Origin of the sequence: Enterococcus silesiacus, from assembly GCF_001886225.1 — a bacterium.
Taxonomy (GTDB): Bacteria; Bacillota; Bacilli; order Lactobacillales; family Enterococcaceae; genus Enterococcus_L; species Enterococcus_L silesiacus.
Map to the genome: position 1 here is coordinate 115,343 of NZ_JXLC01000003.1, position 106,769 is coordinate 222,111.

General features: G+C 36.2%; 125 protein-coding genes, 1 tRNA gene and 2 other annotated features (1 of these 128 cut by a window edge). Of the genes, 104 read left to right on the plus strand and 22 right to left on the minus strand.

Translation table 11 applies throughout. The features are described 5' to 3' along the window. The 3 genes in view from RV15_RS02925 to RV15_RS02935 are tightly spaced (each overlapping or abutting the next) and all read left to right on the plus strand, a layout consistent with a single transcriptional unit that may run on beyond the window. Positions 1–290 carry the 3' portion of a MarR family winged helix-turn-helix transcriptional regulator gene (locus tag RV15_RS02925; protein WP_071876561.1) on the plus strand. The gene continues 175 nt to the left of window position 1, outside the view, so 290 of the gene's 465 nt are visible here — the last part of the coding sequence; its start codon lies off the left edge, out of view; the stop codon is at positions 288–290. Next, positions 287–2,023: an ABC transporter ATP-binding protein gene (locus RV15_RS02930; protein ID WP_071876562.1), complete on the plus strand. Its 1,737-nt coding sequence runs from the start codon at positions 287–289 to the stop codon at positions 2,021–2,023. The genes RV15_RS02925 and RV15_RS02930 overlap by 4 nt, the downstream gene beginning before the upstream one ends. After that, on the plus strand, positions 2,016–3,905 hold the full coding sequence (locus RV15_RS02935) for an ABC transporter ATP-binding protein (RefSeq protein ID WP_071876563.1): 1,890 nt from the start codon (positions 2,016–2,018) through the stop codon (positions 3,903–3,905). The genes RV15_RS02930 and RV15_RS02935 overlap by 8 nt, the downstream gene beginning before the upstream one ends. 63 nt (positions 3,906–3,968) lie before the next feature. Here the strand turns inward: RV15_RS02935 and RV15_RS02940 are convergent. After that, a tRNA-Arg gene (locus RV15_RS02940) sits at positions 3,969–4,042 on the minus strand. Positions 4,043–4,214: 172 nt separating this feature from the next. Then, positions 4,215–4,292 (plus strand) — a sequence feature (ribosomal protein L21 leader region). Positions 4,293–4,311: 19 nt separating this feature from the next. Between RV15_RS02940 and rplU the strand changes: the two genes are divergently transcribed. The 3 genes from rplU to rpmA are packed head-to-tail and all read left to right on the plus strand — an operon-like array spanning position 4,312 to position 5,299. Continuing rightward, positions 4,312–4,620 (plus strand): 50S ribosomal protein L21, encoded by a 309-nt coding sequence (gene rplU, locus RV15_RS02945; protein ID WP_010762829.1) that lies wholly within the window; start codon positions 4,312–4,314, stop codon positions 4,618–4,620. A gap of 34 nt (positions 4,621–4,654) precedes the next feature. Then, on the plus strand, positions 4,655–4,999 hold the full coding sequence (locus RV15_RS02950; protein WP_071876564.1) for a ribosomal-processing cysteine protease Prp: 345 nt from the start codon (positions 4,655–4,657) through the stop codon (positions 4,997–4,999). Positions 5,000–5,011: 12 nt separating this feature from the next. Further along, on the plus strand, positions 5,012–5,299 hold the full coding sequence (rpmA, locus tag RV15_RS02955) for a 50S ribosomal protein L27 (RefSeq protein ID WP_071876565.1): 288 nt from the start codon (positions 5,012–5,014) through the stop codon (positions 5,297–5,299). An 87-nt stretch (positions 5,300–5,386) separates the two neighbouring features. Here rpmA and RV15_RS02960 read toward each other — a convergent pair whose 3' ends face one another. From RV15_RS02960 to RV15_RS02975, 4 genes are all read right to left on the minus strand, one after another. Further along, a complete protein-coding gene (locus tag RV15_RS02960; protein WP_071876566.1) occupies positions 5,387–6,535 on the minus strand; it encodes a site-specific integrase in 1,149 nt (382 codons plus the stop codon). Positions 6,536–6,645: 110 nt separating this feature from the next. Beyond that, a complete protein-coding gene (locus RV15_RS02965; protein WP_071876567.1) occupies positions 6,646–7,179 on the minus strand; it encodes a hypothetical protein in 534 nt (177 codons plus the stop codon). A 14-nt stretch (positions 7,180–7,193) separates the two neighbouring features. After that, positions 7,194–7,676 carry an ImmA/IrrE family metallo-endopeptidase gene (locus RV15_RS02970; protein ID WP_071876568.1) on the minus strand — a complete coding sequence of 161 codons (483 nt, stop codon included), beginning with the start codon at positions 7,674–7,676 and terminating at the stop codon, positions 7,194–7,196. Between the two features lie 19 nt (positions 7,677–7,695). Next, positions 7,696–8,142: a helix-turn-helix domain-containing protein gene (locus RV15_RS02975; protein ID WP_245791205.1), complete on the minus strand. Its 447-nt coding sequence runs from the start codon at positions 8,140–8,142 to the stop codon at positions 7,696–7,698. Between the two features lie 236 nt (positions 8,143–8,378). Here RV15_RS02975 and RV15_RS02980 point away from each other — a divergent pair, with 236 nt between their 5' ends. Next, positions 8,379–8,603 carry a DUF739 family protein gene (locus RV15_RS02980; protein WP_071876570.1) on the plus strand — a complete coding sequence of 75 codons (225 nt, stop codon included), beginning with the start codon at positions 8,379–8,381 and terminating at the stop codon, positions 8,601–8,603. Positions 8,604–8,644: 41 nt separating this feature from the next. Beyond that, the gene (locus RV15_RS02985) at positions 8,645–8,941 is read left to right on the plus strand and encodes a hypothetical protein (protein WP_071876571.1); all 297 of its coding nucleotides are present in this window, start codon (positions 8,645–8,647) and stop codon (positions 8,939–8,941) included. 295 nt (positions 8,942–9,236) lie between these two features. Here the strand turns inward: RV15_RS02985 and RV15_RS02990 are convergent, their stop codons facing one another. Both RV15_RS02990 and RV15_RS02995 read right to left on the minus strand, forming a co-directional pair. Next, positions 9,237–9,617, minus strand: a complete 381-nt coding sequence (locus tag RV15_RS02990) for a DUF2513 domain-containing protein (protein ID WP_071876572.1) — start codon at positions 9,615–9,617, stop codon at positions 9,237–9,239. A gap of 38 nt (positions 9,618–9,655) precedes the next feature. Further along, complete coding sequence (locus RV15_RS02995) at positions 9,656–9,997, minus strand: hypothetical protein (RefSeq protein ID WP_071876573.1); 342 nt, start codon at positions 9,995–9,997, stop codon at positions 9,656–9,658. 302 nt (positions 9,998–10,299) lie between these two features. Between RV15_RS02995 and RV15_RS03005 the strand changes: the two genes are divergently transcribed. From RV15_RS03005 to RV15_RS19040, 17 genes are all read left to right on the plus strand, one after another. After that, positions 10,300–10,482 (plus strand): hypothetical protein, encoded by a 183-nt coding sequence (locus tag RV15_RS03005; RefSeq protein ID WP_071876575.1) that lies wholly within the window; start codon positions 10,300–10,302, stop codon positions 10,480–10,482. After that, positions 10,479–10,703 carry a helix-turn-helix transcriptional regulator gene (locus tag RV15_RS03010; RefSeq protein ID WP_071876576.1) on the plus strand — a complete coding sequence of 75 codons (225 nt, stop codon included), beginning with the start codon at positions 10,479–10,481 and terminating at the stop codon, positions 10,701–10,703. Before RV15_RS03005 ends, RV15_RS03010 begins: the two co-directional genes overlap by 4 nt. Beyond that, positions 10,693–10,926, plus strand: a complete 234-nt coding sequence (locus RV15_RS03015) for a hypothetical protein (protein ID WP_245791207.1) — start codon at positions 10,693–10,695, stop codon at positions 10,924–10,926. Before RV15_RS03010 ends, RV15_RS03015 begins: the two co-directional genes overlap by 11 nt. Next, positions 10,920–11,111, plus strand: a complete 192-nt coding sequence (locus RV15_RS03020) for a hypothetical protein (protein ID WP_071876578.1) — start codon at positions 10,920–10,922, stop codon at positions 11,109–11,111. Before RV15_RS03015 ends, RV15_RS03020 begins: the two co-directional genes overlap by 7 nt. Beyond that, the gene (locus tag RV15_RS18685; protein ID WP_167364073.1) at positions 11,112–11,285 is read left to right on the plus strand and encodes a hypothetical protein; all 174 of its coding nucleotides are present in this window, start codon (positions 11,112–11,114) and stop codon (positions 11,283–11,285) included. Continuing rightward, positions 11,269–11,625, plus strand: a complete 357-nt coding sequence (locus RV15_RS03025; protein ID WP_071876579.1) for a hypothetical protein — start codon at positions 11,269–11,271, stop codon at positions 11,623–11,625. Before RV15_RS18685 ends, RV15_RS03025 begins: the two co-directional genes overlap by 17 nt. Before the next feature lie 47 nt (positions 11,626–11,672). Then, positions 11,673–12,023 carry a hypothetical protein gene (locus tag RV15_RS03030; RefSeq protein ID WP_217265796.1) on the plus strand — a complete coding sequence of 117 codons (351 nt, stop codon included), beginning with the start codon at positions 11,673–11,675 and terminating at the stop codon, positions 12,021–12,023. Beyond that, positions 12,023–12,319, plus strand: a complete 297-nt coding sequence (locus RV15_RS03035) for a VRR-NUC domain-containing protein (protein ID WP_071876580.1) — start codon at positions 12,023–12,025, stop codon at positions 12,317–12,319. Before RV15_RS03030 ends, RV15_RS03035 begins: the two co-directional genes overlap by 1 nt. Then, positions 12,309–13,496, plus strand: a complete 1,188-nt coding sequence (locus RV15_RS03040; protein ID WP_071876677.1) for an SNF2-related protein — start codon at positions 12,309–12,311, stop codon at positions 13,494–13,496. The genes RV15_RS03035 and RV15_RS03040 overlap by 11 nt, the downstream gene beginning before the upstream one ends. Positions 13,497–13,510: 14 nt before the next feature. Continuing rightward, positions 13,511–14,416, plus strand: coding sequence for a lambda-exonuclease family protein (locus RV15_RS03045; RefSeq protein WP_071876581.1), 906 nt, complete (start codon positions 13,511–13,513; stop codon positions 14,414–14,416). Between the two features lies 1 nt (position 14,417). Beyond that, a complete protein-coding gene (locus RV15_RS03050) occupies positions 14,418–14,873 on the plus strand; it encodes a hypothetical protein (RefSeq protein ID WP_071876582.1) in 456 nt (151 codons plus the stop codon). Then, a complete protein-coding gene (locus RV15_RS03055; protein WP_071876583.1) occupies positions 14,866–15,084 on the plus strand; it encodes a hypothetical protein in 219 nt (72 codons plus the stop codon). The genes RV15_RS03050 and RV15_RS03055 overlap by 8 nt, the downstream gene beginning before the upstream one ends. 17 nt (positions 15,085–15,101) lie before the next feature. Next, positions 15,102–16,025, plus strand: a complete 924-nt coding sequence (locus RV15_RS03060) for an AAA family ATPase (protein WP_071876584.1) — start codon at positions 15,102–15,104, stop codon at positions 16,023–16,025. A 35-nt stretch (positions 16,026–16,060) separates the two neighbouring features. Continuing rightward, positions 16,061–16,585 carry a DUF669 domain-containing protein gene (locus RV15_RS03065; protein WP_071876585.1) on the plus strand — a complete coding sequence of 175 codons (525 nt, stop codon included), beginning with the start codon at positions 16,061–16,063 and terminating at the stop codon, positions 16,583–16,585. Between the two features lie 10 nt (positions 16,586–16,595). Further along, positions 16,596–16,787, plus strand: a complete 192-nt coding sequence (locus RV15_RS03070; protein ID WP_071876586.1) for a hypothetical protein — start codon at positions 16,596–16,598, stop codon at positions 16,785–16,787. 2 nt (positions 16,788–16,789) lie between these two features. Beyond that, positions 16,790–18,352 carry a hypothetical protein gene (locus tag RV15_RS03075; protein ID WP_071876587.1) on the plus strand — a complete coding sequence of 521 codons (1,563 nt, stop codon included), beginning with the start codon at positions 16,790–16,792 and terminating at the stop codon, positions 18,350–18,352. Between the two features lie 122 nt (positions 18,353–18,474). Continuing rightward, on the plus strand, positions 18,475–18,603 hold the full coding sequence (locus tag RV15_RS19040; RefSeq protein ID WP_281246820.1) for a hypothetical protein: 129 nt from the start codon (positions 18,475–18,477) through the stop codon (positions 18,601–18,603). Here RV15_RS19040 and RV15_RS03080 read toward each other — a convergent pair. Beyond that, positions 18,592–19,128 carry a hypothetical protein gene (locus RV15_RS03080; protein ID WP_071876588.1) on the minus strand — a complete coding sequence of 179 codons (537 nt, stop codon included), beginning with the start codon at positions 19,126–19,128 and terminating at the stop codon, positions 18,592–18,594. The genes RV15_RS19040 and RV15_RS03080 overlap by 12 nt on opposite strands. 199 nt (positions 19,129–19,327) lie before the next feature. Between RV15_RS03080 and RV15_RS03085 the strand changes: the two genes are divergently transcribed. Together RV15_RS03085 and RV15_RS03090 are read left to right on the plus strand one after the other, a co-directional pair. Then, on the plus strand, positions 19,328–21,181 hold the full coding sequence (locus RV15_RS03085; protein WP_071876589.1) for a DNA primase family protein: 1,854 nt from the start codon (positions 19,328–19,330) through the stop codon (positions 21,179–21,181). Positions 21,182–21,535: 354 nt separating this feature from the next. Continuing rightward, the gene (locus RV15_RS03090) at positions 21,536–21,916 is read left to right on the plus strand and encodes a sigma factor-like helix-turn-helix DNA-binding protein (protein WP_071876590.1); all 381 of its coding nucleotides are present in this window, start codon (positions 21,536–21,538) and stop codon (positions 21,914–21,916) included. 33 nt (positions 21,917–21,949) lie between these two features. Here RV15_RS03090 and RV15_RS03095 read toward each other — a convergent pair whose 3' ends face one another. Further along, entirely contained in the window at positions 21,950–22,852 is a 903-nt protein-coding gene (locus RV15_RS03095) for a hypothetical protein (RefSeq protein ID WP_071876591.1), read from the minus strand. A 276-nt stretch (positions 22,853–23,128) separates the two neighbouring features. Here RV15_RS03095 and RV15_RS03100 point away from each other — a divergent pair, with 276 nt between their 5' ends. The 11 genes from RV15_RS03100 to RV15_RS03150 all read left to right on the plus strand — a co-directional run bounded on the left by RV15_RS03100 (position 23,129) and on the right by RV15_RS03150 (position 32,643). Continuing rightward, on the plus strand, positions 23,129–23,419 hold the full coding sequence (locus tag RV15_RS03100) for a hypothetical protein (protein ID WP_071876592.1): 291 nt from the start codon (positions 23,129–23,131) through the stop codon (positions 23,417–23,419). Positions 23,420–23,457: 38 nt separating this feature from the next. Next, positions 23,458–24,729 (plus strand): site-specific DNA-methyltransferase, encoded by a 1,272-nt coding sequence (locus tag RV15_RS03105; RefSeq protein WP_071876593.1) that lies wholly within the window; start codon positions 23,458–23,460, stop codon positions 24,727–24,729. A 189-nt stretch (positions 24,730–24,918) separates the two neighbouring features. Continuing rightward, positions 24,919–25,137, plus strand: coding sequence for a hypothetical protein (locus RV15_RS03110; RefSeq protein WP_083429081.1), 219 nt, complete (start codon positions 24,919–24,921; stop codon positions 25,135–25,137). A 42-nt stretch (positions 25,138–25,179) separates the two neighbouring features. Further along, a complete protein-coding gene (locus RV15_RS03115; RefSeq protein ID WP_071876594.1) occupies positions 25,180–25,683 on the plus strand; it encodes a hypothetical protein in 504 nt (167 codons plus the stop codon). A 46-nt stretch (positions 25,684–25,729) separates the two neighbouring features. Continuing rightward, positions 25,730–26,596 carry a phage terminase small subunit gene (terS, locus tag RV15_RS03120; RefSeq protein ID WP_071876595.1) on the plus strand — a complete coding sequence of 289 codons (867 nt, stop codon included), beginning with the start codon at positions 25,730–25,732 and terminating at the stop codon, positions 26,594–26,596. Next, on the plus strand, positions 26,589–28,067 hold the full coding sequence (gene terL, locus RV15_RS03125) for a phage terminase large subunit (RefSeq protein WP_071876596.1): 1,479 nt from the start codon (positions 26,589–26,591) through the stop codon (positions 28,065–28,067). The genes terS and terL overlap by 8 nt, the downstream gene beginning before the upstream one ends. Positions 28,068–28,080: 13 nt before the next feature. Further along, positions 28,081–29,631 carry a phage portal protein gene (locus RV15_RS03130; protein ID WP_071876597.1) on the plus strand — a complete coding sequence of 517 codons (1,551 nt, stop codon included), beginning with the start codon at positions 28,081–28,083 and terminating at the stop codon, positions 29,629–29,631. Positions 29,632–29,636: 5 nt separating this feature from the next. Then, positions 29,637–30,578, plus strand: coding sequence for a minor capsid protein (locus RV15_RS03135; RefSeq protein WP_071876598.1), 942 nt, complete (start codon positions 29,637–29,639; stop codon positions 30,576–30,578). Position 30,579: 1 nt separating this feature from the next. Beyond that, a complete protein-coding gene (locus RV15_RS03140; protein ID WP_071876599.1) occupies positions 30,580–30,858 on the plus strand; it encodes a hypothetical protein in 279 nt (92 codons plus the stop codon). Positions 30,859–31,095: 237 nt separating this feature from the next. Continuing rightward, positions 31,096–31,707 carry a DUF4355 domain-containing protein gene (locus tag RV15_RS03145; protein WP_071876600.1) on the plus strand — a complete coding sequence of 204 codons (612 nt, stop codon included), beginning with the start codon at positions 31,096–31,098 and terminating at the stop codon, positions 31,705–31,707. A 12-nt stretch (positions 31,708–31,719) separates the two neighbouring features. Beyond that, positions 31,720–32,643, plus strand: a complete 924-nt coding sequence (locus RV15_RS03150; protein WP_071876601.1) for a phage major capsid protein — start codon at positions 31,720–31,722, stop codon at positions 32,641–32,643. Between the two features lie 25 nt (positions 32,644–32,668). On the opposite strand, the gene RV15_RS18690 is transcribed toward RV15_RS03150, so the two are convergent. Continuing rightward, positions 32,669–32,866 (minus strand): hypothetical protein, encoded by a 198-nt coding sequence (locus RV15_RS18690; protein WP_167364074.1) that lies wholly within the window; start codon positions 32,864–32,866, stop codon positions 32,669–32,671. Between the two features lie 68 nt (positions 32,867–32,934). On the opposite strand from RV15_RS18690, the gene RV15_RS03160 reads away from it, so the two are divergent. The 14 genes from RV15_RS03160 (at position 32,935) to RV15_RS03220 (ending at position 45,465) form a co-directional block, all read left to right on the plus strand. After that, positions 32,935–33,264, plus strand: a complete 330-nt coding sequence (locus RV15_RS03160; protein WP_071876602.1) for a phage head-tail connector protein — start codon at positions 32,935–32,937, stop codon at positions 33,262–33,264. Further along, positions 33,261–33,578, plus strand: coding sequence for a hypothetical protein (locus RV15_RS03165; protein ID WP_071876603.1), 318 nt, complete (start codon positions 33,261–33,263; stop codon positions 33,576–33,578). The genes RV15_RS03160 and RV15_RS03165 overlap by 4 nt, the downstream gene beginning before the upstream one ends. Next, a complete protein-coding gene (locus RV15_RS03170; RefSeq protein ID WP_071876604.1) occupies positions 33,571–33,954 on the plus strand; it encodes an HK97-gp10 family putative phage morphogenesis protein in 384 nt (127 codons plus the stop codon). Before RV15_RS03165 ends, RV15_RS03170 begins: the two co-directional genes overlap by 8 nt. Continuing rightward, a complete protein-coding gene (locus RV15_RS03175) occupies positions 33,954–34,343 on the plus strand; it encodes a phage capsid protein (RefSeq protein ID WP_071876605.1) in 390 nt (129 codons plus the stop codon). Before RV15_RS03170 ends, RV15_RS03175 begins: the two co-directional genes overlap by 1 nt. A gap of 17 nt (positions 34,344–34,360) precedes the next feature. Then, positions 34,361–34,891, plus strand: a complete 531-nt coding sequence (locus tag RV15_RS03180; RefSeq protein WP_071876606.1) for a phage major tail protein, TP901-1 family — start codon at positions 34,361–34,363, stop codon at positions 34,889–34,891. 59 nt (positions 34,892–34,950) lie between these two features. Continuing rightward, positions 34,951–35,310 (plus strand): tail assembly chaperone, encoded by a 360-nt coding sequence (locus tag RV15_RS03185; protein WP_071876607.1) that lies wholly within the window; start codon positions 34,951–34,953, stop codon positions 35,308–35,310. Between the two features lie 80 nt (positions 35,311–35,390). Continuing rightward, on the plus strand, positions 35,391–35,648 hold the full coding sequence (locus RV15_RS03190) for a hypothetical protein (RefSeq protein WP_071876608.1): 258 nt from the start codon (positions 35,391–35,393) through the stop codon (positions 35,646–35,648). A gap of 17 nt (positions 35,649–35,665) precedes the next feature. Further along, complete coding sequence (locus RV15_RS03195) at positions 35,666–38,983, plus strand: tape measure protein (RefSeq protein WP_071876609.1); 3,318 nt, start codon at positions 35,666–35,668, stop codon at positions 38,981–38,983. Continuing rightward, positions 38,984–39,910 carry a distal tail protein Dit gene (locus RV15_RS03200; protein WP_071876610.1) on the plus strand — a complete coding sequence of 309 codons (927 nt, stop codon included), beginning with the start codon at positions 38,984–38,986 and terminating at the stop codon, positions 39,908–39,910. A 13-nt stretch (positions 39,911–39,923) separates the two neighbouring features. Further along, on the plus strand, positions 39,924–41,942 hold the full coding sequence (locus RV15_RS03205) for a phage tail spike protein (protein ID WP_071876611.1): 2,019 nt from the start codon (positions 39,924–39,926) through the stop codon (positions 41,940–41,942). Beyond that, positions 41,942–42,115: a hypothetical protein gene (locus RV15_RS18695; RefSeq protein ID WP_167364075.1), complete on the plus strand. Its 174-nt coding sequence runs from the start codon at positions 41,942–41,944 to the stop codon at positions 42,113–42,115. Before RV15_RS03205 ends, RV15_RS18695 begins: the two co-directional genes overlap by 1 nt. A 14-nt stretch (positions 42,116–42,129) precedes the next feature. Further along, positions 42,130–43,857 carry a hypothetical protein gene (locus tag RV15_RS03210; protein ID WP_245791209.1) on the plus strand — a complete coding sequence of 576 codons (1,728 nt, stop codon included), beginning with the start codon at positions 42,130–42,132 and terminating at the stop codon, positions 43,855–43,857. A 15-nt stretch (positions 43,858–43,872) separates the two neighbouring features. Then, positions 43,873–44,268 (plus strand): phage holin family protein, encoded by a 396-nt coding sequence (locus RV15_RS03215; protein WP_071876612.1) that lies wholly within the window; start codon positions 43,873–43,875, stop codon positions 44,266–44,268. 60 nt (positions 44,269–44,328) lie between these two features. After that, positions 44,329–45,465 (plus strand): SH3 domain-containing protein, encoded by a 1,137-nt coding sequence (locus RV15_RS03220; RefSeq protein ID WP_071876613.1) that lies wholly within the window; start codon positions 44,329–44,331, stop codon positions 45,463–45,465. 167 nt (positions 45,466–45,632) lie between these two features. Here the strand turns inward: RV15_RS03220 and RV15_RS03225 are convergent, their stop codons facing one another. Both RV15_RS03225 and RV15_RS03230 read right to left on the minus strand, forming a co-directional pair. Then, a complete protein-coding gene (locus RV15_RS03225) occupies positions 45,633–46,208 on the minus strand; it encodes a hypothetical protein (protein WP_071876614.1) in 576 nt (191 codons plus the stop codon). A 32-nt stretch (positions 46,209–46,240) separates the two neighbouring features. Next, positions 46,241–47,113: a hypothetical protein gene (locus RV15_RS03230; protein ID WP_139242965.1), complete on the minus strand. Its 873-nt coding sequence runs from the start codon at positions 47,111–47,113 to the stop codon at positions 46,241–46,243. A 617-nt stretch (positions 47,114–47,730) separates the two neighbouring features. Here RV15_RS03230 and RV15_RS03235 point away from each other — a divergent pair. The 3 genes from RV15_RS03235 (at position 47,731) to RV15_RS18700 (ending at position 49,147) form a co-directional block, all read left to right on the plus strand. Next, positions 47,731–48,198 carry a DUF2798 domain-containing protein gene (locus RV15_RS03235; protein ID WP_071876616.1) on the plus strand — a complete coding sequence of 156 codons (468 nt, stop codon included), beginning with the start codon at positions 47,731–47,733 and terminating at the stop codon, positions 48,196–48,198. 157 nt (positions 48,199–48,355) lie between these two features. Beyond that, entirely contained in the window at positions 48,356–48,763 is a 408-nt protein-coding gene (locus RV15_RS03240; RefSeq protein ID WP_245791211.1) for a pyridoxamine 5'-phosphate oxidase family protein, read from the plus strand. 237 nt (positions 48,764–49,000) lie between these two features. Further along, positions 49,001–49,147: a hypothetical protein gene (locus RV15_RS18700; protein ID WP_167364076.1), complete on the plus strand. Its 147-nt coding sequence runs from the start codon at positions 49,001–49,003 to the stop codon at positions 49,145–49,147. Between the two features lie 68 nt (positions 49,148–49,215). Here RV15_RS18700 and RV15_RS03245 read toward each other — a convergent pair whose 3' ends face one another. After that, positions 49,216–50,025 (minus strand): metallophosphoesterase, encoded by an 810-nt coding sequence (locus RV15_RS03245; protein ID WP_071876617.1) that lies wholly within the window; start codon positions 50,023–50,025, stop codon positions 49,216–49,218. A 173-nt stretch (positions 50,026–50,198) separates the two neighbouring features. Between RV15_RS03245 and RV15_RS03250 the strand changes: the two genes are divergently transcribed. From RV15_RS03250 to RV15_RS03285, 8 genes are all read left to right on the plus strand, one after another. After that, on the plus strand, positions 50,199–51,263 hold the full coding sequence (locus tag RV15_RS03250) for a M24 family metallopeptidase (RefSeq protein WP_071876618.1): 1,065 nt from the start codon (positions 50,199–50,201) through the stop codon (positions 51,261–51,263). A 417-nt stretch (positions 51,264–51,680) separates the two neighbouring features. Next, positions 51,681–52,106: an Asp23/Gls24 family envelope stress response protein gene (locus tag RV15_RS03255; RefSeq protein ID WP_069639263.1), complete on the plus strand. Its 426-nt coding sequence runs from the start codon at positions 51,681–51,683 to the stop codon at positions 52,104–52,106. Then, positions 52,099–52,548 (plus strand): transcription antitermination factor NusB, encoded by a 450-nt coding sequence (nusB, locus tag RV15_RS03260; protein ID WP_071876619.1) that lies wholly within the window; start codon positions 52,099–52,101, stop codon positions 52,546–52,548. The genes RV15_RS03255 and nusB overlap by 8 nt, the downstream gene beginning before the upstream one ends. Before the next feature lie 471 nt (positions 52,549–53,019). Beyond that, positions 53,020–53,865 (plus strand): bifunctional methylenetetrahydrofolate dehydrogenase/methenyltetrahydrofolate cyclohydrolase, encoded by an 846-nt coding sequence (locus tag RV15_RS03265; RefSeq protein WP_071876620.1) that lies wholly within the window; start codon positions 53,020–53,022, stop codon positions 53,863–53,865. Positions 53,866–53,874: 9 nt separating this feature from the next. Then, positions 53,875–55,218 carry an exodeoxyribonuclease VII large subunit gene (xseA, locus tag RV15_RS03270; protein ID WP_071876621.1) on the plus strand — a complete coding sequence of 448 codons (1,344 nt, stop codon included), beginning with the start codon at positions 53,875–53,877 and terminating at the stop codon, positions 55,216–55,218. Positions 55,219–55,222: 4 nt separating this feature from the next. Then, complete coding sequence (locus tag RV15_RS03275; protein WP_071876622.1) at positions 55,223–55,462, plus strand: exodeoxyribonuclease VII small subunit; 240 nt, start codon at positions 55,223–55,225, stop codon at positions 55,460–55,462. Then, the gene (locus tag RV15_RS03280; protein WP_071876623.1) at positions 55,462–56,349 is read left to right on the plus strand and encodes a polyprenyl synthetase family protein; all 888 of its coding nucleotides are present in this window, start codon (positions 55,462–55,464) and stop codon (positions 56,347–56,349) included. Before RV15_RS03275 ends, RV15_RS03280 begins: the two co-directional genes overlap by 1 nt. A 16-nt stretch (positions 56,350–56,365) precedes the next feature. Next, positions 56,366–57,181, plus strand: coding sequence for a TlyA family RNA methyltransferase (locus RV15_RS03285; protein WP_071876624.1), 816 nt, complete (start codon positions 56,366–56,368; stop codon positions 57,179–57,181). A 56-nt stretch (positions 57,182–57,237) separates the two neighbouring features. Here RV15_RS03285 and RV15_RS03290 read toward each other — a convergent pair whose 3' ends face one another. Further along, entirely contained in the window at positions 57,238–58,758 is a 1,521-nt protein-coding gene (locus tag RV15_RS03290; RefSeq protein WP_071876625.1) for an NAD-dependent epimerase/dehydratase family protein, read from the minus strand. A 313-nt stretch (positions 58,759–59,071) separates the two neighbouring features. Between RV15_RS03290 and RV15_RS03295 the strand changes: the two genes are divergently transcribed. Both RV15_RS03295 and recN read left to right on the plus strand, forming a co-directional pair. Beyond that, positions 59,072–59,521, plus strand: coding sequence for an arginine repressor (locus RV15_RS03295; RefSeq protein WP_071876626.1), 450 nt, complete (start codon positions 59,072–59,074; stop codon positions 59,519–59,521). Positions 59,522–59,538: 17 nt separating this feature from the next. Continuing rightward, a complete protein-coding gene (gene recN / locus RV15_RS03300; protein ID WP_071876627.1) occupies positions 59,539–61,239 on the plus strand; it encodes a DNA repair protein RecN in 1,701 nt (566 codons plus the stop codon). A gap of 240 nt (positions 61,240–61,479) precedes the next feature. Here the strand turns inward: recN and RV15_RS03305 are convergent, their stop codons facing one another. Continuing rightward, positions 61,480–61,593, minus strand: coding sequence for a DUF4044 domain-containing protein (locus RV15_RS03305; RefSeq protein ID WP_029948310.1), 114 nt, complete (start codon positions 61,591–61,593; stop codon positions 61,480–61,482). A 72-nt stretch (positions 61,594–61,665) separates the two neighbouring features. After that, positions 61,666–62,622, minus strand: coding sequence for a magnesium transporter CorA family protein (locus RV15_RS03310; protein ID WP_071876628.1), 957 nt, complete (start codon positions 62,620–62,622; stop codon positions 61,666–61,668). Positions 62,623–62,803: 181 nt separating this feature from the next. Between RV15_RS03310 and RV15_RS03315 the strand changes: the two genes are divergently transcribed. The 17 genes from RV15_RS03315 to ileS all read left to right on the plus strand — a co-directional run bounded on the left by RV15_RS03315 (position 62,804) and on the right by ileS (position 81,153). Further along, the gene (locus RV15_RS03315; RefSeq protein ID WP_071876629.1) at positions 62,804–63,175 is read left to right on the plus strand and encodes a DUF3397 domain-containing protein; all 372 of its coding nucleotides are present in this window, start codon (positions 62,804–62,806) and stop codon (positions 63,173–63,175) included. A gap of 281 nt (positions 63,176–63,456) precedes the next feature. Further along, positions 63,457–63,888 carry a division/cell wall cluster transcriptional repressor MraZ gene (mraZ, locus tag RV15_RS03320; protein WP_010762855.1) on the plus strand — a complete coding sequence of 144 codons (432 nt, stop codon included), beginning with the start codon at positions 63,457–63,459 and terminating at the stop codon, positions 63,886–63,888. Between the two features lie 13 nt (positions 63,889–63,901). Further along, on the plus strand, positions 63,902–64,861 hold the full coding sequence (gene rsmH / locus RV15_RS03325; protein WP_071876630.1) for a 16S rRNA (cytosine(1402)-N(4))-methyltransferase RsmH: 960 nt from the start codon (positions 63,902–63,904) through the stop codon (positions 64,859–64,861). A 16-nt stretch (positions 64,862–64,877) separates the two neighbouring features. After that, complete coding sequence (gene ftsL / locus RV15_RS03330; RefSeq protein ID WP_071876631.1) at positions 64,878–65,279, plus strand: cell division protein FtsL; 402 nt, start codon at positions 64,878–64,880, stop codon at positions 65,277–65,279. Further along, positions 65,280–67,160, plus strand: a complete 1,881-nt coding sequence (locus tag RV15_RS03335) for a peptidoglycan D,D-transpeptidase FtsI family protein (RefSeq protein WP_071876632.1) — start codon at positions 65,280–65,282, stop codon at positions 67,158–67,160. A gap of 45 nt (positions 67,161–67,205) precedes the next feature. Further along, positions 67,206–68,171, plus strand: coding sequence for a phospho-N-acetylmuramoyl-pentapeptide-transferase (gene mraY / locus RV15_RS03340; RefSeq protein ID WP_071876633.1), 966 nt, complete (start codon positions 67,206–67,208; stop codon positions 68,169–68,171). A 275-nt stretch (positions 68,172–68,446) separates the two neighbouring features. Next, entirely contained in the window at positions 68,447–69,817 is a 1,371-nt protein-coding gene (gene murD, locus RV15_RS03345) for a UDP-N-acetylmuramoyl-L-alanine--D-glutamate ligase (protein ID WP_071876634.1), read from the plus strand. Positions 69,818–69,824: 7 nt separating this feature from the next. Next, positions 69,825–70,916 (plus strand): undecaprenyldiphospho-muramoylpentapeptide beta-N-acetylglucosaminyltransferase, encoded by a 1,092-nt coding sequence (gene murG / locus RV15_RS03350; RefSeq protein ID WP_071876635.1) that lies wholly within the window; start codon positions 69,825–69,827, stop codon positions 70,914–70,916. A gap of 6 nt (positions 70,917–70,922) precedes the next feature. Next, complete coding sequence (locus tag RV15_RS03355) at positions 70,923–71,972, plus strand: cell division protein FtsQ/DivIB (protein ID WP_083429083.1); 1,050 nt, start codon at positions 70,923–70,925, stop codon at positions 71,970–71,972. A 162-nt stretch (positions 71,973–72,134) separates the two neighbouring features. Further along, positions 72,135–73,457 (plus strand): cell division protein FtsA, encoded by a 1,323-nt coding sequence (gene ftsA, locus RV15_RS03360; protein WP_071876636.1) that lies wholly within the window; start codon positions 72,135–72,137, stop codon positions 73,455–73,457. Between the two features lie 26 nt (positions 73,458–73,483). Continuing rightward, positions 73,484–74,734, plus strand: coding sequence for a cell division protein FtsZ (ftsZ, locus tag RV15_RS03365; RefSeq protein WP_071876637.1), 1,251 nt, complete (start codon positions 73,484–73,486; stop codon positions 74,732–74,734). Positions 74,735–74,749: 15 nt separating this feature from the next. Further along, entirely contained in the window at positions 74,750–75,427 is a 678-nt protein-coding gene (locus RV15_RS03370) for a YggS family pyridoxal phosphate-dependent enzyme (RefSeq protein WP_071876638.1), read from the plus strand. 13 nt (positions 75,428–75,440) lie between these two features. Further along, positions 75,441–76,052 carry a cell division protein SepF gene (locus RV15_RS03375; RefSeq protein ID WP_071876639.1) on the plus strand — a complete coding sequence of 204 codons (612 nt, stop codon included), beginning with the start codon at positions 75,441–75,443 and terminating at the stop codon, positions 76,050–76,052. Positions 76,053–76,062: 10 nt separating this feature from the next. Further along, positions 76,063–76,335: a YggT family protein gene (locus tag RV15_RS03380; RefSeq protein WP_245791217.1), complete on the plus strand. Its 273-nt coding sequence runs from the start codon at positions 76,063–76,065 to the stop codon at positions 76,333–76,335. Between the two features lie 22 nt (positions 76,336–76,357). After that, complete coding sequence (locus tag RV15_RS03385; RefSeq protein ID WP_071876640.1) at positions 76,358–77,140, plus strand: YlmH family RNA-binding protein; 783 nt, start codon at positions 76,358–76,360, stop codon at positions 77,138–77,140. Positions 77,141–77,159: 19 nt separating this feature from the next. Beyond that, complete coding sequence (locus RV15_RS03390; RefSeq protein ID WP_071876641.1) at positions 77,160–77,879, plus strand: DivIVA domain-containing protein; 720 nt, start codon at positions 77,160–77,162, stop codon at positions 77,877–77,879. 487 nt (positions 77,880–78,366) lie between these two features. Beyond that, a complete protein-coding gene (gene ileS, locus RV15_RS03395; protein ID WP_071876642.1) occupies positions 78,367–81,153 on the plus strand; it encodes an isoleucine--tRNA ligase in 2,787 nt (928 codons plus the stop codon). A gap of 64 nt (positions 81,154–81,217) precedes the next feature. On the opposite strand, the gene zwf is transcribed toward ileS, so the two are convergent. Further along, complete coding sequence (gene zwf / locus RV15_RS03400; protein ID WP_071876643.1) at positions 81,218–82,738, minus strand: glucose-6-phosphate dehydrogenase; 1,521 nt, start codon at positions 82,736–82,738, stop codon at positions 81,218–81,220. A gap of 50 nt (positions 82,739–82,788) precedes the next feature. After that, complete coding sequence (efaR, locus tag RV15_RS03405; RefSeq protein ID WP_071876644.1) at positions 82,789–83,436, minus strand: transcriptional regulator EfaR; 648 nt, start codon at positions 83,434–83,436, stop codon at positions 82,789–82,791. Between the two features lie 364 nt (positions 83,437–83,800). Between efaR and glpK the strand changes: the two genes are divergently transcribed. The 4 genes from glpK (at position 83,801) to RV15_RS03425 (ending at position 87,034) form a co-directional block, all read left to right on the plus strand. Further along, positions 83,801–85,306, plus strand: a complete 1,506-nt coding sequence (gene glpK, locus RV15_RS03410) for a glycerol kinase GlpK (protein WP_071876645.1) — start codon at positions 83,801–83,803, stop codon at positions 85,304–85,306. Between the two features lie 16 nt (positions 85,307–85,322). Continuing rightward, positions 85,323–86,123: an AraC family transcriptional regulator gene (locus RV15_RS03415; protein WP_071876646.1), complete on the plus strand. Its 801-nt coding sequence runs from the start codon at positions 85,323–85,325 to the stop codon at positions 86,121–86,123. A gap of 42 nt (positions 86,124–86,165) precedes the next feature. Then, complete coding sequence (locus RV15_RS03420) at positions 86,166–86,543, plus strand: VOC family protein (RefSeq protein WP_071876647.1); 378 nt, start codon at positions 86,166–86,168, stop codon at positions 86,541–86,543. Positions 86,544–86,671: 128 nt separating this feature from the next. Then, positions 86,672–87,034 (plus strand): MmcQ/YjbR family DNA-binding protein, encoded by a 363-nt coding sequence (locus tag RV15_RS03425; protein ID WP_071876648.1) that lies wholly within the window; start codon positions 86,672–86,674, stop codon positions 87,032–87,034. A gap of 52 nt (positions 87,035–87,086) precedes the next feature. Here RV15_RS03425 and RV15_RS03430 read toward each other — a convergent pair whose 3' ends face one another. The 3 genes from RV15_RS03430 to RV15_RS03440 form a co-directional block, all read right to left on the minus strand. After that, a complete protein-coding gene (locus RV15_RS03430; RefSeq protein WP_071876649.1) occupies positions 87,087–87,833 on the minus strand; it encodes a TraX family protein in 747 nt (248 codons plus the stop codon). A 121-nt stretch (positions 87,834–87,954) separates the two neighbouring features. Continuing rightward, positions 87,955–88,392, minus strand: a complete 438-nt coding sequence (locus tag RV15_RS03435) for an NUDIX domain-containing protein (protein ID WP_425429262.1) — start codon at positions 88,390–88,392, stop codon at positions 87,955–87,957. Between the two features lie 13 nt (positions 88,393–88,405). Next, positions 88,406–89,230 carry a dihydrodipicolinate synthase family protein gene (locus tag RV15_RS03440; protein WP_071876651.1) on the minus strand — a complete coding sequence of 275 codons (825 nt, stop codon included), beginning with the start codon at positions 89,228–89,230 and terminating at the stop codon, positions 88,406–88,408. A 229-nt stretch (positions 89,231–89,459) separates the two neighbouring features. On the opposite strand from RV15_RS03440, the gene RV15_RS03445 reads away from it, so the two are divergent. From RV15_RS03445 to hisE, 12 genes are all read left to right on the plus strand, one after another. Beyond that, on the plus strand, positions 89,460–90,128 hold the full coding sequence (locus tag RV15_RS03445) for a DUF4947 domain-containing protein (RefSeq protein ID WP_071876652.1): 669 nt from the start codon (positions 89,460–89,462) through the stop codon (positions 90,126–90,128). A 132-nt stretch (positions 90,129–90,260) separates the two neighbouring features. Continuing rightward, entirely contained in the window at positions 90,261–90,728 is a 468-nt protein-coding gene (locus tag RV15_RS03450; RefSeq protein ID WP_071876653.1) for a hypothetical protein, read from the plus strand. 331 nt (positions 90,729–91,059) lie between these two features. Continuing rightward, positions 91,060–91,860 carry a MerR family transcriptional regulator gene (locus RV15_RS03455; protein WP_071876654.1) on the plus strand — a complete coding sequence of 267 codons (801 nt, stop codon included), beginning with the start codon at positions 91,060–91,062 and terminating at the stop codon, positions 91,858–91,860. A 345-nt stretch (positions 91,861–92,205) separates the two neighbouring features. Next, positions 92,206–92,479 (plus strand) — a binding site (T-box leader). Between the two features lie 85 nt (positions 92,480–92,564). Next, positions 92,565–93,755 carry an ATP phosphoribosyltransferase regulatory subunit gene (gene hisZ, locus RV15_RS03460; RefSeq protein ID WP_071876655.1) on the plus strand — a complete coding sequence of 397 codons (1,191 nt, stop codon included), beginning with the start codon at positions 92,565–92,567 and terminating at the stop codon, positions 93,753–93,755. Then, on the plus strand, positions 93,752–94,393 hold the full coding sequence (gene hisG / locus RV15_RS03465; RefSeq protein WP_071876656.1) for an ATP phosphoribosyltransferase: 642 nt from the start codon (positions 93,752–93,754) through the stop codon (positions 94,391–94,393). The genes hisZ and hisG overlap by 4 nt, the downstream gene beginning before the upstream one ends. Next, entirely contained in the window at positions 94,390–95,694 is a 1,305-nt protein-coding gene (gene hisD / locus RV15_RS03470) for a histidinol dehydrogenase (protein WP_071876657.1), read from the plus strand. The genes hisG and hisD overlap by 4 nt, the downstream gene beginning before the upstream one ends. A 49-nt stretch (positions 95,695–95,743) precedes the next feature. Beyond that, positions 95,744–96,328, plus strand: a complete 585-nt coding sequence (hisB, locus tag RV15_RS03475; RefSeq protein WP_071876658.1) for an imidazoleglycerol-phosphate dehydratase HisB — start codon at positions 95,744–95,746, stop codon at positions 96,326–96,328. Continuing rightward, complete coding sequence (hisH, locus tag RV15_RS03480; protein ID WP_071876659.1) at positions 96,329–96,955, plus strand: imidazole glycerol phosphate synthase subunit HisH; 627 nt, start codon at positions 96,329–96,331, stop codon at positions 96,953–96,955. Continuing rightward, entirely contained in the window at positions 96,933–97,658 is a 726-nt protein-coding gene (hisA, locus tag RV15_RS03485; RefSeq protein ID WP_071876660.1) for a 1-(5-phosphoribosyl)-5-[(5-phosphoribosylamino)methylideneamino]imidazole-4-carboxamide isomerase, read from the plus strand. The genes hisH and hisA overlap by 23 nt, the downstream gene beginning before the upstream one ends. Continuing rightward, positions 97,648–98,403: an imidazole glycerol phosphate synthase subunit HisF gene (gene hisF, locus RV15_RS03490; RefSeq protein ID WP_071876661.1), complete on the plus strand. Its 756-nt coding sequence runs from the start codon at positions 97,648–97,650 to the stop codon at positions 98,401–98,403. Before hisA ends, hisF begins: the two co-directional genes overlap by 11 nt. Beyond that, a complete protein-coding gene (hisI, locus tag RV15_RS03495) occupies positions 98,400–98,705 on the plus strand; it encodes a phosphoribosyl-AMP cyclohydrolase (protein WP_071876662.1) in 306 nt (101 codons plus the stop codon). Before hisF ends, hisI begins: the two co-directional genes overlap by 4 nt. A gap of 18 nt (positions 98,706–98,723) precedes the next feature. Next, positions 98,724–99,035 carry a phosphoribosyl-ATP diphosphatase gene (hisE, locus tag RV15_RS03500; protein WP_071876663.1) on the plus strand — a complete coding sequence of 104 codons (312 nt, stop codon included), beginning with the start codon at positions 98,724–98,726 and terminating at the stop codon, positions 99,033–99,035. Between the two features lie 57 nt (positions 99,036–99,092). Here hisE and RV15_RS03505 read toward each other — a convergent pair whose 3' ends face one another. Next, complete coding sequence (locus RV15_RS03505; protein ID WP_071876664.1) at positions 99,093–99,497, minus strand: DUF4828 domain-containing protein; 405 nt, start codon at positions 99,495–99,497, stop codon at positions 99,093–99,095. Between the two features lie 220 nt (positions 99,498–99,717). Here RV15_RS03505 and sfsA point away from each other — a divergent pair, with 220 nt between their 5' ends. The 6 genes from sfsA (at position 99,718) to RV15_RS03535 (ending at position 106,356) form a co-directional block, all read left to right on the plus strand. After that, positions 99,718–100,455: a DNA/RNA nuclease SfsA gene (sfsA, locus tag RV15_RS03510; protein WP_071876683.1), complete on the plus strand. Its 738-nt coding sequence runs from the start codon at positions 99,718–99,720 to the stop codon at positions 100,453–100,455. Between the two features lie 8 nt (positions 100,456–100,463). Continuing rightward, positions 100,464–101,465: a Gfo/Idh/MocA family protein gene (locus tag RV15_RS03515; protein WP_071876665.1), complete on the plus strand. Its 1,002-nt coding sequence runs from the start codon at positions 100,464–100,466 to the stop codon at positions 101,463–101,465. A gap of 26 nt (positions 101,466–101,491) precedes the next feature. Beyond that, positions 101,492–102,775 carry a DEAD/DEAH box helicase gene (locus tag RV15_RS03520; RefSeq protein ID WP_071876666.1) on the plus strand — a complete coding sequence of 428 codons (1,284 nt, stop codon included), beginning with the start codon at positions 101,492–101,494 and terminating at the stop codon, positions 102,773–102,775. A gap of 38 nt (positions 102,776–102,813) precedes the next feature. After that, a complete protein-coding gene (locus RV15_RS03525; RefSeq protein ID WP_071876667.1) occupies positions 102,814–105,528 on the plus strand; it encodes a sigma-54-dependent transcriptional regulator in 2,715 nt (904 codons plus the stop codon). 150 nt (positions 105,529–105,678) lie between these two features. Then, a complete protein-coding gene (locus RV15_RS03530) occupies positions 105,679–105,999 on the plus strand; it encodes a PTS sugar transporter subunit IIB (RefSeq protein ID WP_010762906.1) in 321 nt (106 codons plus the stop codon). A gap of 36 nt (positions 106,000–106,035) precedes the next feature. Continuing rightward, a complete protein-coding gene (locus RV15_RS03535; protein WP_010771280.1) occupies positions 106,036–106,356 on the plus strand; it encodes a PTS lactose/cellobiose transporter subunit IIA in 321 nt (106 codons plus the stop codon). The last annotated feature ends 413 nt before the right edge of the window (positions 106,357–106,769 follow it).

The window sequence follows — 106,769 nt, forward strand, 5'->3', positions numbered from 1 at the left end:
AACAAGAATTCGATATTCGGCGGTCCACTGCGACAGGTGTCTTACAAACAATGGAGAAACGCTTATTTATCGAAAGACGATGTTTCGAGAAAGATAATCGGTACAAAACGATTATTTTAACTGATTTAGGCGAACAGAAAGTCAAAGAAAACATTGTGAAGTTACATAAATTCGATGAGTTACTCGTTCGGGGAATTCCAGAAGAAGAACTAGTAATCTTTTTTAAATTATTGGGAAAACTATCTGAAAACAGCAAAAAAATAAATAAGGAAGGTGAACTAGTTACATGATAAAAAAACTGATCGCCAACATAGGTGTCTATAAAAAAGAAAGTATCATTACACCGCTTTATGTAACAGGAGAAGTCATTCTAGATATCATTATTCCTCTAGTGATGGCAATGATGATTGATAATGGCATCGAAAAGGGAAATACAAATGCTATTTTAATGTATGGAGCGATTTTATTTGTGTGTGCAATCATTGCGTTATTTTTTGGTGCGATGTCAGGTCGTTATGCCGCAGTTGCTTCAGCTGGGTTTGCCAAGAATTTACGAGATCAATTATTTGTTCGCATCCAAGGTTTCTCTTTTTCTAACATTGATCGCTTTTCCACATCAAGCTTAATTACACGGATGACAACAGATGTGACCAATGTTCAAAATGCTTACCAAATGATTATTCGGCTTTTAGTCCGGAGTCCATTGATCATGATTTTTTCATTAGCCATGGCTTATAGTATCAATAAGGATCTGTCCTTGATTTATTTAGGGGTTGTACCGTTTTTGATGATTGGTTTAGCGCTAGTTATTTATTTTGCTCATCCTAATTTTAACAAAGTTTTTCGTATTTATGATAAATTAAATAACGTTGTTCAAGAAAATTTACAAGGGATTCGTGTCGTTAAATCTTATGTAAGAGAAGAACATGAAGACGAAAAATTCAAAACAGTTTCTAAAGATATCTACAAAACATTCTCAAAAGCACAAAGTATTGTTGCTTTTAATAATCCCATTTTACAGTTTGCAGTCTACACCTGTATGTTGCTGATTTCATGGTTAGGGGCAAAATTTGTAGTAGGGAGCACGTTGACTACTGGGGAATTGGTCAGTATGTTTACGTATACAATGCAAATTTTAATGAGTTTAAATATGTTATCAATGGTTTTTGTCATCGTACTGATTGCACGGACTTCTGCTGAGCGAATCACTGAGGTGTTATCAGAAGAAAGTGATTTAAAAAACAATGCAGATCCTCTTTATGAAATTCCAGATGGTTCTGTTCGCTTTAATGATGTTTGTTTTAGCTATGCGAATGATCTTGAAAAATTGGCGTTGATGCATGCAAATATGGAAATAAAATCAGGTGAAGTGATCGGGATCGTTGGTGGAACCGGTAGTTCTAAATCAACATTCGTTCAGTTGATTCCAAGATTATACGATGTAACGCAAGGCTCGGTCGAAGTTGGCGGACATGATGTGCGGAATTATGATTTGAAATCTTTGCGGGATCAAGTCAGTATGGTTTTACAAAACAATGTATTGTTTACAGGAACAATCAAAGAAAATCTGCGCTGGGGAAACGAAGAGGCCACAGACGAAGACTTGATCAGAGCTTGTAAAATTGCTCAGGCAGATAGTTTTATCGAAGAATTTCCTGATAAATATGATACGATGCTTTCCCAAGGTGGAAACAATGTATCGGGTGGACAAAAACAGCGTTTATGTATAGCACGTGCATTATTGAAAAAACCAAAAATTTTGATTTTAGATGATTCGACAAGTGCCGTAGATACAAAAACAGATCGTTTGATCAGGGAAGGAATGCGACAAGAAATACCTGGAACGACAACGTTTATTATCGGCCAGCGTGTGTCTTCTATTGAAGATTCTGATCGCATTATTGTCATGGATAAAGGCTTGATCAATGCTATTGGAACCCATGATGAATTATTAGCTAGTAATCAGATTTATCAAGAAGTCTACGAGTCTCAAAAGAAAGGATTTGGTGAAGAGAATGCGTGATGAACAAACAAAAGGGATTCGCAAAAGTCAAGATCCTTTGAAAACCTTAAAGCGGCTGTTTTCATATATGGTTAAAAAATATAAGTTTCGTCTCGTATTAGTAATGATTCTCATTTTACTAAGTACCTTTGCCAATGTTCGAGGCTCTTTATTCTTACAAGTAGTGATCGATGATTATATTACGCCGCTACTTGGACAAAGCAATCCTAACTTTTCTGGACTATTAAAGGCAATTACAACGATGGCACTAATTTATGGTGTTGGGATTATTTCAAATTTAGGCTTTAATCTAATCATGGTTCGTATTAGTGAAGGAACACAAAAAACGATTCGAGATGAAATGTTTACCCATCTTGAGACACTGCCAATCCGTTATTTCGATTCAAATTCTGACGGAGATATCATGAGTCATTTTACCAATGATACGGATACTTTAAGACAGATGATTTCTCAAAGTATTCCTAATCTGATTGCAGCTGTGGTCAGTTTTGTCAGCGTGTTTATTGCCATGTTTACCATCAGTGTACCATTGACTTTAGTGGTGATCGTCTCGGTTGCCATAATGATTGTGACGATTCGGATGATCGCTGGGCGCAGTAGCCGTTATTTTGGCAAGCAGCAACGGGATTTAGGCAGCGTAAACGGCTATATCGAAGAAATAATGCATGGTCAAAAAGTGGTGAAAATATTTAATCATGAACCGCAAACAATCAAACAGTTTAAAGGCATCAATGAAGAATTACGCCAAAGCGCTACTCAAGCGAATAAATATGCGAATAGCTTAATGCCGATCATGATGAATTTACTAAACATTCAATATGTACTCTTGGCAGTAGTTGGAGGTATTTTTTCTGTATATGGTGTCTCTGGTCTGACCATTGGGATGATTGCTTCTTTTCTTCAATTAAGTCGTTCTTTGAATATGCCAATTAGCCAAGTGTCGCAACAAATCAACTTTGTGATTATGGCGTTAGCAGGAGCAGATCGGATCTTTAATTTGATTGATGAAAAATCAGAAATTGATGATGGTTATGTGACGTTGGTCAATGTAAATCGTGAGTCAGGAAATCTTGTTGAAAGTGAAGCGCGGACTGGGATTTGGGCATGGAAACACCCACATGCAGATGGTACGGTTACGTATACGGAGCTAACAGGGGATGTGCGTTTTGAAGATGTGTCTTTTGGCTATACAGATAACCATCGAGTATTAAAAGATATTAATCTATATGCTGAACCAGGTCAAAAAGTCGCATTTGTAGGGGCGACAGGAGCTGGTAAAACGACGATTACAAACTTGATCAATCGATTCTACGATATTCAAGAAGGAAAAATCCGTTATGATGGAATCAATGTGAAAAAAATCAAAAAGAATTCGTTAAGAAGGTCCTTAGGGATTGTTTTACAAGACACGCATTTATTCACAGGGACGATTCGCGAAAATATCCGCTATGGGAAGCTAGATGCATCGGATGATGATGTGATTCAAGCCGCTCAACTCGCTAATGCGGAAGATTTTATTAATAATTTACCTAATAAATATGATACTGTGATTACTGGTGATGGAGAAGGCTTGTCACAGGGGCAACGTCAATTATTATCCATTGCTCGAGCTGCGATTGCTGATCCACCAGTAATGATTTTAGATGAAGCGACATCAAGTATTGATACCAGAACTGAAAAACATGTACAAGCTGGAATGGATCGTTTGATGAAAGGCAGAACGGTATTTGTTATTGCACATCGCTTGTCGACGATTCAAAATTCAGATGCAATCATGGTAATGGATCATGGCCAAATCATCGAACGAGGCAGTCATGAAGACTTACTTGAAGAAAAAGGAATTTATCATCAACTATACACAGGAAAAGTAGAACTATCATAAGAACAATAAAAAAACACCGATCAGCTAGTGATCGGTGTTTTTCGATATAAACGTTTAAAATAATACGCCAAGAGAGATTCGAACTCCCGACCGCTCGCTTAGAAGGCGAGTGCTCTATCCAGCTGAGCTATTGGCGCAATATGTTAACGCAACAGAGTTTATTATAATGAACATATAAAATAAAGTCAATCATAAATTTGAAATAACAACCAAGTTTTTTTGAAAAGTGATTTATATCGCCAAATGACCAAGTTTTTATTGACTCTCGTTTCTTATTTTGATACAATGTTAATGTTGTAATTGTGGACTCCACAGCTACAACCGCACAGAACAAGTTTTTAAGTATGACACTAATCATCACTTGGGATGGCGAGTCTAAGTCTAGAAGAAGGAGGTGCTGTATAGCATGTACGCAATTATCAAAACTGGTGGTAAACAAGTAAAAGTTGAGGTAGGTCAAGCAATTTACGTTGAAAAATTAGACGTAGAAGCTGGCGAAAAAGTTGTTTTTGACGAAGTTATCTTAGTGGGTGGCGAATCTACGAAAGTAGGAGCTCCAACTGTCGCAGGTGCAACTGTCGAAGGAACTGTAGAAAAACACGGCAAACAAAAGAAAGTCGTGACTTTCAAATACAAACCTAAAAAACACACTCACCGCAAACAAGGTCACCGTCAACCATATACAAAAGTTGTAATCAACGCAATCAACGCATAATTCTTTTAAGTTGCATAGGAAAGAAGGCCTATCAATGATTAAAAGTTCTTTTAAACGAAATGAGGCAGGTCAAATTCTGTCTTTTGAAGTCTCAGGGCATGCGGAATCAGGTCCTTATGGCAGTGATATCGTATGTGCGGCTGTGTCTGCATTAACGATAAGCACCGTCAATGGTATCGATGCTTTAGCTGGTGTTCAACCGATTGTTGAAACAGATGAAGATAATGGTGGATACCTTTATGTTGAAATGATTTCAAAGGCCAATCAAGAACAAACCAATATTGCCCAAATTCTCTTGGAAAATCTTTTATTAGGTCTCCAAGCAATCGAGCAAGAAAATCTTGACTTTATTCAAGTCAAAACCATAAATGAAAAATAGGAGGTGCAGACTATGTTATTAAATATGAATTTACAATTATTCGCCCACAAAAAAGGTGGAGGTTCTACTTCCAACGGACGTGATTCAGAATCTAAACGCTTAGGCGCTAAAAGTGCTGATGGACAAACTGTTACTGGTGGATCAATTTTATACCGTCAACGCGGAACTAAAATTTACCCAGGAGCAAACGTAGGTATCGGCGGAGACGACACTTTATTTGCTAAAGTTGACGGTGTAGTACGTTTTGAACGTAAAGGCCGTGACAAAAAACAAGTGTCTGTTTACCCAGTAGCAAATTAATAAGTAGCTGAGTCCTTTGTATATCAAAGGGTTCGGCTCTTTTTTTGTTTATAGATATTTTTTTGACCATACTATTGACCATACTTTCTAAAACTCTATATATTTTATTAGTTTTTCAGTTGTACCTTCTTTTTGATCATCGGATAAATGAGTATATATGTTTAGAGTCGTTTTGATATTTGAATGGCCTAGTCGTTCTGCGACTTCTTTATCAGTAGCTTTAGCGTTATATAGCATAGAGGCGTGAGTATGTCTAAATCCATGCAAACCAATGTCAGGCAACTTTGCTCTATTCTGATAAACCTTGTATCGTTCAGTAACAGCCTGATTAATGGTAAAATTATTTTTTTCAGTGGTGAAAATAAAAGCTGGCTGACTAAAACCAAACTTGAAAAGAAATTGTTTTTGTGACAGTTTCCATTTGTTTAATTGTTTAATAGTTTTTTGGTCTAATACAATTTGACGATTAGATTTTTTCGTTTTTGGTGTTTCTGAAATATAGTAATCTTGCCCCTTTGTTACTGTTCTATGAATGGAAAGGGTATTTGTGTTGAAATCCAAATCAGACCACGTGAGGGCTAATATTTCACCAATGCGGCAGCCACTGAAGGCTAACAAACGAAACAGAGTATAATCTCTAATCTTGAAATATGGATTCTGCTCATTTTCAATTGTTGCTAAGAAATTTTGTAATTGATCTTTCGTGTAAAATTTCAGTTTTTTTTCTGTGTTACTATTTTTTCTAACGGGTATTAGTACATTAGTGGTAGGGTTCTGATTAGTTATACCCATGTTAATACTCAGTTTGAAGACTTTATCAATATAGTTCATAAACAGCGGGTAATTTTTATAAGTTGATTTTTCATGCCATTCATTTATTATTTTTTGGCAATTCATAGTATCGATTTTATCTATTTTTATCGATCCGAACTTGGGCAAAATGTGTTTATCAAACAATATTCTGGTTCGTGATAAAGTACTCTCTGTTACACTTTTTTTATAATGAGCAAACCAGATATCTGAAACTTCTTTAAAAGTAGGAGCTTTTTGACTGCTTGAAAATCCATTTTCTTTTACAGATAGTTCTAACATAGACATAGCCGTCTTTGCTTCTTTCTTAGTTTTGAATCCTCTTCTTGTGGTATATTTCTTTTTACCTGTTAAGGGATCTATTCCTAAGTAGGCTTTAAAATACCAAAGTTTTTCACCGTTTTTCTTTTCGTACTGTTTGATCATGTTGTATCACTCCTTCAATTTTGATACAATAGACACAACTAAATAAGCCTATTATATAGGTGGTTTTATTGTTTAACGTACTTACTTCTTGGCGGGAGGGGTACGTTTTTTTATTTTATTTGTTCAAATACTTCTTTATACTTGTTGAAATCCTCATCAGAAACCGCAGAACCAACAGTAAGAACCGCATTAAGTTTTTCATTAACAACATATCTTACTAACCAGGATACACGATCCCCAGCTGCATTTTCATTACGTGTTTCGTTATTGTTAATAATTTTTTCAGTATTTTCCTTATCTGTCGCCACTTCAACATTAATAAGATTAGCAAAAAGAGTATCTGGAATTGAATCTTTTGCGGCGTAGTAGAAATAATTTGAACTAGATAAATCATAATCAGATTCGTTAAGTTTTTCTTGGCCAGTAGTTTGGGGATCGAACACAGGTAATCCCTTTTCTTTAAAAGTATTTACAATTTCAGTTGCTGTATCTTCTTTTTCAGTACTAGATGAACTTTCCAATTCTTTAACTCGTGACTCTAATTGATCCACTTTACTGTTCGCAGTTTTGGTATCTTTGTTACTATCACCACACCCCACTAAAAATAGCCCACTAAAAATACAAATAATTGCAATCTTTTTCATTTCAAAAATCTCCCTCATAAATTTTGTAGTAATCCAGTATTTAAAATCATTACTGATGAATCTCGAAACTCAAAGATTCTTCCTTTATAAAAATAAGTGTACCCATATTTTTGTTGATAATATGAGAATACTTTTTTTAGAGTATTGTTTGAAACGTTAAGGAATTCAGCACAGTCATAATGAGTATTGAGACCAGCTTCAGAGCAAGCAATTAAATCATCTAAAGAAACGAGGATATCATATGAATAATTTCTGGCTTTATTTTCTTGTTTTCTCGCTTCTGTAGAATTTTGATTAATTATTTCACCCACAGAAGTTTTATAATGAGCATACTCTTCAGCTAATATTTCTTTTTTTCTTTTTAATTCCAATGTTTGTTCAATATAAATGCGACCGTTACGATATAATCCAAAACAACCAGTATTGGCATATAACTCTTTTTCGATGATCGGCACGCTTTTTTGAATTTCCTCAACTAATATTTCATAGTCATTCAAATTAATCACCAACTAAAATTTATTTTTTATGCTTTGAATCATATTCGTCATCTAGTTTATCTAAATAAGAATGAATATTCTTTACCTCATCATCCGTATATACTTTTTCTGGATCAGCTGAGTGAGCAGCAAGGGTATCGATTTTTTTAGGAAGTGGAAATTCTTTAATTTTATTTTGCTCTTCTAATTGTTGTCTTGCAAAATCATATACCTTTGATTGGCGACTTTCGCTTAGGTTGTTATATATAGAAGAAATATCATTTTTAGAATTTAAAGTATCTCGTTTTTCATCTGGTATCCTTTCTTTAGCAACGTCATAACCCATTAACCAAGGCTCATTAACATTTAAAGTTTTAGATAGGAGGTATATTCTATCTTGATCTGGGGATTGTTTCCCATTTACATACTGTGAAAATGTACTTTTTCCCATTTTTATTCCTAATTCTTTTTGAAAAGGCTCGGACATTCTAATTATATCAATCTGCTTGATATTTCTCTCGCTCATAATCTGTTTGAGTCTAACTTCAGTAGTAACTTTAATGATGATCGCCTCCTTATATTTTGTATTATATAACTAATTGAATATAAGTACAATAAAAAAATTCATGATTCGTGAACTTTTATGTTGACTTAGTTCAAAGTCCAGTGTAATATGAAATTATAAAGTTCATGAAACGTGAACAAAAGGAAGGAGGAAATTTAATGAGTTATGATTATTCTACATTGTCAGGAAAAATTGTCGAAAAATTTGGAACCCAATATAATTTTGCGATTGCAATGGGACTTTCAGAAAGAACTGTTTCATTAAAGTTAAATAGTAGAGTTTCTTGGAAAGATGATGAAATGATACAAGCCTGCGAATTGCTCGGGATAGAGACTTCCGAGATTTATCAATATTTTTTTAAATCGAAAGTTCATGTTTCGTGAACTTTGTTAGCTACAACAAAGTGCAGAAAGGAGATATTTATATGGCCATAAAAGTAGAATTAATTCTTTCGGATGAAGTAAAGCGGGATTTGATTAATGAGGCCAAACGAGAACTAGAGGAAGAATTCGAGGAACGTCTGAATCTTGTAAGTAGGATCCTTGATTTACCGCCAGCACCTAATAAATCAGAGATAAGAAAAATTTTAAAAATAAGTGATAGTACTTTGGATCATCTGATAGCAAATGGTGCCACCCCTATGATTTGGGGAGAGAACACAATTCGTATTGAAAGAGCTAATATTTTAAAAGCTTTTGACAATACTAAGATCAAAATTTGAGGAGGATAAATGGTGGTTATCTCAGCAAACATAATCCTACTATTAGTAACGATTTTATGTTTTGCCGCTGGTGAGACGGTGCAAGGATATTTAATTTTAGCGGTGATGTGGGTTTGTAGTGTTTTGTGGAGGAGAGGGGAAAGATGAAAAAAATATCCGCATCAAAGGAACTTCAAAAAATGTATGTTAAGAAAGCACGAACTATTAGTTTTTTTCGGTGAATGGGTAAAAGAATTTGAAATAAAAAAGAGTTCGCACGGCTATGCTGAACTCAATTTGAAAATGCTAGTAACAATCAAGAATTTAGATTCTGATTGATTATATTTGTTATGACACCAGTGGCGATTGATTTAAGAGCGTCAAGAGAATAACTACCCGCTTTGGAGGCAATGCTTTTAGTAGTTTTCCAGTTATTATCTGATCGAATATCATTTATAAATTGATGTCCTGTAGGTGTTAAATCATAAGCGTAAAAGTTGCCGGCCATATCATAACCTGCTTTATAAAGCAGCCCACTTAAATCAGCTTGCCGAAAATGATAGTACAAAGTATTTTCATCATAATTTTTAATGTGCTCGTTATCACTATCAGACCGATAGTCAAACAAATGGTTAGGATCGCAAATTTCTTCAACAGTTAATAGAATATCTCTTATGCAATCAGGATTTAGTCTCACGTTGTTTTACCTCAATTCTGAATGTAATTGTTTAATACTTATAGAATATTTTTTATATTAGTGATGAATTTAATAACGTCCTGAACATTATTTTTGAATCTATTTTCCATGTAAATGATTCCGTCATCTTTTAGAAAAGCGAGGTATATCTTATTTGAAGACCAATTGACATTAATATACTCATTTCTGGAAAGTGTTCTCATAGTGTCCTCAAAATCTTCAAAAAGCATATTTGGAAAGAGAAGATTGTAAAGCTGGTCACCGCCACCTAAATTTTTGGCTTGAGATTTGGAAATACCGTTGTTGATTCTGTCAATATATTCTTTGTAGATTACTGCAATCATATACTGAGCATCCTTGGTTAATTCTACTTCTGGCATAAATAAACACCGACCTTAATATATTTCAGCTGACCATCTGCTGATAGATAAAGTATACCAATCAAAATAATTTCTAACAATAAGAATTTATGAAAGGGGATTGGAAATGAAGCACAAACTAATTAGTGTATTACTAGAAACGCCGTTTGCAATATTACTAGCTTTTATCTCGTGGTTATCAATTTGGGCAGGACTACTCATGATCGTGGTATATGTTGTGAATAAAGTATTTGAGTTTCCACAGCATATAACTTGGGTAAACAAACGACCGAGGAAAAACGCAAAGTAGGGGGCTAATAAAAATGAATCCTGCAACAGTGATCAACTATACATGTAGATTACAGATTCGAAAGTGTGATATTGGCATCAAGGCTATAGATGGACACAGGCCGATCAGTGAAGCTGAAAAAAGTGAAATAGCATGGATTAACGCAAAGATGAAAATAATCAACGAATTAATTATGAAAGGATGGTATGAAAAATGAAACAAACAGTAAATAGCTATTTATCACAACTCGACAAAGGGATGAGTAACAAACAACTCGCCAAAAAAGTGAATGACTATGTCAAACCAGCCGTTTCGGAAGTAACTATCAAAAAAATCAAAGAAGGTAAATATACACCAAGTGTGACATTAGCTTTGGCTTTAGCAAGGGTTTTAGGTACAACTGTTGAACAGCTTTTCGTGATTGAGGGTGGGGAATAGTTTGGAACTATACAATTTCGTTTGGGATACAAATGTGACTAGGTGTGTAGGAATTGAAGCTAATTCGAAAGAAGAAGCCTATGAAAAATGGATTGGTGGGGAATATGGTAAGACCGATGTTGATGATGAAGATATGTCTGATGACATAGTAGAAATTGATGGAGAGGCTTATTCTAATGAACGTTTTGAAAAAATATCTTTTGGAGGTCAAGATCAATGCTAAATCCAGAACAAAATAAGCTAGTTGTCCAAGCTATCAAAGACAAAAGAGATAACTATGCAGCATTAATCAATCATGAAAATACTAAACCGTTGAAAGATCAGGACTTTAAGAAAACAGATCAGCTAACCGAAATGTATCACAAGTTCATGTTGATCCTAGACAAAGTTCAGAGAGTGGGGATGTAGATGAAAAAATTAACTGAATGGTTAGAAGACAGCATTGAACAAATGGAAGTGGTAAAAGGAATGTTGCCCTCAGATAATGCGGGACATATTGAAGCGTTAGGTCGTCAAAAAGCATATAACGAAGTTATCAAAAAAATAAAAGAACAGGGGGATGAAAATGAAAGCAACATTTAATGATTACTTAAGTGAAGTAGTATTCGCCAATTATGCGGATAACGAAAATAAAGCTATCCAGTTAATTGGTGCAAAAGATACCAACTACCAGGGTGAATTGATCGCAATGGCAAGTGTGAATACAGGTGATAAATTGGATTCTAGTGAGGTAGCAATAAAAACGTGGTCAGAAAACGAAGGTATTGCTGTAGCTTTGGTCAATGCTGGGGTTATTCTTCCTGAATTACAATATATTATCCCAACTGGTTATGTAGCAGCAGAAGTTTATAAACTAACTGATGAAGCCCTTAAATGTATAAAACAAGAGCCGGAATCGTCTGCCAACGAAACCAGCCATTAAATAAATATTGAATGAATAAATTATAACATGAAAGAGGGAATTAAAAAATGGAAATGTCAGCAACTCAATATACTGGATCAAACCAGTATAATACGCCAAATCGATCAACAGAATCTATTTTAAATAGTGATTTTTGGATGGATGGAATGGGAACAGTTACCCCTATTGTTCAATTAGAAGATGATCACTTGAGAAACATCCTTCTATTCATTTATAAGTCAAAGGATCGTTACTGGGTAAAATGTCACGATACATCATTTATCAAAGATTATAAAAATGGTGAAGAATTTTTCCAGCATGTCATTGTGCATAGTACTCTTTGGACTTCTATTTTGGATCATATCAATCGACCAGAAACTTCATTTAATTTTGAGTTCAGCATTCCAGGAGTAAAGTAATGGCTGGACCGGAAAAGAAAGTTGAAGACAAAATAAAAAAATATCTTGATTCTTTAGGTGCCTATTATTTGAAAGTACACGGATCGATGTATCAGCCTTCAGGTACTCCAGATATTTTAGCATGTGTAAACGGCCGTTTTATCGGAATTGAAGTAAAGCGAGCTGACGGAAAAGGTAGAGGATCCGCATTACAGAAAAGTAAAATCAAAAAAATTCAAGATGCAGGAGGTGTAGCTTTCTTTGCAAAATCAGTGGATGAAGTATCCGCAATGCTCAAGCATGAAAATGTTATATGAGTTTCAAAAACGAAGTGTTGAAATAGCAGACAGTAACTACCTGTTTGCCTTAGATACAGGTACGGGTAAAACGATCACTTCCATTCATCAATATTTGAAATGGTCAAAAGGTGAACCTTTATTGATAGTCGCTCCACCTCAGAAATTGAAAGAGGAAGGTTGGCGCAGAGATATTCAAGCAGTCTGTAATTTCTATAAGATCGAAATCACTTATGCAGAATTAAGCTTTGGAAAACTAGCAGACAGTTACATGCTGTATAAAGGTTGGTTCGTGATCATTGATGAAGCACATTACATTAAAAATCCGACAAGTAAAAGAGGTAAGGCAGCTGTCAAATTAACAAAGCAGTCTACACACTTTGAATTGTTAACTGCGACACCTGCTTCCAACGGCTGGGAAGATACGTACAACTATTTCATCATGTTCGGTTACTTCAAAAATAAGAAAGAAATGAATGATCGTCATGCATTATGGGGAACCATGTTTCTGGGGAATAGAAGAATACCAAAAATTGAAGGATGGAAATATGAAGAAGAACTCCAAGAAATGTACAACAGTTTTACTATCTCAATTAGTAAAGATGATGCGTTAGATCTGCCGCCATTAGTTATCAAAGATGTTCCATTTGTTAGGGCTAGTGAGTATCAAAAAATTTCTAAAGATCGTGTGTATGAAGATGTTGATTATGATACGCCATCTAAACTTGCTCATGGTTTGAGGTTCTATGCGAATCAGAAAGACAAATTGGAATATATAAAAATGCTGTTTGAAGGGACATTCAATAATATTGTAATTTTCTACTACTATCAGAAGGAAGTCGAAGAGCTAAAAAAAATGGCTAAAGGTAAAACAATTTTTGAAGTGAGTGGTCAGGCATCTAAGCTACCCCATAAAGAAACATGGGACAAACTAAAAAATTCAGTAACTTTTGTTCAATACATGGCTGGAAGTGCTGGCATTGAACTGCAGTATTCAAATTTAGTTGTCTTTTATACACCGACTTATTCTTATCAAGATTACAGTCAAGCTTTAGGTCGTGCATATCGGAATGGTCAAACGAAGAAAGTTACAGTGCTGCGTTTCATCACTCAAGCAACGATCGAACAAGCTGTTTATGAAGCATTAGAACAAAAGCAAGACTTTTCAGAAGAGTTGTATATGAAGACTAAATTGTAAGGAGAGTGAAGTAAATGTTCGGACTAGAAAAAACAGACAATAATGTAACCGAGAACCGGAGTTCATTTGTTGGCGGCTCAGATGTACCAGTCATTTTAGGTTTATCAAAATATAAAACACAGTACCAGCTGGCGCAAGAAAAAGCCGGAATTATTAAAGCAGAAAATATCAGTAATCCGTATATCCAATTCGGAAATAAGATGGAGCCATCTATTCGGGAATATATCAATACTAAAAACAGTTTACATTTTCATCCAGATACTTTCATCGATAGAGATGAAATGATTCGATCCAATGTAGATGGTATTGATGAAGAAAATAAAATTCTCTTAGAAATAAAAACTCATGGATCAAAACCGACTATGAAAGTATACGAAGCTCAGATGCAGCTGTATTTCCATCAAACAGGTTGCAATTATGGATGGTTGGCCATGTATCAACGACCTTCTGATTTTGATATGGAATTTGACTCAGCCAATTTAAAAATCAAAGAAATAGAACGAGATCAACTTGCAATCGAAAAAATACTTGATTCCATTGAGACATTCTGGATCCGTCTAGAATACTTGAAAGAATATCCTGATATGTCTGAAAAAGACTATTATTCAATCGGAAATGATGTAGATAAACTGGTTGCTCGTGTAGAGAAATTTGAACTGCAGATGATGGAATTCAAAGGAAAAGCAAAAATAATTGAGGCGCAACAAAAAGAATTCAGAGAGCAACTCTATCAAAAAATGGAAGAAAATGACATCAAAAAAATTGATACAGGTGATCTATTAATAACCAGAGTACTTCCGACTGTTCGTAAATCAGTTGATAGTACAAAGCTAAAAAAAGAACTTCCTGATGTGTATGAAAATTATCTTAAAGAATCTCAGGTCAAAGGATCAATCAGGATTAAAGCAAAGGCTGAATAATATGAAAGCTACTTCTAAAGAAATAAATCGTGTGGCCAATTATATAGAATCTAAATTGCTTCAAGAAGGTGTAGTTATACAAAGATATGATGCTTATTCAACGAATAGTGTTTATTTCAAGTTTGATTGCGGTCTATCGAATTCATTAAGGATTGGTGATCATGATGGAAAGAAAACTCTAAGTTATATGTTCATGGTGGATGTTACTCACTCTGGCCAGCGAATAGTCAAACAAGATAAGTTTACTCAGTATATCTATGCTGCAACAAAACAGCAACGAAAAAAAGCCGTTAAACATATTTTAGATCATAGAGAACGAAGGATCGTTCAATACGGTGGTTATGAAAATTATCGGACGCAAATGAAACATCAGTATATAAGCAGCAAAGGTCAGAAAGGATTTTGGTCACAAGCTGAATTTATAAATAAAAAGAGAGAAGGAATAAAAAATGATTAGACCACTAAAAACAACAAGAAAGTTTTATGCATCAACAAGAAAAGAAGCTGATGATCATATCGAAAAAATGATAAAAGAATCTGATGGTGTTGTCACAGGACAAAAGGTGAATCAAAAAGAGCACAAAGAAGCAGGTTCTTATTATGAATTCGAAGTTATTGAAGAATTAAATCGGAGCAGAGACATTTTAGACAATGGATTTTTAGGATAAGGAAGGAGAGAAAATAAATGTCGATTTTACCACCAAACAAACCACAAGTACCAAAAGACACACCTAGAAATTTTTTCATCTGGGGACCAACAATGGGCGGCAAGTCGTTTCTAGCAACACAATTTCCGAACCCAATTGTATTTAACACAGATGGGAATGCTGAGGCAAACACTGTTCCTTCAGTTCAACTTAGAAACATCAAAGATGAAAAAGGGAAAATAAAGCGTTCAGTGATCGATCAATTAGATAAATTAATCACTGCACTGCAAACCGAAAAACACACCTATCAAACAGTGGTTCTGGATGTTATCGATGACATTATTGTGATGCTCGAACAGTACATCTGTGACAAAGAAGATGTTGAAACGTTGGGCGATATTCCTTACGGGAAAGGTTACGCAGCCTTTACTAATATTTTTCAGCAGCTGGTTATTGAACTAAAATCATTGCCAATGAATGTAATCTACATTTCCAGAAATGCTTCTAAAATGGAAGGACTAACTGAAATAGAAATTCCTTCACTGAAAGAAAAACATCAAAATATCGTGAACGGGAATTGTGATTTATCTATTCAATGTAAGAAAGTAGGGAAAAATTATATCCGTGTAGCTAAAGCTAGAAGAAAAGACTACATGAGAGATCAAGTAGACGATCCGGCAATTTTAAAAATCTTAGATTCAATTACTGGGGTTTTTGGTAAATCTCCAAAAACTACGAAAAAACAGCAAGAAGCGATCGTCAAAGAAATTGAGAAAAAAGAAGATGTTTTAATTGCTGCAGAAACTAGTGAGGAAACTCCCAGTAAAGAAGCAATTGAAAAAACTGAATCAAAAAAAGAAACTGAGCCAGCAAGAAAAAAGACAGCTCCTGTTAATAAAGAAGCATCTAAAGTGGCAGCAAATACCACTGGGACAGGCAAACGAATTAAACCACAAATCTAAAACACTACTACAGAAAATGAAAGAGGTAATGAGACATGGGACTTAAAGATTTAGCAAATGAAGTTTTATCAAAATTTGATCCAAAGAATGACGATCCAAATGCAGGAGGATTTGATAATCTGCCAGATGGAGAATATGATGTGACACTAGCAAAAGCAGAACACAAAGTATTTGAAAAAAGTGGTTGGGAATGTCTGTCATTTGAAAATGAAGTGACTGTTGGAGAAGCTGCCGGCAGAAAAGAATTCATTAATATGAGTTTTGATCAAACTAGTACACCTGAATTTGTTTTAAGTAAAAATATCAAGTTGGTTGCAAAACTAGCAGCTATAATCGGACTATCCTTAACCGATGAAGATTGGGAAGACGAAACAACTATGGCTCAAGCCTTTCAAGACGGTATTGGAAGTCAATATGTTTTAAAAGTGACATCTTCACCAAATAAGAAAGATCCAACCAAACCATACAGGAATTTTGATTTCATTGCTTATGATGACGAGAGTGAGAATCCAAATGATCAGTATCCAGAGACAATTGATGATGAAGATCTTCCATATTAGAGGTGAGTGAATGTTTTTCTTAAACGGTACTGAAACATTTAAAACATATTTAGCCGCCGATACGAAGGAAGAACTGTTAAGAAAGGCAAATGAAGACTTTCCATCAACAATGCCAGCAAATAAAGATAAAGATTATTCCAGGGCAAAACTCATAGATCCAATTTATCCAGAACCTATGACAATTAAAGAAATTAGGTGCTGACGATGTTTACCTTTTATTGGTTATTTAAAAAAGAAAATTCCTTCACAGCAGTATTAAAAAATGATAAAGAAACTCAAATCATTACCGATAAGGAGAGCCTGAAAAAGGCTCTCGATACTGTCGGTTTTCTAGTGAGTTTTGGTAATTACTCAACTATGGATAAAGAAATAGCATTACTTCTTTCAAATGGAAAAAGTAAATACTTACAAAAAAACATTTCAATTGATTTATCTCAGGAGCTTGGGAATAAGACAATTGAAGAAATAGGTTTCCGTCTTGGTCACAATATGAAAGCCAAAACAGCTGCAGAGTTTTGTGAAAAGAGAATTGAGATTTGTGAGTACGTTTTTTCAAAGAGAGAAGAATATCTGGAGAGTAAATTTCAGATTGTGAAAGAGTTTGGATTGAACCCAAGGTTTGTAATGAAAACCCGAGCCAGTTTAGCTGCTGAAATTTTAAATGCCAAGAAGCAACCAAAGGCACCGAATATACTAATTTATGAGTACGATAAACGAATTCAACTGAATGAGCTACCAGAGAAATTGCTAACTTTCTATAATCGAATAAAAAAGAAGTACATCATTGATAAGGATGAGAAAATTAAATTTGAAAAAATAAAAATGTCCTTAGCTGGATTGACACACACTTTCGGTTTTGGTGGTGTTCATGCAGCGAAAGAAAAATACAAAGGTTCGGGACTGTATTTGTTGATCGATGTTCGTCAATTCTTTCCATCATTAATTTTAAACAATCAATTGTTTAGTACTGCAGTCAAGGATAAATCAGTTTTCAAAAAATTATATGATAAAAAAGTAGAAACAGGACAAGAAACATACAAAGTACTTATAGCAGCTATCAATGGAGCCATGAACAATCCTTATTCTAATTTGTATGATCCTCAAAAATTTTACTCAGTTACAGTAAACGGCCAATTGATCATCACGCATTTAATTATAATCTTAGAAAATTTCATTGAAGAATTGATTCAAACGAATACAGATGGAATAGTTGTGAAGATTAATCCAATATTTGAAACGATCATTAATGATTTGTTGGAAAGATGGTCAGCGCATTATGAACTTGATTTAAAGGTCACGAAAATAAAAAATATTTGGCAGCGAGATGTGAATAATTATATTTTTGAAACTACATCTGGCGAATTTGTAAAAAAAGGGATTTATTCAGATCTCAATTATTTAACCAGTGCTATTCCTGTGATTACTGAAGCCTTGATCGCATATTCATTACATGGAATAAAACCACAAAACTATCTAATTGATGCATTCAAAAATGAACCGATTGAAAAGTTCTATTACATTGGTAAAATTGCCAGAGGATATGAAGCCATTGAGCAACAACGAGGACTAACTTACAAAAAAATGAACAACACCGTTTGTGGAATTGCGACAAGTAATAAAAAATTTGGTGGGATTTATCAAACGAAGAATGATCTACATTCTAAATTGCCAGGATCACCAGTACATTTTTTATCTTATGATCATGCAACTAAACAAGATATTGATATGAGCTGGTACGTGGAAGAAGTTGAGAAATATATATATTAGGAGAGAACTGATCCAAATGAATAAATAAAAATCTTAGATGTGGGAGTATTTGGACAGGGTGAAACAGTGATACTTCTATATGCTAAAGGAGTAGAAAACAATTTAAAGGAGGATCATTGATTATGAAATATATTTTATGGGTTGTTTTAACTGTTTTTATATCAGCATATTTTACAAGAAAAAAAGGAAGCTTCAGCTTCCTAGGAGTTTTAATTGCGACAGTTATAGGTGTGTTGATATTAGCCCTTTGACATAAATATTATTAATGTAATTAAAAAGATAATAAAGAGGAGATCTAGCCAGTTGTTTTTAAAAAATAATCTATAGAAGCTAAAATTATCTTTATATTGTCGCCGGTTTAATCTGTATGCATTATTTCTAATTGGTACACCAATTTCTCTACAAACATTATCATAACGCATAGAGAACCTTTCAGAAAAGTATTCCCACTGTTCCATATACGAGGAAGAGTCGGCTTTTGCCATTCTTTCAGCATAAATTTTGACAGAGGGAAAATAATAATTATCGGCTGAATCACATATTTCGATAATTTGATTTCCTATTTTATTTACTTCTATCTTCGTCATTTCTTTGGAAAATAACTGATACTCTACCAATGAATATATAGGCGAATAACACTTTTCAAATATAAGTCTAGCAGTTTGCTGTTTCTCTGGTCTTGAAATATGTCTAGAAGTAAGGATACTTGTAAAAATTGCTATGATAGCAGTTAGTCCGATATTTAGAATGTTGATTTGATTCTCATCCAGTTTCATTTTATCACCCCGATAAAATTATAACGTAAATTAATAAAAATTTATACGAAAATCCAGAAAGGAAATTTAAATGGGAAAAACTAAGTCAAAAATCAAAAAGAAAAAACGCCGGCAGAAAGAAAAAGCTTCTAATTAATGGCACAGCAAAGAATAAAAAATAGTATTTTACAACTAACATCAAGGCAGGTGATAAGACAGTGTGCTTAATTTCATAAAACTTGAACCAGGGAAAAAGAAACCTGATCAACAAAATTTAGATGATTTTTATACAGATATAAAAAAGTTAAGTGATGCAGCAGTACGATTAGATGACAGTACAGTTGTAATTGATTTCGATGAATATCCAGAAATCGGTAAAGCGATGGTGAAGAAATATCCAACGTTCTGGGTTGAAACTAAACGAGGAATTCATCTGTACTACAAACGGCCGATCCAAATTAATGGCCACAAAATTCTTTTAAGAAACTGGACCAAGAAAAATACTGTCATCGGTGCGCTTGTTGATTATAAAACAGGGAACAAATCCACTGTCACAATTAAACAAAATGGAAAGCTTAGAAAGATACACGGTTCTTTTGAAATGTGGAATGATCTTCCGCCGCTTCCAATCGAATTATTTCCAGTTCGATTAAAGTCTTCTTTGACTGGAATGGGCGAAGGTAGTCGGAACAGCTCTTTATACAGTCAGCTATTGACTACTAGGGAAATGTACGAGCTAGACTATGACACGTTAATAAAGATGGGGGAAACGATCAACGAGTTAGTTTTCTCTGATCCGATCCCAAATAGTGATGTTATCTCAGTAGTGAATTCTGTAAATGAAAAAGAGATCCTTCAAAATTTAGTTCTCAACCCAAGCGATATGATCGCTACTAGTGAAGCCTTAGCCAAAGAGTTAGAAGTAAAATTTTTCAACGGATCTCTCTTTCATAGGGAAAATAATTACTGGATAAATGATAAAAATAAATTATTGCGAAAAATAGATAAGCGAATAAAATTGCTACCGAATAAATGGAAGCAGCTGGTTGATCTATTTCCTGTAAAAGGGGAATTGATTGAAGTATACGATTTTCCCATTCAGTTTAAAAATGATTATATGTTGGATGGTGCCGATATTATTCCGATGGCTACAAAAGAATTCACACCATTTTTCTTAAATGCTGAATACAATCCGGATGCTTATGATGAACATGTTGATAAATTCCTAGACTTTTTAAGCAGTGAGAAAAAGGATCTCAGAAATATCATTGAAGATATGCTTGGCCATGTACTTATGACTCAAGGCTTTCCTCATAAAGTATTTTTCCTAGTCGGATCATCTGGCGCAAACGGAAAATCAACATTTTTGGAAATGCTAAATTCATTCATCGGGGATTTAGGGTTGAATCTTGCCTTAGAGCAGTTCAACGATCAAACCTCTGTCATGGAGCTGGAAGGAAAGCTTGTCAATGTCGGTGATGATATCGATGCTGGATATATGGAAAAATCAATGAACTTTAAAACTTTAGCTTCAGGAAATACGATTATGGTTCGTCCAATCTATTCAAAACCTTATAAATTAAAAAATAAGGCGACGCTTATTTTTACAGCTAACGAAATGCCAACATTCAAAGATAAATCTGGAGGGATAGCAAGACGTATTGTGATCATTCCTTGTGATAATAAAGTAAAAAAAGCCGATCCAAAGATTGACGAGAAACTTTCTTCAGATAATGCAAAATCTTATCTATTAAATATCGCATTAAATTCTATGCAACGGATAATGAATAACGGCGGCCGCCTCTCCACTTCCGAAACAGTCGACAAGATCACAGATGAGTACTTTGTAGAAAGTGATTCTATTCTTGGATTTATTCATCAAGATGGAATTGATGAAAATATGACAACTAAAGGTGTATACGATGAATATTTAAAATATTGTGAAGAAGCTGGAACTAAGCCTTATTCTCAAACTAAATTTACTCAACGCCTTAAATCTACTGGTTTTGAGAAAAAAGAACGACGAATGATGGGGAAAAAATACTACTATTACAAATTAATTGATAAAAAATAGCAATCCCTACTTTTAGTAGGAGTCCCCACTTTGTCCCTACTTTTTTTGTGAAAGTGAGGACTGCTCAAACCGTTGGCACAACAGTGTTTATATAGTGTAGTCCCTACTATCCCTACTTTTTTTATTACTTAAAGAAAAAAGAGAGGAATATATATAATAATAATAAATATATATAGGGCCTGAAAAAAGTGCGGATAGTAGGGACGATTTGCTTAACCCCTTAAGAGAGTAAGTTTTAAGCAGTCCCTACTTTTAATTTTAAAGTGGGGACAAAGTAGGGACTATCCCTACTTTGTAAAATAAAAATAAAGAAGGTGATTCATCATTTATGAGTGGGTTAATTCAATAGTTCATATTGATCATGAGTTATATGAGTTAAAAATAACTTTAGAAATTAATAGAAGAGAACTCTCACGATGGCAAAATTATTTAGATGGTGATGATGGAGACCTTGCAAAGCATCAGACATTTTTAACTGCTTTGCATAAACAAAAACAACTAAAAGGAGTGATTGAAGAATTGGATCAACGAGTTGAAAAATTAGAAAAAGAACGTGAGGAGATTATTCAGCTCATTGATAAGTTCAATGGATTGAATCAACGAATTTTAAAATTGAAATATGTTGAAGGGTTAACATTAGAATCAATTGCTGATGAGCTGGGATACAGTTACTCATACATTAAAAATAAACATGCTGAAATTATGAGGATGATTCGCTTCACTAAAAGAGTATAATGAAAAAGAGACACTTAATTGTGCCTCTTCATGTTAAAAAATTACTCCTTTTTGACTTTCCATAAAATTTCTTGCTGACTCCAAAAGCTCATTCACTTCGAATCTATTAAGTCCTCTAGAAGGCATTTCTTTTGAGTATACAAACTCAATTTGTTTAAAGATACTTGACTTAATAAAATCTTCAGGTTCAATATCAACAGGTATTTTTTGATTTTCCATTAATTTAGCGATATCCTTAACCATTCTATTCTTAGGAAAACGTTTATTTAATGGTTGAGAGTATTCTATATCCATACTTGAGTACATATTATTTACTCGTTTAAAAATCATGTCTATTTTGTCATCCATCCTTGATAGTGCTTCAGACTGTCCGATCGTTTCTTCACCTATAGTTTTAACTGTGATATGCTTAAAGTTCTTTAAAAATGGTGAATAATCTGTATCTTTTAATGATTTTTCGTACGTCTTAATGATTTTTTCTTTTAATAATTCTTGAAATTTTAATATCTCTGTATGCCTTAAATCTGCTGGATATGTCACATGTTCAATCATCGAGATATCAAACATATAATCAGTTTTGTTATCTTTAATGATAACAACTGGTTTATCAAATGCTAATCTCAATCCAAGCTCTAACATAACATTGCCATTTCTTCCGCTAATATCTACGACTACAATTGGATCGTCATAAATATTATTTACGATACTATTATGAATAATATCAATTTCTCCAGCTGATTCACTAACCATTCTTGGTATAAAATCATGTTCAACAATATCTTTAATGGTATCAATTAAAATTGTTTTAACATCTAAAAATTGTTCATTAGGGTAGCCCAGCATAGGAGCTAAAGGCATTATTAGTCCGCAATTTATTTCTTTAGATTTTTCTATAGAGACTTCCTTTTTAGAAGAGTTTTTATTCTCTTTAGTCATATATTCACATCCTTTTATACTAATATACCACATTAGTATAGTACGTACAGTACTAAGATAGTACCGACATATTGATTTTTTAATGATATTCTATTAGTGTAGAAAATTTCGAGAGGACATTTCACTTTTGTGAGATGTCTTTTTTATCTATTATATAACGCCTTTAAATTCATTTATATCTTTTAAAGTAACGTGTAACAGGTTTATAAAATAACTTGTATTACCCCCTTACCCAAGTTAATATACATACAACAAAACGATAAGGAGATGTAAACAATGCAAAAAATTACAGAGATGAACGGCTATATTTTATTTGAAGACAAAGAAGGATTTGACATAATGGTCAAATATCCAAATAAAGACTTTTATCCATTTATGCATATTCTTGATCCAAGTTTTCATACAAAAAATAATGAGAAATATGATATTCAAATAAACACCGTATCAAATGGACCGCAAAATATTGAAGGGTTAAAACATACTATAGAACAATATGAAAAAGCTATTGAGGCTGCTGAATATTTCAAAACAGTTTTAAAAGATAACAAAAATATGGAATTTATTTAAAAGCCCTCAAAATTGGGCTTTTTATTTTGGAGGAAAATATGAACATACAAAAAATGAATTTATCCGATCTTAAACCTGCGGATTACAATCCGAGAGTAGATTTAAAACCGGGCATGCCAGAATATGAAAAATTAAAAAAATCGATTGAAGAGTTTGGATTTATTGATCCGCCGATATTTAATAAACAGACAGGTCATCTTGTTGGTGGTCATCAGCGTGTTTCTGTGGCCAAAGACTTGGGTATTTCTTCTATTGAAGTGTCTGTGATCGATATTTCATTAGAAAAAGAAAAACAACTGAATATTGCTTTAAATAAAATCTCAGGACAGTGGGATGAAAATAAACTTGCTATGCTGTTAAAGACATTCAAGGATTATGAGGTTGAGCTATCGGGTTTTGATCCATCTGAAGCGACAGATTTAATTGATCGATTTGAATATAATATGGAAATCGAAAAACAGATTGAAGAAGACGCCTTCGATGTTGATTATGCTATTAAAGAAATAAAGAAAAATGGTCCGGTAGCAAAGTATGGTGATATCTGGCAGTTGGGTTCCCATCGATTAATGTGTGGTGATGCCACTATTATTTCAGATATTGATCAATTAATGGATGGAGAATCTGCGGATCTAGTTGTCACTGATCCACCATATAATGTTGCAGTACAATCTGAAAATGAAGAATTGTCTGGTTCTGGACGAGAATCAATACTGAATGATGATATGAGTGATGAAGAGTTTAAATCGTTTCTTCATGGTGTTTTTGCTGGTTACAATCATTTGATGTCAGATCATTCAGCTATTTATGTTTTCCATGCATCCAGTACTCAACGAGAATTTGAAAATGCAATGAATGATAATAATATTCTAGTTCGTTCACAATGCATCTGGGTTAAAAACTCTGCGTCTAATGGTTGGAGCCAGTACAAATGGCAGCATGAACCAGTGTTTTATGCTTATAAAAAGAAATACGCCCCTTTTTGGCAAGGTAATCGTAAACAGTCAACAATTTGGCGTGATGACTTGCTAGAAGATCTGCCATCTACTATATGGGAGTGTAGCCGTGGTAATGTGAATGCTTATGTTCATCCTACACAAAAACCGTTATCTCTATTAGCTATTCCTATAAGAAATAGTTCAAAAATAGGTAACTTAGTTGTGGATCTATTCGGCGGATCTGGTTCTACTCTTATGTGTGCTCATGAATTAGATCGTCGCTGTTACACATTAGAGCTTGATCCTACTTTTTGCGATGTGATCATAAAACGATTTGAAGAATCAACGGGTACCAAAGCAATGAAAATTAATTAGTTTGTTACATTATCATCTTTCGGGAACTTGTAACGATTTGGTGATTAATAATAAAAAAAGAAGCCGAGTGCTACTAACACTCGACTCTCACACGAGGATATCTCCCCGAAGACACTGAGAAAGACCGACGTCGGTTTTCAACAGCTCAGTGTCTTTCACTATTTAAACATAGCGGGGGGCTTTTCGCAAATGGAAATAAAAGACGAATTACCAAACATAGATTTAGAATATGAATTAGAAAAGGCATTAGAACGTGCTGAATCAGTTGAGGAATATAAAAAAATTATACGGGTTGCACTTGGTCAATGGTTACAAAATTTAAAAAGTGGCCAGATTAAGCTCAATTCCGTTGGTGATTTGAAAGTTTTGATTGAAGCTGACTTGATGCTGAAAGAAATAGAAAAATGATGTATACTCTATTAGTATTATTGTAAAGAGGGGGATATGTGTATGAGAAATGAGAATTTAAGAATAAGAATTTCAGTAAGTTTATTTGTAAGTTCTATTCTAACAAGTGTTCTATCCTATAAACTTATGGACAATTGGAATTATTTATCTTCAATTTCTAAAGATTTAATTAGCTATAAAAGTGAGGTAATGGGAACTATAGGGATACTTATCCTGATAGGATTTTACGGTTTAGTATTTGGCCTTACACCAATGTTTAATGATACAAAAAAACGTAGAGTCAGTGCTTTGACAATGTCAGTTTTAGGTATTGTACTCGTTTTAATAGGGATTTTTTCACAACTGAAGGAAGTTGGAACCACTGGGCCAAAATTTTTAATAGTGAGTAGTCTCTTTTTTATGATAGCTTTAAGCATTCTCATAGAAATAAGTATATTCATGATGGAACTATTATATAAAAAATTTATGCTACTGGATGAGAAAAATAGGATAACATTAATAATTCCAATTATTACATTTTTATTAGGGATGCTATTTAGAAAGTAGAAAACAAAACTCAACAAAAAAACGATCGTGAGGTGGTGTGATATGGATGGCTAGACAGCGAGATCCAAAACGCGACCAAGCGTTGGAAATATTTATAGAACATAACGGAGAGGTGACTAATAGAAAAGTTGCCTCTCTTTTAAGTGTTCCTGAAAAAACTATTTCAGCGTGGAAGTCTCGTGATAAATGGAGTGCAGTACTGCAAAATAATGATTGTAGTACTGCAAAAGAAAAGTGTAGTACTACGAATAAAGGTGGCGCACCTCGGGGGAATCAAAATGCTAAAGGAAATAAGGGCAATCAACATGCATCACCTCCAGAAGGTAATAAAAATGCTGTTAAGACTGGAGAGTATGAAAAATTATATTTTGACCTATTATCCGAAGATGAAAAGTCTGTATATTTGATGAACTTCACATCAGACCAACGTCTGGAACAAGATATCAGAGAACTCTCATTAAGAAAATATCGAATGATGAAGCGTATTACGTCAGCTGAAGATAATTTAAATGAATCTGAAATGATTCTCCTTCATGAATTACGAGATCGTAAGAGATATATTGAATCAAATGGTAAAAAAATAAAGATTACTGAACCTGAATTAATTATTACCGAAAAAAGGGAAAAAATTTCTCCGAAAATTGATAATATTTTAAGGCTAGAAGATGCACTAACTAGAATCAGTAATCAATTAGCAAAATCGCTTAAATTAAAAAATGAATTAGAGCTATCGGAAAAGAAAAAAGCACTTATTGAAGCACAAGCCAGAATTGCATCCTTAAAAGCTGATGAACTTGAGCTGGAAATTGTACCTCAGGCTAATCCTACTAATGATAACGATGAGGTGCCAGATGACATTGATGATGAGATTGCTAAATTAGAACAAGAGTTAGGGATTGATCATAATGGATAAAGTTCAATACTATCTAAAATTGAAAAGATTACAGGAATTAAAACGATCAGCAGAAAATGAACTTAAAATTGAACAAGCCAGAGAAGATTTCTTTTCATATTGTCAGCTCATGATTCCAGAAGTTTATAAAGAGGAACGTGGGTATTTAGTAGAACTATGCAATGAATTTCAAGAGTTTCTCGAAAGTGATGACGATCTACTCCTATTGAATCTTCCACCAAGACACTGTAAGTCGCTTACTGCTGGTCGCTGTGTGGAATGGTCTTTGGGGCGTGATCCTTCGTTAAGAGTGGCCACTGGCTCCTACAATGAAGATATGGCCACTGACTTTTCAAAAGAGGTGAGAGATACCATTTCTGAGATAAAAGTCGATGATAACATTGTTTACTCTGACATTTTCCCTAATGTGAAAATCAAAAGAGGATCTTCTGCAGCTAAACGCTGGGCTTTGAGGGGTACAAAGTTATCTTATCTTGCAACTTCACCAGGAGGTTCAGCTACGGGTAAAGGGTTTGACTTATTATTTGTAGATGATGTAATCAAAGGGATCGCTGACGCCACAAACGAATTTGCATTGGAAAAACAATGGGACTGGTTCACCAAGCAAATGATTTCACGTGTTGAAAAAGGCGGAAAAATCGTTGTAATTATGACTCGTTGGCATTCTAAAGATTTGGCTGGAAGAATCGAATCTGAAATGCCAGAAATGGGATATAAGCTCCGCATCATCAAAAAGAAAGCTCTTATCGATGAAAAAAAAGAAGAAATGCTATGCTCAGATATCTTATCTTTTGAAGATTATAAAAAGAAACGTGCTGCAATTGGTGTGGATATAGCTTCAGCAAACTACCAGCAAGAACCGATTGATATTAAAGGAAGATTATATTTAGAAGGATTCAAGGAATATGAACTATCAACGATGCCTGAAATCGTTCATACGTATTCTTATACAGATACTGCTGATGAAGGCGACGATAAACATGCGATGTATATTTTTGGCCAGACGATTAATAACCAAGCTTATATTCTGGATGTTCTTTATACAATAGAAGATCAAGGAGTAACAAGAGATAAAACTGTAGAAATGCTTCATAAAAATGAAGTGAATACAGCATGGTTTGAATCCAATAATGGCGGTACTGGATACGCCAGAAGTGTCAAGGATAAAATGAAAGAAGCACATCATACAAATCAAACAGTGATCAAATGGTTTCATCAATCGAAAAATAAGAAAGCTCGTATTATTACCAATGCACCTTGGATAATGGAAAACGTGTTTTTCCCAAAGAGGTGGAAACACAGATGGCCTGAATTATATGAGGACTTGCTATCTTATCAGAGACAAGGGAGAAACAAGCATGATGATGCTCCGGATGGTCTCACTGGCATTGCTGAAATATGTGCTAACAAGTTGAGAGCAAAAAGCCAATCAAAAGAAAAAAATTATAAACGTATTAAACGTATGTTTTAAAGGAGTGTGAGAAATGAATAACGAAAATGAAGAAGTGTCCGAAAAGTTTGATAGAGTAAATGAATTTGAACATGGCACTGACATCAGTTATTCAAGTGATGTGAATGTAAATTATGTTAGCTTCAGTGTAGAATCTAATATCCATTACAGATATAGTTTGGCAGAGGATTTATTGAATGATTCTGATGTTTTAGCAAAGATGATTTTTCATCATAATGAGCATCAAGTTCCACGACTGCAGGTTTTAGATGATTATTACAAAGCAAAAAATACAAACATTATTAAGAACCGTCGGCGTAAAGAGAAAGAAAAGGCTGATCATAGAGCAGCGCATAACTTTGGTAAGGTACTTTCAACATTTGATGTTGGGTACAATACGGGAAATCCTTTAAAGATTCAAATAGATAATGAGGATAGTCAGAAAACGATTGATGACTTTAATCTTGATAATGATATTGACGGATTAAATGGGGAATTGTGGTTGGACATGGACAAATATGGTCGAGCATACGAAGTTGTATATCGAGATGAAGATGATGTTGATTATGTGGATCTATGCAACGTTTTTGAAACTTTCGTTGTTTATGATACTACGGTTAAGCGCAGACCTATATTAGCTGTTCGATATCCTAAAACAAAATTTACAGTAGATGCTGACAAACAATATATCCAACCGATAATTTACACCAAAGATAACATTATCACTTATGATGAAACAACTATTGCTGCTATTGAACTAAAAAATCCAAATGAAGCTCCTCACGACTATAAAGAAGTTCAGATAACCGAGTTTTCACCTAATCGATTCCGAATGGGTTTATATGAGGATATTCTATCTCAGATTGATCTTTACGATGCAGGGCAATCTGACACAGCTAATTACATGACAGATCTAAATGATGCAATGTTAGTAATAAGTGGTGATATTGAAGCGGCTGGCTTAACTACAGATGATGCCATTAAACAAAAAGAAGCGAATATGCTCTTGCTTGAATCAGGTACTGATATTAACGGAAACAAGACCTCGGTCGCTGCTGAATATATCTATAAGCAATATGACGTGAACGGCGTTGAAGCATATAAAGAACGTGTCAGAAATGGAATCCATGAGATTTCAATGGTTCCAGATTTAACTGATACAAATTTTTCAGGAGTGCAATCAGGAGAAGCAATGAAATATAAAATGTTTGGATTTAATCAAATGACGGCAGTAAAGCAAAGGCTATTTAAAAAGAGTCTTGTGCGGCGCTACCGCCTTTTATTCAATCTAAAATCGAGTGTTTCGGAGATTGACAATTCTGATCTAAAAGGATTACGAATTGTGTTTACACCTAATCTACCTAAGGCCATCCTTGAAGAATTAAAAACGCTGGTTGATTCTGGAGCCGAACTTAGCCAAGAAACCATCCTTGGTCTAGCTTCATTTATAGATGACGTACAAGCTGAGATTAATCGAGTGAAGCAAGAGGGACAACCAGTTCCAGGAACTGATCAAGAAAAGGACCAGTTAAAAAAAGAACAAGCAGAATTTCTAGCAAAACAGGCTAAATCTGAGGAGGACTGATAGAGATGTCCTACTTAAAAGAAAGAGAAGATGCTTGGATAAAAGAGCAGATAAAGCTTGATAAAGTTCGAGAAAAAGAAATTGTAAAGAAACTGCACCATGCAATCGATGCTATTCAAACTGAAATTGAAGCAAACTGGGACAGATTCTCTAATGGCCAAAACATCACTATTAGTGAAGCTCGAAAGCGTGCTGATCAAATGGACGTCAAAAAGTTTGAAAGAAAAGCAAAAGAATATGTTAAAAATAATGATTTCAGCCCTCAGGCGAATAAAGAACTTAAAATCTATAATCTCGTTATGAGGGTGTCGAGGTTGGAATTGTTGAAAGCTCAATTAGGACTGGAAATTATTTCTTTATTTGATGGCCTTGATAAATGGGGCTATGGTCAGTTATCAGATGCGGCCAAACAAGAATATATTCGTCAAGCCGGAATTCTTGGCAACACTTTGGATAAAGACTACATTAAAAAAGTTTCTTCTATAGTAAATGCATCTTTTCACTCAAGGGATTATGCATCATTCAGTGATAATATCTGGCAGAACTTTACTGAAATGAAAGCTGATCTAGAAAAATTATTGACTCGAGCAATCACACAGGGGAAAAACCCCAGAGCAGTAGCAAAAGAATTGGCAAAGTTTTTAAAATCGAATCAAGAAAATATTAGGTATAAGCTCAATCGGCTAATGATCACCGAAATGACATCTATTCAAACAGACATTCAAAAACAAAGCTATTTAGATGCTGAAATAGATGAGTATGCTTATATCGCTGAACCGTCTGCTTGTGACGTATGTAAGAAAGTAGCTAAAGGCAGCCCGTATAAAGTCGTAAAAATGGATAAAGGAGTAAATGCTCCGTTCATGCATCCATTTTGCAAGTGTTCCACCGCACCTAGAGTGGATCGTGACTCATATGAAAAATCATTGAAAGAAAGAGGGGTATAGAATGGCTAAAGAAATGTATGTCTGTAATGAGTGTGGGAAGCACACACCGTTAGTGCAGAAATTCGATAATTTAACAAACGGTGTAGAACACCACTATGCCGAATGTCAGTCATGTGGTTATCGTTCAACTATCTTTTATACGAATTCTGAAATCAAAGCGTTAATGTATCAGCAAAAGAAAACTGCATTTTTCACTAAGAAAAAAGAACGATTAACTAAAAAGATTCAGACTTTGATGGGTGATCTGAAAAATGAAATCGAGGCAAATTCTCATGAGTGATCCAGACTTGAGCAAATCTATTTCAGAATTTATTTCAAGAGTTGCAATAGCAACTAGAATGGATCTATTCATAGAATGCTTAGCTAAACAATTAAATAAATTATAAAGTCTAGCCAATCACTAGGCTTTTTATTATGCCTTTTTACTGCTTTTAGGCGTTAAAGAGAAAGCTTTATCGATTGATAGGCGTAACCTGTCAAATTTATCGGGTAGCGGCGTAACCGTGGAGGATTAATCATGAAAAAACGTTTATTAATGCCATTGCACTTACAATTTTTTGCTGCTGACACTGGATCAAATGGGGACGTAGGTCAAAGTACACCGCCGGCAGATAATACAAATGATCAAACACCGCCAGATGAAAGTGATGCAGAAAAAGATCAAGAAACTGGTAAAACTTTTACTCGTGATGAAGTAGCAAAAATGATTGCTGCTGAGACTAACAAAAAGCAAAAGGTTTGGGAAAAAGAACAACAAGAAAAACAGGCAGAAGCCGAAAAGCTAGCAAAGATGAATGCTCAGGAAAAAGCTGAACATGAAAAGAAACAGCTAGAAGAAAAAATTGCAGAGTTGGAGCGTGGCCAAACTTTAGCAGCTATGACAAAAGAAGCATCTAAAATGCTGTCAGACTCTAGTTTGCCACATGACGATGATTTACTTGGCTTGATTGTTTCAGACGATGCAGAAGCTACTAAGCAAGCAGTCGCTGTCGTTACAAACTTTGTATCAATGATCAAGAAAGAAAATGCTCGACAACAAACACCTCCTGCGGGTGGTCAATTTTCATCTAATCAAAAAGAAAAGAAATCAGTTGCAGATATTGCAGCAAGTACACGAATTGTAAAATAGGAGGAATTATCAATGAAAAAAGAACAATTAATGAAAATGGACATTCAAATGTTTGCTCAAACATGGGATCCAGACAATGTTACAGTGCTGGAGAAAAAAGACGGAACCATCCCTGACAAATACAACACATTGATTTTAAAAGATGTTATGGAAAATTCTAAATTGATGCAGTTAGCAAAGTATGAAGAAATGGACAGTAAAGAAAAGAAATTTGAATACTTTGCAGAAGGACCAGGAGCTTACTGGGTAGGTGAAGGTGAAAAAATCAAAACATCTAAACCAAAATGGTTGAATGTAAAAATGGTTGCTAAAAAAGTCGCCGTGATCATTCCAGTTTCTCGTGAATATTTAAATTATAAAATGTCTGACTTCTTCACACAAATGCAGCCGAAAATTGCAGAAGCATTCTATAAAAAAATTGATTCGGCTACAATTTTGGACGTGGATAATCCATTTCCTCAATCAATTGAAAAATCAGTTGTTGCTGCGGGTAATGTAGTAGAAGGTGGATTAACCTATGACAACATTTTGGAGTTAGAGGATTTACTAGGTGAAGACGAATACGATCCAAATGCATTCATTTCCAATCGTAAAAACCGCACGGAACTACGTGGTGCTAGTAAAAAAATTGGTGAGACGACTCAGTTTATTTATGATCGTAGCAACAATACAATTGATGGGTTACCTGTTGCAGATCTTAAATCTATGGACAAAGGAACTCTTTATACTGGTGATTTTGATTACTTGCGATATGGTATTCCTTTTAACATCAATTTTAAAATTTCGGAAGAAGCTCAACTATCTACATTAACAAATGAAGATAAAACACCAGTAAACTTGTTCGAACAAGAATTAGTTGCATTGCGTGCGACAATGGACATTGGTTTCATGGTGATCAAAGATGAAGCTTTCGGTAAAATTTCCCCAAAAGCGTAACGCCTACTACAGGAATCGTTGCTAGTCAAAAAACGTGGACTGGAAAAGTAGGCGATACTAAGAATTTTACAATCACAACAGATCCTGTTGATGCTTCCGATTCTATTGAAGTCATTACAGCGACATCAGCTGCAACAAATAATGAATCAGTAGTCACAATCGTTAAAAATGAAAATGGCAGTTTTGATGGTTCTATTTCCGGAGAAGGGTCAGCAGTAATCACATTTAGTTCCGGTGAATTTACTACAACTGTCTCAGTAACTGGTCAAGCTGCTGAATAGAGGTGATTAGATGTCCATAAAGGAAGATGTAAAAAAACTTTTGAATGGCTCAATCGATGATAAGTTGGACATAATTGAAAAAAGGACCAAGGAACGTTTAGCTTCATTGCTAGGCGTTTCAGAAGTTCCAACAGAATTTGAGTATATTTCCTATGAAGTGACTCTTAAACGGTTTAACCGAATTGGAAACGAGGGGATGCAGTCATATTCTCAAGAAGGGTTGTCAATGGCATTTTCTGATTCTGATTTTTCGGAATATCAAGATACGATTGATGAATATCGTCGAAAAGATGAAGAAGCTTTTTACAAGCCAAAAAAAGGAGTGATTCGATTTGTATGAGATATGATAAATTAATCGTTTTTGTTAAGGAGTCTTCTAAATCTCATTATGATCCAGAAAAGGGAGAATGGATTGAAGCTGATCCCAAAAAAACACCAGCAGAAGTAAACATCACTGATCTGGGAACTGATCGATCCATTACTATATTTGGTAGCATAAAACAAGGGGCTAAAGTCATTCGGACACAACCCCTTTTTTCTGTGCCTAAATGGGATCAGATTGAATATGGTGGAAAGAAATATCAGCTAACTACTGAGCGAACCCCTAGTGAACGACACAGTTTAATTGTGGAAGAAGTGGTCAAAGATGGCTAAACGAGCATCATTTAAAGTTAATGGACTGACTTCCTTGTCTAAAAAGCTAAAGAAAAATGCAACGATGAGTGATGTTAAAACAATTGTAAAAACAAATACAGCAGAATTAACTGAGGGAATGCAAAATGAAGCTCAAGTATTATTAACCGGTCACTGGGAAGGTAAGAAGTTTGTCAAACCAACCGGAACAACTAAGCGTAGTATTACGATGCATATATCGAATAATGGACTTGCTGGTCATACAGGACCAAAAACGGAATACGCTCCGTACTTGATTCGTGGTACCAGATATATGGTTAAAAGAGATTTCTTTTTACCGCCACTTCGTAAACAAAAGCAGAAATTTAAATCAGATTTAGAAAGGTTGATGCAATAGTGATTAAAACGCGTGACCAATCAATCTTTGATGAAGTATTTAAAAAGTCCAATGAATTGGGGTATAAGACTTATGACTATATGCCAATGGATGAGATACCATATCCTTTTGTTGAATTTGAAGATACTCAAACAATCCATCAACCTAATAAAACGGATATCAAAGGGTCAGTTATTTTAGTCCTCTCCGTTTGGGGCTTACAGAAGAAAAGAAAGCAGGTGTCTGATATGGCATCTTTTATTTTTAATGAAGCTTTGCAAATAGAGCACACAGATGGATATGCGTGGGTTTTAAATATCGTTAACAGCGGAATAAATATAATTGACGACACATCGACAAATACGCCGCTCAAACGAGCAATCATTACGCTTGAATTTAGAATTTTATAGAAAGAAGGAAATTAATTATGAAACAAGCAGCAAAGGGTATTGACATTATTTTGCTATTTAGATTGTTAAAAGATTCAACTAAAGAGGCAGCATGGAAGCTGGCTTTTCAAACCGAACACGAAAACACGAAGTCAAAAGATAGTGATTCTACACCAACTAAAGATGGCCCGATTCGTACCCCAGGAGCGTTAGAAATTGATTTTTCAGCGACTTCTATTTTATCTATCAATGATTCATATGTAGAGAAATTAGAGACTGCTTTGGATGACGATGAAATCATTGAAATTTGGGAAATCAACAAAGCTGAAAAAGGAACTGGTGAGGATGCTGATAAATATAAGGCAACTTACTACCAAGGCTATGTTACTTCCTTCGGTAAAAATCCGAGCGCCGAAGATTCGGTTGAGTTATCACTTGAGTTTGGTATCAACGGTAAAGGTGCGAAAGGATTTGCCACTTTAAACGAAGAACAAGAAGAAGTTGTGCAATATGTATTTAAAGACACAACAAAAGAAGCTACAGAAACACCAAAGAAAAAAGATAACTAAATATATTCAATTAGAAGGTTAGTATTCACTAGCCTTCTTTTATTTTAGGAGGAAAATTTATGCAAATTGAAATTAGTAAAAAGAAATATACATGTAAATTCGGTGTGAAATTCGTTCGGGAATTAGATAAAAAATTTGCTGTAGTTCAAGATGGCGTAATTTTTGGATTGTCATTGAGTACTAAATTACCAGAACTAGCTAGTGGAAATGCTGCAACATTATCTGAGTTTTTATATGCTGCAACAATTACTGAGTCACCACGTCCTAGCCAAGATGAGATTGACGAATATGTAGACACCGTTGAAGATATCGAATCCGTTTTTGACGATGTTTTGAAAGAACTAGAAGAAAGCAATGCGGGGAAGTTAGCGGTCAGAGAACTCAAGAAGAATCTAGCGAATCAAATGGAAAACAATTAAGTTCTGCAGAAACATATGAGCGCATTTTAATTAACGCATTTCGCTTTCTTGGAATGATCAATATAAATGAAGTTGAAAGTATGACCCCATATGAATATGAAATCCGAATGCTCGCATGCCAATTAAAGAGATTAGATCGAGAATTCAACACTCATATGCAAGCATGGGCTACTCGACAAATCAAAACGACCAAAGGGAAAAAACAGGAACCCTATTACAAAGATTTTAAACAATTCTTTGATTACGAAAAAAGAGAAAAAGAAATTCTAGGTTTATCACTGATTGATGAACAAATCGATGATGCCACCATTGACCTTTTGAGAAACGTAAATAAATGAGGAAAGGAGGAACATAAATGGAAACATATTCAGTCGAAGCGATACTGGCTGCAACAGATAAGAGCTTTTCTAAAACAATGGTGGATGCTGAAAAATCTATGGTTGGTATCGGGAAACAATCCGGTGAATTAGGCGATCAGCTTTCATCTAGTACAAAAAAAGGCGGAGAACTTACTAAATCAATTATAGGAACGGCTGCTGGAGTTGGTGCTATAAAGTTAGTTTCAACAGCTGTAAATATGGTGAAAGATTCAGTCGCTGGTGCAATCAGTCGTTTCGACACGCTAAATAAATATCCAGTAGTAATGAAATCACTGGGTTATTCTATTGAAGATGTGGACAAATCAATGACTAAATTAGGCGATGGAATTGATGGGTTACCGACATCACTCGATGAAATTGTATCTAGTACGCAACAACTATCTATCGCAACCGGAAGCCTAAGAACTGGTACTGATACAGCAGTAGCTCTGAACAATGCATTTCTAGCTTCTGGAGCTTCTACAGCAGATGCAAGTCGAGGCATGGAACAATATATTCAGATGTTAGGTAAAGGCGAAGTAGATATGCAATCATGGCGCTCATTACAAGAAACAATGCCTGTTGCTATGGATAAGGTCGCTAAATCATTTAAAGATCAAGGTGTTACTTCTGTAAATGAATTGTATGATGCCTTAAAAGATGGCGACATCACTTTTAAAGAATTCAATGGTCGCTTGATTGAATTAAATGAGGGTGTTGGTGGTTTTGCTGATTTGGCTAGAAAAAATTCCGAAGGGGTAGCAACATCTTGGCAAAATATTAAGACAGCTACGGTTAAAGGTGTTACTACAGTCATCCAAGCCTTTAATGACATGATCAAGGCTGTAACTGGAAAATCTATAGCAGAAAACCTCAATGGTTTAAAAAGCATAGTCAACAGTACGTTTAATGCGATTAAGTTAGTGATTCAAGGATCTACGCCAGTTGTCAAAATATTTGCCAGTACTCTTGGCGGTATTATTTCGGTTGCAAAGCCCTTGGAACCTGTACTCATGGGCTTGGTGGCTTCATTCGCTGCGCTTAAAGTAATTCAGGGAATAAATACATTAATTAGCACTACAGATAAACTCTTCATTGCTGCTGGGCTTTCTGGTAAAACTCTTACGATTGTAACTAAAGGTCAAGCTTTGGCTCAAGCTGCTGGAACGGCAGCCACTAAAGCGGATATTTTAGCTAGAGCCGCACAAAATGGACAAATAACAATTGGAACAGCCTTAATCGGTATAATGACTGGTGGTATTCAACTTTCTACAGTTGCCACCACATTAATGACCGCAGCAACAACAGCTTTTGGTGTTGCGATGAAAGTGTTAATGGGACCAGTAGGTTGGGTTATTGGAGCAATAGGTGTTTTGACTGCTGCAGGAGTTGCACTCTGGAAATGGCTAAACAAAGAAAGTGAAGCATCGAAAAAATTGAATGCTGAACAAGAGAAACTTGCAGACTCAACAAAAACATTAACTGATTCTGTTGATCAAAATTCCAACGCTCGTAAAGATAGTATTCGTGATATTTCAAGTAATGCCAGTGCCTATAAAAAGTTGGGAGACTCAGTTACTGATTTAGCTGGTAAAGAGAAGATGTCAGCGGTTGAAAAAAAATTGATGAAATCCAATGTTGAGGAATTGAACAAATCAGTTGCAGGCTTGAATTTAGTCTATGATGAAGAATCGAATAAGTTGTCAATGTCTACTGAACAAATGCAAGCTAGAATAGCTGCCCTTCAGCAACAAGAAGCAGCCAATACTTCTCAGCAATCTTTAACAGATATTTTGAAAGAACAAGCCGATGTTGAATCTAGATTAAAAGAATCTTCTACATTAAGACAAGAATGGAATGATAAATTAGAATCTGGTTCAGTAAAAGCTAAGGAACATAAAGAAGCAATCAAAGGATTAGACGAGCAAGAAAAGACTCTGAAATCAACTCAAACTGAACTTCAGGAAGAATATAAAAATACTCAAAGTGTTTTAGAAAATTCTTTGAATTCCGTAGCCCAAGCGACAGAAGCTGGTGTATTTAAGCAAGTTATTTCATATCAATCTCTAAGTGATTCTCAAAAAACTACAGTGGATAATATGAAGACTAAGTGGCAAGAATATTCAGATGCAGCTACTAATATGTTTGATACTCTGACAGATAAACAAACTATGTCCGTTCAACAAATGCAGACGAATATGGAAGAGAATCAACGTGTTATTGGTACATGGGCTGATAATATCGCTTCATTAGCTGATCGAGGTCTTGATGAAGGATTGCTAAATAAATTGAGAGAGGCTGGTCCAGAGTCTGCAGGGTATGTTGCGGCATTGGTATCAGCATCTGATGAAGAATTATCTAAGATGAGTGAGACTTTCCGAAAAGGCGGAGAAGTTGCAACCAATTCATTTAAAACGGCTTTCAAAACAGGTGATATTCCAGCAGAGGTTACTGCGATGGTAACTTCAACAAAAGATACTCTAGCCAATCAAATCCAAACTGCAAATTTTGGAGAGCTTGGTAAAAATGTAGCTCAAGGTGCGGCTCAAGGTATTAATGATGGAGCACCTCAGGCTGAACAAGCTAGTAAAGATATGGCAAATGATGTATCAGAAAAGTTTGCTGGTGAATTGGGGATTCATTCTCCGTCACGTGTTTTTAAAGAATATGGTGGTTTTATTGCTGATGGTGTAGTTTCTGGTGTGAAAGATGGTAGCAGTAAAGTAAAAGCAGCTATCGATTCTTTGGCAAATATTTTTTCCGCTAACGGTGCAAAGATAGAACAGGAAGCGACCAATATTTCTCAAGTGATACCACGAGCTTTTGATAATTTAGATAGTGAAATGAATTCTGTCGGTTTAAATATAATGGCAGGCTTAGCAGATGGAATTAACCAAGGATCAGGTTCCGCGTTAGCTGCGGCACAAAATGTTGCTAATCAAATTGTTAGTACTGTACAAAGTGCATTGAAAATCCATTCTCCTTCCAGAGTCATGAGAGATGATGTAGGAAAGATGATACCTGCTGGAATTGCAGTTGGTATTGATAAAAATACAAACGAAGTTGAAAAATCAATGCGAAACTTAAATCGTAGTATAAAATTTCCTTCATTAGAAAATATCCAATCAAGCTTGTTTATGGGAAATATGAGTCCAGTGTCTGCTTTTTCAGGAAATCTAGGATCTTCTATGACGATTGAAGTACCAGTAAATCTCGATGGTAAAGAAATCGCAAGAGTATCAGTTAAGTCGATGAGCCAAGAACTACAAAAAATGAAAAATAAAAAAAATACATCATTGGGAAGGAGAGTTTAGATGTACAAATTTACTGATACAAATGAACATACCCTATCTACAACTCTTCCTTCTGAAGCTATGTATTTTAATGGAGACTTTCTTGAAAATATAGTCCCAGGCTATCGAACATTAAATGTTGTCGGTAGAGAATTAGCATCCACTGAGATACAGAGTTACCAATTGGGAATCCGTGACGGAATGCGACACGTTTATGCCCGTATACCTGAGAGGGAACTCACCATCAAATTTAAATTGGATGCGCCAACGAATGAAGACTTTCGTGATCGTTTTAATCGATTGAACGTTGCTCTGTTTAGTGAGAAAGATGTTGTTATATGGTTTAATGATGAACCTGAAATGATATGGAGTGGGAGTAAATCTGATGTAGATATGGTGCCGGAAGGTGTAAATCAAGTTGTCGGCACATTTACTATCTTATTGAGTGATCCGTATAAATATACTCGATCTGATGCAACCAGCGTTACGTGGGGATCTACCGTTATTACTTTCCAAGCCAATTACTTAATGGGCAACACTGGATCTGGAGCTGTAGAAATGCCTATCGTTATTGAAGGTGGTGCATACTGGGGATCAACTATGATTACTTTCCAAAATAGATCGTATTTGATGGGGGATGACGGAAGAGAATCAAAACCTATTGAAATTTATCCAACTGTTGAGGGATTAAAAGTGAAACCGACAATTACCTTGAAGGGTACTGGTCGTGGAGTGTGGATAAAAACCAGAAATGACACCATTGATTTGGGAGATTTTGACAATTCGGAAATTTTAATTGATACACAAAAATTTAACATCACAAAGAATGGCAAACCAATGATCAGACCGATGAATGATTTCTACATTTATCCTAATGAACCACTATTTATTCAGGCAAAGGATAGTAATTTCACTTTAACCATTCGCTATCCAAATAGATTTTTATAAGGAGGGTGATAGCTTGTTAATGGCAATGAACCTCAAACGGGAGTACACAGCAATACTCGAAAATGCATATAATGTAAGTTACGAAAAAATTGAAAACCAAATAGGAAATATAGAATTTACAATGCCTTTAGATGATTCAAAAAATGATTTTCTGCAGGAAATGTTATGGGTAGAGTTAACCGATAATGAAAATGAATACATTGGATTGTATCGGGTGATGCCATCCACAATTCAAAAAGATGCTAGTAACAATACAATTAACTACACAGCTACACATGCACTAGGGACGCTACTTGATAGTGTCCTTTTTGGTTACCATGAATTGGTTAACCGTAAAACGATTGATGTAATTAATTATGTATTAAACAAGCAACGGACAAAGAATTGGGTATTGAAAAAATGTGACTTCATTCGATATTTTTCTTATGCTTGGGAAAATGAGAATGGATTAGCTGATGCACTCTTTAGCATTCCACAAGCTTTTGACGAAGACTATGTATGGGAATGGAACACACAAGTTTATCCGTTTGAATTATCACTTGTAAGACCGCAAACGGAAGTCGTTGCTCGAATACAAGAAGGCTATAACATGCAAGGTTTTGAAATAGAACGTGATCCAAATAACTTAGTTAACCGAGTTTATCCTTTAGGGGCTGGTGAAGGGATCAATCAAGTAAATATTAAGTCAGTTAATAATGGCATTTCTTATGTTGAGGATAAAAAGTCTATAAAAAAATATGGCTTAGTTGAGTATGTATGGGTTGATCAAAGATTTACTATTCCACAAGCTCTAAAAGATAATGCGATAAACATGTTAGAAAAGTGGTCGGTTCCAAAAGTTAGTTGGTCTGTGACAGCTGCTGATCTAACAAAATTGACGGATGACCCACTCATTGTGGATAAACTCCGCAAAGGTGGCGTTGCTATGATCAATACAAATGATTATGGTTCCGTCAATCTAAGAATAAAGAAAGAAGCTAAAAATGATGTATTTGGAGCACCTCAGGATCTTTTGTTAGACCTAGGAAATCTTAAAGATGATATTACAACAACAATGTCGGATCTTGGACGGAAGCAACAGATTAATGAAACCTATTCGCAAGGTGCTACCAATATTTTGAACTATAGCTACCAAGATAACTGCGAAACTGCTTATCCAGCAATTATCGAGTTTTATCTTGATGAAGATGTCTTTCATGTGAATACTGTGGAGTTGACGTTTAAAACTAAGCGATACCGAGGCTATACAAAAGCTGTAAAAGGTGGAGGTGCGAAAGTTACATCTACTTCTGCAGGTGGAGCTAGTACACAAACAAGTTCAGCCGGCGGCGGTAGTATTGTATCAAGCACATCTGGAGGCGGTGGTGTTGCTACAAGTAGTGCAGGTGGCGGTAGTGTAGCAACAAGTTCAGTTGATGGACAGAGTACACAAACCAGCAGTGCAGGCGGAGATCATACACATGTGGTGTTCAAATATGGAGGCGATTATAACAGTGGTGGATTTGGCGACAAACCTCGTTATTTTTGGGGGCGTGGAGAAACTAACACTTTAATACTAAATACGACATCACGAGGTGATATCACTACGGCTGGCGGAAGTGGCAATCACTCGCATTCAGTTACGACACCTGCGCATTCACATAATGTTCCGATACCTAATCATAGTCATAATGTATCTATACCAAACCATAGCCACAATGTAAGTATACCTAGTCATACACATAAAGTTACTATCCCGAACCACACACATACGGTTACTTTACCAGATCATACTCATCCACTCGAATGGGGAATCTATGAGGCACCTAACAGTGCAAGTAGTGTGGATATTATCGTCGACGGAACAACACTAAAACTACATGATACAAGTCAACAACGTCTGAACATCGTCGATTATTTGCGTAAAACAAGTGGCGGCAAGATATCAAGAGGTAATCACACAATTCAAATAAAGCCAAACAAACTTGCACGGATCGAAGCGCAGGTTATTTGTCGTGTATTTATCCAATCACAATTAGGAGGTCAATTTTAATGCAGCTAAAAATTAAATTAATCAGCGATCAGCAAGAGTTCGTGATCACTGATAAAACAGGTAAAACGCTAGACGATTATTTTGAACAGTTGATTGATAATAGTACGCCGTTCATTAAGATTGGAAATAAAATTTTACAAAAATCTACTATCGAATATATCGATGCAGACTAAAGGAGTGAGAATCTATGGTTGAACAAATCAAAGAAACAGACACGCTCAATCAAGGGCGTATAAAAATCAATGCAATTTTAGATCAATCAAATGCTTCATCTGCAAAAGTTGATGATTATCAATTGCAATTAAAAGAAGGGATTGCCGAAGCTAAAAAAATAGCAGATGAAGCTGGTAAAGATGCTGTTGAGATAGCGACAGAAGCAGGTAACCAAGCGAATGAAACAGCCAATCAAGCTATGGCCAACTCAAAAACAGCCATCACTACCGCTGATCAAGCCGTTTCTACAGCTAATAATAATAAACAAGAGTTTGATACATTAAGAAATGATTTTGACCAGTTAGTGGCGGAATCTGGCGATAGTAACCCTGAGATTGTTCAGGCTCGTACAGATACACAAGGTATTAAACAAGCTACTTTAGCGAATCGTTTACAAATAGATTTTGCCGATCGTATGACAAAAGCTGAAGGTATCTCATTATTAGTTGGTAGTTCAAATATCAAAATCATGATGGATTTTGTAGGAAAGACAGCCGGAAATACAGCAACCAATCCGGATAAATATTTCTCAGATTTTACCGCTAAGACACTGAAAAAGCCATCAGACACCTGGAATGAAGTATCTCAATCTGATTACAATAAATTAGCAAGTCGAGACGATTCGGGAATTATTACAGGATCAACACAAAGCGGTGTAATTCCTCAACAACGAGGTGATTATAATATTATCGAGATTATTAAGGCTTTGATACCACAAATTTTTGAGGGATTAGATAAGCAGCAATCAGTCGAGTTCATTAAAAATAACTTTACGTCATTTACGATTAACGAACGATTAAAGGCTACTTCTCCAAACAACAAAAATATTAAAGTGGCAACCTATCTACAATCAACAGATTCATGGAGTACTCAAATTCAAGAATCAGCACCAGAACTTAAAGATTTTTCTGTCCAAATCAATGATAAAAACTTTATCACAGATGAAGGCTTTATTCATTTAATTAACTATACGGATCCTTCGAACGGTGTCACTTCATCAAGCTTAGAAACTGATTACAGTGGCGTACAAATTGAATTATCTGTAAATGCTCAAGATATTCTTGAAAAGTCTGGGTTTGCCAAAACTGCAGATGTTAATAAAAAAATTGATACCCATGTTGATGATAAAAACAACCCACATAACGTAACTAAGAAGCAAGTGGGATTGGAAAATGTAAACAACGTTGGCTTTGCGAATGATGGAGAAGCAGTTGCAGGTACTAGTACAAATAAATACATGCATCCTAAAAACGTTTCTGATGCAATCAAGGGTCAAGCTGTTACTCAAACAGGAGATCAAGAAGTGGTAGGTACTAAAAATTTCAACGAAGGATTGCAGTATAAAGGTAAAGAAGTTGCGGTAAAGGAAGATTTAGAAGTACCTAACGTGTATCTTGCTGAGGGGATCTGGTCTTTGAACAGTAGCCAAACTGTAACGCCTACAAAAACATTAAGTGATTGTCGTATGGGTTGGGTGCTGATTTTCGATACCTATGTTGGGGGACAACCAAAAAATACAGACTACACGGTGGTTATTGTTCCTAAGGTATTTAGTGGATTAATGGCTATTCAAGCTACCAGCGCAAGTGGTAAGCCTGCGTATAAACATGTACGTATTACCAATACTCAGATTATCGGACAAGACAATAATAACTCTGGTGAAAGCGTAAGTGTAGTATTGCGATATGTTAAAGAAATTTAGGGAGTAGGTGAACAAATGGAAAAATACGCAAATTGGGTTTCAATAATGATTGGGGCTGCTGGAGGATTTTTAGCTGGTTCATTAGGAGGTTTTGATAAAGTGTTGGAAGTCCTCCTATTTTTGATAGTGGTTGATTTCGTAACAGGATGGATTAAAGCAATTGTTACAAAACAACTTTCAAGCGCAATTGGAATGATCGGAATAGCAAAAAAAGTCATGATTTTATTAGTGGTTGCCGTGGCCGTAGAAGCAGAAAAGATTGTAGGTGACGGATTGCCAATCAGAGAGATTGTAATCATGTTTTACATTGCAAATGAAGGTATTTCGTTTTTTGAGAATGTTTCAGAATTTATCCCGATGCCTGAAAAATTAAAAGATATTTTTATCCAGTTAAGAAGTAAAGACAAATAGATCTTAGTCCTCGGGAAAGAGGGCTGTTTTTTATATAAAAATTATGAAAGAGGTTTTAAAATGAAAAAATTTAGTAAGTTTTTATTGTCATTAATTGTTGTCACAGGATTGATGTTACCAATGAGTGCGCAAGCTTATATGATCGAGCAAGATCCAATTCAGTTTAGTTACCATCCTGGATATGCTAGTAACGAGATTATCGTATTACATGAAGCTGGCAATCCTAGCAATGTTGGCGCAGATAGTTTGGATCGTGAAGTAAGCTTTATGAAACGTAACTGGCAAAATGCCTATGTATCTTATTTTGTCGGTAGTGGCGGAAGAGTTAAGCAGCTGGCGCCTAACGGCTATTACCAATATGGAGCTGGGGCTACTGGTAACAGCAAAGCCTATGCCCAAATTGAGTTAGCTCGCACAAATAATGCGGAAATTTTTAAGAAAGACTACGCTGCATATGTTAATTTGACGCGAGGTTTAGCAAAGCAGGCTGGATTTACTTTTGACTTAGACGATGGCACTCCATATGGTATTAAAACTCATGAGTGGATCACAAATAATTGGTGGGGCGATCATACAGATCCTTATGGATATTTAGCACAGTGGGGAGTTAGCAAAGCTCGTCTAGCCCAAGACTTAATGGTTGGGTTGCCAGAAGATGGTAGTGAGACGACAGTTAAACCTAACAAACCAAATACACCTAAATACAAAGTGGGTCAACATATCCGTTTTGCGACAATTTACAATACGCCTGATGATCCAAACGAAAAGCATATCAAGGCTGATCAAAAATGGACACAGGTCGGAACTATCACTCAAAAACTAAACGGTCGTAAAAATCTTTACAAGGTTGAGAATAGTGGTAAGTTATTAGGTTACGTCAATGATGGTGATATTGTAGAGATTTGGAATCCTAATCAGCTGAATACACCATCTAAACCTCAAGAGTCTAATCTAGTGGCTATGAATGGAACATTTACGACAAATCAAAGTTTACCTGTATCACCAGATGCTACAGTTATGAGTGAAGCATTAGCATGGTACGATCCATGTGAATCAATGGAGTATGATGGTTATGTCATGGCCAATGGTTATGCATGGGTAAGTTACGTTGATTATGGGGGAACTCGTCGTTATGTTGCTGTAGGTCCAGATGATGGACGTATCGATACAACATGGGGCAGAGGTTTCTTTAATTAATTGAAAAAAATCCCTTCAAATAAGAAGGGATATAGAAATGGTGGAATCTATTATGGAAAAGATAAAAATATTAATTTATAATATAGAGTTCTGGAAAGGATTATTGTTACTTGGACTTCCAACTATACTTGCATTAATTTTTTCATATAGAAAACAAAAATAAAATACTATTTTGCTAGAAAGCTTAACAAAGTTCTTTTCATAGGAAGCGTGATTTTATCATTTATTCCACTTCTCAAATTACTAGTGAAATTATAGGTTCCTTTTTTATAATCAAGATCAAAAGTGACCTTACTAACAGGAATGTTCTCAGTTATTGGAGCCGTGACAAGTAAATATTGTTGCGGTTCTAATTTTCTAGTATCGTTTAAATTGTTACCGTCTAGTTTTTTGAAATTCGGTTCACCAGTTGAATCTGAATACGTACCATCTGAAATGAAAAATCTGATGTTCTCCATAAGCTTTTCCTCTGGTCCAATGATAATTGTCGTGTGATTTGGATGCTCGTTGTTTTCATCCAGGTTAATAAACCCGATTACATCATAACCTTTTGTCGCAAGCGAAGCTGGGGTAGATGTAGCATCGACTTTTTTTACTGTTATATTCTCATAATCTTGACCAATATTAATGTACAAAATAAAATTAATGATAGTTAATAAGCCAATTGTTCCAATAACATTCATGCAAAACGAAAAAAACGATTCCCAATTCATTGTGGCATCTCCATTCTTAATTAACTTCATAGTAATCTCCCTTTAATTGTAAGCTTCATAATCTAGCGCATATTTTTTAAAAATTGTAATGATTTTTCGTAAGTCATATGTGCAGCATCTTTTATGTTTTCTAGTTTTGGTTTTTCCTCTATCAAATTTGACCATTTATACTCATCAAAGATGTCAATTCCATCAAAATAGTTGGAGTAATCCCTGTCTTCTATTTTTTCTCCATAAGATGTTATGAAAGTAGTTAAGTAGCTTTGCTCGTTTTTTCCAATTATTGCTAGACAATAAATACCAATATATTCATGTTTTGGAGAAACAAAAGATGGATCAAAGATGCAAAGTATCTCATCTTTTGATTTCCAATAATTTTCATCAATTTCTGGACTATAATATTTTGTATCTAGTATATCTTCAAAGACACCAGAAGTATTTTTAATTTTAATGTAGGCCTGTAAATCTTTAGCTTTAGAATTTTTAGAGATAGATAATTTCCAATTAGTTTCATCCTTGGTTCTAGAATTTAATTTTATTGGTTCAATTGTGTTAGATTCAATGTTATATTTGAAAAGGTATTTTTCCGATGTTTCACCACTATTTTCTTGGTATGTTATCGGATAACGATCATAAGGGTCTAATGTAAGGTATGGATCATCTAAGGAGTTGGAGATTTTTCCTTTATGAATAAAATCCATCGTAAGGCTTACAGAATTTAAAGATTTTTTATATTGTTCTCCTAAATTATATATTTTAAAAGACCACCAAAGTGAAAGTCCTGATAAAGTTAGTGATAGAAAAACAAAATAAGGAAGTACATTTTTCCTAAACTTGGTTAGTTTACTATCTTCCTTTTTCTTTATACTTTTTTCAATACGATGGAAAGTCGAACTGTAGTTGTTTAATACCTCAACTAATTCTTCTTTACTCATTAGTTGGATGTTCTTCTTATTTCTAGGCATATATTATTATCCTTTTTTAAATATTATAAACTATTTCTAACTATTTTTGCAAACCTATCTTCAACGCTCACGTTGAGAACAAACTGCTTATACAAATATGTAGCATCTTGAAAATATTCAAACTCCCACAGTGCTGCACTGTCCTTATTAACCAAACCAACTTACCTATCTGATCCATAAAAAACTCCTCTACATATAAATACGTAAAGAGGAAAGGAAATTATTTTATTTCGTTGAAAATGAAATAATTACTTCTATGAAATGACCATACTTTGACCATACTTTTGAATAAAACCAACTTAAAATAGAAAACGTAAATTATCAAAAACACTGATACACGGCGTTTTAAACTTTGGTAGATTAAACTAGAAACACTGGATTTTAAAGTGTCTGTTTACCCAGTAGCTCAATAATAGTTGAACTGACTTACTCTATCCTATACTAAGGATAGAGTTTTTTAGTACCATCAGACAAGCATCTATGCTTCAATCAATATCATTATAAAATAATTAAAAAATTTTAACTTACGAGAATTTTTTTTTTGTGATAGCATAAACTCTGCTACAAAAATTAAAGGAGAGTGTTTTATGCCGCAAAACAAAAAAGAAGGATTATTTTTCACAACCATAGTCTGTTTTTCTATGGTGATTTCAATGAGTGCATATAATCTTTTATTACATGGACAATTTTCATTAAGTAATTTATTTGGAGGCTTGGTGCCAGGATTTATCGTGGCATTTATATTTGATGTCTTAGTAGTTTCGTCACCAGCCAAGAAAATTGCTTTTGCTTTACCTGTCAATAAAGAGAAAAATATTCAAATGATCATTGCGGTTTCCAGCTGTATGGTTTTAGGAATGGTCTTTTTTATGTCGATGTACGGGGTTATTATGCAATTTGGTTTCACGGAGAATTTTTTGAGCTATTATATTGGTTCATTTACTAAAAACCTGATCATGGCGTTGCCATTGCAGTTGTTGATTGTAGGTCCTATCTGTAGAATGATTTTAAAGATGAGTCGACAAAGTAGTTGGCTAAAAGAGACAAATAATTAAATAAATCAAAACGAGTAAAGTAAACCAACGAACGGATTTTTACTTTATTCGTTTTTTTTATTATTCAAGGAAAATTGAATAAAAAGAGGGTCTAGCTTTTCAAATGTGCTATAAAGTTGTTATAATTAGGACAATTCTGATTAAGTGGGGGCCTTCAATGATGGAAATACATGAGCGAATTGTCAGATTATTAAATTCTAGTACAGTATTTTTAATTTCAACAATTGATAAACGTGATTTTCCAACGGTTATTACCGTTTCTGAACCGCTGTGGAGAGAGGGCTTGTTAAAGTTACAGTTTTATTTGGATGGCAATGGTGAAACCGTTAAAAATATTCAATGTAATCCAAATGGCTCTGTTTGTTGTTATGAGGAAATCGAGCATGAAAGTTTGCTTTTAAAAGGGAAGTTTACGATTGAACAAATTGAATCAAGGGAAGCAATCGAACCTAAATTATCAACGTACCAAAAAGAAATGAATCACTCAGAACCCGTTTTAGTTAATTTTGAAACATGGACAGCTAGGATACATATGGACAAAAAAACAAAAGATATCATTGTTTAGTACTAAAAAAATTCTATTGTTTATTTAAATAAAATCTGTAAAAGGGGTGGAGAGGATAGTTGATCTCTACTTCTTTTATTCTTTCTAATGGGAAAAATATTTTTAAGAAAATCTAAGCCTTTGTTGATTTTTCTTAATAGGTCTTCATTCTTTATTCAAAAAGTTTTATGTTTGAGTTAAGTTCTTTTGGGTATAGTTAGTCATCGTCAATCAGCGATAAGTAAAGGGGGAATGAAGATGTACGCTGTAAAAGTATTACATGGATATATTGGTAAAGACGGACAACGTACAAGAGATAAAAAGCGTGTTCGGATCTTCTTTAATAAACACTATGCAGAAAAGTTTGCTGATAGAATCGGTGGACGAGTGAAGGAACTTGGATAGATGAATAGCTTACTACAAATAAGCAACCCAAAAGAATTCCATTTGGACTGCTTATTTGTAGTAATAGTTTAGATGTAAAGGTCAAAAACGACGATTTCTGGTGGTACGCCAAAACGTACTGGGATTTTTGTAGTGCCTAAACCTGTATTGACATACAAAGTTGTCTCGTTTGCTAAATCATAAAAGCCTTCAAAATATTTTTCGGCCATTACATTTTTAATAGCAGTGAAGGGTAATCTAACTTGGCCGCCATGGCTGTGTCCTGATAAAATTAGCTGAATATCATGATCAAGTACTTCATCGGCTTTGTCGGGTTCGTGACTCATTAAAATAGTATAGTCGCTTTGGCGGTTTGCTAATGCATCATCAATCGATGGATTTCCTAGCATAGCATCATCTAAGCCACCGATATAGATTGATTTTCCATTTGAAACTGAAAGATTGACACCGGAATTTTCTAATAATTGAAAGTCGGCTGCTGCCAGAATCTCAGCGTAAACACGAGCAGCTCCACCGCCATAATCATGATTGCCCCAAACGGCGTATTTTCCGAGGGGAGCTGTTAGTCTACTTAATGCAGTAATGACTTCTTCAGATGGTCCATATTTTGCATAGTTATCAAATAAATCACCCGTAAATAAAATAATATCAGGCTTTTCATTATTGACTTTTGTAACGATTTTTTCTAATTGTGCAGCTGGATAGTTCTCTTGAATATGAATGTCTGAAAGTTGAACGACTTTGACAGGTTTTTGTCCGTTGTTACTTCCTACGGTGTAGTTATGTGTGACAATTCTTTTCGGTTCTATAAAAAAGGCATAGAGAACCATGCCGATAATGGCTAATAAGACTAAATAAAAAAAGTATCTTTTTTTCATTTGGAACCTCACTTTCTCCACATAGTATAACGAAAAGAAGTTAAAAAAAGGTAAAATGATGTGTAACAGACTGAAACTTTAGAATAATTTAGAGGTTGTGTGTCTTCGGTGTTTTTCAAAATCATTATTTGCTATAATAGAGAGGAACTTATTTTGGAAAGAAGGATGAAAAAATGATGGTAAGAGTAAATAAATTAAGAGAGTTAATGAAAAAAAATGATCTTTCAGGTTTTTTAATCACAAGTCCGTACAATTTACGTTACTTAACGAATTTTACTGGAACAACAGGATTAGCTGTAATTACATTAGATAAAGCTTTTTTCGTAACTGATTTTCGTTATACAGAACAAGCAGCAGCCCAAGCACAAGGGTTTGAAATCATTAAAAATGCTGGTCCGATTTATGATGAAGTTGTCGCAATTGCTGAAAAGGAACAATTAGCCAATTTAGCATTTGAAGAGACTTTTGTCAGCTTTGCAGAATACAGCTTACTAGAAGAAATCACGCCATGTGATCTTATTCCAGTAGCAGGTTTAATCGAAGAGTTACGTGAAGTGAAAGATGAAGAAGAAATTGCAATCATTGAAAAAGCGTGTAGCATTGCCGATCTTGGGTTTAAACATATTTTAACGGTAATCAAACCAGGGATGACAGAAATTGAAATCGCTAATCAATTAGATTTTTATATGCGCTCTTTAGGTGCTTCAGGCGTCTCTTTTGAAACGATCGTTGCCAGTGGTTTACGTTCAGCGATGCCTCATGGTGTTGCGAGCCAAAAAGTCATTGAAAAAGGCGATTTGATTACATTAGATTTTGGTTGCTATTATGAAGGCTATGTTTCAGATATGACTAGAACTTTTGCAATCGGTGAGCCTGATAGTAAGTTGAAAGATATTTACCAAATCGTTTTGGAAGCACAATTAAAAGTACTAGACGAGGCTAAACCAGGATTAACTGGTATTCAGTTAGATGCAATCGCTCGTGATCATATTGCTTCATATGGATATGGCGAAGCCTTTGGCCACAGTACAGGCCACGGAATTGGCTTGGAGATCCACGAAGGACCTAATGTTTCTTTCAGAGCGGATCAACAATTTGTCTCTGGGAACGTGATTACTGACGAACCTGGAATTTATCTGCCAGGTCTTGGTGGTGTTAGAATCGAGGATGATCTATTGATCACTAAAGAAGGGAACCGGGTATTGACTCATTCTCCTAAAGAGTTGATTATTTTATAAAAGAATCCCGTATTAATGAGCAAAAAAACGGCGGATATCTTGGCTAAAACTATTTTCTAAGGATAAACCGCTTTCGACTAAATTTCTCATAGTTTTTTTGGTAGCGAAACGAACTAATTAATGATAAACTATGGGTGAATGTAAACTTAGATAGGTGTTTTAGCGATTAAGGAAAATTTTTCTATACTAACGTTGGAATTATCTAGCTTTGCGGACTAGCTCTTCGGGAAAAAGTACCTCATTCATATTTTCCTGTCAGAGCTGAACGTTGTTACCTATGTATTATCTAGCTTCGCAGGCTTGTCTCTCGGAAAAAAACAAAAACGGAATGAGACAAAAAACGTCTCAGTCAGTTTTTCCTATTTTTCTGTCGAGACATGTCGAGCCTGCTACGCTTTTATTATAAGGAGGATTAAAATGACTGACGAAAAAAATCTAGTGATCAATACAAAAGATTCTTTAGGTGAGATCGTTATCGCGCCAGAAGTAATTGAAGTCATTATTGGTATTGCAGCATCTAAAATAGATGGTGTTTACGGCATGCGTGGAACATTTGCTAATAATGTAACAGAATTTCTTGGCCGTGCTGCTCACGGTAAAGGCGTTTATTTAAGAGCAGAAGAAGAAGGTCTGAAGGTCGATATTTACTGTTACTTAAATTATGGTATCTCTGTACCTAAAGTAGCATTAGAAATGCAAGATCGTGTGAAACAGCAAGTGTTGTTCATGACAGACATTGATTTAGTTGAAGTGAATATTCATGTAGTAGCAGTAGTTCCTGAAAAGCTGCCTGAACCAGATTTTGATGAATTATTCCCGGAAGATGAGGGAGAAAATGAGTAAGCCAAGTTTCACTCGTCACGAGATTCGTGAAAAGGCGCTTCAAGCGTTGTTTCCTTTAGATTTTAATGTTGACTTAACAAAACAAGATGCGATTTCTTATGCATTGGAGTTAGATAATCAAGAAATCATTAGTGAAGATGGGGAAGAATTTGTCCCAACTTATTTGGATTTATTGGTAGGCGGCGTTTGTGATCGAAAAGCAGAACTAGACGAGATTATCAAAAAACATTTAGGGAATAACTGGTCGATCACGCGTATTGCTAAAATGGACTTGATCATTTTGCGTATGGCTATTTTTGAAATGCTTTATGTTGGTGATGTGCCTAACACAGTTGCTTTAGATGAGGCGATTGAATTAGCTAAAAAATATAGTGATGACCGTTCAAGAAAATTCGTTAACGGTGTGTTAGCCAATGTGATGAAAGATATTGATTCAAAGTAGAAATACTTTGAATCTTTTTTGTTGTGAATCACTACGATTGGCTCCGCCAGAGTAGATGATGAACAATACTTGGCGACCGAAGGGAGAGAAGTAACCTTACTAGTGAATCACTCCACTACGTTTCGATCTAATCAAACTCTAGGAAGCTAAAGCTCTAAGAGTTGAAGGAAACCCGATTGGCTCCGCCAGAGTAGATGATGAACAATACAAGGCGTGTAAAGGGAGAGAAGTAACCTTACTAGTGAATCACTCCACTACGTTTCGATCTCATCAAACTCTAGGAGCTAAATATCTAAGAGTTGAAGGAAACCCGATTGGCTCCACCGGAGTAGGTGATGAACAATACAAGGTGTGTAAAGAGAGAGAAGTTTCATTGATATACAATTCCAGGAGATAAGGATTATAGAGTGTTAAGACTAGCCAAATTATGCTAAAATGAAAGAATACAAACAAAAATGAGGAGTGATCTTAATGGGAGAGTTAATCAACGGCCGCGAATTAGCAGATAAAATGCAGGCGCAAATCAAAGAAGGAGTGCAAGAACTTGAAAAAAAAGGCATTCGTCCAGGGTTAGTTGTTTTATTGGTTGGTGAAAATCAGGCAAGTCAAACATATGTAAAAAACAAGGATTTAGCTGCAGCTAAAATTGGTATTCGTTCGAAAATCGAACGTCTGCCTGAAACGATTTCAGAAGCAGATCTGTTAGCTGTGATCGAACAATACAATCAAGATCCAGATTATCATGGAATATTAGTTCAATTACCGTTGCCAAAACATATCGATGAAGAAAAAGTATTATTAGCTGTCGATCCTAAAAAAGATGTCGATGGTTTCCATCCGATGAATATGGGACAATTATTCATTGGTGAGCCGACGATGATCCCTTGCACTCCGTATGGTATTATGAAAATGTTTGAAGCCTATGATATCGATTTAGAGGGTAAACGAGCAGTTGTGATCGGACGAAGTAATATCGTTGGCAAACCAATGGCGCAACTGATGATGATGAAAAATGCTACAGTTACGATCGCTCACTCAAGAACGGTAGATTTACCAGCGGTGGCCAGAGAAGCAGATATTTTAGTTGTTGCGATCGGCCGAGGTCATTTTGTGACAAAAGAATTTGTAAAACCTGGTGCAGTCGTGATCGATGTTGGCATGAATCGCGATGAAAATGGCAAGTTGATCGGTGATGTAAAATTTGATGAAGTGTCATCTGTTGCAAGCTTTATCACACCAGTACCAAAAGGCGTTGGACCAATGACGATCACGATGTTGATGTACCAAACAGTAGAGGCCGCTAAAAAACAAAAGTAAGGTGAGAAGATGGAGCAGCAATATTTAACAGTTACAGCCTTAACCAAATATTTAAAACGCAAATTTGATGCTGATCCATACTTGGAACGGGTTTATTTAACAGGAGAAATTTCCAACTTTCGTCTGCGTCCTAATGCCCATCAGTATTTTAGCTTAAAAGATGATGGGGCGAAGATTTCCGCAATCATGTTTAAATCCGCCTTTCAAAAGCTAAAATTTCAGCCGAAAGAAGGGATGAAAGTCCTTTTAGTTGGTCGTATTTCATTATACGAAAGTGGCGGATCTTATCAAATTTATGTGGAGCATATGGAACCAGATGGCGTGGGTGCTTTATATCAAGCCTTAGCCGAATTACGTGAAAAATTAGGAAAAGAAGGCTTGTTTGAAGGGCCTAAAAAAATGTTGCCAAGATACCCCAAAAGAATTGCTGTGGTTACAAGTCCAAGTGGCGCTGTTATTCGCGATATTATTACAACTGTAAAACGAAGATATCCAATTGCTCAGCTTGTTTTATTTCCTACGTTAGTCCAAGGGGATCAGGCGGCTGATGATATTGTTCGTAACATTCAGCGTATTGAAGAATTAGGTTCTTTTGAAACCATGATCATTGGTCGTGGTGGCGGATCAATAGAAGATCTATGGCCATTTAATGAAGAAAAAGTAGCGCGAGCAATTTATCAGGCACAAACGCCAGTTATTTCTTCGGTGGGGCATGAAACGGATGTCACGATTGCCGATATGGTGGCCGATGTCAGAGCCGCCACACCCACTGCAGCAGCAGAATTAGCAGTTCCTGTACTGAATGAAGAATTACTAAAAATCAAAGAACGACAAACTCGTTTAGAGCAAAGCTTTCTATATCAATTACAACAGAAAAATGATCGCTATCAGCGTTTGAAAAATTCCTATGTATTCAAACAGCCAGATCGTCTCTATGAAGGGCAAACAATCAAATTAGATCGAATCACTCAACGCTTGATTCAGTCAATGGAAACTATTTATCATCAAAAACAACGAACAGCCCAAGAAATCATTGCTCAATTTAGACAACAAACGCCTCAAGGACAAATCAGAGAAGGGCAGCAGCAACTAAAATTTTTGAATCAATCGCTTCATGATCGGATGGAACGATACATGAAAGATAAAGAAAAACAATTTACTTCTGCTGTCCAACAACTAGATTTGTTAAGTCCCTTAAAAATCATGGGCCGAGGTTATAGCTATACAACCAAAGAACAACAAGTGATCAAGTCAGTCAATGAACTGCAAGTAAAAGAAAAAATTCAAATCCATTATGTGGATGGCATAATAGATACGGTGATTGAAAAAATAACACCCGCTGAAGAGGAGTAAAAAGATGGCCAAAGAAAAAGCAGTCGAAAAAACATTTGAAGAATCATTAACTGAATTAGAAGAAATCGTTCAGCGTTTAGAACGCGGAGATGTACCTTTAGAAGAAGCGCTAGCTGCTTTTCAAGAAGGGATGGCTTTAAGTAAACAGTGTCAAGATACACTGGAAAAAGCTGAAAAGACATTAACAAAAGTTATGACAGAAAATAATGAGGAAGTCACTTTTGAAGAAAGTGAGGGGAATTGATGGAAACTTTCGCTGATTTTCGTGAGCAAAGTTTACCGCTCATTGAAAAAGAAATGGAATCTTTCATCAATGACCACACGACAAATAATCAATTAAAAGAGGCCATGTTATACTCGATCCATGCTGGCGGTAAAAGATTTCGACCGTTGCTAGTCCTAGCGACTATTCGGTCATTTAATAAAGAAGCTCAGACTTGCGATTATCAAGTCGCGGCAGCGTTAGAAATGATTCATACGTATTCATTAATTCATGATGATCTACCAGCAATGGATGATGATGATTTGCGTCGTGGTAAGCCGACAAACCACAAAGTATTTGGTGAGGCGCACGCAATTTTGGCTGGAGATGGCCTGCTGACTGCTGCTTTTCAATTAATAGCAATTAGTCAAATCGAGATGCATCAAAAGATCTTGTTGATTCAGCTATTGAGTAAGGCTTCTGGCATACAGGGAATGGTTGCTGGACAAGCCGGTGATCTGCAGGGGGAAGCACGAGCATTGTCATTGACTGAATTAGCAGATGTTCATGAAAAGAAAACAGGTGCTTTGATTGAGTTTGCTCTGTTGGCTGGTGGCATTTTAGCAGATCAGCCAGCAGAAGTCGTTGACTTATTAGGGATGTTTGCCCAACATTTGGGTTTAGCTTTTCAGATTAAGGATGATTTATTGGATGCCACTAGTTCCGAAGCAGAACTTGGGAAAAAAGTTGGCCGAGATGAAGCCTTAAATAAAAGTACTTATCCAGGTTTGCTTGGTTTAGAGGGGGCAAAAGCTGCACTGAATGAGCAACTGACTTTAGGATTTCAAACCTTAGAGACTTTGAAACAAACAAGCAGTGAATTTCATTTGGAACTGCTACAAGATTTTTTAAAACAATTGCAGTTATGATAGAAAGAAGGCACTTATGAAAAAAGAGCGCGTAGATATTTTAGCGTTTACTCAAGGATTATTTGAAACAAGAGAAAAAGCCAAACGCGCAGTGATGGCAGGGCTCGTTTATAATGATAAAAATGAACGCTTGGATAAGCCAGGTGAGAAGATTTTGATTGAGACACCGCTTCAGGTAAAAGGTCAAACCCTACAGTATGTTTCTCGCGGTGGATTGAAACTGGAAAAAGCCCTAGCTGTATTTAAACTAGATGTGACGGGGAAAACGATGTTGGATATCGGCTCTTCCACTGGTGGTTTTACAGACGTGGCTTTACAAAATGGTGCGCGATTAAGCTATGCGCTAGATGTTGGTTATAATCAACTAGCGTGGAAAATTCGTCAGGATGAACGAGTCGTTGTGATGGAACGAACTAATTTTCGTTACAGTACACCAGAAGATTTTCATGAAGGAGTACCAGATATCGCGACGATCGATGTTTCCTTTATCTCGCTTAAATTGATTTTACCGCCACTGCACAAAATCTTGAAGCCTGGTGGTAAAGTGGTTGCGTTGATCAAACCCCAATTTGAAGCTGGGAAAGAGTTGGTTGGTAAAAAAGGGATCGTTCGTGAACCTGAGACGCACGTGTTTGTATTAAATGAAATTCTTTCCTTTGCGCAAGCACATGGGTATTCAGTCAGTGGGTTAGATTATTCCCCTATTACTGGCGGAGAAGGAAATATTGAATTTTTAGCTTACTTGACTGCGACAGAAGGTGAAGGAATTGTTGAAGAGACAGTAAATATAGACGAAACTGTGGCAACAGCACATCAACAATTAAAAAAATAAATAGAAAAAACGCTCTGGCTGTGAACACTCAATAGCCAAAGCGTTTTTTCTACTAATTATGCTCGTGTTGTTATATCAGTGTCTTTTACGTGTTTTTTGTACGTGTGACCTTCTTCATCTTTTTCATGAAGAGGATACCAGACTTGAGCAAAAAACGGACTATATTTTGCCAATTCATGATAGTTCCAGCTAGTTCTTTCGCATTTATCACACCAGTGACCGGCTTCTAAAATCAAACGCGGGCTAGCCGAAAAGTGATGACCACAGTGACAAGTGAATGCTAATTTAGTTGACCAATCACCTGTCTTCATTGTTTCTGAAAGGCAAGCACCCCCTCTGAATTGTGCTGCTTGCTGTACATCATCAAGGGAAAGTTCTGTCTCAGGTTTTGATTCATCATAGCCATGATCAAGTAGGATAGGATCTCCTTCTGGGCGATAAAGAATGAAACGGTCCCAGCCGGGAATTTTAGCCCAGTGTTCCTTTGAGATAAAGAAAGGATTCAATTGCTCATCTTGATTATGAATAAGCCAGTGCAAGGTTCCTGTATCTGTCAGTGCAACTTGTTCGTTGCTTTGCTTGATCATTGCAGCAATTTGTTGACTAGTCATGGCAGGTGCATCAACAGGTGTTTGCTGGGCAGCTTGTTCACGCATCACTTTACCATAGTAACGAACAAAGTCTTTGGTTGTTTGAGAACGGAAATGGAGAAAATCGTTTAATTTATCTGAGTCCAAATACCATTGGCCGTGAAAGTTATGTGTGGCATACCAATTTGGCTCACAAATCTCTTTAAACTGTTCAACCCCGATTTCTTTCATCATTGCTGACATCAGTTCATAGTTTGTATTCCGACATTCTTCACCACCGCCGATGTTATAAATATGCCCCCAAAAGTCAGCGTCGACCCAGTCTTCACAAGCGTTTGCACAAAGAACACCAGAGTCATGATCTGTGACCCACTCAAGGACATTATTTAATGGTTGATGAAAAGCGATCCCTTCATTTAAACTGAATTCTTTGATCGACATGATTCCTGTTTGACGCAAAGATACCCAATGTTTGATGCCGGATTCAATAACTGCTCGCTCAGCGGCGATTTTAGAAACTGCGTAATAATCATGCACACTCGGCTTTAAAGGATCACCAATTCGGCCCCAATGAATAGGCGCTGTCCGGTCTCCTGTTTCTGCTACTGTACCAATGTTGATTAATTTGATTTCATCTTTATTTGGTTGTGCCAAAATCGCTTTAATCAGATTTAGAGTCCCACCGTAATTGATCTTCATTGCTTCAGCAGGATAACGATCAGCTGCTGGTGAAACAAAGGCTGCACAATGAACAACATAATCGCAGTCAGCTACGCAGTCTAGAACATCGTCGTAATTCACCAAATCGCCCCAGTGGACTTCTAAATTTGGTTCATTTGCAAATTGTTGCATGAAGAGTCGGTTTTTCTCTGAATCTCTTGCAAGGGTGACAACATGAAAGCGTTCAGATCGATGTAAAAGCTGTTTCATTGTTGCGCCGCCCATTGTGCCGGTAGTTCCTGTAACAAACACTCTTTTTTTCTTCATAATATTCTCTTCCTTTCTTTGGTTAATTTTAATGTTAGCGCTTTTTTCGAGTGTTAGCAATAGTCTAGTGAATGTAATTCATTAAAGAATGAAGTGGGTATCCTCGTATTTTCCCTGTTATTGGCTTAGATTTGTGATCTATGGTGTAAAGAATTGTTTATCTAGAGGGTTTCTTAGCTTTTACGCTTTTAAAATGAATAAAAATACGCTATGATAAAATGGAAATGAATCAAAAAGGAGTACCTTTATTCTAAGAAGCACAGTCGAATCGAGCTAACGGATAACGGACCATTAGGAAAAGGAGTAAAATATTATGAGAAAAAAAGATCGGCATCGTCTGATTACTCGTTTATTAGCTGATAAAAATATCCAAAAACAAGAAGATTTTGTCACCTACTTACAAGAAAGAGGGATAGAAGTCACTCAAGCAACGATTTCTCGTGATATTAAAGAAATGAAACTAATCAAGGTACCGTCTATAGATGGTGGTTACCGCTATAGTGTTCCTGCAGAAACGAAGGAAGATACATCATTAAAATTAGAAAAATTACTGAAAGATGCTTTCGTTTCGGTCGATCAAATGGAAAAACACGTGATTTTGCATACTATACCAGGCAACGCTGCGGCCGCGGCTAATCTTATAGAGAAACAGTACAAGGACATTGTTTTTGCAGCAATCAATGATGATGATAGTGTCCTGATCATTGCTAGAACAGAAAAAGATGCTGAATATTTAAAAAATGAATTTTTCCGATATTTATAAAATCGAGGTGAGTAGAAATGCTGCAGGAACTTTCTGTAAAGAATTTTGCGATTATTTCCTCTTTACAATTAGAATTTCAAATGGGAATGACCGTTTTAACTGGCGAAACTGGTGCAGGTAAATCAATTATTATCGATGCAATGGGGCTATTGACAGGTGGTCGAGGATCAAGTGATTATATTCGTCAAGGAGCTTCTAAGTGTACGTTAGAAGGGCTCTTTACAATGCCTAAAAGTCAAGAGTTGGTTAAGCTTTTGGAAGAATTGGGGATTGAAACAGACGATGAATCAATTGTGATTCAGCGGGATATTTCCACATCGGGTAAGAATGTTTGTCGAGTGAACGGCAGAATCATCAATATTGCCAATTTACGAAAAGTCGGTGAGTTTTTAGTTGATATCCATGGCCAGAATGAACATCAAGAATTGATGCAAAGTGAAAAACATTTAGGGATGCTTGATGACTTTGGCGGCAAAGAGTTACTTAAGATAAAAGAGCAATATGAAGGCATTTATGCAGAATACCGCATGATTGAAGGCAAAGTTAGAAACAGACAGAAAAACGAAAAAGAATTTGCGCAACGCATGGATATGCTGCAGTTTCAAAGTGATGAAATTGCTGCGGCTGAACTGGTTTTAGGGGAAGAAGAACAATTAATAGAAGAGCGAAATAAATTAGGGAATTTCCAGAAGATTGCCGATGCTCTAGCAGCAAGCTATGAAGCAGTCAATGGAGATGGAGATAGTAGCTTAGACAAAATTGGTTATGCGATGAATGAGCTGTTGTCGATCGAAATGCTTGATCCAGAGTATAAAGCAATATCTGAAGCGGTTCAAAATAGCTATTATCTTTTACAAGAAGCAAGTGGTGATCTGTCTCGACATATCGACAGCTTAGAGTTAGACGAAAATCGCTTGAACGAAGTAGAAAATAGACTCGAATTAATCCGTCAAATGAGAAGAAAATATGGGGACTCAATTGACTCTATATTAGCTTATTCTCAGGAAATCACACAGGAATTGGCCGATGCCGATTTTCTGGAAGGACGGACGGGTGAGCTTGAAACACTCTTGGTAGAAAAGAAAAACCAAGTGATAGAAGCAGGCTTAAAATTGCGGGAGATTCGGAAAAAAATTGCAAAAAAACTAGAAAAAAATATTTTAAAAGAATTAAAAGAGTTATATATGGAAAGAACAGTATTCGATATTCGTTTCACTGCATTGCCTGATGGACAGTTTACGGAAGATGGTTTAGATCAAGTTGAGTTTTATATTACGACGAATCCAGGAGAACCACTGAAGCCATTAGTAAGAGTTGCTTCGGGCGGAGAACTATCTCGTGTTATGTTAGCGTTGAAAACAATTTTTTCTAAATCACAAGGCATCACCAGTATTGTTTTTGATGAAGTCGATACTGGTGTCAGTGGCCGAGTAGCACAAGCGATTGCGGATAAAATCTATCAGATTTCTGAAAATTCCCAGGTATTATGTATCACTCATCTGCCGCAAGTTGCAGCTGTAGCTGATTATCAATACTTCATTGAAAAAGAAATTATTGGTGAACGGACAGAAACGAAGGTAAGAAAATTGAATCAAGAGGAACGAGTGGCAGAAATCGCCCGGATGCTTTCAGGTAGTGAGATTACTAAGCTGACAATTGAACATGCAAAAGAGCTGTTGAATATGGCTGGAAATGAGCGTAATGGGCATTTAAGTTGAGTTATTACTACTGAAGTTTTGAGAGGATAAACCAAAAAAAGATAACATTTTAGAGCATGAACAAAACGGTCTTTGCGTTTTTATTCATGCTCTTTACTTGAGCGTAAATAGGAGAAATTAAAAAAAATGATACAATGATTTACAAAATCTTGCTGTTAAAAAACAGAATTTAGATGCTAACTCAGCAAAGTTTCGCTAAACAAGCATCCAAATTCTGTTGTTCAAATTTAAAATCATCGACTATCTTAAACTCATTATAGCTGTCAATATTGTTGAGCCGGCAATGGCAATTAACATCAACCAAACAACGACTTTAGTGACTTTTGAGAAAGTGCTTGTCTTTTTATTGTTCATTGATTAGTACACATCCTTATTCTTTACTTTCTCCATTTTACATCGTTTTGTTAGAATCAGCAACTAGAAATTTTACAAAAGGTTTCGTTTTTTTAGCCGTCGAATCACAATAATACATGTTGCAGTTGTCACAATAAAGATCCAAAAAAAGGCATCTTCCCGGTTAGCAAACGGTAATTTTACATTCATACCAAAGATGCCGCCGATGATTGTTGGAATGGTTAAGACGATCGTTAAAGAAGTTAAAATTTTCATGACGTTATTCAGGTTATTAGAAACAATTGCTGAAAAAGTATCGCTCACTTTATCTACAAGTTTTAGCTGGATCTTCGTCGTGGTTGCCGCTTGTTTTGTTTCAACTAGAATGTCATGGAGCCGTGGTAAATGAGCTCTAGGATCTGTAAATATTCTGGCATTGTAGAGCATATTTAAGACCTCTAAATTAGAATTTATAGCAGATTCAAAATAGACTAAGCTTTTTTGAATATCCATCATTTGGTAAAGTTGACTGTTTTCAGTTGAAACTTTTAATTCACCTTCTAGTTTATTCGTCTGCTTGATCAATTCTTTTAAAAAGCGATTATAACAAGTCGATATTTGCCATGATAAGTATAAAATCAGTGTTTCTTGAATTGGTAATTCGCTATCAGGGACAGGAGTAGTAAAGGTTTGTTTTAAAAAATCGGCTGAATTATTGATTACAGTGATCACCTTGCCGTCAGTCGTTAGAATGATAGCAAAAGGAAATGTATCCATCTGAGTATATCCGCTAGGGCTGATCGTGGCATGGGGATATTGAAGCAGCATCAGTGCCGGTTCCTCTAACGTATTCTGGTGTAGTCCTTCAAAACGAGAATTTTCGTTATCATCTAGTACACCTGTGATATAATCTTTAGGGAGTTTATAAGTTGCAACTAATTGGTTGATCTCTTCTTCAGTCGGCTTTTCTACAGCGAGCCAGACCGTTTCAGCTGTATCTGTTTGGGAAGAAACCAGCTGACTATTTTCTATCTTTAAATAATTGATCAAAATACCACCTCTTTTTATAAAATGACTTCACTTTATTATAATAGAGTTGGCGGTTTTTGGGGAAAGAAAGCTCTTTTAGTTTAGTATTATTTAGGCATGAACATTTAAACGAAATGAAACATGTGTGTAAAGAAAATAAAGTATAGTTAATAAAGTGTGTCACGAAAGGAATTGTTAGGAAATGGTGTCGTTTTCAGTCATTATGCTTTTTTGGTATGTTTTTCCTGTTATCGTTTTATTTGCGTGTAATTTTATTATTTCAACGTTCTCATTGACAGAGCGCTTTAAAGTGAAAGCACCGGATATCTCGATCCCATTTTTATTTATAGGATTAAATGAGTTGTCAAAAGATAGTTATGGACAATCGATTGTTCCTTATATGGTTATCTCAGTATTATTATTGGGTATCTGTGTAGCTGTTTTTCAAGCGTACTATTACGGTGAGATTCTGTATGGTAGATATTTCAAAATGTTTTGGCGATTAGTCTTTCTTTTCAGCCTAGTTTTATATGGCGTTCTTATTTTGTTAAATATTGTTCATTATTTTTCATAGAATCAAAATGGTTGCGGTAGAAATCTCCCCACTTCTCCCCACCCTTTTTGTTTGTAATATTTTTATGAGAAATTCAGGATGGAAATCAGTTGGAAAATTCGTTATAAAATCCATTATATAGGTATTGATACCGCTTTTTTTTGAAATTGGTCTACACGTTGAAATATTACAAACTTTTTAAATAACCATTAAAAGGAGGAAGTTTCACTGTTTTTGGTGGTAGAAAGTGGTGGGATGTGGTAGACTATTTTTATCAAGTGGAAAAGTAGGGGGAATTGGCGATGTTTATGGGTGAGTTTCAACATAATATTGACGCCAAAGGCCGACTTATCGTCCCCGCTAAATTTCGTGACCAATTAGGTGAGAAATTTGTGGTGACTAGGGGAATGGATGGCTGTTTATTTGGATATCCAATGTCCGAATGGGAACAGCTGGAAGAAAAGCTGAAAGAAATGCCCTTAGCTAAGAAGGATGCCCGTACATTTGTCCGTTTTTTTTATTCAGCTGCTACAGAATGTGAAATTGATAAGCAAGGTAGGATCAATATTCCTGCTGCTTTGAGAACGCATGGTAGTTTGGAAAAAGCTTGTGTGATCATCGGTGTTTCAAATCGAATCGAGATTTGGGATGAAGCCCGCTGGCAAGAATTTTCTACAGAAGCTGAAGAAAATTTTGACGAAATTGCAGAAACAATGATTGATTTTGGTTTTTAGAAAGAGGAGCATTATGACAGAGAAATTTCAGCATTATACTGTTTTATTAAAAGAGACAGTTGACGGCTTACATGTGAAAGAAGATGGCATCTATGTCGATTGCACATTAGGCGGCGCAGGTCATAGTGAGTACCTACTCTCACAATTAAGTGAGCAAGGACATTTATACGCGTTCGATCAAGACCAAAAAGCATTGGATTTTGCAGCTCAACGATTAAAAAAATATGTTGATCGAGGCATGGTGACCTTTATCAAGTCGAATTTTCGACATTTAAAACAAGAATTGGCTAATCAGGAGATTTATCATGTCGATGGTATTTTATATGACTTAGGTGTTTCTTCTCCTCAGCTAGATGAAGCTGAGCGTGGATTTAGTTATCACCAAGATGCACCGCTGGATATGCGGATGGATCAAGAGGCAGAATTATCAGCTTACGATGTGGTTAATAACTACAGTTATCACGAGTTGGTGAAGATTTTTTTCCGTTATGGTGAAGAGAAATTCTCCAAACAAGTGGCGAGAGAAATCGAGCGTGTACGCGCAAAAGCACCAATTGAGACAACTGGTGAATTAGTAGAAATCATTAAATCAGCAATTCCAGCGCCAGCTAGACGTAAGGGTGGGCATCCGGCAAAGCGGATTTTCCAAGCCATTCGAATCGCTGTAAATGACGAACTTGGAGTTGTGGAAGAATCATTAGAACAAGCAATTGCTTTATTGAACAAAAACGGTCGGATCAGTGTGATCACATTTCATTCTTTAGAAGATCGAATTGTTAAAAGCATGTTTAAAGAATATAGCAGTATACAGGATTTGCCTCCTGGTCTGCCAGTAGTGCCAGAAGAATTTCAACCAGAATTAAAAGTAATTACTAGAAAGCCGATTTTACCAGGTGAGACTGAATTGGCTGAGAATAATCGCTCACGAAGTGCTAAATTAAGAATTGCCGAAAAAGTCAAACTAAACTTATAAAGAAAGGGGTAACGACATGGCTGAGTTAAAAAAAGTCGAAGATTTTCAATACGATATTCCAGTAATGGATGAACCAGTTATTGGCCATGAAAATGAACCTAAAGTTCAAAAAAATGTTAACTTACCCCAATCTCCAAAAAGGAAGTTGAGAAATATCTCGCTTTTAGAAAAGACGATCGGCTTTTTATTGTTAGTGGCGATTATTGGAATAGCTATTCTCACCATTCAAGTACGTACTTCTATTACACAAATGACAAATGAAATCACTGAAGCACAAACGGCGATTCAAGAAAAAGAAGAATCGGCACTGAAATTAGAACAACAAAAAAATGAATTATCAAAAGCAGACCGTATCAAAGAAGTTGCAAAAAGTAAGGGTCTATCTGATAACATTGAAAATATAAAGAGAGTGAAGTAGATGAGCACAAAAAATAAAATAAAGAATTTTGTCAAAAAGAAGAACTTAAATCCAATGAACAATCGTAAAAAAGTAGGCATTATTTTATTTGCTACGAGTATTGGATTGTTCTTTTTATTTGCTTTTAGATTAACGTACATAGTGGCTGTAGGAAAAGTCGCAGGCGTCTCTTTACCAGACAAAACAGCTGCTCTTTATCAAGGGAGTAGTGTGGTCAAGGCAAAAAGAGGAGCTATTCTAGACCGTAATGGAGTAGTGATTGCAGAGGATGCTACATCCTATTCTGTTTATGCTATTTTGTCTGAAACCTATTTAGGTGAAGAAAATAAAAAACTTTATGCACAGAAAAAAGATTTTCAAACATTAGCAGAAATATTAGATAGAAATACAGAATTATCTAAAGATGAAGTACTAAAATATTTGAATGATGGTGTAAATGAAGATGGTACAGTTAAGTTTCAAGTCGAGTTTGGGACTAAAGGGAAAAATATTACTTTAGAAACAAGGCAAAAAATTGAAGATGACTTAAAGAAAAATAAAGTTGCAGGACTTTATTTTGAAGGACATCCAGCAAGAATCTATCCAAATGGTGTCTTTGCTTCCCACTTTATCGGCTATACTGACTCTGCTGATGCAGAGGATGATTCAAAAGGTTTAGTAGGGAAAATGGGTATTGAAAAATCTTACAATGACCTTTTAAAAGGTCAAGATGGCAAGATTGATTATGAAAAAGATGTTTACGGAAATCCATTGCCAGGGACAGTTGCGAATGAAAAACAAGCTGTTGACGGTAAAGATATCTATACGACAATAGATAGTCGCATACAAAGTCAGCTAGAATCGTTGTTAGATCCCGTTGTTGAAGAATACAAGCCGGAAGACATGACGGCGATGCTGATGAAAGCAAAGACTGGTGAAATACTTGCAATGTCTCAACGCCCATCCTTTAATCCTGAAACAAAAGAAGGCTTAGGGAAAGATACAGTCTGGCGTAATATATTAGTAGAAGACAAATTTGAACCAGGTTCTACTATGAAACTATTCACCGCAGCTGCCGCAATACAAGAAGGGAAATTCAATCCTAATGCAACGTTTGCTTATCCAGCTGGAGGCTATCCGTTAGATGATCGAGTGGTAAATGATCATGATTACGGAGGAGTTGGACCTTTAACATTTCGTCAGGCAATTTCTTGGTCTAGTAATGTCGGAATGCTTACGCTAGAGCAGGCTATGGACCCTACTGGTCAAGTTTGGAAAAGTTATTTAGAAAAATTTGGTTTTGGAAAATCTACAAATTCGGATTTGGCAGGAGAATCTAGTGGTGAGCTACCAGAAGATAACTGGGTTGATTTGGCAATGTCATCATTTGGACAAGCTGTTTCTGTAACGAACTTTCAAATGATGCAGGCTTATACAGCAATTGCAAATGACGGATCAATGTTGAAACCACATTATATCAGCAAAATCATTGATAAAAATACTGGTGAAGAAAAAGTAACCCAACCTGAAAAAGTTGGACAACCAGTAATAACGCCACAAGCAGCAAGCGATATTCGAACATACATGATTGACACAGTAGAAGATCCTAATTATGGTATTGCGTATGATGTATACAAAGTACCTGGCTATCATGTAGCGGCTAAAACAGGAACAGCACAAATTACTGGAGAAAATGGTTATATGGCTGGTTTAACGGATTACACCTATTCTGTCGTAGAAATGGTGCCAGCTGATAATCCAGAATATATTTTGTATCTTACAATGAAAAAACCTCAAACATATACAAGAGAGGCACTTGCTAGAATTGCTAATCCATTGATGCAAGTGGTGATGGAGTCAACGGACAGTGAGTCCAATGCAACAGTAGAACCAGCCAAATAAATGAAAAAGTAAATCAATACGAGTTGAATAATTAGGAGAGATATCATGGAGTGGACACAAATTTTTATTCCCATAGTATGTAGTTTTGCTATAACAGTGGCAGTGATGCCGATGTTTATCGGTTATTTTCAAATGAAGAAACAAGGACAAACAACGCGCGAAGATGGTCCAACTTGGCATAATGTAAAAACAGGAACGCCAACGATGGGCGGCTTAGTATTTTTAGTTGCAAGTTTTATCACGTCATTATTAGTAGGGTTATGGAAACAAGAACTCACTCCTTCTTTACTGATTATTTTGTTCATCTTAGTTCTTTATGGATTGTTAGGTTTTTTAGATGATTTTATCAAAGTATTTAAAAAGAGAAATATGGGTTTAAACTCCCGTCAAAAATTAATTGGTCAAATCATTGGCGGCTTAGTATTTTATTTTGTTTATCATTCTGAAGGTTTGCCAGATACGCTAGATTTTTTTGGTATTGTGACATTACCTTTAGGAATTTTTTATGGTGTATTTGTTATTTTTTGGTTAGTTGGTTTTTCAAATGCAGTGAATTTGACTGATGGAATCGATGGATTAGTAGCAGGGTTAGGGACGATTTCCTTTGGAACCTATGCAATCATTGCTTGGAAACAACAGCAATTTGATGTAGTGATCATTTGTTTAAGTGTGATCGGTGGTCTATTAGGGTTCTTTCCTTATAATAAAAAACCGGCTAAAATTTTTATGGGAGATGTTGGCTCACTTGCCTTAGGCGGTTTGTTGGCAGCTATTTCAATCATCTTACGTCAAGAATGGACATTACTGCTGATAGGACTTGTTTATGTCTGTGAGACAGCCAGTGTTATTTTGCAAGTTACTTCATTTAAATTGTTCGGTAAACGAATTTTTAAAATGTCACCAATCCATCACCACTTTGAAATGTGTGGCTGGTCTGAATGGAAAATCGATATTGTCTTTTGGCTAACAGGGGCTATCTGTTCGGCTATTACACTGTGGATCGTACTTTAAAGCGATTGAAAACTAACTAGGGTCCCATCAAGAAGCGTCTTTAGGAAAGTAGATAATTTCGAACTGGAGCGAAAAACGTTTCACCTCAAAATTCCTAACTTTCTACAGAGTTAACCGCTTCTTTCAGCTTTTCTATTGTGTCCAGCATCAAGAAGCAATTCTTAGGAAAATAGATAATCTTCAACTGGAACAAAAAGCGTTCCAATTTCAGATTCCTAATTTTCTACAAGACTAACCGCTTCTTTCAGCTTTTCTAAAGATAAGGGGAAATTATAATGAATAAAATTACAGATTATGAAAATAAAAAAGTCCTTGTTCTTGGGCTGGCGAGAAGTGGTGTTAGTGCTGCAAGGTTGCTGCATGAGCTAGGAGCATTAGTTACGGTTAATGACTTTAAACAATTTGATCAAAATCCGGAAGCCCAAGATTTATTAACCTTGGGTATTCGTGTTGTTACAGGTAGTCACCCGATTGAACTGTTAGATGAAGACTTTTCTCTGATTGTAAAAAATCCAGGGATTCCATATACAAATCCGTTAGTAGAAAAAGCACTAAGCATGAAATTGCCTGTCTTGACAGAAGTTGAATTAGCCTATCAAATTGCGGAATGTCCAATTATTGGAATTACCGGAACGAATGGCAAAACAACGACGACAACAATGATCGGACTGCTGTTAAATGCTGATCGTAAAACGGGCACTGCTCGTTTAGCAGGAAATATTGGTTATCCTGCTAGTGAAGTCGCTGAAAAAGCGAAAGCTGAAGATGATATCGTCATGGAGCTGTCCAGCTTTCAATTGATGGGAATTAAAACCTTCCATCCTCAAATAGCAGTTATCACGAATATTTATGAAGCACATTTGGATTATCATGGCTCAAGAGAAGAATATGTAAAAGCTAAGTGGTCAGTGCAAGAGAATATGCAGAAAAATGACTTTCTCGTGCTGAATTGGAACCAACCAGAACTACAAGAATTAAGCAAAACAACGAAAGCTACAATTATTCCTTTTTCAACAAGAGAAAAAGTTGCGGGAGCGTATCTTTTAGAAGAAAAATTATACTATAAAGATGAGTACATTATGTCAGCAGCAGAGCTAGGAGTACCAGGCAGTCATAATATTGAGAATGCTTTAGCCGCAATTGCTGTAGCTAAATTAAAAGGGACCCAAACTGAAGTGATCAGACAGACATTGATGATTTTCACTGGAGTACCACACCGCACACAATATGTGGGCGAAACTGCTGGACGAAAGTTTTATAATGATTCCAAAGCAACCAATATTTTAGCCACTGAAATGGCTTTAAGTGGGTTTGATCACTCTTCACTTATCTTATTAGCTGGCGGTTTAGACCGAGGCAATAGTTTTGATGAGTTAATCCCATCACTAAGAGGGATCAAAGCAATTATTCTTTTTGGTGAGACAAAAGATAAGTTGCACAAAGCAGCGATCGAAGCGGGTATCAAGAACATACAATTGACAGAAAATGTCCAGACTGCCGTAAGGGATGCCTATGATTTTTCTGAAAAAAATGATACTATTCTATTATCGCCTGCCTGCGCTAGTTGGGATCAATATCCTAATTTTGAACTACGTGGAGAAGCCTTCATACAAGCGATGCACCAGCTAAAAGACATAGAAAAGTGAGAGAATTATGAAAATATTAATAACCGGCGGCGGAACGGGTGGACACATTTATCCAGCTTTGGCCTTTGTTAACTACGTAAAACAAATAGAACCAGATACCGAATTTATGTATGTAGGAACCAAAATAGGTTTGGAAAGTAAAATTGTTCCGAAATATAATATTCCGTTTAAGACGATCAAAATCCAAGGATTTAAACGTTCGCTTAGTCCTCAGAATATCAAAACAGTGTATCTTTTCCTAAATAGTATCGGAAAAGCTAAAAAAATTATTAAAGATTTTCAACCGGATGTTGTGATTGGAACGGGTGGCTATGTATCTGGATCAGTGGTTTATGCTGCAAAACAACTAAAAATCCCTACAATCGTCCACGAGCAAAACAGTATACCTGGAATAACGAATAAATTTTTAAGCAAGTATGTGACAAAAGTAGCCATTTGTTTCCCAGACGTGGCTGAGTATTTTCCTAAAGAAAAGGTAGTCCTGACTGGAAACCCGCGAGCACAAGAAGTTGTGATGATCAAAAAAACAGATGTGTTGAAAGAATATGGGTTAGATCCTGAGCAGAAGACTGTCGTCATTTTTGGTGGAAGCCGTGGTGCATTGAAAATCAATCAAGCATTTATTGAGGCATTACCTCTTTTTGAGCAGAGAAATTATCAAGTTCTTTATGCTTCAGGAGAGCGATATTATAAAGAATTACAAGAAACCTTAAATCTTTCCAAAAAGAAATTGACAAACATAAGCATTCAGCCTTATATTGATAAAATGGCAGAAGTCTTAGCAGCAGCAGACCTAATGGTTGGCCGTGCTGGGGCGACCTCTATTGCAGAGTTTACAGCCTTAGGATTACCAGCAATTTTGGTTCCAAGTCCATATGTTACAAATGATCATCAAACAAAGAATGCCCAAAGTTTAGTTAAGTCTGGAGCAGTCGAGATGATCACTGATCAAGAGCTTACTGGGCTTAAATTAGTAACGGAGATCGATGCGATTTTATTGGATGAAACACGTCATCAAGCGATGGCGGCAGCTTCTAAAAAAGAAGGGATTCCAGATGCTAGTGAACGACTTTACAAAGTGGTAAAAGAAATAACTTGATGGGGGGTGCGGAAGATTAGTAAGAAAACAGATGACCCAGGGGGTCAAGAAGACCAACAAGCGAGCAACACTGAAAAAATAGATGAGCAAAATTTGACCCCGTGGCAAAAAGAAAACCTAGAGTATTTAAAAACACAAGGCGATCAGCCAGTTTGGAGTCCTTCAGTCTTGTCTACTGAAAAAGAGCAGGAAGAAGACTCAATTGAAGATCAGGCGAGTGAAGCAGAAGAACCTTCCTTAGAAGATTCTGAAACACTAGCAAAACAAAAGATTACTTACGAATCTTTTGCAGACCGCTTACCAAAAATAAAAGAGGTAAGAAATAAACGATTATATCGTCGCTTAACGTTAATTGTCTCGGTATTTTTAGTTGCGATATTGATTGTCCTTTATTTTGTTTCTCCACTTAGTAAGTTAGGAAATGTCAGTGTTTCAGGTAATAAATCGGTTGACAGCCAAAGCGTCATTGCTCAATCTAAACTAGAGCAGGGCAAGAGTTTATGGGAGCAATTTGGAGATCGGAAAATCTATGAAGAAAAGATCCAACGTCAATTGCCGCGCATTAAAAAAGCAACGATTTCACTGAATGGCATCAACTCATTTAACATAAAAGTCGATGAATATAAAGTAGTTGCTTTAGAATCTGTAAATAGTATTTTTCATCCTATTTTGGAAAATGGCAAGATTTTACCAGAAGAAATGAAAGCACCTGTGAGCGGTATGCCGATTTTTCTGAATTTTAAAGATCAGACGATCATTAAAAACTTAATGAATTCTTATAATAAGTTGCCTGAGGATTTGAAGCAAAATATCTCAGAAATTCGTTATACTCCGTCTAAAGCAAATAAAGAATTGGTTCATCTTCACATGAAAGATGCCAATCAAGTCATCGTGAATATCTCTCAATTAGGGGAGAAAATGGCGTATTATAGCAAGGTAGCCAGCCAAATGGAGAAGGCAGGATTCATTGATATGGAAGTTGGGATTTTCTCATATCCTTTTAATAATGAAGCTGATGAAGAAAGTGTAGAAGAATCTTCACAGGCAGTAGAATAAAGTTAAGAAAAATAAAAGAATAAAATAGTAGAATCTGCTTTCTAAAAAGCCTATGTTTATGGTAAAATTGAAAGAAGTGAGTATTCATAAAAAAATATATATTTAATCGGATGTTTTATGTCCGCTTACATATTGGAATTAATAGGAGGAGGAACCCCATTCATGGCAAAGACAGGAATGTATGTAGGCCTTGATATCGGTACAACATCAGTAAAAGTTGTAGTAGCTGAGTTTATCGAAGGTCAAATGAATATCATTGGCGTAGGAAACGCAAAATCTGATGGATTAAATCGAGGGATCATTGTCGATATCGATAAAACAGTAAATGCGATTCAAAGAGCAGTAAGACAAGCAGAAGAAAAAGCGGGAATTCAAATTAAAAGTGTGAATGTGGGGTTACCAGCAAACTTACTTGAAGTGGAAAATTGCCAAGGAATGATCGCTGTAAGTAGTGAGTCAAAAGAAATCACTGATGAAGATGTACGAAACGTAGCATCGGCAGCTCTGGTTCGTTCAACTCCTCCTGAACGTCAAATCGTAGCAATCTTGCCTCAAGAATTTACAGTAGATGGATTCGAAGGGATCAAAGATCCTAGAGGAATGATTGGCGTTCGTTTAGAAATGTTCGGAGTGGTCTTCACAGGTCCGAAAACAATTATTCATAATACAAGAAAATGTGTTGAAAAAGCTGGCTTGACGGTCAACGAATTAGTCATTATGCCGTTAGCTTTAACAGAAACAGTTCTTTCAGATGGTGAAAAAGATTTTGGTACCATCGTGATCGACATGGGCGGCGGTCAAACAACGACTTCTGTGATGCATGATAAACAATTGAAATTTACTCATGTGAATCAAGAAGGCGGAGAGTTTGTTACAAAAGATGTTTCTATCGTATTGAATACATCGTTCAATAATGCGGAAGCATTAAAAATCAATTATGGTGATGCTTATCCTGAAAGAACATCAGTCAGTGAAGAATTTCCTGTTGATGTAATCGGCAAATCAGAACCTGTAAAAGTTGATGAACGTTATCTTTCAGAAGTGATTGAAGCAAGAGTAGAACAAATCTTTAAAAAATCTAAAGAAGTATTAGACGAAATCGATGCTTTAGAACTTCCAGGTGGAGTGATCTTAACAGGCGGTGGCGCAAGCCTTCCAGGTGTAGTAGATTTAGCACAGGAAATTTTTGATGCAAGTGTGAAATTATACGTACCTAATCATATGGGATTACGCAATCCAGTCTTTACAAATGTGATCAGTATCGTAGAATATTCTGCTCAACTGAATGACATTTATCATATTGCTAAAGGTGCGATTCCAGGCGAAAAGATTAAATCATCACAGCCAATCGCAGTTCAACCAGAAGTGCAATATGATACTTATACAGATACACCTCAAGATGATTACGACGATTCTGAAATTCATGAATCTGGTGAAAAAGTTACAGGTAAAATCAAAGACTTCTTCTCAAACATTTTTGACTAACAATTAAAACAGGAGGAAACGATACTATGGAATTTTCTTTAGATAATAACATTAACAATGGCGCTGTCATCAAAGTTATCGGTGTAGGCGGCGGCGGTGGTAATGCTGTTAACCGCATGATTGATGAAAACGTCAAAGGCGTTGAATTCATCGCTGCGAATACAGACGTACAAGCCCTTAAAAACTCAAAAGCAGAAACAGTGATTCAACTTGGTCCTAAATATACACGCGGTTTAGGTGCTGGATCTCAACCAGAAGTCGGTCAAAAATCAGCAGAAGAAAGTGAACAAGTACTTTCAGATGCGTTGCAAGGCGCAGATATGATCTTTATTACAGCTGGTATGGGCGGCGGAACAGGAACTGGAGCAGCACCCGTAGTTGCTAAAATCGCTAAAGAATTAGGTGCTTTAACAGTAGGTGTCGTTACAAGACCATTTAGTTTTGAAGGACCAAAACGCGGACGCTTTGCAGCAGAAGGAATTGCTCTGTTAAAGGAAAACGTTGATACATTATTGATTATTTCAAACAACCGTCTTTTAGAAGTTGTTGATAAAAAGACACCAATGCTTGAAGCGTTCCGTGAAGCAGATAATGTTTTACGTCAAGGTGTTCAAGGTATTTCAGATTTGATCACAGCACCAGGATATGTCAACTTGGACTTCGCTGATGTGAAGACTGTTATGGAAAATCAAGGCACTGCTTTGATGGGAATCGGTGTGGCTAGTGGTGAAGATCGTGTAATCGAAGCGACTAAAAAAGCTATTTCTTCTCCATTATTAGAAACATCTATTGATGGTGCTGAACAAGTGTTATTAAATATCACAGGTGGCTTGGACATGACCTTATTTGAAGCGCAAGATGCTTCTGATATTGTAACAAGTGCAGCAACTGGTGATGTAAATATTATTTTAGGTACATCAATCAATGAAGATTTAGGGGATGAAATTCGCGTAACAGTTATTGCAACTGGTATCGACCCATCAAAAAAAGACCGCAAACCAGCGCGTCAAAATAGACCTACTCAAATCCAAACAGTACAACAAGCACCAGTATTGGATATGGAGCAATCAAAACCCTCACAGCCACAACCACAAGAAGAAACAAGTGCATTTGGTGACTGGGATATCCGCCGTGAGCAAAATGTAAGACCTAAAGTCGAAGATACGACATTTGAAAATGTTGAGAAAAAAGATTTTGAAACATTTCATCGTGAAGAACCATCACAAAACAATGACGATGAGTTAAACACACCACCATTTTTCCGCAGAAAAAGATAGGAGCGATTTTTAATCATGCTAGTTGAAAACTTAGAAAATATAAATCGAGAAATTCAGCTAGCGTGTCAAAAATCTGCACGGTCAGACGATGATGTAACAATGATTGCCGTGACTAAATCAGTGGGAAATGAGACTGCCAAGGAGCTTGCTGAACTTGGTATTGAGAATATGGCTGAGAACCGAGTCGATAAATTACTAGCAAAAAAAGAGGCACTGAAAAATTTTTCATCTATTCAGTGGCATTTGATTGGTAATTTACAGCGTAGGAAGGTAAAATCAATAATAAATGAGATAGATTATTTTCATGCTTTAGACAGTTTAAAATTAGCAGAAGAAATCCAGAAGCGGGCGGAGAAACAAATCTCCTGTTTCGTTGAAGTGAATATAACTGGTGAAGAAAGTAAACACGGGTTCAAATCAGATGAAGTTCTTGATTTTATCCATCAATTAGCTGAGTTTGATCGAATAAAAGTCGTAGGTTTGATGACTATGGCACCGTTAACTGCTTCTGAGCAAGATCTTCACGGAATATTTTCTAGGCTAACAGAATTGCGAAAGGCAATAAATAATCAGCATCTGTCATATGCACCATGTACAGAGCTTAGCATGGGAATGAGTAATGATTTCCCGATTGCTATTGAAGAAGGTGCAACTTTTGTACGAATCGGAACAGCAATATTCAGAGGTGCGTAAAGGAGGGGAATCTATGTCAATTTTTAGTAAAAATGCGTTATCGAGCTTTTTTGGATTATCTGGTGAAGATGAGTATGATAATTATGATGAATATGAAGAGCAAAAGGTTGTAAATGAACAGCCAAGACAGACGGTTCGACAAACACCAGCACAAGCACAGGTACAAAGACCGACTGCAACTGAGCCGTTAACCGAAAAACCATCTGCTCGTTATCGTTCAACAGAAACGCATCAAGATAAAAAAGAAAGCCGTCAGGAAACAGCATTTAATGAGAAAAAGGTTGTCTCCATGCGTAGTTCTAATAACTCAAATTCAAAACGTTCGCAAGACACACCTAGTTCAAGCAGACCAGGTAAAATTACCATTCTTGAACCGCGAGTGTATTCTGAGGCTATGAATATTGCGAAGCACATTATTGCAAGTGATGCAGTGTTGATTAATTTTCATTTAGTGGAAGAAAATCAAGCTAGAAGAATTGTTGACTTTCTTACAGGAACTGTTTATGCACTAGATGGAGACATTCAACGTGTAGGCGATGAAATTTTTCTTTGTACTCCATCAAACATTGAAATCGATAGTGCTACAGCACAATCGTTAGCTAAGAAACAAATGTTTGATTTTTAGTCAGGAGGTAATTAGTATCGCTTTAATTATATATATATTATATAAAGGTGTTCAAATCTATTCAGGACTTTTGATCATTTATGCATTACTATCTTGGTTCCCAGGAGCATATGATTCTACATTTGGTCGTTTGATTGCAAGAATTTGCGAACCTTATTTAAGTTTATTTGATCGATTAAATTTACGAATAGGCATGGTAGGTTTTAATGTAATGATTGCAATTATTGTATTGAATTTAGCCGCAAGTGGATTAGGACGGATTTTACAAGCCATCATGTATTAATAAAAGAGAGGATGATTTATCTATGAACGCAAATGTGTACCAACATTTTCGAAAAGATGAGCATCCTTTTATTGATTCTGTTGGTGATTGGCTGGAGCAAGTTGAAAGCCAATATGCTCCATATCTATCTGATTTTTTAGACCCAAGGCAGGCTTATATTTTAGAAACATTGATCCGACAAAATAGTGAACTTGAGTTTCAGTTCTATGGTGGGTATGAGCAAGCTGAACGGAGACGCTGCCTGATTTTTCCTGATTACTATCAACCAAAAGAGGAAGATTTTGATGTAGAATTGCTAGAAATCGTTTATCCTGTGAAATTCTCAACGTTATCTCATGGAAAGGTTTTGGGAACCTTAGTCAATACTGGGATCAAACGAGAATATTTTGGCGATATTATTTCTGACAGCGATCGCTGGCAAGTATTTGTTGCTAAAGAGATAACGAGTTTTGTTGAAAATCAGGTAGAAAAAATCGGGAAAATATCAGTAAGATTAGAAAAAAGAAAATATACAGAGATGATTCTTCCTAAAGATGACTGGACGCATGAACGGACAACAATAAGTTCGTTACGTCTGGATAATTTGATCTCTAGCGTATATAATATATCTAGACAGAGATCAAAACAATTGATCGAATCTGGAAAAGTCAAAGTGAATTGGACGGAGAATACAAGACCAGATTTCTTGGTGGATCTTTTAGATATTGTATCTATCAGAGGTTTTGGCCGAATCCAGATTCAAGAGTTAGAGGGGAAGACGAAAAAGGACAAGTTTCGTTTGTTACTGGGAGTTCTACGAAAATAATCCAAAGAGGTGAAGGAATATGGCATTAACTCCATTAGATATTCAAAATAAGAACTTCTCTATAAAAATGAGAGGTTACAACCAAGATGATGTCGATGATTTCTTAGATCAAGTAACGAAAGATTATGAAGATTCTCTTCAAAAAACACGTGAGCTTGAGAAATCATTAAAACATGCAGAAGAAAAATTACAATATTTCAATGAATTAAAAGATGCGTTGAATCAATCAATTATTGTAGCGCAAGATACTGCAGATAAAGTAAAAACGAGTGCGAATAAAGAATCAGAAGTAATTGTAACATCTGCTGAAAACACAGCGAATGAAATGATTTCATCTGCTGAAAAGCGTTCAAGTAGTCTTATTACATCAGCAGAAGAAAAAGCAAAAGAAATTCTAACAGACGCAACAGATCGTGCGCGTCAATTAGCTGCTGAAACAGATGATTTGAAGAAGAAAACACGCGTCTTCCACCAACGTTTAAGTTTGATGCTAGAAGCACAATTAGAACAGGTGAAGAGTGAAGAGTGGAATGAGTTGTTAAAACCATTCTCAAGTTATGTAAGTGACTCTCATACAGTTATCAAAGAGGTCTTAGCAGAAGAACTTGATAAAAGTGATGATGTGGTGGTTGAGACAATATCCACCGAACAACAAACTACAATAGAGCAACCAACATTAGAAAAAGCTGCAATGGATCCAAAAGCAATGCTTGATTTGCTAAATAAAGATCCTAAATAATTTCGTATATAAATAGAACAGAAAAGTCAATAACCATTCTTTTAGCGAGTCAATGATAGTGAAAGTTTGACAGACCCTGGTATTGAAAAGATCCTCTATTTTACTCAAGTTTGAACCAAGTAAAACTTGACGAGTGATTTCGTTAACAATTAACAGAGGAAATAATTGAGTGTATCAATTATTTTAAATTTGGGTGGTAACGCGAGTACTTTCGTCCCTTGGGATGAAGGTACTTTTTGCTGTGAATCACTGCACTTCGTTTCGATCTCATCAATTTCTAAGAGCTAAAGCACTAAGAATTGAAGGACTGCGACTGGCTTTGCCAGAGTAGATGATGAACAGTACAAGGCGCGCAAAGAGAGAGAAGTATCGCATTAGTGAATCAGCAAAATGCCTGCTGAAAATCTTAGTAAGGATTAGTTTAAACTAGTTAACACAGTAACTTATTTTTCAATCAATATTCAGAAATGAAAGCGAGGAAATCAAATTGAAAATGAAAGAAACATTACAGTTGGGAAAAACAGCTTTTCCAATGCGTGGTAATTTGCCAAACCGTGAGGTAGAATGGCAAAAAGACTGGGAAGAGCAAAAAATTTATGAAAAACGTCAAGAATTAAACGAAGGCAAACCGACTTTTGTTCTTCATGATGGGCCACCCTATGCCAACGGAAATATTCACTTAGGCCATTCGTTAAATAAAATCAGTAAAGATATCATTATCCGTTCAAAATCTATGTCTGGATTCCGCTCGCCCTACGTTCCAGGCTGGGATACACATGGATTACCGATCGAACAAGTACTGACAAACAAAGGAATTAAAAGAAAAGAAATGACCTTAGCTGAATATCGCGAAAAATGTGAAGAATATGCACGTTCACAAGTAGATACTCAACGTGCTGATTTCAAGCGTTTAGGTGTTGCTGGCGATTGGGAACATCCTTATGTCACATTAGATCCAACTTATGAAGCAGCTGAAATTCGTGTGTTTGGAAAAATGGCTGAAAAAGGCTATATCTACAAAGGCTTAAAACCAATTTACTGGTCTCCATCAAGTGAGTCTTCACTAGCTGAAGCTGAAATCGAATATAAAGATGTCAAATCACCATCTATTTATGTTGCATTTAAAGTGGTTGACGGCAAAGGAATCTTAGATACAGATACGTCATTGGTAATCTGGACGACAACGCCTTGGACATTTCCTGCAAACTTAGGAATTTCAGTAAATCCTACGTATCAATATGTTATTGTTAAAGCATACGGTAAAAAATACGTTGTTGCTAAAGATCTTTTAGAAACTGTAAAAGAAGCAATCGGCTGGGATGATGTTGAAGTTCTTGAAACGATTTCTGGTAAAGATATGGAATATATGACAGCACAACATCCATTTTACGATCGTACATCATTAGTTATGTTAGGGGATCATGTAACACTAGATGCTGGTACTGGGCTAGTTCATACGGCTCCAGGACATGGTGAAGATGACTATATCGTAGGGAAAAAATATAATTTAGACGTGCTTTCACCAGTGGATAATCGTGGTGTATTTACGGATGAAGCGCCTGGCTTTGAAGGCATCTTCTATGATAAAGCTAACCCAATGATCACTGCTTTACTGGATGAAAAAGATGCGTTATTAAAATTGGATTTCTTTACACATAGTTATCCACATGACTGGCGTACAAAGAAACCTGTCATTTATCGCGCAACTCCGCAATGGTTTGCATCAATTGATAAGTTCCGCCAAAATATCTTAGATGAAGTAGAAAAAGTCGATTGGATCCTACCTTGGGGGAAAACACGTCTTTACAATATGATTCGTGACCGTGGTGACTGGGTGATTTCTCGTCAACGCGCTTGGGGTGTTCCATTACCAATCTTCTATGCTGAAAATGGTGAAGCGATCATCACACCAGAAACAATCGAACATGTGGCGAATCTATTTGCTGAACATGGATCAAATGTCTGGTTTAAACGTGAAGCGAAAGAATTATTACCAGAAGGATTTACACATCCTGGTTCGCCAAATGGTGAATTTACGAAAGAAAATGATATCATGGATGTTTGGTTTGATTCTGGTTCTTCACATGAGGCAGTATTGCGTCAACGTCCAGAACTGACTTTTCCAGCTGACATGTATCTAGAAGGCTCTGATCAATACCGTGGCTGGTTTAATTCAAGTATTACAACAAGTGTAGCCATCAATGGGGTAGCGCCTTATAAAGCTGTTTTATCACAAGGTTTTACTTTGGACGGTGAAGGTCGTAAGATGAGTAAATCACTTGGAAATACGATCTTACCGGATAAAGTAATCAAACAAATGGGTGCGGACATTTTGCGCCTGTGGGTAAGTAGTGTGGATTATGAAGCGGACGTGCGAGTTTCAATGGATATCTTGAATCAAGTGTCTGAAGTGTACCGCAAAATCCGTAACACTATGCGTTTCTTATTAGCCAATACAAGTGATTTTGAACCAAAAGAGCACACTGTGGCATATGAAGAGTTGCGTTCTGTGGATAAGTATATGATGGTTCGTTTAAATCAAGTGATTCAAGAAATTCGTGAAAAAGGCTATGAAAAATACAACTTCATGCAAATTTATCGTTCAGTAATGAATTTCTTAACGGTTGATCTATCTTCGTTCTATTTGGATTTTGCTAAAGATGTTGTCTACATTGAAGCGGAAGATAACTATCAACGTCGTTGTATGCAAACAGTATTTTATCAAATCGCTGTGGCATTAACAAAACTATTAACACCGATCATTCCACATACCTCTGAGGAAATCTGGAGCTTCTTAAAAGAAGACGAAGATTATGTTCAGTTAGCTGAATTCCCAGGATATGTTGAGTTTGCTAATCAACAAGAATTACTAGATACATGGGCAGCATTTATGGACTTTAGAGATAATGTTCTAAAAGCGCTAGAAGAAGCAAGAAATTCCAAATTGATCGGTAAATCGTTAGAAGCCAAGGTAACTGTTTATCCTAATCAACAAATCCATGAGTTACTAACAGCTGTGGATGCAGATATCGCTCAATTATTGATTGTTTCTGATTTTGAGGTAGCGGCTTTAACAGCAGAAGTTCCTGAAAATGTTGAAAGATTCGATGATATGTCGATTCTTGTGGAAAAAGCACCAGGTGAAACATGCGAACGTTGTCGTGCAGTACGTACAGATGTTGGTGAAGATGAAAAATTACCACATTTATGTGGTCGTTGTGCTACAATTGTTGAAGGAAATTATCCAGAAGCTGTAGCTGAAGGATTTGAATAATAGACAAAAAAGAAGTCCGGAATTTACCGGGCTTCTTTTTTTAATGGTACAATTATTTGTTAACCTAATCTAATTTACCGCGTTCACGGTACCAGATATCAGGTTGCCAATCCCAAGTGAAACCATCTTTTTCTAATAAATCAAAAGCTGTCTCAGGTCCCATTGAACCCGCTGCATAATTTGGGAAGTCTACAGCTGTTTTGTCCCAAGCCTGACGAATGATATCAACGATGCGCCAAGATTGAGCGACTTCGTCCCAGTGAGAGAAGTTAGTGCCATCACCATTCAGGCTATCTAATAATAGTTTTTCATAAGCTTCTGGACTATTACCTGTTGTCTCAGCACTATGACGATAATCTAGTTTTACTGGAGTTGTCGTAAATCCTTGACCGATCTCTTTGCCATTTAGGGTCATCGAGAAGCCTTCAGTTGGTTGGATATAGATTGTTAAAACATTAGGTGGTAAATCTGTTTTTTCGCCGCATTTATCGATGTCATCTTTGAAGACGTTGACAGGAACTTGTTTAAAGACAATGTTGATACGTGTTCCTTTTTCTGTTAGACGTTTGCCAGTACGAATATAAAATGGTACGCCTGACCAACGGAAATTATCAATTAAAAATTTTCCAGCAACAAAGGTTTCGATTTGAGAATGTTCATCGACATTTGGTTCTTCTCGGTAACTAACAAATTCCTGATCATCTAATTTCCCCTGTCCATATTGACCGCGGACAAAGTTTGCCAATGCTTCTTCTTCTGAGTAAAGGCGGATTGCTTGTAAAGCTTTTACTTTCTCTGCACGAATTTCGGCTTCTGAAAAAGCAACAGGAGGCTCCATAGCCAATAATGAGACAACTTGGAGAATATGGTTTTGAACCATATCTTTTAATGCGCCACTATGGTCGTAGTAGCCACCACGATCTTCTACACCAAGACTTTCAGCAAATGTAATTTGTACATTGTCGATATAACGATTATTCCATTGGGATTCGAAAATATTATTAGCAAAGCGAATCGCAGAAATATTTTGGATCATTTCTTTCCCTAAGTAATGATCGATCCTAAAAATGTCCTTTTCAGGAAAAACGGCACGAATTTCTTCATTCAGTTGATAGGCTGAGTCATAATCTGCACCAAATGGTTTCTCAATAACCAAACGGTCAAAACCATTATCAGTTAAAATTGCCTGTGATTTTAAGTGTTGAACGATCGTGCCAAAAAATTGCGGAGCCATCGCTAGATAATAAATATGGTTACCGCCTAATTCATATTTATCATTCAACGTATCAGATAATCTTTTTAGAGTATCATAATGCTCGGAATCATTGACATCATGGGCTTGATAATAGAAGTGACTTGAAAAAGCGTCTGCTTCTTCTGGTGTCGGATTCAAGTCTTTGATCGTTTCACGAACAATTTCTCGGTAGTGTTCATCAGACCAGTCTCTTCGTGCTGTACCAATAACTGCAAAGTGTTCTGCTATACTTCCTTTACGGTACAAACGGAATAAAGAAGGGTAAAGCTTTCGTTTTGCTAAGTCACCTGTACCGCCAAATATAGTAAATAGAGCTATTTTTTCGTTCATGCTAGTTCCCCGCTTTCTTATTATCCAATACTGTAAGATTGGACCTGTGATTATAATTGATCAACAAAAATCGTACTTGCCGCTTTATAGCTGATTGCCAATTCTTTTTTATGATTACTAATACTAATGGGCCCTTCATAGGCCGCAATCTCATTGATTATATATTCTTCATGGATCTTTAGGTCGATCGAAACTAGATAATCCAATAACTCTTTTTCGTCTAATACACGAGCAATACGAATCTTAGTTCCAACAGGATAGTCTATTAATGTTTGGCGTTTTTCTTCGTGGACAGGTTGATCATCTCCCGGGATAACGCCGCCATGGGGACAAAATTGTGGCTGATTCAAGTACGAGGATAAACGATTTGCTAATGTTTGTGAAGTGACATGTTCTAAGACTTCTGCATCATCATGAACTTCGTTCCATGAGTAATTTAAATGTTCAACAAGGAATACTTCCCATAATCGATGTTTGCGAATAAGTGTACTTGCTTTTTTCAGTCCTAGCTCTGTTAATTGGACACCTTGATAAGGAGAATGTACAACCAACTCTTCTTTTACTAATTTTGAAATCATCTCGCTAACAGATGCTGCTGAAACATCTAAACCTGAGACGATTTGCTTGTTGTTGATTTTATTTTCATCGCCACCTAACTCAAAAATCAGCTTTAGGTAGTCTTCACGATTCGGGGTCATATTGTTCATCCTTTCAAAGAAGCCATCAAGATAAGTTTATCAGAAAATTGTTTTTTTGACCATTTAATAATATGTTAATCTTAAAAAAAATGATTAATTTGTTCGCTTGAAAGTTCAATAGCAAACAAACATAGAAATGATAACGTTTTCTGCTGGTTTTACAGTGCAGCTAATTGTAAAAGCTCAACAGGAAAAAAGGGGCTTTAAGTGCTACATTAAAATACCGTTAGAATATATAAAGAAGTAAAGTAGTTATTGGGATTTAAGTTTATTAGCAAAAAAGCAAGCTATTTTTTGGGGAAAATATCAGTTTTCTATCACGGTTTGTTTTATAATAAAGATATCATTATTAAGGAGAGATATCATGAATCACACAAAATATATTCTTTCGATCGATCAGGGTACAACGAGTTCTCGGGCAATTATTTTTGATCATGAAGGATACGAGGTTGCGAAAGCACAAAAAGAATTTACGCAATATTTTCCAAATCCTGGCTGGGTAGGGCATGACGCAAATGAGATTTGGAATTCTGTGCAGTCCGTTATTGCAGATGTGCTGATTGAATCTAAACTGAAGCCAGCTCAGATCAAAGCGATCGGTATCACAAATCAACGTGAAACCACGATTGTTTGGGATAAAAAAACTGGGGAGCCGATCTATCACGCGATTGTCTGGCAATCAAAACAAACTAATGACATTGCAGATCAGCTCAAAGCAAGTGGGTATCAAGAATTTATCCAAAAACGAACTGGTTTGATCATTGATTCTTATTTTTCAGCGACTAAAGTAAAATGGCTGCTGGATCATGTTGAAGGTGCTAAAGAACAAGCAGAAGCTGGAAATCTGTTATTTGGAACTGTTGATACGTGGTTATTATGGAAGCTAACAGGTGGTAAGGTCCATAAAACTGATTATACTAATGCTAGCCGGACGATGCTGTTTAATATCCACAAACTAGAGTGGGATCAAGAAATTTTAGCGATTTTGGGAATTCCGAGAGCAATGTTGCCTAAGGTTTGTTCAAATGCTGAAATATATGGATATACTGAAGACTATCATTTTTATGGAGAAAATATACCCATTGCAGCGATGGCAGGTGATCAGCAAGCGGCTTTGGTTGGACAGGCAGCTTTTGAAAAAGGGATGGTCAAAAATACATATGGCACTGGAGCATTTATTGTTATGAATACCGGCGAGTCAGCTATTTTGTCTAACCATGGTTTGTTGACGACGATTGGCTATGGCATCAATGGTCAAATCACGTATGCTTTAGAAGGCAGTATTTTTGTGGCAGGATCTGCTATCCAGTGGCTGCGTGATGGATTAAAACTATTTGAAGAAGCTAGTGACTCACAACTTCTAGCTGAGCAAGTTGTTGATTCAGACGGTGTCTATGTTGTTCCGGCTTTTACTGGTTTGGGAGCTCCTTACTGGGATCAAGAAGCACGTGGCGCGGTTTTCGGTATCACTAGAGGCACAACAAAGGAACATCTGATTCGTGCGACTTTAGAATCAATTGCGTATCAAAGTGCCGATGTAATCAACACAATGGAAAATGAATCTAAGATTAAAATCAAATTATTAAAAGCAGACGGTGGGGCTAGTAAAAATGACTTGCTGATGCAATTTCAAGCAGACATAATCGATAAACCTGTTGAGGCAGCTGATTTTTCTGAAACAACTGCGTTAGGTGTGGCTTATTTGGCTGGTTTGGCGATAGGTTTTTGGCAGGATTTAGCTGAAATAAGTGCATTTGCACATAGTAGTAAACGTTTTGAAGCGAGCATCACTGAAGAGAAACGCAACGAATTATCTGATGGCTGGAAGCGGGCAGTACAGGCAACAATGGCTTATAAGAAAAAAGAATAAAAGGAAGAGATATGGAATGAATTATCAAACAAAAACTTGGCAAGCGCCTATAGGTTCCTATCAAGAAATTTGTCCTGATGAGCGTTTACGGTTGTATATTGATCGTTACTGGTTTTCTTATGCAGAGCAGTTAAGCCCACCAGCTCGAATCATTCCTGATTTATGTTCAGATTTGATTTTTTTACTTAGTCCGGAATTTGATATTTTAGAAGCAACGATTTGCGGACCGAATACAAGCTTTTTTTATTCTCGCGTGGATCGTCCAACAATTTTCTTTGGCATCCGTTTCTATTTAAATGGAATGTATCCATTTCTTAAACATTCATTGAAAGGACTGAAAGATCAGCGAGTCGCGTTAGAGTTGCTTGAAAAGTCGATGGCGGCAGCTTTAATTGGTCATTTATCGGGAAAAGCAACACAAAGTGAACTTATTAAAAGTGCTAATCGTTATTTTTTAGAACAATTAAATCATTTGAATACCAAAAGAGTTTCTTCTCCTATACAAGAATTCATCACAAGGCAAGATTATTCGTTCAGTTACAATGAATATGTAGCCACTAATTCGCTTTCTGAAAGAAGTTTGCAGCGTTTATTCAGAGAAGAAACGGGCTTGTCTCCTTATGAAGCATTTGACGTTTTGCGGTTTCAAAAAGTTTATCAAGAGTTAGTCAACTTTCCTGAGGTAAAGCATCTAGACTTAGTTGGAAAATATGACTTTTTTGATCAAGCACACTATAGTCGGAAACTGAAAAAAATGACTGGCTTGACTCCGCAAGAAATTCGTCAGCATGTCGGTATTTTACAAGACAAGAAATAAATCATTGATTATAATGAAGAAAATGAGATGGAGGAGATTAATATGAAATTAGATATGGTTGGAATCATCGTTGAATCGATGGAGCAAACGATTCTATTTTATGAGCGTTTAGGTTTTGCAGTCATAGGAGAAAAAGAGGCAGATTATGTAGAGCTTAATAATGATGGCATAAGAATTTCACTCAACACTAAAAAAATGATCGAAGGAGTTTACGGCTATCAGCCAAAAAATGAAGGGGATAAAATCGAATTAGCTTTTCTGTGTGAATCTCCGGCAGAAATCGATCAATTGTGCGAGAATATGAAAAACTTTGGGTATGAACTATTTAGAGAACCTTGGACAGCTTTTTGGGGACAGTATTATGCTATTATCAAAGATCCTAACGGGAATTTATTGAGTTTATTTTGCGATATTGAGTAACAAGAGAGCAGTCTCTCGGAAAAAAGATAAAACATGAATGAGGTAAAAAGCACCTCAGTCATGTTTTCCTATTTTTCTGTCAAAGCTTAATGAGCCTGTTCAGCTTTTAAAGTCAGGAGGAGTAAAGTATGGACGAGAAAATTCAGTATTTAAAAAATAACGCTCAACAATGGCCTGGTGTAACTGTTGTGTATCGGGAAGATTGGGGTTGTGATTATTTTGCGATCGAGAATAAGTGTTTTTGTATGCTTGGAACGAATAAAGTAGGCGAAAAAATAATGACAGTCAAAGGCAATCCTGAAGAAAATGAATTGTTGCGGGAGCAGAATCCAGATGTCGTTCCAGGTTATTATGCCAATAAAACACATTGGAATTCTTTTACACTGGAAAACTCATCATTTACGGAAGAGCAGCTGGCTGCTTTTTTAAAGAAATCTTACGAGCTAGTCTTAAAAAAACAACCGAAAAAAATACAAATGAAATACATGTAATCAAAGCTAAAAACGCCACTTTATGAAAGACGTAAAGTGACGTTTTTTAAGGTTATGCATGATTTAAATAGAAATTAACCAATGTGATGATCCACAGATGTGCTGGATAAAATACATAGAATAAATATTTAAAGAACGGATTATTGCTCCCTTTCTCACCATTATATAAATGAATAAAAGGAATGACCGTAATAAATAGAAATTCAGGATTCACTTCAAGTTGCAGCTTAATCATCTCAAAAGAATAATCAGGTAAGCCGAGAATGGGCATTATAAGTAAAGGGATAGCGAATATGAGATAAGAAATATCTCTTTTTTTCGCGTTATCTCTAAAGAAGTAACTAAGTAACATGAATGGAATCACGACAGAGCCACCTTCTGCTGGAATCAAACCTAGAAAGCTCACTAAGGCTAAAACGATTGCTAGGATAGTGGCTGCAATTTTTGAGAAAGACGATTTCGCATGCTTTGCAAAGGTAATCAGTGTTAAAATAGTCACACCAATAGCCAGTGTTAGAAAAATATTATTGTGGATCTGATACATTGGATCATGGATCATCAGTGTATTAATCAATGTATTGCCAAGCAACATGATTGCGGCCCAACTATAAAGACGTAGCAAATAGTTTTTTCGATTCCTAGTATAGTGAAATCCTTCAACTGCCATAAAAGCAAAAAAGACAGCTACACAACGGGTTAACATATGAATTGGTGTACCAAACTGTGGAGGTAAAAGTGGGACAAGATGGTCAAGCATCATCAAGGCCATCATGATAAGTTTTAATTGAGTTCCGTTCATCTCATTCTCCTAAATAAATATTTTTTTTACTTTTTACAGTATAAAAAAAATAGCTTTATTTGGCGTGGGAATTAACGAACAAATGCCTTACAAAAATGACATCAGGAAGTAAGGTGGTTATTTAATAGAGAGATTCATTTTGACTACGATAAAAATCATAAATCGATTTTGCATAAATATAAGGAATGAATTCATTTTTAGAAAGCATGTTTAAATACTCTGACTCAGTTACCCAGTTCATTTCACTGACTTCTTCTTGTAAATTAAGGTCTTCAAGCGCTACGTTCTTTGTAATAAAATAGATTTCATTCCAACCTTCTTCAAACGACACGGTTAAACGACTAGGTATATCTCTCAAATCAATCAAAAGACCAGTTTCTTCAAGCAGTTCCCGTTCAGCTGCTTGAAATAACTCTTCTCCTTTACTAACAACTCCACTAGCATTATAATCCCAGCGGTTTGCCCACATTTTTTTTGTTGATTGACGTTTTTTGTTTTTTTGAAGTGTAAATATCCATATATTCCATTTTAATTGACCTCGATTGATCTTTAGTTTCAGTCACATAATTAAGCTATTCGTTTCCTAACGGGCTGCGGGGACGCCCCATAGATAAATGTTCTTTATCTGATATTTCTTTCTTTAAACAAACTAACAGACTATCCTTCAATAATTTATCCAGTTCATTTTGGTGAGCAAAATCTTGATTTAAACCGTTTAAAAGTGATGTAAACCATTTTTCTATTTCTAAGGGATATAAATTACCGGCTATCGAAGACAATCGGTTGAAGCCTAGATCGATTTTTTCTTTTAGATCAACCTCACCACCAGCATAGATATAAATATTTTTGGTGATGCCATTCAAGTCACGAATACGAGTATGATCCCCAGCTTCTTTTAGACCAATGATATTCGCCTTTTGTAAAAGCTCTAGCAGTGAATCTGTGGATAGATTAAATCCAGTTCGCATTGGATTATTGTAGATAATAATAGGCTTATCAAGGGTTTGAGAAATTTTTTCTACATAAATAACTGCTTCTTTTTGACTCGGCAAAATATAAGGAGGAAAGCCTAATAAAACGCCTGAAATTTTAGTAGAAGAGTTGATATTCTCCGCTAAAAGTATAGCTTCCTTTTGACGAATGCTCGCTACACCAAAGATAATTTCAAAGTCATTTTTGATCCTTGCTTCTTTTTCGATAGCGTTCAAAATCGATATTTTTTCTTGTAAGGTCAAGCTATGTTGCTCTCCAGTTGATCCACAAACTAAAACGGAACGGACGCCGAGATCTTGTAAATAGAGGATATGGTTGATTGTATCTTGTATGTTTAATGCTTCATCGCTATAAAATGCAGTTGGAACAGCAATGTGATAATCATTTATTAAGTTATAGTTCATGAATACACCTTACTTTTTAGTATCTAACGAAAATAGTGTAACAAAAGAACGGATACTTAGACAATCTTATTTCTATAAATTTTACGTTAGGTATCTTGAAGTAAAGTAGAGCGACCTAGTTTATGTTGTAGCATGTTTAGATAATTATGTAGGATAGGCTATTTCCTTTATTTTTGAGTTATGATAAGCTTGAATAAGGGTTGAATAATTATTTACTAAAGGAGAAAAAATGAAAAAAACTGTATTATTTTGTGGGTTGTTTATGCTATTGATGAGTGGCTGCGCAACGAGAAATACCTCTGATTCAGCATCTGACAGCACATCAACAGAGACGAGTATATCCAGCAGCACCACCGAGAGCACAACAAAAGAAACTGTAACAAAGAAAACCACAACCAAGAAAACATCTGAGCCGTCTAGCACGAGCGAAAGCAGCCAGAAAAAAGAAGTGAAGAAAACGGAAGTAGACGAGCACCTATTTGTACCAAACCCAGAAGAAGATGATGAAGAAGTTAGCTACCAATCATCAGGTGAAGGTAATATATCCGCTTTTGTTCCAGATTATTCACAATATAATAAAGAGCAAGTAATCAGTAAATTAGGCGAACCAAGTCAGGTAATTACAGATGTAGCGGTGATTCGAGAACGACTTGAAGGCGGTGAATGGGACCTGATCAAAGCCCAATTTGATCTAGGTAAATTAACGGGAGATCAAGCAAAAGCATTTATGTTTGCAACAGCGGATCTATCTCTGGCGGCTGCAATTAGCATGGAGCTTGAGTTGCTAGTGTATGAAGATCAAAATAAACCCAATGTGTATTTATCTGAAAATCAAGTGAAGTTCATTACACCCATGACGGATTATATTGAATTTATTGGGAAGATAAGCGCCATATAATGTAACAAGGTGATGCTGTGATGTGACTCATAGAGTGATATCACAGCATCTTTTTATGTTCCCAGACTAATTGCCTAGATCAAAAAAATATGCTACAAAGTAATAAACGCTAAAAGAAAGAAGGATACTTTTATGAAAAATGATATTTGGTGTGAATACAAAACAGAGTCACCTATAATTTTGCCAAAAGAACATCAAGAAAAAATTAAAATCATACAATTTTTTGTGGAAAATGGTCTCCTGAAAATAGGTGAAACAAGTTACCCCATTGTCTACGGTGATCTATATTTTATAGATGCTCAGCAAAGCTATTGTATTGAAGAAGTGGAAGAAGAGTTAGTTCAAAGTACAATCATGATTTCAACAGAAATGGCAACAAAGTTAGCAAAAAGTCTTGATTTTGAAGTTGAATATCATAGAATCTTTGAAAAAAACGGCCATTTTCATGTTGCTTCTCCTCACTACAAAGCAATCGATAAACGTTTTAAAGAGGCCTATAGTGTGTTTAAAGCGGATAAACCGCTAAGAAAGGCTTTATTTGTTTCACGAGTGATTGAATTGCTCAATTATGCTGTTGTCACTTTAGAAAAAAGTAAATAGAAAAGGTAAAACAATTGTTGACTCTCCCCTTACTGGAAGCTATATGATAAGAATGTCTCGAGACAACGAATAAAGTATCTAGCTTCGCGGGCTAGGTCTTCAGGAAAAAGAGTGAAACGAGTTTTTCAGCTTGTAACATTATCTAGCAACACGAGCTAGCCACTGCATTGCGCTTTGATCTCAACAATTCCTAAGAGCTAAAAGCTCAAAGGATTGAAGGCTTCGGAAAAAAGGTAAAAATAGATTGTGGAAAGAATACTACCCTCGATTTAGCCTATTTTTCTGTCAAGGCTGAACGAGTTCAGTATGCATTTAAATTTAGGAGGTAATTATGCTATCGATTGGTGATTTTTCAAAGGTTTCACAAGTTTCACCTAAAACGCTTCGTTACTATGATGAAATCAATCTACTGAAGCCAAATTTTATAGATGCTCAAAGTGGTTATCGATATTATGATGTTAGACAACTTGAAACAATTCTTTTGATCAAGCGTTTAAAAGAGTATACATTTTCTTTAGATGAAATCAAGCAGGTCCTTGAAAGTGAGCAAGATCAAGCATTACTTCAACTAACGATCAATAAGAAAAAAGCCGAAATCTCACAGAAAATGCATAATTATTCCCTATTGCTGAAGCGGATCACTGATGATTTAACAACACTAGAAGGGGGAAATAAACTAATGTCTTATCTAAATGAAATCGAAGTTAAACTTGCTGAGGTCCCTGAAATGAATATTTTATACCTTAGAAAACAAATGAATATAAATGAGTATGGAAAATATATAGGAGAATTATTTGGACGCCTGACTGTAGAAAAATTCACGCCAACGGGAGCCCCACTAACAATTTATCATAGTCCAGATTTTAATCCTGAAAATAGTGATATGGAACTCGCTGTTCCTATTGCAGAACAAAATGAACAAACAAGAATTTTTCCAGCAACTCTCTGTGCTATGTCTACGTATACTGGACCGTACACAGAATTGTCTTCAGTGTACAGTAAGATTTTAAAATGGATAGAGGAACAAGGATATACAATGAACGGGGCACCATTTGAAATTTATCAAACCGATCCAAACACTACAGACCCTGAGAAGAATGTTGTGGAGATTTATTTTCCAGTAACACTTTGAGTAAAACAAAATAAGTAATATCTTTTAACAGCAATTCGTCAGATAATTTTTCTGCAGGGTTGCTGTTTTTTTATTTATAAGTATCAAAAAAAGGTTTAAAATAGGGCTTGAGAATTATTTTAATAGGATTTATGCTATATTTGAGATTAAAAGACAATATCAACCGCTTTTTTCCAGCTGCTATTTCGTATGGTATACTCTGTCTCCTTTTTAATGAATAATCAGAGTAAACATGATTCTGACAAGAAAAAGATTTCCTCTAGTGCGCAATATGAAATTTCCATAAAACTATTGACTATATTTGTTTTTCGTGATAAATTGTTTAGAAATATATGAGAATTAAATGAAAAAACGATGATCAGAAGAGTAGATGAAACGATTCGCTTTAGAGAGTTTCCGGTTGCTGCAAGGAAATAACGAACCAGCATCGAACACGCCTGTAAGTTGTTTTTTTGAACGAAGAAGGTCAGCGTAGCAAAATTTATGCGCTTGCTAAATTCAGTAGGAAAAATCGGAGAGTCCGTTATCACTCCTTAGTTTATCTAACTAACAGAGGCTTTTACTGTGAAGTAAAAGCAAATCTGAGGTGGGACCACGTGAAAAATTTCTCGTCCTCTTGGCTTATTTGCCAAGGGGACGTTTTTTATTTGTTAGTGGAGATTACTATTTAGCTTTTTCAGCTTTTAACTTTAGGAGGGAACGTAATGAAATGGAATCGTAGTTTACCGTCAGGAACAAAAGACAAGTTATTTCGGGAAGCAAATGGTGCGTATCAACTAGAAAAACAAGTCAATGATATCGTAAAAAAAAGAGGATATCAACGCATTGATACACCTGTGATCGAGTTTGAAGATGTGTTTTACACTGAAGAAAAAAATGAAAAAGAATTGTATCGTTTTTTCGACAAACAGGGGCGCCTACTTGTGTTAAGACCTGATATGACAATGCCGATTGGTCGTGTGATTGCAACGACCGGTATTTCGCCACCGCTTAAATTATCTTATAGTGGCAAAGTGTTTCGCTCAAATGATGACATGCTAGGAGAACAAAATGAACTGACCCAAGCTGGCATTGAATTAGTTGGGTACTCTTCTTTAAAAGCGGAAGTTGAATGTATTACTTGTGCTGTCGAAATTTTGGAAGAACTAACTATCCCCAATTTTCATTTTGAATTAGGGCATGCTCAAATTTTTCGTTTGATTGTGCTGTCACTTGGTTTAGATGAAGTGGCAAAGACAGAACTTGAAAATTATTTTAATCATAAAAGCTTAACAGATCTCAAACAATTTGTAGAGAGGTATCCAAGTGAGTTAGATGCATTTATCTGTGCAGTTCCAAAGCTATTTGGAGAAGCCGATGAGGTGCTTCCAATTGCCAAAAGTCTTTTGCCAAAGGAGTCAAAAATTATACAGGTCATCGATGAATTGGAAAAGTTAATGGGGATTGTTAAGTCATACCATCAAAACATTTCATTGACTGTAGATTTGGGATTGGTTGCTTTGATGGATTATTATACCGGTATTTTGTTTAGTGGCTATGCTGATTTAGTTCCAGATATTTTCTTGCGAGGTGGACGTTATGACCATTTGGCAGAACAATTTGGACATCCGGTGATTCCAGCAGTTGGATTAGGCATTAATTTGGATACGCTGGTTGCATTGCAATATCAACTCAATAATCTGGCTTCGTTAGACCAACCAACGACATTAGTCCACAGCTCTTTAACACAACTTGCAAAAGCAGAAGCACTAGTAAAAGAGCATCCTGATTATCAATTATCACTATTTGAAACATTAGACGAAGCACTAAAATATGGAGAAAAATGGCAGTATCAGCAGATTATCGAGGTAACGCAAGATAAAATTCAAGTGATAAAGGTAGGTGATCCAACTTGACACAACTAACTATTGCGTTGACAAAAGGACGTTTGGAAAAACAAACATTAGCATTATTTGAGCAAGCTGGAATCGATGTTTCATTTATGCAAGACAAACAACGAAAGCTGATTTTTACTAGTCCTGATCAACGATTTACTTTTCTTTTAGTCAAAGCGGCGGATGTGACGACGTATGTCCGCCATGGTGTGGCCGATATTGGAATCGTTGGCAAAGATGTCTTGTTTGAGCATCCATTCGGCTATTATGAAATGCTGGATTTAAAGATTGGTACATGTAAATTTTCTGTCGCCTCCACTAAAAATTATCAGCCGGATGATTACAAACGAAAACGCATTGCAACGAAATATCCAACTGTGGCCTCTGACTATTTCCGTAAAAAAGGTGAAGATGTTGAAATTATTAAAATTGAAGGTTCTGTTGAAATTGCGCCTGTTTTAGGTTTGGCCGATGCGATTGTCGATATTGTTGAAACAGGAACAACCTTGAAAGAAAATGGCTTAGAAATTTTTGAAGATATTTGTCTGGTTTCAGCTCGGGTCATTGTAAATAAGGCGATGTTGAAACGTAAGCGCCAAACAATCTTTGAATTGTTTGATGCATTGGAGTCTGTGATTGAGAAAGGAGCAAAAACATGAAGTGGTTAACGGGGAATACTGCAGAAATTTTATCCGCTTTGAGTGAGGAAAACAAGCTGACACTTGAAGATAATCAACAGGTAGAAGAGCAAGTTCAAAAAATTATTCAGCAAGTCAATGAAAATGGTGATCAAGCATTGAGAGCCTATTCTAAAAAATTCGACCAAGTTGAACTACAAGACTTATCGATTTCACAGGAAACGATCGATATAGGCTATCAACGAGTGGAGAAAGGAGTAATCGAAGCCCTAGAAGCAGCGAAAGAAAACATTGTAAGCTATCACGAAAAGCAAAAACAATATGATTTTATGGATACAGAAAGACCAGGTGTGCTACGCGGACAATTAGTTTTACCATTAGCTCGAGTAGGTGTTTATGTACCAGGAGGCACTGCTGCATACCCATCTTCTGTATTGATGAATGTTTTGCCAGCTAAAATCGCAGGAGTTGAGGAGATCATTATGATCACCCCCCCTTCTGTTACTGGTATTCCTGATGTGATTTTAGCAGCAGCCAAAATTGCAGGTGTCGATAAGATTTTCCAAGTTGGTGGAGCTCAAGGAATCGCAGCACTAGCTTTAGGAACAGAAACGATTCCAAAAGTCGATAAAATTGTAGGACCGGGTAATATCTATGTGGCCACTGCCAAGAAGCAAGTCTTCGGTTTAGTGGGTATTGATATGATCGCTGGACCTTCTGAAATCGGGATTTTAGCGGATAAAGATGCAAATCCTGTTTATATCGCAGCGGATTTGCTGTCCCAAGCAGAACATGATACGCTTGCCAGAGCAATCGTTGTGACTGATTCAGTCACACTTGCAGAGCAAGTAGAAAAAGAACTCTACCGACAACTAGAGACGTTACCCCGTAAGAAAATCGCGGAAAAAGCAATTGAAGATCATGGGCGGATCATTATCGCCTCATCTGTCGCTGAGATGTTTTTGATCATGAATAAAATTGCGCCAGAACATTTGGAAGTCCAATTGAATGATCCAATCAGCTATTTACACGATATAAAAAATGCCGGCTCGATTTTTTTAGGAGAATATGCCTCAGAACCTGTAGGAGACTATTTTTCAGGCACCAACCATGTCTTACCGACAAGCGGGACGGCTAAATTTTATTCTCCATTAGGTGTGTATGATTTTGTGAAATATAGCCAAGTCACCTATTATACAAAAGATGCGCTGGCTCAAGCTAAGGATGCAGTTGCGCTTTTAGCGAGAAAAGAAGGGCTAGAAGCACATGCCAGAGCAGTTGAATGTCGTTTTGCTAGAGAGAACAACGAAACTATGAGTTAAGGTTTATTGTGCCAGTTTTATCAGCATTTAAATTGAAGGGAGTAATATCATGAGAACAGCTACTTTAAAAAGAGCAACTGCAGAAACAAAAATTGAGTTGACACTTGATTTAGCTCGTCAAGAACCTGTAACGATTCAAACTGGGGTTGGCTTTTTTGATCATATGTTGATTTTGTTTGCCCGTCACAGTCGTATTTCTTTAGAAGTGAAAGTAGAAGGTGATTTAGAAGTAGACAGCCATCATACGGTAGAGGATGTAGGCATTGTTTTGGGTCAATGTATTCGGGAAGCGCTAGGCGATAAGGCTGGTATCAACCGATATGGTACTAGTTTTGTACCGATGGATGAGTCTTTGGCAATGGCGTCTTTGGATTTAAGCGGCCGTTCATATTTAGTGTTTGATGCGACCTTTGCTAATCCTAAACTTGGAGCTTTTGACACAGAACTGACAGAAGAATTTTTTCAAGCGTTGGCATTTAATACTCAAATGAATCTTCACTTAAAAATTTTACATGGGAAAAATACGCATCACAAAATAGAAGCGTTATTTAAAGCGACTGGTCGCGCACTAAGAGAAGCAATTACTGAAAATCCGTCTATTCACGGAGTCAATTCCACGAAAGGAATTTTGTAGATGATTATTATCATTGATTATGATACGGGCAATACACGAAATGTTCAAAAAGCGTTAGATTACGTAGGTTTAACAAATAAGATTTCCGCTGATCCTAAGGAAATTCGTGAGGCCGATGGATTGATTCTTCCAGGAGTAGGTGCTTTTTCACTAGCTATGGAGGAATTAAAACAGCGCGGGTTAGTTAATGTCATCCAAGAGGTTGCTGGAAAAGGCACACCGATTTTAGGTGTTTGTTTAGGGATGCAACTATTGCTAGAAGGTAGTATGGAAAATGGGTTTACAGAAGGCTTGGGTCTGATCGATGGGATTTGTGAAAAATTACCGGATGATCCAGACTTGCCTGTTCCACATATGGGTTGGAATAAATTAGTGGTGACCAAAAAAACGTTGTTAACAAAAGCAGTAGACGGCGAATATGTCTATTTTGTTCATTCTTATTATGCGGATTGTGAGCCTGATGTGATTGATGGACTCGTGCAGTATTCCATTAAAATTCCAGCGATGATCTCAAAAGGAAATGTTTACGGAACGCAGTTTCATCCTGAAAAAAGCAGTGAAGCAGGTCTGATGATTTTAAGAGGATTTAAGGAGGTGGTGGAGCATGCGAATTTTACCAGCAATTGATATTAGAGAAGGAAAAGCTGTTCGTTTGGTTCAAGGAGATTTTTTACAAAAGACGATCGTAAATCATCATCCGATTGCTCAGGCACAAGAATTTAAAGCGGCAGGTATGGAAATGATACATGTTGTTGATTTAGATGGTGCTTTGATGGGGAAAGCTGAAAATGCCTCATTGATCGAACAAATGAAACGAGCCACCAATCTCAAAATTGAAATAGGCGGAGGCATTCGCACAATGGAACAAATCGACCAGTATGTCGCACTGGGCATTGATCGAATTATTATTGGTTCAGCCGCGTTGACTGATCCAGAATTAGTCAAGACAGCAGTCAAAAAATATGGGGATAAAATCGCTGTAGGGATTGATGCTAAAAAAGGAAAAGTTGCCATCAGCGGTTGGTTGGATGTTAGTGAAACAGACTATCTGCAAATGGCTAAGGAAATGGCGGCAATCGGTGTTAAAACAATCATCTATACAGATATTGCAAAAGATGGCACTTTAACTGGGCCGACCTTTGAAGATTATGAAAAGTTAGCGAAAGCTGTCCCAGAAGTACAAATCATTGCTTCTGGTGGTGTCAGCAGTAAAGCCGATTTAGTGAAATTGGCTGAATTAGGCTTATACGGCGCAATCGTTGGGAAGGCTTTTTATAATGGTGCAATCACGTTAGCTGATATGCTGGAGGTGGAACAAAGTGCTTACTAAACGTATTATTCCCTGCTTAGATGTAACCGCTGGTCGAGTGGTTAAAGGGGTTAATTTTATTGATTTACAAGACGTTGGTGATCCAGTAGCAATAGCACGAGCTTATAATGAACAAGGAGCTGATGAGCTGGTTTTTCTAGACATTACGGCTACTAGTGATAATCGTGAGACCATGATCGACGTGGTTGAACGAACAGCGACCGCGGTGTTTATTCCTTTAACAGTAGGCGGTGGTATCCGCAGCGTTTTCGATATGAAAAAATTGCTGCAAGCAGGTGCTGATAAAATTGCTCTTAATTCTGCAGCGATCCAACAGCCAGAACTGATTACAGCCGGTGCTGAAAAATTTGGCTCCCAGTGTATTGTTGTTGCAATCGATGCGAAACGAATGGGTGATTCCTGGCATGTGTTTGTTAAAGGGGGCCGTGAAGATACAGGATTAGATGTGATTAGCTGGGCTAAGAAAGCTGTAGCGTTGGGAGCAGGTGAGCTATTACTGACAAGTATGGATGCAGATGGGACGAAAAAAGGGTATGACCTTGCGTTAAATCAAGCAGTAAGCACGGCTGTCAATGTCCCTGTGATCGCATCAGGTGGCTGTGGCAATGCAAATGATATCGTGGAAGTATTTGAACAAACAAAAGTATCCGCGGCTTTAGCTGCGAGTATTTTTCATTATGGTGAGGTAAGCATTCCTGACTTAAAAACGGCAATGGCGCTTAAAGGAATGGAGGTACGAAAATGACACCTGATTTTACTAAAGGCTTACTGCCAGCAATTATCATCGAAGCAAAAACGAATGAAGTTTTGATGCTGGCTTATATGAATGAGGAAAGCTATAACAAGACACTTGAAACAGGAACCACTTGGTTTTATTCACGCTCCCGTCAACAATTGTGGAATAAGGGCGAAACGAGTGGTAACAGTCAAAAAGTCAACAGTATCGTGACCGATTGCGACAAAGATACGTTGCTGATTACGGTGGAACAGACAGGACCTGCGTGCCATACTGGCGAGCATAGTTGTTTTTTCAATGTAATTATCTAGCAGAATGGAGGGAACAGTGTGATTGAAACACTTTATACAGAACTACTTGCTCGTAAACAAAATCCCAAAGAAGGCTCCTACACTAATTATCTATTTGACCAAGGGCTAGATAAAATCTTAAAAAAGGTCGGAGAAGAAGCGACAGAAGTGATTATTGCAGCAAAAAACGATCAAACAGAATTAATCTCTGAAACCTCAGATCTGATCTATCACATGTTGGTTCTGCTCGTTGAAAAAGGAGTTTCTCTAGAAGCAATCAAAAATGAACTAAAAAAACGCGAAGGAAAATTAAGTGAAGCCAAAGAGCGTAAACAAATCGACGATCTTTAAAATAACAAATAATTAAAAGAAGCGCCCCGCATCAAAACATTACGGGAACCGCTTCTTTTAATTTTCTATTGGGCAGTCTAGCTCTAATGAGTCAGTTGCTTCTAAAACATAGGTAGCATCATCTGCTTCATCATATAGTGAAGCTGGCTTGTCGTTTAAGCATTGCACGATCAAATGATAGCCAAATTCATCCTGAGCGACCAACCGCTTACTCGTTAGCTCAACAAGCATGTAGTTCAATTTTTTACCGTCGATCACAATCTGTAAATCATCTTCAATCTTCAAGGTATGCTGAGTGGCTTTTTGTTTATTGACAAACCACCAGCTCCCCAAATAACTTTTATATAAATTAGGAATATCTGTATCAATCGGCTGTTTCTCTTGCTTCTTTTTCAAAAACAAGGAACCCGCAATACCTGTAATAAGTGATGCACCTAAAAATAATGACCAATGTTTTTTCATAGTATGAATCTCCTCCATATCAATCATAGCACGAAATTAAAAAACAAACTATTCGAAAATCTCTTCCTATAAAAAATCTTAATGAAGTCGTAACTTTCTTTTGATTGAACTATTTTTTTCATTAAACTTATCATTAAATGTAGGCAGATTTGTTTGAAAAGTTTGACGATGCTTTTTCGTTCAAAATATGGTATTGTTTTGAAGAAAGGGTGTTACAATGATTACATATCCTAACGTGCATTTAGCACATTTTATTGATAGACCAAATCGTTTTATTGCAGAGTGTCGTTTGCAGGAAACGGGTGAAATGGTAACGGTTCACGTAAAAAATACTGGCCGCTGTAAAGAACTGTTTCATCCAGAAGCTGAAGTTGCTTTATCTTATCAGCCTTCTCCAAAAAGAAAAACAGACTATGATCTGATCGCTGTAAAAAAAGCGGCTGCTTGGATCAATATCGACAGCCAAGTGCCTAATGCTTTAGCAGCTCGTGCAATTCAAGACGGTACGATCGTTTTGCCAGGGCTAAAAGGAGCGGTTATGTCAGTCAAAAGAGAGCAACGCTTTGCCCAGTCACAATTTGATATATTAGTAGAAACAGATACGGGAAATCAGGCCTTTGTCGAAGTTAAAGGGATGACCTTAGAAAACGAAGGTATAGGCGCATTTCCAGACGCACCGACTCTGCGGGGATTGAAGCATGTAACGGAATTGATCGAAGCCATAGAAGCAGGCTACCAAAGTTATGTGTTATTTGTGGTTCAGTTTGAAAAAATTACAAGTGCAACGATCCATACAGCTATGCAGCCGGCTTTAGCGCAAATGATTCTATCAGGGCAACAACAAGGACTAAGTGTCATTGCTTACAATTGTTCGGTTACTCCTGCTACAATAGCAATAGAACATCAGGTACCATTTGATGTTACACAAACGTTTGAAGATCCAAATTCAGAAAGGTGAGGGTAAACATGATTCACTTAGGTATTATTGGAACAAACTGGATTAGTCATCAATTTGTCAACGCAGCGCTAGAAACAAATCGTTATGATTTGGCGGCAGTCTATTCACGCAAGCTTGAAACAGCACAAAAGTTTGGTGAAGAGTATGGTGATGTTGAATATGCAACGGATTTACACACATTTTTCGGAATTGCTCATATGGATACAGTTTATATTGCTTCACCTAATTCACTACATTTTGAACAAGCTAAGCAAGGAATTTTGGCAGGGAAAAATATTATTGTCGAAAAACCAGCCTTCTCAACACAAGAAGAAATGGCGGAAATCATCGCGTTAGCAAATCAGCAAAAAGTTTTCTTTTTTGAAGCAGCCCGCAATATCCATGAAAAGAGCTTCAAAAAAATTGGCGATCTCTTGCCGTTAAAAAATCAAATCTTAGGTGCCAATTTTACCTATATGAAATATTCTTCACGCTATGACCAAGTACTTGATGGAAAAGAGCCAAATATCTTTTCACCACATTTTTCAGGAGGGGCAATGGCCGATCTTGGTGTCTATTTAGTTTATGCCGCTGTGGGTTGGTTTGGTATGCCAAATGAAAGCCATTATTTCGCAAGAAAAATCCCGACAGACGTTGATGGGATCGGGACAGCGATTTTGAGATATGATTTGTTTGATGTGACCTTGCAGACAGGGAAAAATGCTGATTCTTTCTTAGATTCTGAAATTTATTTTGATGGTGGAACGTTAATTTTAGATAGTGTAAATGCCATCTCTAAAGCCGAGTTTCACGATCGCAACCATCAAGAACGTGAGATCATTGAACTTGTGACTGAAGAAAACCCAATGATCGAAGAAGCCCATGATTTTGCAGATGTGCTTGAAAATCCTAACGATCCAACTATGGGTGTGCGTTACGAAGAATGGGTAGAGTTGTCACGTAATGTGAATAAAGTAGTAACAACCTTAAGAAAAAGTGCCGGCATTGTTTTTGATGCAGATAAAGAATAAACAGTTTTAATGAGGAAAGGATTATTATGACATTTATCAAAAATTTACCAGAAGCTTTGCAAGAACAGTGGCAAGCTTCTGGTTTTAGCGAGCCATCAGTAATTCAAGAAAAAAGTTTCCAACCTTTAAAAGACAAAGAAAATGTTTTGGGTATTTCGCCAACAGGCTCAGGGAAAACCTTGGCTTACGTGTTACCCTTACTTTTAAATGTGGAAAAAGATCAAGGTAGTCAACTATTGATTTTGGCGCCATCACAAGAATTAGCAGTACAAATCAGCCAAGTCGTACGCGATTGGGCAGCACTGCTTCAATTGAAAACCCAAAGCTTGATTGGCGGGGCTAATGTCGGCCGTCAAATCGAAAAACTAAAAAAGAAACCAGAAATTTTAGTCGGAACACCAGGACGTGTGTTGGAACTAATCAAAACCAAGAAAATCAAAAGTCATTTACTACAGATGGTTGTAATGGATGAAGTAGATCAACTATTTCATGAAAAAGAATTAAATTTAACGAAACAAATTCTAGCCAGTGCACCAACAGAATTTCAATTAGTTTTTTATTCAGCAACGGCCGATCGAGTGGCGCAAGAAGCTCAAAAATTAACGGAGCAACTGACGATTATTGATGTAACAGATGAAGATCAATCTAGTGGCGTTGTGAATCATTACTTTATGGCGTTGTCTCCTAGAAAGAAAAGTGATTATTTAAGAAGCCTAGCTTATACACCTGATTTTCGGGCAATGGTATTTTTCAATCAAGTAGCTGATTTAGGTTCAGTAGAAGAAAAATTGATCTATGAAGGACTGACAGTGGTCGGTCTTGCTTCTGATCAGAATAAAACATTACGTAAACTAGCGATTGATCAATTTTCTAAAAAAAGAGCTGTAATGCTTTTAACGACAGATATCGCTGCAAGAGGATTAGATTTTGAGGCGGTTCCATTTGTTGTGAATGCCGAGGTTCCCTTATCTGAAGAAAGCTATATCCATCGAGCTGGGCGTGTTGGACGAATGGGTGCAGCAGGATCGGTCATTACTTTTGTCAATGATGCAACCAAGAGAGATTATCAACGATTGATGAAAAAAATCGAGACCTCTTCACAGGAAATCTTTTTATACGATGGAGCAATCCATTTAAATAGAAAAGAAAAAAGCTCTCTGGAAGAAAAAAAAGTAAGCCCAGCAATACCTGCCAAAAAAGAACAAGCACCAAAAAAAGAAGCAGAAAAACAAATTGTAAAACCTAAAAAACGTCTAAAAAATACCAAAAACAAAGGGGCTAGACGTAAAACGCCTAATCCAGAGGGATAAAGAATAAGGAAGAACGTCATGATTGGAGGAAGCTATCCATGAAATCTAGAAAAGACGAGATTTTAGCAGTATTAGAATTAAAAAAACAAGGTATGACAGCTGCAGATGTTGCAAAAGAATTAGTAATCGATAGAAGCAATGCCAGTCGCTATTTAAGTGAGCTATTCAAAGAACACAAGATCATTAAAAGTGACGGCCGTCCAGTGATCTATTCAGTTGTAACAGAAGAAGAAAAAGTGCACGTAGATAATTCCAGTGAGGTAACATTTGATAACTTAGTAGGAGCGCAAGATTCTTTAAAAATCAGCATCCAACAGGCCAAAGCGGCGATTTTATATCCGCCGCGCGGTTTACATACTATTATTTTTGGGGAAACAGGTACGGGAAAATCTTTGTTTGCGGAATGTATGTATCATTTTGCAGTAGATTCTCAAACACTAGCATCAAACGCTCCGTTTGTTTCTTTTAACTGTGCCGACTATGCTCAGAACCCGCAATTGTTGTTTGGGCATATCTTTGGTGTGAAAAAAGGTGCGTATACAGGAGCCAATGAAGATAGTCCTGGCTTGATGTCAAAAGCAGACGGTGGAATTCTTTTTTTGGATGAAATTCATCGTTTACCGCCTGAAGGACAAGAGATGCTGTTTACATTTATTGATAAAGGGATTTATCGTCCGCTTGGTGAAAGTGGTCAAACGTATGAAGCATCAGTTCAAATCATTGGAGCGACAACCGAATCTTCGGAAAGTTTTTTGACAACTTTTAATCGTAGAATTCCGATGGCCATCACATTGCCATCTTTAGATTCTCGTTCACTGGATGAACGGTATGATATTATTTCTTTGTTTATCAAACAAGAAGCAAATCGTTTAAATCAACGGATCGATATTAAAAGAGAAGCAATTTTAGCGTTTATGCTCTATGATGCAGAAGGAAATATCGGTCAAGTCAAGCGGGATTTAAAACTCGTGTGTGCTAAATCTTTTCTACACTATCGTACGCATGATGAATCTAGTTTAGTGATTCAAAAACGAGACTTGCCATTGCAAGTTCAAAAAGGCTTATTAAAAATCAAAGAAGTTTCTGATCGTTTGGATCGTTTTGTTGATAGTAAAAGTAATTACTTAAGTTTCGAACCAGGGACTAATGAAGTCGTCTGGTCGCAAGATCCAGCTCGAGATATGCAAGTCTATAATGAAATCGAAGAAAAAGTTGCAACGTTATCAGCGAATGAATTGGAAAATGTCAATTTAGAACAGCTGATTTCTAGTGATATGGATGCTTATTTTCAAACCTATGTGGATGAATTGACACAAAATCCAGTGCATAAAGAGCTATTGCCAGAGCCTATTTGGAAATTAACAGATCAGTTATATGATATTGCAGAAAAACGATTGGAACGCCGCTATAACGAAAAAGCCCGTTTTGCTTTTGCACTACATTTACAAAGTACGATCGATCGAGTGAGAGAAGGACATGTGATTGTTCATCCTAACTTAAATAATGTTCGCAAGAAAATGAAAAAAGAATTTCAAGTAGCTATGGATTTATCTGCAATCATTGAAGAAGAAAATAATATTGAAATTCCGTTTGATGAAATTGGTTTTATCAGTATGTTTTTATCGATCAATGTTGGCAGCAAAGAAAAGGTTCACGAAAATAATGTGGGCGTAGTCGTTTTGATGCATGGTGACTCTACTGCTTCAAGTATGTTGAAAACAGCGCAAGAACTACTTGGGACAGAAACAGGCGTTGCTATGAATATGCCACTGACGATGGAAGTTCAGACGATGTATGAACAGTTGAAAAGTTTTGTGCTGGATCATCGTGAAAAATTGGTTAATGGTATGTTGCTTTTAACAGATATGGGGTCGCTGAATTCGTTTGGAAATTTGATTTTTGAAGAAACGGGTATTCGGACAAAAGCAATCACTATGACCAGTACGATGATAGTTTTAGAAGCGATTCGGATGGCAAGTGTTGGTAGAAGTTTAGAAGACATTTATCAAAATATCCAGATGTCATTTGAAAGTATCATTAGAGAGCAGTTTAGAACAAGTCCACAAAATCGAGATGAAGTGAAAAAAGCTGTAGTTGTAACTTGTTTTACAGGTGAAGGGGTTGCAGCAAAATTATACCAGAGAATTCTACCAGTTATTGATGAAAATAAAGTAGAAATCATTCAAATGCAGTTTTTAGAACGTGAAGCCTTTAAAAAACATATCGATAGCTTAATGGAAGAATATGAAATCAAGGCTATTGCTGGAACAGTCGATGTTGAATACCAAAATATTCCTTTCTTTTCAGCGTATGATATTTTTGATGATGAAAAATTAAATGTACTCAAACGAATTGCAGGCGACGAAGTTCCAACGGAGAAAATCGTAAAATCATTAGGTGGAACGATCACCGCAGTGGATTCATTGCAAAAACTGATTGTTATGTTGCAAAAAACAATTCACCAAATTCAAACAGATATGCATATTATTGTAGAACCTGGTGTGGATGCAGGTATTGTGATCCATCTAGCCTTCTTAGTAGATGCGATCTTAAAAGGTGAAAAATCAAAAGAATTTGATAACCTTGCTGAATTTATGAAGAAGAATCGTTTGGAAACAGATGTCGCTAGAACTAATCTAATGGTGATCGAAAAAGCGTATCGCATCGCCTTTACTGAGTCTGATATCGCGCATCTGACCCAACTATTCTTGGAAAATAGAATTGAAGCAATCGCAGAATACAAGCAAAATTGAGTAGTGTGTATCCTTAAAAAATGAAGTGTGTACAGTATAGATATAGCCCGAAACCCTAATTCTAAAGGGATTTGGGCTATATATTTTTTTGGCACGGTTTTTGCTTTATATAAAGGTGTAAATACAATCAAATTCAAAGGAGTGTCAAAAATGGCTAAAAAAACAATTATGTTAGTATGTTCAGCAGGAATGAGTACAAGCTTATTGGTAACAAAAATGCAAAAAGCAGCAGAAGATCGTGGGATGGAAGCAGATATCTTTGCGGTATCCGCATCAGATGCAGATAACAACTTAGAAGCCAAAGATGTAAACGTATTACTTTTAGGCCCGCAAGTTCGTTTTATGAAATCACAATTCGAACAAAAATTAGCACCAAAAGGAATTCCCTTTGACGTCATCAACATGTCAGATTACGGCATGATGAATGGTGAAAAAGTATTAGATCAAGCAATTGCTTTGATGGACAATTAATATACGCAAATAAAAAATGAATGGAGCGTTACAAAAATGGAAGAGCAACAAAATTTAGAAGCGGTTATGGGACTAATCATGTACGGAGGAAATGCTAAAAGTGACGCAATGGAAGCAATCGCGGCAGCCAAAGCAGGCGACTTTGAATTAGCAGATCAAAAAATTGTTGATGCAGAGGAATCTTTAGTCCAAGCACATCATTCTCAAACAGGTATGTTAACGCAAGAAGCACAAGGGAACCATATCCAAGTGACTTTATTGACAGTTCATAGCCAAGATCATTTGATGACAGCAATTGCCTTTACCGATTTGGCAAAAGAGATTATCGATCTATACCGCCGTATGGATAATGAATAAAATAGTAAAAAATGATGAGTTTTTATAGAGGTATCTAAGTCTACTAGGTGCTAACCTATCTAGTAGAAGCAAAAATAGCTTCAGCGCAATAAGTGTTTGAGTTGCTCACATATTCAGAATGAACTACGCAAGGTAGTAGTAAGTTAGGTTCATAGAGTATAGGAACGCTGAAAGTAAACTAGGATTAAATATAGCGAGAAATTGAGTATATATTTAAAGAAAGCGCACACAAAATGCAGTGTGTAACAAAAGATTAAACAGTGTGTACACAATCTGTATAGACCAAAACGCTGTTATGACTAGGTTTGGTCTATACATCTTTTTGGCACACTTCTTGCTTTATATAAAAGTGTAAGTACAACAAATTTAGAAGGAGTGTAAAAAAAATGGCTAAAAAAACAATTATGTTAGTA

Excerpts from the sequence above, each read along its gene's own strand:
- rplU (WP_010762829.1), top strand. The coding sequence starts at position 4,312 with ATGTACGCAATTATCAAAACTGGTGGTAAACAAGTAAAAGTTGAGGTA.
- RV15_RS03035 (WP_071876580.1), top strand. The coding sequence starts at position 12,023 with ATGGCTGGACCGGAAAAGAAAGTTGAAGACAAAATAAAAAAATATCTT.
- hisA (WP_071876660.1), top strand. The coding sequence starts at position 96,933 with ATGCGAATTTTACCAGCAATTGATATTAGAGAAGGAAAAGCTGTTCGT.
- terS (WP_071876595.1), top strand. The coding sequence starts at position 25,730 with ATGGCTAGACAGCGAGATCCAAAACGCGACCAAGCGTTGGAAATATTT.
- RV15_RS03375 (WP_071876639.1), top strand. The coding sequence starts at position 75,441 with ATGTCAATTTTTAGTAAAAATGCGTTATCGAGCTTTTTTGGATTATCT.
- RV15_RS03185 (WP_071876607.1), top strand. The coding sequence starts at position 34,951 with ATGCAAATTGAAATTAGTAAAAAGAAATATACATGTAAATTCGGTGTG.
- RV15_RS02980 (WP_071876570.1), top strand. The coding sequence starts at position 8,379 with ATGAGTTATGATTATTCTACATTGTCAGGAAAAATTGTCGAAAAATTT.
- RV15_RS03190 (WP_071876608.1), top strand. The coding sequence starts at position 35,391 with ATGACCCCATATGAATATGAAATCCGAATGCTCGCATGCCAATTAAAG.
- ftsA (WP_071876636.1), top strand. The coding sequence starts at position 72,135 with ATGGCAAAGACAGGAATGTATGTAGGCCTTGATATCGGTACAACATCA.
- RV15_RS03140 (WP_071876599.1), top strand. The coding sequence starts at position 30,580 with ATGGCTAAAGAAATGTATGTCTGTAATGAGTGTGGGAAGCACACACCG.
- RV15_RS03425 (WP_071876648.1), top strand. The coding sequence starts at position 86,672 with ATGGACGAGAAAATTCAGTATTTAAAAAATAACGCTCAACAATGGCCT.
- RV15_RS03430 (WP_071876649.1), bottom strand. The coding sequence starts at position 87,833 with ATGAACGGAACTCAATTAAAACTTATCATGATGGCCTTGATGATGCTT.
- RV15_RS03440 (WP_071876651.1), bottom strand. The coding sequence starts at position 89,230 with ATGAACTATAACTTAATAAATGATTATCACATTGCTGTTCCAACTGCA.
- RV15_RS03335 (WP_071876632.1), top strand. The coding sequence starts at position 65,280 with ATGAGCACAAAAAATAAAATAAAGAATTTTGTCAAAAAGAAGAACTTA.
- RV15_RS02985 (WP_071876571.1), top strand. The coding sequence starts at position 8,645 with ATGGCCATAAAAGTAGAATTAATTCTTTCGGATGAAGTAAAGCGGGAT.
- RV15_RS03165 (WP_071876603.1), top strand. The coding sequence starts at position 33,261 with ATGAGATATGATAAATTAATCGTTTTTGTTAAGGAGTCTTCTAAATCT.
- RV15_RS03295 (WP_071876626.1), top strand. The coding sequence starts at position 59,072 with ATGAGAAAAAAAGATCGGCATCGTCTGATTACTCGTTTATTAGCTGAT.
- rpmA (WP_071876565.1), top strand. The coding sequence starts at position 5,012 with ATGTTATTAAATATGAATTTACAATTATTCGCCCACAAAAAAGGTGGA.
- RV15_RS03250 (WP_071876618.1), top strand. The coding sequence starts at position 50,199 with ATGATGGTAAGAGTAAATAAATTAAGAGAGTTAATGAAAAAAAATGAT.
- RV15_RS03100 (WP_071876592.1), top strand. The coding sequence starts at position 23,129 with ATGCAAAAAATTACAGAGATGAACGGCTATATTTTATTTGAAGACAAA.
- RV15_RS03255 (WP_069639263.1), top strand. The coding sequence starts at position 51,681 with ATGACTGACGAAAAAAATCTAGTGATCAATACAAAAGATTCTTTAGGT.
- RV15_RS03045 (WP_071876581.1), top strand. The coding sequence starts at position 13,511 with ATGTTCGGACTAGAAAAAACAGACAATAATGTAACCGAGAACCGGAGT.
- RV15_RS03150 (WP_071876601.1), top strand. The coding sequence starts at position 31,720 with ATGAAAAAAGAACAATTAATGAAAATGGACATTCAAATGTTTGCTCAA.
- RV15_RS03110 (WP_083429081.1), top strand. The coding sequence starts at position 24,919 with ATGGAAATAAAAGACGAATTACCAAACATAGATTTAGAATATGAATTA.
- terL (WP_071876596.1), top strand. The coding sequence starts at position 26,589 with ATGGATAAAGTTCAATACTATCTAAAATTGAAAAGATTACAGGAATTA.
- RV15_RS03200 (WP_071876610.1), top strand. The coding sequence starts at position 38,984 with ATGTACAAATTTACTGATACAAATGAACATACCCTATCTACAACTCTT.
- ftsL (WP_071876631.1), top strand. The coding sequence starts at position 64,878 with ATGGCTGAGTTAAAAAAAGTCGAAGATTTTCAATACGATATTCCAGTA.
- zwf (WP_071876643.1), bottom strand. The coding sequence starts at position 82,738 with ATGAACGAAAAAATAGCTCTATTTACTATATTTGGCGGTACAGGTGAC.
- mraZ (WP_010762855.1), top strand. The coding sequence starts at position 63,457 with ATGTTTATGGGTGAGTTTCAACATAATATTGACGCCAAAGGCCGACTT.
- RV15_RS03515 (WP_071876665.1), top strand. The coding sequence starts at position 100,464 with ATGATTCACTTAGGTATTATTGGAACAAACTGGATTAGTCATCAATTT.
- hisH (WP_071876659.1), top strand. The coding sequence starts at position 96,329 with ATGATTATTATCATTGATTATGATACGGGCAATACACGAAATGTTCAA.
- xseA (WP_071876621.1), top strand. The coding sequence starts at position 53,875 with ATGGAGCAGCAATATTTAACAGTTACAGCCTTAACCAAATATTTAAAA.
- RV15_RS18700 (WP_167364076.1), top strand. The coding sequence starts at position 49,001 with ATGTACGCTGTAAAAGTATTACATGGATATATTGGTAAAGACGGACAA.
- RV15_RS02930 (WP_071876562.1), top strand. The coding sequence starts at position 287 with ATGATAAAAAAACTGATCGCCAACATAGGTGTCTATAAAAAAGAAAGT.
- RV15_RS03080 (WP_071876588.1), bottom strand. The coding sequence starts at position 19,128 with ATGAAACTGGATGAGAATCAAATCAACATTCTAAATATCGGACTAACT.
- RV15_RS02960 (WP_071876566.1), bottom strand. The coding sequence starts at position 6,535 with ATGATCAAACAGTACGAAAAGAAAAACGGTGAAAAACTTTGGTATTTT.
- RV15_RS02965 (WP_071876567.1), bottom strand. The coding sequence starts at position 7,179 with ATGAAAAAGATTGCAATTATTTGTATTTTTAGTGGGCTATTTTTAGTG.
- RV15_RS03180 (WP_071876606.1), top strand. The coding sequence starts at position 34,361 with ATGAAACAAGCAGCAAAGGGTATTGACATTATTTTGCTATTTAGATTG.
- RV15_RS03235 (WP_071876616.1), top strand. The coding sequence starts at position 47,731 with ATGCCGCAAAACAAAAAAGAAGGATTATTTTTCACAACCATAGTCTGT.
- ftsZ (WP_071876637.1), top strand. The coding sequence starts at position 73,484 with ATGGAATTTTCTTTAGATAATAACATTAACAATGGCGCTGTCATCAAA.
- RV15_RS03170 (WP_071876604.1), top strand. The coding sequence starts at position 33,571 with ATGGCTAAACGAGCATCATTTAAAGTTAATGGACTGACTTCCTTGTCT.
- RV15_RS03450 (WP_071876653.1), top strand. The coding sequence starts at position 90,261 with ATGAAAAATGATATTTGGTGTGAATACAAAACAGAGTCACCTATAATT.
- RV15_RS03315 (WP_071876629.1), top strand. The coding sequence starts at position 62,804 with ATGGTGTCGTTTTCAGTCATTATGCTTTTTTGGTATGTTTTTCCTGTT.
- RV15_RS03095 (WP_071876591.1), bottom strand. The coding sequence starts at position 22,852 with ATGACTAAAGAGAATAAAAACTCTTCTAAAAAGGAAGTCTCTATAGAA.
- RV15_RS03130 (WP_071876597.1), top strand. The coding sequence starts at position 28,081 with ATGAATAACGAAAATGAAGAAGTGTCCGAAAAGTTTGATAGAGTAAAT.
- RV15_RS03265 (WP_071876620.1), top strand. The coding sequence starts at position 53,020 with ATGGGAGAGTTAATCAACGGCCGCGAATTAGCAGATAAAATGCAGGCG.
- RV15_RS03285 (WP_071876624.1), top strand. The coding sequence starts at position 56,366 with ATGAAAAAAGAGCGCGTAGATATTTTAGCGTTTACTCAAGGATTATTT.
- hisB (WP_071876658.1), top strand. The coding sequence starts at position 95,744 with ATGAGAACAGCTACTTTAAAAAGAGCAACTGCAGAAACAAAAATTGAG.
- RV15_RS03210 (WP_245791209.1), top strand. The coding sequence starts at position 42,130 with ATGGTTGAACAAATCAAAGAAACAGACACGCTCAATCAAGGGCGTATA.
- murD (WP_071876634.1), top strand. The coding sequence starts at position 68,447 with ATGAATAAAATTACAGATTATGAAAATAAAAAAGTCCTTGTTCTTGGG.
- hisZ (WP_071876655.1), top strand. The coding sequence starts at position 92,565 with ATGAAATGGAATCGTAGTTTACCGTCAGGAACAAAAGACAAGTTATTT.
- RV15_RS03230 (WP_139242965.1), bottom strand. The coding sequence starts at position 47,113 with ATGAGTAAAGAAGAATTAGTTGAGGTATTAAACAACTACAGTTCGACT.
- murG (WP_071876635.1), top strand. The coding sequence starts at position 69,825 with ATGAAAATATTAATAACCGGCGGCGGAACGGGTGGACACATTTATCCA.
- RV15_RS03240 (WP_245791211.1), top strand. The coding sequence starts at position 48,356 with ATGATGGAAATACATGAGCGAATTGTCAGATTATTAAATTCTAGTACA.
- hisI (WP_071876662.1), top strand. The coding sequence starts at position 98,400 with ATGACACCTGATTTTACTAAAGGCTTACTGCCAGCAATTATCATCGAA.
- RV15_RS03455 (WP_071876654.1), top strand. The coding sequence starts at position 91,060 with ATGCTATCGATTGGTGATTTTTCAAAGGTTTCACAAGTTTCACCTAAA.
- efaR (WP_071876644.1), bottom strand. The coding sequence starts at position 83,436 with ATGACCCCGAATCGTGAAGACTACCTAAAGCTGATTTTTGAGTTAGGT.
- RV15_RS18685 (WP_167364073.1), top strand. The coding sequence starts at position 11,112 with ATGAAAAAATTAACTGAATGGTTAGAAGACAGCATTGAACAAATGGAA.
- RV15_RS19040 (WP_281246820.1), top strand. The coding sequence starts at position 18,475 with ATGAAATATATTTTATGGGTTGTTTTAACTGTTTTTATATCAGCATAT.
- RV15_RS03225 (WP_071876614.1), bottom strand. The coding sequence starts at position 46,208 with ATGAAGTTAATTAAGAATGGAGATGCCACAATGAATTGGGAATCGTTT.
- RV15_RS03215 (WP_071876612.1), top strand. The coding sequence starts at position 43,873 with ATGGAAAAATACGCAAATTGGGTTTCAATAATGATTGGGGCTGCTGGA.
- RV15_RS03065 (WP_071876585.1), top strand. The coding sequence starts at position 16,061 with ATGGGACTTAAAGATTTAGCAAATGAAGTTTTATCAAAATTTGATCCA.
- rsmH (WP_071876630.1), top strand. The coding sequence starts at position 63,902 with ATGACAGAGAAATTTCAGCATTATACTGTTTTATTAAAAGAGACAGTT.
- RV15_RS03530 (WP_010762906.1), top strand. The coding sequence starts at position 105,679 with ATGGCTAAAAAAACAATTATGTTAGTATGTTCAGCAGGAATGAGTACA.
- RV15_RS03005 (WP_071876575.1), top strand. The coding sequence starts at position 10,300 with ATGAATCCTGCAACAGTGATCAACTATACATGTAGATTACAGATTCGA.
- RV15_RS03115 (WP_071876594.1), top strand. The coding sequence starts at position 25,180 with ATGAGAAATGAGAATTTAAGAATAAGAATTTCAGTAAGTTTATTTGTA.
- recN (WP_071876627.1), top strand. The coding sequence starts at position 59,539 with ATGCTGCAGGAACTTTCTGTAAAGAATTTTGCGATTATTTCCTCTTTA.
- RV15_RS03385 (WP_071876640.1), top strand. The coding sequence starts at position 76,358 with ATGAACGCAAATGTGTACCAACATTTTCGAAAAGATGAGCATCCTTTT.
- RV15_RS03050 (WP_071876582.1), top strand. The coding sequence starts at position 14,418 with ATGAAAGCTACTTCTAAAGAAATAAATCGTGTGGCCAATTATATAGAA.
- RV15_RS02995 (WP_071876573.1), bottom strand. The coding sequence starts at position 9,997 with ATGCCAGAAGTAGAATTAACCAAGGATGCTCAGTATATGATTGCAGTA.
- RV15_RS03135 (WP_071876598.1), top strand. The coding sequence starts at position 29,637 with ATGTCCTACTTAAAAGAAAGAGAAGATGCTTGGATAAAAGAGCAGATA.
- RV15_RS03030 (WP_217265796.1), top strand. The coding sequence starts at position 11,673 with ATGGAAATGTCAGCAACTCAATATACTGGATCAAACCAGTATAATACG.
- RV15_RS03505 (WP_071876664.1), bottom strand. The coding sequence starts at position 99,497 with ATGAAAAAACATTGGTCATTATTTTTAGGTGCATCACTTATTACAGGT.
- RV15_RS03010 (WP_071876576.1), top strand. The coding sequence starts at position 10,479 with ATGAAACAAACAGTAAATAGCTATTTATCACAACTCGACAAAGGGATG.
- RV15_RS03370 (WP_071876638.1), top strand. The coding sequence starts at position 74,750 with ATGCTAGTTGAAAACTTAGAAAATATAAATCGAGAAATTCAGCTAGCG.
- RV15_RS03070 (WP_071876586.1), top strand. The coding sequence starts at position 16,596 with ATGTTTTTCTTAAACGGTACTGAAACATTTAAAACATATTTAGCCGCC.
- RV15_RS03535 (WP_010771280.1), top strand. The coding sequence starts at position 106,036 with ATGGAAGAGCAACAAAATTTAGAAGCGGTTATGGGACTAATCATGTAC.
- RV15_RS03160 (WP_071876602.1), top strand. The coding sequence starts at position 32,935 with ATGTCCATAAAGGAAGATGTAAAAAAACTTTTGAATGGCTCAATCGAT.
- RV15_RS03025 (WP_071876579.1), top strand. The coding sequence starts at position 11,269 with ATGAAAGCAACATTTAATGATTACTTAAGTGAAGTAGTATTCGCCAAT.
- RV15_RS03275 (WP_071876622.1), top strand. The coding sequence starts at position 55,223 with ATGGCCAAAGAAAAAGCAGTCGAAAAAACATTTGAAGAATCATTAACT.
- nusB (WP_071876619.1), top strand. The coding sequence starts at position 52,099 with ATGAGTAAGCCAAGTTTCACTCGTCACGAGATTCGTGAAAAGGCGCTT.
- RV15_RS03105 (WP_071876593.1), top strand. The coding sequence starts at position 23,458 with ATGAACATACAAAAAATGAATTTATCCGATCTTAAACCTGCGGATTAC.
- RV15_RS03415 (WP_071876646.1), top strand. The coding sequence starts at position 85,323 with ATGAATTATCAAACAAAAACTTGGCAAGCGCCTATAGGTTCCTATCAA.
- RV15_RS03145 (WP_071876600.1), top strand. The coding sequence starts at position 31,096 with ATGAAAAAACGTTTATTAATGCCATTGCACTTACAATTTTTTGCTGCT.
- RV15_RS03055 (WP_071876583.1), top strand. The coding sequence starts at position 14,866 with ATGATTAGACCACTAAAAACAACAAGAAAGTTTTATGCATCAACAAGA.
- hisD (WP_071876657.1), top strand. The coding sequence starts at position 94,390 with ATGAAGTGGTTAACGGGGAATACTGCAGAAATTTTATCCGCTTTGAGT.
- RV15_RS03195 (WP_071876609.1), top strand. The coding sequence starts at position 35,666 with ATGGAAACATATTCAGTCGAAGCGATACTGGCTGCAACAGATAAGAGC.
- RV15_RS03525 (WP_071876667.1), top strand. The coding sequence starts at position 102,814 with ATGAAATCTAGAAAAGACGAGATTTTAGCAGTATTAGAATTAAAAAAA.
- RV15_RS18695 (WP_167364075.1), top strand. The coding sequence starts at position 41,942 with ATGCAGCTAAAAATTAAATTAATCAGCGATCAGCAAGAGTTCGTGATC.
- RV15_RS02975 (WP_245791205.1), bottom strand. The coding sequence starts at position 8,142 with ATGTCCGAGCCTTTTCAAAAAGAATTAGGAATAAAAATGGGAAAAAGT.
- RV15_RS03445 (WP_071876652.1), top strand. The coding sequence starts at position 89,460 with ATGAAAAAAACTGTATTATTTTGTGGGTTGTTTATGCTATTGATGAGT.
- RV15_RS03040 (WP_071876677.1), top strand. The coding sequence starts at position 12,309 with ATGTTATATGAGTTTCAAAAACGAAGTGTTGAAATAGCAGACAGTAAC.
- RV15_RS03280 (WP_071876623.1), top strand. The coding sequence starts at position 55,462 with ATGGAAACTTTCGCTGATTTTCGTGAGCAAAGTTTACCGCTCATTGAA.
- RV15_RS03220 (WP_071876613.1), top strand. The coding sequence starts at position 44,329 with ATGAAAAAATTTAGTAAGTTTTTATTGTCATTAATTGTTGTCACAGGA.
- RV15_RS03245 (WP_071876617.1), bottom strand. The coding sequence starts at position 50,025 with ATGAAAAAAAGATACTTTTTTTATTTAGTCTTATTAGCCATTATCGGC.
- RV15_RS03520 (WP_071876666.1), top strand. The coding sequence starts at position 101,492 with ATGACATTTATCAAAAATTTACCAGAAGCTTTGCAAGAACAGTGGCAA.
- RV15_RS02935 (WP_071876563.1), top strand. The coding sequence starts at position 2,016 with ATGCGTGATGAACAAACAAAAGGGATTCGCAAAAGTCAAGATCCTTTG.
- glpK (WP_071876645.1), top strand. The coding sequence starts at position 83,801 with ATGAATCACACAAAATATATTCTTTCGATCGATCAGGGTACAACGAGT.
- RV15_RS03420 (WP_071876647.1), top strand. The coding sequence starts at position 86,166 with ATGAAATTAGATATGGTTGGAATCATCGTTGAATCGATGGAGCAAACG.
- RV15_RS03290 (WP_071876625.1), bottom strand. The coding sequence starts at position 58,758 with ATGAAGAAAAAAAGAGTGTTTGTTACAGGAACTACCGGCACAATGGGC.
- mraY (WP_071876633.1), top strand. The coding sequence starts at position 67,206 with ATGGAGTGGACACAAATTTTTATTCCCATAGTATGTAGTTTTGCTATA.
- RV15_RS03075 (WP_071876587.1), top strand. The coding sequence starts at position 16,790 with ATGTTTACCTTTTATTGGTTATTTAAAAAAGAAAATTCCTTCACAGCA.
- RV15_RS02950 (WP_071876564.1), top strand. The coding sequence starts at position 4,655 with ATGATTAAAAGTTCTTTTAAACGAAATGAGGCAGGTCAAATTCTGTCT.
- RV15_RS03060 (WP_071876584.1), top strand. The coding sequence starts at position 15,102 with ATGTCGATTTTACCACCAAACAAACCACAAGTACCAAAAGACACACCT.
- RV15_RS03305 (WP_029948310.1), bottom strand. The coding sequence starts at position 61,593 with ATGAACAATAAAAAGACAAGCACTTTCTCAAAAGTCACTAAAGTCGTT.
- RV15_RS03390 (WP_071876641.1), top strand. The coding sequence starts at position 77,160 with ATGGCATTAACTCCATTAGATATTCAAAATAAGAACTTCTCTATAAAA.
- RV15_RS03020 (WP_071876578.1), top strand. The coding sequence starts at position 10,920 with ATGCTAAATCCAGAACAAAATAAGCTAGTTGTCCAAGCTATCAAAGAC.